Origin of the sequence: Streptomyces sp. NPDC023723 (genome assembly GCF_040639815.1) — a bacterium.
GTDB lineage: Bacteria > Actinomycetota > Actinomycetes > Streptomycetales > Streptomycetaceae > Streptomyces.
On record NZ_JBFAAP010000011.1, the window covers coordinates 1 to 112517 of the forward strand.

At 72.3% G+C, this 112517-nt stretch carries 105 protein-coding genes and 4 pseudogenes (1 of these 109 running past the window's edge); 61 read left to right on the forward strand and 48 right to left on the reverse strand.

Annotation, left to right across the window (positions count from 1 at the left end; all coding sequences use genetic code 11):
* The first annotated feature begins 137 nt into the window (after nt 1-137).
* Both AB0G32_RS15000 and AB0G32_RS15005 read left to right on the forward strand, forming a co-directional pair.
* Entirely contained in the window at nt 138-953 is an 816-nt protein-coding gene (locus AB0G32_RS15000; RefSeq protein ID WP_361162612.1) for an alpha/beta hydrolase, read from the forward strand.
* Between the two features lie 49 nt (nt 954-1002).
* A pseudogene (locus tag AB0G32_RS15005) lies at nt 1003-1550 on the forward strand (helix-turn-helix domain-containing protein); the annotation flags it as partial.
* A gap of 17 nt (nt 1551-1567) precedes the next feature.
* Here the strand turns inward: AB0G32_RS15005 and AB0G32_RS15010 are convergent.
* From AB0G32_RS15010 to AB0G32_RS15030, 5 genes and pseudogenes are all read right to left on the reverse strand, one after another.
* On the reverse strand, nt 1568-2209 hold the full coding sequence (locus AB0G32_RS15010; RefSeq protein ID WP_361162613.1) for a hypothetical protein: 642 nt from the start codon (nt 2207-2209) through the stop codon (nt 1568-1570).
* 107 nt (nt 2210-2316) lie between these two features.
* A pseudogene (locus AB0G32_RS15015) lies at nt 2317-2418 on the reverse strand (YdcF family protein); the annotation flags it as partial.
* Nucleotides 2419-2607: 189 nt separating this feature from the next.
* A complete protein-coding gene (locus AB0G32_RS15020) occupies nt 2608-4248 on the reverse strand; it encodes a phospho-sugar mutase (protein ID WP_361162614.1) in 1641 nt (546 codons plus the stop codon).
* Between the two features lie 222 nt (nt 4249-4470).
* Nucleotides 4471-5295 carry a purine-nucleoside phosphorylase gene (locus tag AB0G32_RS15025; protein WP_361162615.1) on the reverse strand — a complete coding sequence of 275 codons (825 nt, stop codon included), beginning with the start codon at nt 5293-5295 and terminating at the stop codon, nt 4471-4473.
* Between the two features lie 97 nt (nt 5296-5392).
* Nucleotides 5393-5830: a gamma-glutamylcyclotransferase gene (locus tag AB0G32_RS15030; RefSeq protein ID WP_361162616.1), complete on the reverse strand. Its 438-nt coding sequence runs from the start codon at nt 5828-5830 to the stop codon at nt 5393-5395.
* Between the two features lie 93 nt (nt 5831-5923).
* Between AB0G32_RS15030 and AB0G32_RS15035 the strand changes: the two genes are divergently transcribed.
* Both AB0G32_RS15035 and AB0G32_RS15040 read left to right on the forward strand, forming a co-directional pair.
* Nucleotides 5924-7372, forward strand: a complete 1449-nt coding sequence (locus AB0G32_RS15035; RefSeq protein WP_361162617.1) for an NAD(P)H-quinone dehydrogenase — start codon at nt 5924-5926, stop codon at nt 7370-7372.
* Between the two features lie 135 nt (nt 7373-7507).
* A complete protein-coding gene (locus AB0G32_RS15040; RefSeq protein WP_361162618.1) occupies nt 7508-8503 on the forward strand; it encodes a DeoR/GlpR family DNA-binding transcription regulator in 996 nt (331 codons plus the stop codon).
* Between the two features lie 256 nt (nt 8504-8759).
* On the opposite strand, the gene AB0G32_RS15045 is transcribed toward AB0G32_RS15040, so the two are convergent.
* Nucleotides 8760-10532 carry a biotin carboxylase N-terminal domain-containing protein gene (locus AB0G32_RS15045; protein ID WP_361162619.1) on the reverse strand — a complete coding sequence of 591 codons (1773 nt, stop codon included), beginning with the start codon at nt 10530-10532 and terminating at the stop codon, nt 8760-8762.
* A gap of 347 nt (nt 10533-10879) precedes the next feature.
* Between AB0G32_RS15045 and AB0G32_RS15050 the strand changes: the two genes are divergently transcribed.
* Nucleotides 10880-11335, forward strand: coding sequence for a hypothetical protein (locus tag AB0G32_RS15050; RefSeq protein ID WP_361162620.1), 456 nt, complete (start codon nt 10880-10882; stop codon nt 11333-11335).
* Here the strand turns inward: AB0G32_RS15050 and AB0G32_RS15055 are convergent.
* From AB0G32_RS15055 to AB0G32_RS15070, 4 genes are all read right to left on the reverse strand, one after another.
* On the reverse strand, nt 11298-11921 hold the full coding sequence (locus AB0G32_RS15055; protein ID WP_361162621.1) for a nucleoside triphosphate pyrophosphatase: 624 nt from the start codon (nt 11919-11921) through the stop codon (nt 11298-11300). The two genes, AB0G32_RS15050 and AB0G32_RS15055, sit on opposite strands and share 38 nt — an antisense overlap.
* A gap of 32 nt (nt 11922-11953) precedes the next feature.
* Complete coding sequence (locus AB0G32_RS15060) at nt 11954-12082, reverse strand: hypothetical protein (RefSeq protein ID WP_361162622.1); 129 nt, start codon at nt 12080-12082, stop codon at nt 11954-11956.
* Between the two features lie 95 nt (nt 12083-12177).
* Entirely contained in the window at nt 12178-12390 is a 213-nt protein-coding gene (locus AB0G32_RS15065; RefSeq protein ID WP_361162623.1) for an acyl-CoA carboxylase subunit epsilon, read from the reverse strand.
* A gap of 9 nt (nt 12391-12399) precedes the next feature.
* On the reverse strand, nt 12400-13989 hold the full coding sequence (locus AB0G32_RS15070; protein WP_361162624.1) for an acyl-CoA carboxylase subunit beta: 1590 nt from the start codon (nt 13987-13989) through the stop codon (nt 12400-12402).
* 111 nt (nt 13990-14100) lie between these two features.
* Between AB0G32_RS15070 and AB0G32_RS15075 the strand changes: the two genes are divergently transcribed.
* From AB0G32_RS15075 to AB0G32_RS15090, 4 genes are all read left to right on the forward strand, one after another.
* The gene (locus AB0G32_RS15075) at nt 14101-14967 is read left to right on the forward strand and encodes a biotin--[acetyl-CoA-carboxylase] ligase (RefSeq protein ID WP_361162625.1); all 867 of its coding nucleotides are present in this window, start codon (nt 14101-14103) and stop codon (nt 14965-14967) included.
* Nucleotides 14968-15075: 108 nt separating this feature from the next.
* The gene (locus AB0G32_RS15080) at nt 15076-16197 is read left to right on the forward strand and encodes an adenylate/guanylate cyclase domain-containing protein (RefSeq protein WP_361162626.1); all 1122 of its coding nucleotides are present in this window, start codon (nt 15076-15078) and stop codon (nt 16195-16197) included.
* Nucleotides 16198-16225: 28 nt separating this feature from the next.
* Nucleotides 16226-17026: an enoyl-CoA hydratase-related protein gene (locus AB0G32_RS15085; protein ID WP_361162627.1), complete on the forward strand. Its 801-nt coding sequence runs from the start codon at nt 16226-16228 to the stop codon at nt 17024-17026.
* Between the two features lie 56 nt (nt 17027-17082).
* Nucleotides 17083-18234: a diguanylate cyclase gene (locus AB0G32_RS15090; RefSeq protein ID WP_361162628.1), complete on the forward strand. Its 1152-nt coding sequence runs from the start codon at nt 17083-17085 to the stop codon at nt 18232-18234.
* On the opposite strand, the gene AB0G32_RS15095 is transcribed toward AB0G32_RS15090, so the two are convergent.
* On the reverse strand, nt 18231-19208 hold the full coding sequence (locus tag AB0G32_RS15095) for a hypothetical protein (RefSeq protein WP_361162629.1): 978 nt from the start codon (nt 19206-19208) through the stop codon (nt 18231-18233). The two genes, AB0G32_RS15090 and AB0G32_RS15095, sit on opposite strands and share 4 nt — an antisense overlap.
* Complete coding sequence (locus tag AB0G32_RS15100; RefSeq protein WP_361162630.1) at nt 19205-19786, reverse strand: hypothetical protein; 582 nt, start codon at nt 19784-19786, stop codon at nt 19205-19207. Before AB0G32_RS15100 ends, AB0G32_RS15095 begins: the two co-directional genes overlap by 4 nt.
* Before the next feature lie 132 nt (nt 19787-19918).
* On the opposite strand from AB0G32_RS15100, the gene hutH reads away from it, so the two are divergent.
* Nucleotides 19919-21463, forward strand: a complete 1545-nt coding sequence (hutH, locus tag AB0G32_RS15105; RefSeq protein WP_361162889.1) for a histidine ammonia-lyase — start codon at nt 19919-19921, stop codon at nt 21461-21463.
* 26 nt (nt 21464-21489) lie between these two features.
* Here hutH and AB0G32_RS15110 read toward each other — a convergent pair whose 3' ends face one another.
* Nucleotides 21490-21804 (reverse strand): LPXTG cell wall anchor domain-containing protein, encoded by a 315-nt coding sequence (locus AB0G32_RS15110; protein WP_361162631.1) that lies wholly within the window; start codon nt 21802-21804, stop codon nt 21490-21492.
* Nucleotides 21805-21913: 109 nt separating this feature from the next.
* On the opposite strand from AB0G32_RS15110, the gene AB0G32_RS15115 reads away from it, so the two are divergent.
* The 5 genes from AB0G32_RS15115 to AB0G32_RS15135 all read left to right on the forward strand — a co-directional run bounded on the left by AB0G32_RS15115 (nt 21914) and on the right by AB0G32_RS15135 (nt 29747).
* Nucleotides 21914-22267, forward strand: coding sequence for a hypothetical protein (locus AB0G32_RS15115; RefSeq protein WP_361162632.1), 354 nt, complete (start codon nt 21914-21916; stop codon nt 22265-22267).
* A gap of 223 nt (nt 22268-22490) precedes the next feature.
* Nucleotides 22491-23738, forward strand: coding sequence for an Ig-like domain-containing protein (locus AB0G32_RS15120; protein ID WP_361162633.1), 1248 nt, complete (start codon nt 22491-22493; stop codon nt 23736-23738).
* Nucleotides 23739-23890: 152 nt separating this feature from the next.
* On the forward strand, nt 23891-25399 hold the full coding sequence (locus AB0G32_RS15125) for an FtsX-like permease family protein (protein ID WP_361162634.1): 1509 nt from the start codon (nt 23891-23893) through the stop codon (nt 25397-25399).
* 50 nt (nt 25400-25449) lie between these two features.
* Nucleotides 25450-26133: an ABC transporter ATP-binding protein gene (locus AB0G32_RS15130; protein ID WP_361162635.1), complete on the forward strand. Its 684-nt coding sequence runs from the start codon at nt 25450-25452 to the stop codon at nt 26131-26133.
* 296 nt (nt 26134-26429) lie between these two features.
* Nucleotides 26430-29747 carry a S8 family serine peptidase gene (locus AB0G32_RS15135; protein ID WP_361162636.1) on the forward strand — a complete coding sequence of 1106 codons (3318 nt, stop codon included), beginning with the start codon at nt 26430-26432 and terminating at the stop codon, nt 29745-29747.
* On the opposite strand, the gene AB0G32_RS15140 is transcribed toward AB0G32_RS15135, so the two are convergent.
* Nucleotides 29735-30166, reverse strand: coding sequence for an ATP-binding protein (locus AB0G32_RS15140; RefSeq protein ID WP_361162637.1), 432 nt, complete (start codon nt 30164-30166; stop codon nt 29735-29737). The genes AB0G32_RS15135 and AB0G32_RS15140 overlap by 13 nt on opposite strands.
* Nucleotides 30167-30291: 125 nt before the next feature.
* Between AB0G32_RS15140 and AB0G32_RS15145 the strand changes: the two genes are divergently transcribed.
* Nucleotides 30292-31167, forward strand: a complete 876-nt coding sequence (locus AB0G32_RS15145; RefSeq protein WP_361162638.1) for a helix-turn-helix transcriptional regulator — start codon at nt 30292-30294, stop codon at nt 31165-31167.
* Between the two features lie 72 nt (nt 31168-31239).
* Here the strand turns inward: AB0G32_RS15145 and AB0G32_RS15150 are convergent, their stop codons facing one another.
* The gene (locus AB0G32_RS15150; protein ID WP_361162639.1) at nt 31240-32103 is read right to left on the reverse strand and encodes a helix-turn-helix transcriptional regulator; all 864 of its coding nucleotides are present in this window, start codon (nt 32101-32103) and stop codon (nt 31240-31242) included.
* Nucleotides 32104-32235: 132 nt separating this feature from the next.
* On the opposite strand from AB0G32_RS15150, the gene AB0G32_RS15155 reads away from it, so the two are divergent.
* The gene (locus AB0G32_RS15155) at nt 32236-33141 is read left to right on the forward strand and encodes an oxidoreductase (RefSeq protein WP_361162640.1); all 906 of its coding nucleotides are present in this window, start codon (nt 32236-32238) and stop codon (nt 33139-33141) included.
* A gap of 49 nt (nt 33142-33190) precedes the next feature.
* On the opposite strand, the gene AB0G32_RS15160 is transcribed toward AB0G32_RS15155, so the two are convergent.
* On the reverse strand, nt 33191-34117 hold the full coding sequence (locus tag AB0G32_RS15160) for a DUF5829 family protein (protein ID WP_361162641.1): 927 nt from the start codon (nt 34115-34117) through the stop codon (nt 33191-33193).
* Between the two features lie 81 nt (nt 34118-34198).
* Complete coding sequence (locus AB0G32_RS15165) at nt 34199-35095, reverse strand: helix-turn-helix transcriptional regulator (RefSeq protein ID WP_361162642.1); 897 nt, start codon at nt 35093-35095, stop codon at nt 34199-34201.
* A 158-nt stretch (nt 35096-35253) separates the two neighbouring features.
* Between AB0G32_RS15165 and AB0G32_RS15170 the strand changes: the two genes are divergently transcribed.
* Both AB0G32_RS15170 and msrA read left to right on the forward strand, forming a co-directional pair.
* Nucleotides 35254-36294, forward strand: a complete 1041-nt coding sequence (locus AB0G32_RS15170) for an NAD(P)-dependent alcohol dehydrogenase (protein WP_361162643.1) — start codon at nt 35254-35256, stop codon at nt 36292-36294.
* A gap of 107 nt (nt 36295-36401) precedes the next feature.
* Nucleotides 36402-36914 carry a peptide-methionine (S)-S-oxide reductase MsrA gene (msrA, locus tag AB0G32_RS15175; RefSeq protein WP_361162644.1) on the forward strand — a complete coding sequence of 171 codons (513 nt, stop codon included), beginning with the start codon at nt 36402-36404 and terminating at the stop codon, nt 36912-36914.
* A 181-nt stretch (nt 36915-37095) separates the two neighbouring features.
* Here the strand turns inward: msrA and AB0G32_RS15180 are convergent, their stop codons facing one another.
* The 3 genes from AB0G32_RS15180 to AB0G32_RS15190 form a co-directional block, all read right to left on the reverse strand.
* Nucleotides 37096-38106, reverse strand: a complete 1011-nt coding sequence (locus tag AB0G32_RS15180; protein WP_361162645.1) for a MerR family transcriptional regulator — start codon at nt 38104-38106, stop codon at nt 37096-37098.
* A 3-nt stretch (nt 38107-38109) separates the two neighbouring features.
* On the reverse strand, nt 38110-38769 hold the full coding sequence (locus tag AB0G32_RS15185) for a HEAT repeat domain-containing protein (RefSeq protein WP_361162646.1): 660 nt from the start codon (nt 38767-38769) through the stop codon (nt 38110-38112).
* A gap of 165 nt (nt 38770-38934) precedes the next feature.
* Nucleotides 38935-40053 carry a hypothetical protein gene (locus AB0G32_RS15190; RefSeq protein WP_361162647.1) on the reverse strand — a complete coding sequence of 373 codons (1119 nt, stop codon included), beginning with the start codon at nt 40051-40053 and terminating at the stop codon, nt 38935-38937.
* Nucleotides 40054-40177: 124 nt separating this feature from the next.
* Here AB0G32_RS15190 and AB0G32_RS15195 point away from each other — a divergent pair, with 124 nt between their 5' ends.
* Nucleotides 40178-41332, forward strand: a complete 1155-nt coding sequence (locus AB0G32_RS15195) for a cystathionine gamma-synthase (RefSeq protein WP_361162648.1) — start codon at nt 40178-40180, stop codon at nt 41330-41332.
* Nucleotides 41333-41341: 9 nt separating this feature from the next.
* Here the strand turns inward: AB0G32_RS15195 and AB0G32_RS15200 are convergent, their stop codons facing one another.
* The 3 genes from AB0G32_RS15200 to AB0G32_RS15210 all read right to left on the reverse strand — a co-directional run bounded on the left by AB0G32_RS15200 (nt 41342) and on the right by AB0G32_RS15210 (nt 43135).
* Nucleotides 41342-41590, reverse strand: a complete 249-nt coding sequence (locus AB0G32_RS15200) for a hypothetical protein (protein ID WP_361162649.1) — start codon at nt 41588-41590, stop codon at nt 41342-41344.
* A 361-nt stretch (nt 41591-41951) separates the two neighbouring features.
* A complete protein-coding gene (locus tag AB0G32_RS15205) occupies nt 41952-42473 on the reverse strand; it encodes a sigma factor-like helix-turn-helix DNA-binding protein (protein WP_361162650.1) in 522 nt (173 codons plus the stop codon).
* A 140-nt stretch (nt 42474-42613) separates the two neighbouring features.
* Complete coding sequence (locus tag AB0G32_RS15210; protein WP_361162651.1) at nt 42614-43135, reverse strand: MarR family transcriptional regulator; 522 nt, start codon at nt 43133-43135, stop codon at nt 42614-42616.
* Between the two features lie 145 nt (nt 43136-43280).
* On the opposite strand from AB0G32_RS15210, the gene ilvA reads away from it, so the two are divergent.
* The 4 genes from ilvA to AB0G32_RS15230 all read left to right on the forward strand — a co-directional run bounded on the left by ilvA (nt 43281) and on the right by AB0G32_RS15230 (nt 46634).
* Nucleotides 43281-44510, forward strand: a complete 1230-nt coding sequence (gene ilvA, locus AB0G32_RS15215; RefSeq protein ID WP_361162652.1) for a threonine ammonia-lyase — start codon at nt 43281-43283, stop codon at nt 44508-44510.
* A gap of 137 nt (nt 44511-44647) precedes the next feature.
* Nucleotides 44648-45631: an ATP-binding cassette domain-containing protein gene (locus tag AB0G32_RS15220; protein ID WP_361162653.1), complete on the forward strand. Its 984-nt coding sequence runs from the start codon at nt 44648-44650 to the stop codon at nt 45629-45631.
* Nucleotides 45628-45831 (forward strand): integral membrane transport protein, encoded by a 204-nt coding sequence (locus AB0G32_RS15225; protein ID WP_361162654.1) that lies wholly within the window; start codon nt 45628-45630, stop codon nt 45829-45831. Before AB0G32_RS15220 ends, AB0G32_RS15225 begins: the two co-directional genes overlap by 4 nt.
* Nucleotides 45828-46634, forward strand: coding sequence for an ABC transporter permease (locus tag AB0G32_RS15230; RefSeq protein ID WP_361162655.1), 807 nt, complete (start codon nt 45828-45830; stop codon nt 46632-46634). The genes AB0G32_RS15225 and AB0G32_RS15230 overlap by 4 nt, the downstream gene beginning before the upstream one ends.
* A 177-nt stretch (nt 46635-46811) precedes the next feature.
* Here the strand turns inward: AB0G32_RS15230 and AB0G32_RS15235 are convergent, their stop codons facing one another.
* Entirely contained in the window at nt 46812-47852 is a 1041-nt protein-coding gene (locus tag AB0G32_RS15235) for an acyl-CoA dehydrogenase family protein (RefSeq protein WP_361162656.1), read from the reverse strand.
* Between the two features lie 112 nt (nt 47853-47964).
* Here AB0G32_RS15235 and AB0G32_RS15240 point away from each other — a divergent pair, with 112 nt between their 5' ends.
* The 3 genes and pseudogenes from AB0G32_RS15240 to AB0G32_RS15250 form a co-directional block, all read left to right on the forward strand.
* Complete coding sequence (locus tag AB0G32_RS15240) at nt 47965-48915, forward strand: AraC family transcriptional regulator (RefSeq protein WP_361162657.1); 951 nt, start codon at nt 47965-47967, stop codon at nt 48913-48915.
* A gap of 108 nt (nt 48916-49023) precedes the next feature.
* Nucleotides 49024-49146 carry a hypothetical protein gene (locus tag AB0G32_RS15245; RefSeq protein ID WP_361162658.1) on the forward strand — a complete coding sequence of 41 codons (123 nt, stop codon included), beginning with the start codon at nt 49024-49026 and terminating at the stop codon, nt 49144-49146.
* A pseudogene (locus AB0G32_RS15250) lies at nt 49147-49352 on the forward strand (ABC transporter permease); the annotation flags it as partial.
* 98 nt (nt 49353-49450) lie between these two features.
* Here the strand turns inward: AB0G32_RS15250 and greA are convergent.
* Complete coding sequence (gene greA / locus AB0G32_RS15255) at nt 49451-49948, reverse strand: transcription elongation factor GreA (protein WP_361162659.1); 498 nt, start codon at nt 49946-49948, stop codon at nt 49451-49453.
* 180 nt (nt 49949-50128) lie between these two features.
* Entirely contained in the window at nt 50129-50527 is a 399-nt protein-coding gene (locus tag AB0G32_RS15260) for a DUF4307 domain-containing protein (RefSeq protein ID WP_361162660.1), read from the reverse strand.
* Between the two features lie 225 nt (nt 50528-50752).
* Between AB0G32_RS15260 and mca the strand changes: the two genes are divergently transcribed.
* On the forward strand, nt 50753-51613 hold the full coding sequence (gene mca / locus AB0G32_RS15265) for a mycothiol conjugate amidase Mca (protein WP_361162891.1): 861 nt from the start codon (nt 50753-50755) through the stop codon (nt 51611-51613).
* Nucleotides 51606-51872, forward strand: coding sequence for a hypothetical protein (locus AB0G32_RS15270; RefSeq protein WP_361162661.1), 267 nt, complete (start codon nt 51606-51608; stop codon nt 51870-51872). Before mca ends, AB0G32_RS15270 begins: the two co-directional genes overlap by 8 nt.
* Before the next feature lie 100 nt (nt 51873-51972).
* Here the strand turns inward: AB0G32_RS15270 and AB0G32_RS15275 are convergent, their stop codons facing one another.
* Nucleotides 51973-52500: a cupin domain-containing protein gene (locus AB0G32_RS15275; protein WP_361162662.1), complete on the reverse strand. Its 528-nt coding sequence runs from the start codon at nt 52498-52500 to the stop codon at nt 51973-51975.
* Between the two features lie 147 nt (nt 52501-52647).
* Here AB0G32_RS15275 and AB0G32_RS15280 point away from each other — a divergent pair, with 147 nt between their 5' ends.
* Nucleotides 52648-53532 (forward strand): helix-turn-helix transcriptional regulator, encoded by an 885-nt coding sequence (locus AB0G32_RS15280; protein ID WP_361162663.1) that lies wholly within the window; start codon nt 52648-52650, stop codon nt 53530-53532.
* A gap of 28 nt (nt 53533-53560) precedes the next feature.
* Here the strand turns inward: AB0G32_RS15280 and AB0G32_RS15285 are convergent, their stop codons facing one another.
* Genes AB0G32_RS15285 through AB0G32_RS15300 form a run of 4 tightly spaced genes read right to left on the reverse strand, consistent with a single transcriptional unit; the run spans nt 53561 to nt 61874 of the window.
* Nucleotides 53561-54550, reverse strand: coding sequence for a hypothetical protein (locus tag AB0G32_RS15285; RefSeq protein WP_361162664.1), 990 nt, complete (start codon nt 54548-54550; stop codon nt 53561-53563).
* On the reverse strand, nt 54547-55887 hold the full coding sequence (locus AB0G32_RS15290) for a CHAT domain-containing protein (protein ID WP_361162665.1): 1341 nt from the start codon (nt 55885-55887) through the stop codon (nt 54547-54549). The genes AB0G32_RS15285 and AB0G32_RS15290 overlap by 4 nt, the downstream gene beginning before the upstream one ends.
* A 6-nt stretch (nt 55888-55893) precedes the next feature.
* Nucleotides 55894-58644, reverse strand: a complete 2751-nt coding sequence (locus AB0G32_RS15295; RefSeq protein WP_361162666.1) for an ATP-binding protein — start codon at nt 58642-58644, stop codon at nt 55894-55896.
* 29 nt (nt 58645-58673) lie between these two features.
* Nucleotides 58674-61874, reverse strand: coding sequence for a tetratricopeptide repeat protein (locus tag AB0G32_RS15300; protein ID WP_361162667.1), 3201 nt, complete (start codon nt 61872-61874; stop codon nt 58674-58676).
* A 146-nt stretch (nt 61875-62020) separates the two neighbouring features.
* Between AB0G32_RS15300 and AB0G32_RS15305 the strand changes: the two genes are divergently transcribed.
* Nucleotides 62021-64039: a thioredoxin domain-containing protein gene (locus AB0G32_RS15305; protein ID WP_361162668.1), complete on the forward strand. Its 2019-nt coding sequence runs from the start codon at nt 62021-62023 to the stop codon at nt 64037-64039.
* Here AB0G32_RS15305 and AB0G32_RS15310 read toward each other — a convergent pair.
* Genes AB0G32_RS15310 through AB0G32_RS15320 form a run of 3 tightly spaced genes read right to left on the reverse strand, consistent with a single transcriptional unit; the run spans nt 64020 to nt 66108 of the window.
* Nucleotides 64020-64733, reverse strand: coding sequence for a Mut7-C RNAse domain-containing protein (locus tag AB0G32_RS15310; RefSeq protein WP_361162669.1), 714 nt, complete (start codon nt 64731-64733; stop codon nt 64020-64022). The genes AB0G32_RS15305 and AB0G32_RS15310 overlap by 20 nt on opposite strands.
* Nucleotides 64734-64745: 12 nt before the next feature.
* Nucleotides 64746-65387: a TetR family transcriptional regulator gene (locus tag AB0G32_RS15315; protein WP_361162670.1), complete on the reverse strand. Its 642-nt coding sequence runs from the start codon at nt 65385-65387 to the stop codon at nt 64746-64748.
* Nucleotides 65388-65403: 16 nt separating this feature from the next.
* Nucleotides 65404-66108, reverse strand: coding sequence for a hemolysin III family protein (locus AB0G32_RS15320; protein WP_361162671.1), 705 nt, complete (start codon nt 66106-66108; stop codon nt 65404-65406).
* Nucleotides 66109-66444: 336 nt separating this feature from the next.
* Between AB0G32_RS15320 and AB0G32_RS15325 the strand changes: the two genes are divergently transcribed.
* Nucleotides 66445-68265, forward strand: a complete 1821-nt coding sequence (locus AB0G32_RS15325) for a phosphoenolpyruvate carboxykinase (GTP) (protein WP_361162672.1) — start codon at nt 66445-66447, stop codon at nt 68263-68265.
* 190 nt (nt 68266-68455) lie between these two features.
* Here the strand turns inward: AB0G32_RS15325 and AB0G32_RS15330 are convergent, their stop codons facing one another.
* The 8 genes from AB0G32_RS15330 to AB0G32_RS15365 all read right to left on the reverse strand — a co-directional run bounded on the left by AB0G32_RS15330 (nt 68456) and on the right by AB0G32_RS15365 (nt 77726).
* Nucleotides 68456-69061, reverse strand: coding sequence for a hypothetical protein (locus AB0G32_RS15330; protein ID WP_361162673.1), 606 nt, complete (start codon nt 69059-69061; stop codon nt 68456-68458).
* Nucleotides 69048-70613, reverse strand: a complete 1566-nt coding sequence (locus AB0G32_RS15335) for a VWA domain-containing protein (RefSeq protein WP_361162674.1) — start codon at nt 70611-70613, stop codon at nt 69048-69050. Before AB0G32_RS15335 ends, AB0G32_RS15330 begins: the two co-directional genes overlap by 14 nt.
* A complete protein-coding gene (locus tag AB0G32_RS15340; RefSeq protein WP_361162675.1) occupies nt 70610-71779 on the reverse strand; it encodes a toxic anion resistance protein in 1170 nt (389 codons plus the stop codon). Before AB0G32_RS15340 ends, AB0G32_RS15335 begins: the two co-directional genes overlap by 4 nt.
* A gap of 14 nt (nt 71780-71793) precedes the next feature.
* Nucleotides 71794-72870 (reverse strand): substrate-binding domain-containing protein, encoded by a 1077-nt coding sequence (locus AB0G32_RS15345; protein WP_361162677.1) that lies wholly within the window; start codon nt 72868-72870, stop codon nt 71794-71796.
* Between the two features lie 150 nt (nt 72871-73020).
* The gene (locus AB0G32_RS15350) at nt 73021-73443 is read right to left on the reverse strand and encodes a hypothetical protein (RefSeq protein ID WP_361162679.1); all 423 of its coding nucleotides are present in this window, start codon (nt 73441-73443) and stop codon (nt 73021-73023) included.
* Nucleotides 73444-73523: 80 nt separating this feature from the next.
* Nucleotides 73524-74735 carry a pyridoxal phosphate-dependent aminotransferase gene (locus AB0G32_RS15355; protein ID WP_361162681.1) on the reverse strand — a complete coding sequence of 404 codons (1212 nt, stop codon included), beginning with the start codon at nt 74733-74735 and terminating at the stop codon, nt 73524-73526.
* A gap of 87 nt (nt 74736-74822) precedes the next feature.
* Nucleotides 74823-76430: a D-aminoacylase gene (locus AB0G32_RS15360; protein WP_361162683.1), complete on the reverse strand. Its 1608-nt coding sequence runs from the start codon at nt 76428-76430 to the stop codon at nt 74823-74825.
* 9 nt (nt 76431-76439) lie between these two features.
* On the reverse strand, nt 76440-77726 hold the full coding sequence (locus AB0G32_RS15365) for an alanine racemase (protein ID WP_361162685.1): 1287 nt from the start codon (nt 77724-77726) through the stop codon (nt 76440-76442).
* Nucleotides 77727-77836: 110 nt separating this feature from the next.
* On the opposite strand from AB0G32_RS15365, the gene AB0G32_RS15370 reads away from it, so the two are divergent.
* From AB0G32_RS15370 to AB0G32_RS15395, 6 genes are all read left to right on the forward strand, one after another.
* Nucleotides 77837-78853 carry a sugar kinase gene (locus tag AB0G32_RS15370; RefSeq protein ID WP_361162687.1) on the forward strand — a complete coding sequence of 339 codons (1017 nt, stop codon included), beginning with the start codon at nt 77837-77839 and terminating at the stop codon, nt 78851-78853.
* Nucleotides 78850-79632, forward strand: coding sequence for an IclR family transcriptional regulator (locus AB0G32_RS15375; RefSeq protein WP_361162690.1), 783 nt, complete (start codon nt 78850-78852; stop codon nt 79630-79632). The genes AB0G32_RS15370 and AB0G32_RS15375 overlap by 4 nt, the downstream gene beginning before the upstream one ends.
* Nucleotides 79629-80039, forward strand: coding sequence for a RidA family protein (locus tag AB0G32_RS15380; protein WP_361162692.1), 411 nt, complete (start codon nt 79629-79631; stop codon nt 80037-80039). Before AB0G32_RS15375 ends, AB0G32_RS15380 begins: the two co-directional genes overlap by 4 nt.
* A 69-nt stretch (nt 80040-80108) precedes the next feature.
* Nucleotides 80109-80657: a hypothetical protein gene (locus AB0G32_RS15385; protein ID WP_361162694.1), complete on the forward strand. Its 549-nt coding sequence runs from the start codon at nt 80109-80111 to the stop codon at nt 80655-80657.
* 54 nt (nt 80658-80711) lie between these two features.
* On the forward strand, nt 80712-82016 hold the full coding sequence (locus AB0G32_RS15390; protein WP_361162696.1) for an Nramp family divalent metal transporter: 1305 nt from the start codon (nt 80712-80714) through the stop codon (nt 82014-82016).
* Between the two features lie 82 nt (nt 82017-82098).
* Complete coding sequence (locus AB0G32_RS15395; protein WP_361162698.1) at nt 82099-83319, forward strand: hypothetical protein; 1221 nt, start codon at nt 82099-82101, stop codon at nt 83317-83319.
* Nucleotides 83320-83328: 9 nt separating this feature from the next.
* Here the strand turns inward: AB0G32_RS15395 and AB0G32_RS15400 are convergent, their stop codons facing one another.
* Nucleotides 83329-84666, reverse strand: coding sequence for a M14 family metallopeptidase (locus tag AB0G32_RS15400; RefSeq protein WP_361162700.1), 1338 nt, complete (start codon nt 84664-84666; stop codon nt 83329-83331).
* Between the two features lie 281 nt (nt 84667-84947).
* Here AB0G32_RS15400 and AB0G32_RS15405 point away from each other — a divergent pair, with 281 nt between their 5' ends.
* The 4 genes from AB0G32_RS15405 to AB0G32_RS15420 all read left to right on the forward strand — a co-directional run bounded on the left by AB0G32_RS15405 (nt 84948) and on the right by AB0G32_RS15420 (nt 88669).
* On the forward strand, nt 84948-85340 hold the full coding sequence (locus tag AB0G32_RS15405) for a hypothetical protein (RefSeq protein ID WP_361162702.1): 393 nt from the start codon (nt 84948-84950) through the stop codon (nt 85338-85340).
* On the forward strand, nt 85340-87100 hold the full coding sequence (locus AB0G32_RS15410; RefSeq protein WP_361162704.1) for a caspase family protein: 1761 nt from the start codon (nt 85340-85342) through the stop codon (nt 87098-87100). The genes AB0G32_RS15405 and AB0G32_RS15410 overlap by 1 nt, the downstream gene beginning before the upstream one ends.
* A 153-nt stretch (nt 87101-87253) precedes the next feature.
* On the forward strand, nt 87254-87694 hold the full coding sequence (locus tag AB0G32_RS15415; protein WP_361162706.1) for a MarR family transcriptional regulator: 441 nt from the start codon (nt 87254-87256) through the stop codon (nt 87692-87694).
* An 87-nt stretch (nt 87695-87781) separates the two neighbouring features.
* Nucleotides 87782-88669: an NmrA/HSCARG family protein gene (locus AB0G32_RS15420; protein ID WP_361162708.1), complete on the forward strand. Its 888-nt coding sequence runs from the start codon at nt 87782-87784 to the stop codon at nt 88667-88669.
* 224 nt (nt 88670-88893) lie between these two features.
* On the opposite strand, the gene AB0G32_RS15425 is transcribed toward AB0G32_RS15420, so the two are convergent.
* The gene (locus AB0G32_RS15425; RefSeq protein WP_361162710.1) at nt 88894-90597 is read right to left on the reverse strand and encodes a glycoside hydrolase family 18 protein; all 1704 of its coding nucleotides are present in this window, start codon (nt 90595-90597) and stop codon (nt 88894-88896) included.
* 253 nt (nt 90598-90850) lie between these two features.
* On the opposite strand from AB0G32_RS15425, the pseudogene AB0G32_RS15430 reads away from it, so the two are divergent.
* From AB0G32_RS15430 to AB0G32_RS15495, 14 genes and pseudogenes are all read left to right on the forward strand, one after another.
* Nucleotides 90851-91684, forward strand: a pseudogene (locus AB0G32_RS15430) (hypothetical protein); the annotation flags it as partial.
* A gap of 378 nt (nt 91685-92062) precedes the next feature.
* Nucleotides 92063-92770, forward strand: coding sequence for a Flp pilus assembly protein CpaB (gene cpaB / locus AB0G32_RS15435; protein ID WP_361162712.1), 708 nt, complete (start codon nt 92063-92065; stop codon nt 92768-92770).
* A 9-nt stretch (nt 92771-92779) separates the two neighbouring features.
* Nucleotides 92780-94036: an AAA family ATPase gene (locus tag AB0G32_RS15440; RefSeq protein ID WP_361162714.1), complete on the forward strand. Its 1257-nt coding sequence runs from the start codon at nt 92780-92782 to the stop codon at nt 94034-94036.
* Nucleotides 94033-94419 carry a TadE/TadG family type IV pilus assembly protein gene (locus AB0G32_RS15445; RefSeq protein ID WP_361162716.1) on the forward strand — a complete coding sequence of 129 codons (387 nt, stop codon included), beginning with the start codon at nt 94033-94035 and terminating at the stop codon, nt 94417-94419. Before AB0G32_RS15440 ends, AB0G32_RS15445 begins: the two co-directional genes overlap by 4 nt.
* A 1-nt stretch (nt 94420) precedes the next feature.
* Nucleotides 94421-94771, forward strand: coding sequence for a TadE/TadG family type IV pilus assembly protein (locus AB0G32_RS15450; protein WP_361162719.1), 351 nt, complete (start codon nt 94421-94423; stop codon nt 94769-94771).
* A gap of 18 nt (nt 94772-94789) precedes the next feature.
* Nucleotides 94790-96127 carry a CpaF family protein gene (locus AB0G32_RS15455; protein ID WP_361162721.1) on the forward strand — a complete coding sequence of 446 codons (1338 nt, stop codon included), beginning with the start codon at nt 94790-94792 and terminating at the stop codon, nt 96125-96127.
* A gap of 77 nt (nt 96128-96204) precedes the next feature.
* The gene (locus AB0G32_RS15460; protein ID WP_361162723.1) at nt 96205-97149 is read left to right on the forward strand and encodes a type II secretion system F family protein; all 945 of its coding nucleotides are present in this window, start codon (nt 96205-96207) and stop codon (nt 97147-97149) included.
* A gap of 12 nt (nt 97150-97161) precedes the next feature.
* Entirely contained in the window at nt 97162-98049 is an 888-nt protein-coding gene (locus tag AB0G32_RS15465) for a DUF5936 domain-containing protein (protein ID WP_361162725.1), read from the forward strand.
* 21 nt (nt 98050-98070) lie between these two features.
* Complete coding sequence (locus tag AB0G32_RS15470) at nt 98071-99384, forward strand: ATP-binding protein (RefSeq protein ID WP_361162727.1); 1314 nt, start codon at nt 98071-98073, stop codon at nt 99382-99384.
* Nucleotides 99384-100163: a response regulator transcription factor gene (locus AB0G32_RS15475; protein ID WP_361162893.1), complete on the forward strand. Its 780-nt coding sequence runs from the start codon at nt 99384-99386 to the stop codon at nt 100161-100163. Before AB0G32_RS15470 ends, AB0G32_RS15475 begins: the two co-directional genes overlap by 1 nt.
* Nucleotides 100164-100268: 105 nt before the next feature.
* Nucleotides 100269-100466 (forward strand): hypothetical protein, encoded by a 198-nt coding sequence (locus AB0G32_RS15480; protein WP_361162729.1) that lies wholly within the window; start codon nt 100269-100271, stop codon nt 100464-100466.
* The gene (locus AB0G32_RS15485; RefSeq protein WP_361162895.1) at nt 100463-101062 is read left to right on the forward strand and encodes a pilus assembly protein TadG-related protein; all 600 of its coding nucleotides are present in this window, start codon (nt 100463-100465) and stop codon (nt 101060-101062) included. The genes AB0G32_RS15480 and AB0G32_RS15485 overlap by 4 nt, the downstream gene beginning before the upstream one ends.
* Nucleotides 101063-101094: 32 nt before the next feature.
* Nucleotides 101095-101670, forward strand: a complete 576-nt coding sequence (locus AB0G32_RS15490) for a hypothetical protein (RefSeq protein WP_361162731.1) — start codon at nt 101095-101097, stop codon at nt 101668-101670.
* 7 nt (nt 101671-101677) lie between these two features.
* Entirely contained in the window at nt 101678-102289 is a 612-nt protein-coding gene (locus tag AB0G32_RS15495) for an OmpA family protein (RefSeq protein ID WP_361162733.1), read from the forward strand.
* Nucleotides 102290-102303: 14 nt separating this feature from the next.
* On the opposite strand, the gene AB0G32_RS15500 is transcribed toward AB0G32_RS15495, so the two are convergent.
* On the reverse strand, nt 102304-102693 hold the full coding sequence (locus AB0G32_RS15500; RefSeq protein ID WP_361162735.1) for a DUF192 domain-containing protein: 390 nt from the start codon (nt 102691-102693) through the stop codon (nt 102304-102306).
* A gap of 178 nt (nt 102694-102871) precedes the next feature.
* On the opposite strand from AB0G32_RS15500, the gene AB0G32_RS15505 reads away from it, so the two are divergent.
* The 4 genes from AB0G32_RS15505 to AB0G32_RS15520 all read left to right on the forward strand — a co-directional run bounded on the left by AB0G32_RS15505 (nt 102872) and on the right by AB0G32_RS15520 (nt 108448).
* Complete coding sequence (locus AB0G32_RS15505; RefSeq protein ID WP_361162736.1) at nt 102872-103669, forward strand: methyltransferase domain-containing protein; 798 nt, start codon at nt 102872-102874, stop codon at nt 103667-103669.
* Between the two features lie 853 nt (nt 103670-104522).
* The gene (locus tag AB0G32_RS15510) at nt 104523-105848 is read left to right on the forward strand and encodes a PhoH family protein (RefSeq protein ID WP_361162739.1); all 1326 of its coding nucleotides are present in this window, start codon (nt 104523-104525) and stop codon (nt 105846-105848) included.
* Between the two features lie 405 nt (nt 105849-106253).
* The gene (locus AB0G32_RS15515) at nt 106254-106967 is read left to right on the forward strand and encodes a lytic transglycosylase domain-containing protein (protein ID WP_361162741.1); all 714 of its coding nucleotides are present in this window, start codon (nt 106254-106256) and stop codon (nt 106965-106967) included.
* Between the two features lie 137 nt (nt 106968-107104).
* Complete coding sequence (locus tag AB0G32_RS15520; protein WP_361162743.1) at nt 107105-108448, forward strand: AI-2E family transporter; 1344 nt, start codon at nt 107105-107107, stop codon at nt 108446-108448.
* Between the two features lie 53 nt (nt 108449-108501).
* On the opposite strand, the gene AB0G32_RS15525 is transcribed toward AB0G32_RS15520, so the two are convergent.
* On the reverse strand, nt 108502-109035 hold the full coding sequence (locus AB0G32_RS15525; RefSeq protein WP_361162745.1) for an alkyl hydroperoxide reductase: 534 nt from the start codon (nt 109033-109035) through the stop codon (nt 108502-108504).
* A 6-nt stretch (nt 109036-109041) separates the two neighbouring features.
* Complete coding sequence (locus AB0G32_RS15530) at nt 109042-109596, reverse strand: peroxiredoxin (RefSeq protein WP_361162747.1); 555 nt, start codon at nt 109594-109596, stop codon at nt 109042-109044.
* Nucleotides 109597-109725: 129 nt separating this feature from the next.
* Between AB0G32_RS15530 and AB0G32_RS15535 the strand changes: the two genes are divergently transcribed.
* Nucleotides 109726-110736: a LysR substrate-binding domain-containing protein gene (locus tag AB0G32_RS15535; RefSeq protein WP_361162897.1), complete on the forward strand. Its 1011-nt coding sequence runs from the start codon at nt 109726-109728 to the stop codon at nt 110734-110736.
* On the opposite strand, the gene AB0G32_RS15540 is transcribed toward AB0G32_RS15535, so the two are convergent.
* Nucleotides 110681-112517 carry the 3' portion of an FtsX-like permease family protein gene (locus AB0G32_RS15540; RefSeq protein ID WP_361162749.1) on the reverse strand. It continues 494 nt past the right edge of the window, so only the last 1837 of its 2331 coding nucleotides appear in the window; its start codon lies off the right edge, out of view; it ends in the stop codon at nt 110681-110683. The genes AB0G32_RS15535 and AB0G32_RS15540 overlap by 56 nt on opposite strands.

Genomic DNA, 112517 nt, shown 5'->3' on the forward strand with positions numbered 1-112517 from the left:
ACAAGGACCACAGGTCCTCCGGCGCCATCCGCTCGACAAGCGCAGCAGTCATCACCCCAGAATGCCGCAAGATCACGCCAAGTGAAATGGCGTCTAAGGCGTACCGGACGCTGGTGTGGCCGCTCTAAATTCGGCTCATGGAAGAGATCAGCTACCAGTCGGCCGACGACTGCACCCTGCACGCCACCATCACTGGAGAGGGGCAGGCCCTGGTCCTTATGCATGCCGGCGGCCCTGACCACAAGAGCATGCTTCCGCTGGCCGAACGGCTTGCCGATCGTTTCTTAGTCGTACTGCCCGACCTGCGTGGCTACGGCCGGTCGGTCTGCACGGACCCGGCCCGTTATACCTGGGCCCGGTATGTCGAGGACGTGATGTGGCTCCTGGACCACATCGGTCTTTCCAGTGCCGTACTCGCCGGCGCGGGCCTGGGCTCCACGATCACGCTTCGGACGGCGGCCGCACACCCGGACCGGGTCCGGGCGGCCGTGCTCATCGGGGTTGAGGACATTGAGGACGACGAGGCCAAGAAGGCCGAGATCCGCTTCCTCGACGCGTTCGCCGCCCGCGTCGAGGCTGATGGCATCGAGGCGGGTTGGGAGCCCATCCTCGCCGGATTCCCTACGGTTGTTGGCACCATGGTGCGCGACGCCATCCCTCGATCGGACCCCGCCAGCATCGTGGCCGCAGCCGCTATCGGCCATGACCGTTCTTTCCGGAGCGTCGACGAACTCGCGACGATCACCGTGCCGACCCTCATCTTCCCGGGCACCGACCCCCGCCACCCCACCGCTCTTGCCGAAGCGGCCGCCGACACCCTCCCCAACGGACAACTGGCCACGATCCCGATCGGCGACGACCTCCAGACTGCCGTGGACCTCGCCCGCGCCACCGCTCCCGCCATCCGTGAATTCCTGACCAGATCGGTCCCGCCCGTGGTCGGCACGGGGTGATCGTGGCGGTTGGATGTGTGGTGACCTCCGATCCGACCGCTGGAGTGCGGTGGCCGAGTCCGTCCGCGTGCGCGGACTGACCGACGGGGAGGGGCAGAAGCTGCAGCAGATCGTGCGCCGGGGCAGCACGAGTTCGGCTCGCTACCGGCGCGCGATGATGCTGCTGGCCTCGGCCGGCGGCAACCGGGTGCCAGTGATCGCACAGCTGGTGCGGGCCGACGAGCACACCGTCCGGGACGTGATCCACCGGTTCAACGAGATCGGCCTGGCCTGCCTGGACCCTCGATGGGCGGGAGGCCGTCCCCGCCAACTCAGCCCTGACGACGAGGACTTCGTCGTGGCGACGGCCACCACCCGCCCCACGGAGCTCGGCCGGCCCTTCACCCGCTGGTCACTGCGTAAAGTCCACGGGCGGGTGATCGTCATCGGCCGCGAGACGTTACGCGGCCTGCTGGACCGCCGCGGTGTCACCTTCCAGCGCACCAAGGCGTGGAAGGAGTTCCCCGACCCGGACCGTGAGGCGACGACCGCCTATGGGGCGTCAACCACCGCAGGAAAAGCGCGGCGAACACGCTGGCCGCGCTGAAGTCGATCCGCGATGTTCCAAGCGTCGGCTACAGGTCCGCGATCCAGAGGTGTCCCGGGTGCACAAGGGCGAGTAGTTCGGCCAGGGTCTCGCGCTGAGCAGAGGTCATGTACGGGACGGTCGCCTCGAAGTCTGTTTGATCCTTTCGACGGACGTGCTTGGCCTTGAACAGCAGGACCAGTTCGGGTGCCAGATACGGGATGCCGTCGTGGGTGTGGTGGATGATGCCGCTGTAGGGAAGCTGGATCCTCTCGTCGCGTCGGCAGATCCAGGTGTCGCCGTCATGCGGTTCGCGGAACACGTCGAGCAGGTAGTTTCCGGAGGCCGGGTCGCGGAGCCATGTCTGATGTACGGCGGCCAGCACCTCTGGTGCGGCGTTCTCCCAGATCCGGCCGCTGCCTACCGCGTCGAAGATGTGGCCGGGGAAGCGGTCGCGGACTTCTGGAAAACCCGCGGCCGGGATCGCGATCTCGATGTCGCCATGAGCGCGCGTCCGCTTGCCGCGGAACAGGTCCAGCGCCCAGCCCGCGGCCACGTACCAAGGCGTGTTGATCCCGGTCAGCTGCTGCGCGAGTTCACTCGGGGTCCAGCAGGATGACCACCTGGCGTGCAGGGCTGCGATCTCGTCGGGTGTCAGCACGACGCAGCCGCCGGGTAGTTGCTCGCCCACTGCGGGAATCTATCAGCGGAGCCGACGGTTCCTGGAGCCCACCAGCACCGAGGCGGGACTGGCCGGGGCGGGCAGGCAAGTCACACAGCGATGAGCCGGCCGGTGAAGCCGGAGCGGTACAGCTCGGCGGAGCGGGTGGCGACGCCGAGGTCGTGGCTGCCCAGCCCGATCGCCACGTCGACGGGCCGCGGTTCGTGCCGCATCTGATGCACAAGTCCGCAGCAAGTTTCCGGTGGGCCACCGACCAGTCATCCGGCTGGGCGCAGTAGCCGCTGTTGTCCACGCGTCTCAAGGGCTGACGCGACTCCAGCAGGCGAACAGGTACCGCGCTCCGGTACGCCCACAACGGCAACCGACAGCGCGTCCCTGTCCGCCGAGGAGACCCCGGCCGCCTGCGCTCAGAGACCGGCCGCGGCCGACAGGTCCCGCTTGATCTGCGTCAGCCGTTCAGCCGCCGTGGCCCGGGCCGTCGGCAGGCCGGTGTGGTCGGTGACCGGCACGACCACCTCCAGGTAGCACTTCAGCTTGGGTTCGGTGCCGCTGGGGCGGACGACGACCCGGGCGCCGTCCAGGGTGTAGCGCAGCCCGTCGGTGGGCGGCAGCCCGTCCGTGCCCTCGGTGAGGTCCTCGGCCCGGGTGACCGGCAGTCCGCCGAGCGCGGTGGGCGGGTGTTCCCGCAGCCGGCGCATGGCATCCGCGATGACGGCGAGATCCTCGACCCGGACGGCGAGCTGGTCGGTGGCGTGCAGCCCGTGCGCGACGGCGAGGTCGTCGAGGAGATCGAGCAGTGTCCGGCCCTCCGCCTTGAGTACGGAGGCCAGTTCGGTGACGAGCAGGGCGGCCGTGACACCGTCCTTGTCCCGCACCCCGTCCGGGTCGACGCAGTAGCCGAGGGCCTCCTCGTAGCCGTAGCGCAGGCCCTCGGCGCGGGCGATCCACTTGAAGCCGGTGAGGGTCTCGGTGTGCGGCAGCCCGGCCGCGCCGGCGATGCGGGCGAGCAGCGAGGAGGAGACGATCGACTCCGCGAAGGTGCCGGTCGCACCCCGGTTCACCAGATGCGCGGCGAGCAGCGCCCCGACCTCGTCCCCGCGCAGCATCCGCCATCCGTCCCCGTCGGGCACGGCCACGGCGCATCGGTCGGCGTCCGGGTCGTTGGCGATCACCAGATCCGGACCGGCGGCGCGGGCGGTGGCGAAGGCGAGGTCCATCGCGCCGGGCTCCTCCGGGTTGGGGAAGGCGACGGTCGGGAAGTCCGGGTCCGGGTCGGCCTGTTCGGCGACCAGCACGGGTGCCGGGAAACCGGCCCGGGCGAAGGCGGCGAGCAGCGTCTCCCGCCCGACGCCGTGCATCGGGGTGTAGACGGTACGGGCCGTGCGCGGGGAGCCGGCGGCGAGGACGGCGTCCGTGCGGGCCAGATAGGCGTCGAGGACGGCGTCGTCCAGGGTCTCCCAGCCGCCGTCCGGACGCGGTACGCCGTCCAGGCCCCCCACGGCGTCGATCTCGGCGGCGATGTCCGCGTCCGCCGGGGGCACGATCTGCGAACCGTCGCCGAGGTACACCTTGTACCCGTTGTCGCGGGGCGGGTTGTGGCTGGCGGTGACTTCCACTCCCGCGACGGCGCCGAGGTGCCGGATGGCGAAGGCGAGGACGGGAGTGGGCAGCGGGCGGGGCAGGACGGCCGCGCGCAGTCCGGCGCCGGTCATCACGGCGGCGGTGTCCAGCGCGAAGTCGAGCGACTTGTGCCGGGCGTCGTACCCGACGACGACCAGCCCGTCGCTGCCGTGCCCCTGCTTCCGCAGGTAGGCGGCGAGCCCGGCGGCGGCCCGGATCACGACCGCCCGGTTCATCCGCATCGGCCCGGCGCCGAGTTCGCCGCGCAGGCCGGCGGTGCCGAACTGGAGGGTGCCGGCGAAACGGGCGGTCAGCTCGGCGACGTCCTCCTTGTCGATGATCCCGGCGAGCTCGGCACGGGTCTCCGGGTCGGGATCCTCGGCCAGCCAGGCCCTGGCGGCGGCGATGACATCGGCGTGGGCGTGCACGGGGTGAGCCTTTCGTCGTGCGGTGCGGTGCGGTGCGGTGCGGTGCGGTGCGGTGCGGGGTGGTGCGGTGCGGGTCGGTGCGCGTGCCCCCGGGGCGCCACCCACCCACCACCCGACTCGGTCGGCTCAGTCGCGGCGGCCGGGGGCCCAGCGGCCCCCAACCGTAACGCCGCCCTGCGCCGAGGGTGCCCGAGCCGGGTCCGGAGCCCCCTGGTACCGCGGTTACAGGCGGCCCAGCACCTGGGTGAGAAGGGAGCCCATCCGTGCCGCCGAATCCCGTCCGGCCTGGAGTACTTCCTCATGGTTCAGCGGCTCGCCCGTCATCCCCGCGGCGAGGTTCGTGACCAGGGAGATGCCCAGCACCTCCGCCCCCGCCTCCCGGGCCGCGATCGCTTCCAGCACCGTGGACATCCCCACCAGGTCCGCGCCGATCACCCGGGCCATCCGGATCTCCGCCGGCGTCTCGTAGTGCGGGCCGGGGAACTGGGCGTACACGCCCTCCTCCAGTGTTCCGTCGACCTCCTTGCACAGGGCCCGCAGCCGCGGCGAGTACAGGTCGGTCAGGTCCACGAAGTTCGCGCCGACGATGGGTGAGGTCGCCGTCAGGTTGATGTGGTCGCTGATCAGGACCGGCTGGCCGGGACGCATGCCCTCGCGCAGACCGCCGCAGCCGTTGGTCAGGATGACCGTCTTGGCGCCGGCCGAGACGGCGGTCCGCACCCCGTGCGCCACCGAGGCGACGCCATGACCCTCGTAGTAATGGGTGCGGCCGAGGAAGACCAGGGCGCGGCGGTTGCCGATGCGGTACGAGCGGATCCTGCCGCCGTGGCCCTCGGCGGCCGGCGGCGGGAAGCCGGGCAGCTCGGTGACCTGGAGATCGGCGTCCGGGGCGCCCAGCGCGTCCACCGCCGGGGCCCAGCCGGAGCCCATCACGAGGGCGACGTCGTGGGTCTCGGCGCCCGTGAGCTCGCGCAGCCGGGCCGCGGCGGCGTCGGCGGCGGCATGGGGGTCGCCCTGGATGTCGTCCGGAAGAAGAGATGCGTTCACGCGGATGAGGGTAGCCGGTTTGGGCCTACGCGCGTAGATGATGAGGGCGGCGGGTTCGCGATCGTTGCGCTGTTGTTTCTGACGAGAGGCACCGGCCTCAGCAGGGCCGTTTGCGCAGTTCCATCACGTAGTCGTGGGGCGCGCCCGCAGATTCGGCCGCGTCGGCCAGTTCGCCGAGGTAACGGGCCGAGGGCAGGCCGCCCTCGTAGGCGTTCAGGACGTACGTCCAGGCCTGTTCCTCGCCGTCCAGGGTGTGCGCCCGTACCCGGGTGCGCCGGTAGATGTCCAGGCCCGCGCCCTCCCAGCGGTCGAGGGAGTCCTCGTCCATCGGGGCGATGTCGTAGAGGGCGACGAACACCTGGCACAGCGGGTCCTCCACCAGGGTGGCCAGCGCGCCCTCCCAGCCCAGCCGCTCGCCCCCGAAGGTCAGCCGCCACCCGTTCAGCCAGCCGGTGGCGCGCAGCGGCGAGTGCGGGGCGCGGCGGGACATCAGCCGCGCGTCGAGGTTGCCGGCGTACGCGGCGTAGAGCGACATGGGGAGAGGGTACGGGGTGTTCCGGTTCGCGGCGGATAACGGAGGCGCATCGGGCCGGGCCCCGGGCGGTGTCCCGTTGAAGCGTGCGGGACAATGGGGTACGTGACTCGGATCGTGATCATCGGTGGCGGACCCGGCGGATACGAAGCGGCGCTGGTCGCCGCACAGCTCGGCGCGGAGGTGACCGTCGTCGACTGCGACGGCCTGGGCGGGGCGTCGGTGCTCACCGACTGCGTGCCGTCCAAGACCCTGATCGCCACGGCCGAGGTGATGACCACCTTCGACTCCTCCTACGAGGAGCTGGGCATCATCGTCGCCGACGACACCCCGCCGCTGGAGCAGGCCGCCCGGGTCGTGGGCGTCGACCTCGGCAAGGTCAACCGGCGCGTGAAGCGGCTCGCGCTCGCGCAGTCGCACGACATCACCGCCTCCGTGACGCGCGCCGGCGCGCGCGTGATGCGCGGGCGCGGGCGCCTGGAGGGGATGCAGGCGCTCGACGGGTCGCGCAAGGTCGTGGTGCGCGCCGCCGACGGCAGCGAGGAGACGCTCACCGCGGACGCGGTGCTGATCGCGACCGGGGGACATCCCCGGGAGCTGCCGGACGCCCGGCCCGACGGCGAGCGCATCCTCAACTGGACGCAGGTCTACGACCTCGACGAGCTGCCGGAAGAGCTGATCGTGGTCGGGTCCGGTGTGACCGGTGCCGAGTTCGCCGGGGCCTACCAGGCGCTCGGGTCGCGGGTCACCCTCGTCTCCTCCCGGGACCGGGTGCTGCCGGGTGAGGACCCGGACGCCGCCGCCGTCCTGGAGGACGTCTTCCGGCGGCGCGGCATGAACGTCATGGCGCGCTCGCGGGCCCAGTCCGCCAAGCGGGTCGGCGACCGGGTCGAGGTCACCCTCGCCGACGGGCGGGTCATCACCGGGTCGCACTGCCTGATGGCGGTCGGCGCCATCCCGAACACCGAGGGCATGGGGCTGGAGGAGGCCGGGGTCACGCTCAAGGAGTCCGGGCACGTCAAGACCGACAAGGTGTCCCGGACCTCCGCGCCGGGCGTCTACGCCGCCGGTGATGTGACCGGCATCTTCGCGCTCGCGTCGGTCGCCGCCATGCAGGGCCGGATCGCCATGTACCACTTCCTGGGCGACGCGGTCACCCCGCTGAACCTGAAGACTGTCTCCTCCAACGTCTTCACCGACCCCGAGATCGCCACGGTCGGCTACTCGCAGGCCGACGTGGACGCCGGGAAGATCGACGCCCGGGTGGTCAAGCTGCCGCTGCTGCGCAACCCGCGCGCCAAGATGCAGGGCATCCGGGACGGCTTCGTCAAGCTCTTCTGCCGGCCGGGGACCGGGATCGTGGTCGGCGGCGTGGTGGTCGCGCCGCGCGCCTCGGAACTCATCCACCCCATCTCGATCGCCGTCGACAACAACCTGACGGTCGAGCAGATCGCGAACGCGTTCACCGTGTACCCCTCGCTCTCGGGCTCGATCGCCGAGGTGGCACGGCAGTTGCACACCCGGAAGTCCGGCGCGGAGGGCTGACCGGAGGGCTGGCCGGAGGGGTGACAGCCCGTAGCGGGGCGGCTTATACCACTCCCCGTGGCACAGTGCGAACAACTTTAGTTATTCGGCGCAAACTGCTGAAAGCAGACGGTCGCTGGGGTTACTGTCAGTTTCGTGTTCGCTGCAGAACGTCGCCAATTGATCCTCGAAATGGTGCGAGCGAACGGGGCCGTGTCGCTCCGTGAACTCGCCCGCGTCGTCCAGACCTCCGAAGTGACCGTACGGCGGGACGTGCGCGCACTGGAGGCAGAAGGACTCCTCGACCGCCGGCACGGCGGTGCGGTACTGCCGGGCGGGTTCACGCGGGAGTCCGGCTTTCCGCAGAAGTCCCATCTCGCGACCGCCGAGAAAACGGCCATCGCCGATCTCGCCGCGAGCCTCGTGGAGGAGGGCGAGGCCATCGTGGTGGGGGCGGGAACCACCACCCAGGAGCTGGCCCGCCGGCTCGCCCGGGTGCCCGGCCTGACCGTCGTCACCAACTCCCTGCTGGTGGCCCAGGCGCTCGCGCACGCCAACCGGGTGGAAGTCGTGATGACCGGCGGCACGCTGCGAGGGACCAACTACGCCCTCGTCGGCAGCGGTGCCGAGCAGTCCCTCCAGGGGCTCAGAGTGTCGAAGGCGTTCCTCTCCGGGAGCGGGCTGACCGCCGAGCGGGGGCTGTCCACCTCCAACATGCTCTCGGCGTCCGTCGACCGCGCGCTGGTGCAGGCCGCCGCCGAGGTGGTGGTCCTGGCCGACCACACCAAGCTCGGCACCGACACCATGTTCCAGACCGTGCCCACGGAAGTGATCACCCGGCTGGTGACGGACGAGCCGCCCGGTCACGACGACCGCGCGGGCGCCGAACTCCAGGCTCTCGCCGACCAGGGCGTACAGATCGCGGTGGCCGGTGCGTCGGGGGGAGCGACGGGCCGGCCAGGCCCGGGGGATGAGGCCGGTCCGGGGCGCCAGCAGCGCCGGGACGTGCCACTGCCCGGCCCGCGTCGCCAGGTTCCCGGAGCGGGCCCCGGACTGCGTTCGGCCGCGGCCCTGGGCGAACAGGGCGGCCCGGGCGGCCCCGGCGCGGAACAGCAGGCCCGGGCCCGGGTCGCGGATCTACGGCGGCGCTGAGGCGCCCACCGCGCGGGGGCGGCCGGCGTGCCGCCGGTACGGTCCGCTGAGGGCCCGTACGCCCGTACGCCCGTACGCCGGTACGGTCCGCTGGGCCGCCCGTGCCCCGGGTGCCCCTGTCGCCCCGGTAGGGGGCCGCTGGGCCGCCCGTACCCCCGGCGCGGCCCGTCGAGGTCCGTCGCGGCGTACGGCAAGGCGCCCGGCGGACCGACCGTTGCGGTCCACCGGGCGCCTGTGCGCGTGCTGCGCCGTCGGGTCAGTCCTTGATCTCGCAGATCGCCGCGCCGGACGTGACCGACGCGCCGACCTCGGCGCCCAGGCCCTTGATGGTGCCGGACTTGTGGGCGTTCAGCGGCTGTTCCATCTTCATCGCTTCGAGGACGACGATCAGGTCGCCCTCCTTGACCTCCTGGCCCTCCTCCACCGCGATCTTGACGATCGTGCCCTGCATCGGGGAGGCGAGGGTGTCGCCGGAGGCGGCCGGGCCGGACTTCTTCGCCGCCCGGCGCTTGGGCTTGGCGCCCGCCGCCAGGCCCGTACGGGCCAGCGACATGCCCAGCGAGGTCGGCAGGGAGACCTCCAGGCGCTTGCCGCCGACCTCCACGACGACCGTCTCGCGGCCGGTCTCCTCGTCGGTGTCCGCGTCGGCGGTGGCCGTGAACGGCTTGATCTCGTTGACGAACTCCGTCTCGATCCAGCGGGTGTGGATCGTGAACGGGTCGGCGGAACCGGTCAGTTCGGGGGCGAACGCCGGGTCCCGGACCACCGCGCGGTGGAACGGGATGGCGGTGGCCATGCCCTCGACCGTGAACTCGTCCAGCGCGCGGGCGGCCCGCTCCAGGGCCTCCTTGCGGGTCCGGCCGGTCACGATCAGCTTGGCCAGCAGCGAGTCCCACGCCGGGCCGATGACGCTGCCCGACTCCACGCCCGCGTCCAGCCGGACCCCGGGACCGGCCGGCGGGTCGAACGCGGTGACCGTGCCGGGCGCCGGCAGGAAGCCGCGGCCCGGGTCCTCGCCGTTGATCCGGAACTCGAACGAGTGACCCCGCAGCACCGGGTCGCCGTAGCCCAGCTCCTCGCCGTCGGCGATCCGGAACATCTCGCGCACCAGGTCGAGGCCGGCCACCTCCTCGGTCACCGGGTGCTCCACCTGGAGGCGGGTGTTGACCTCCAGGAAGGAGATCGTGCCGTCCATGCCGACCAGGAACTCGACCGTGCCGGCGCCGACGTAGCCGGCCTCCTTCAGGATCGCCTTCGAGGACGCGTACAGCTCGTCGAGCTGGGCCTGGGACAGGAACGGCGCCGGGGCCTCCTCGACCAGCTTCTGGTGACGGCGCTGGAGCGAGCAGTCCCGGGTGGAGACGACCACCACGTTGCCGTGGGTGTCGGCCAGGCACTGGGTCTCCACGTGCCGGGGCTTGTCCAGGTAGCGCTCCACGAAGCACTCCCCGCGCCCGAAGGCCGCCACCGCCTCACGGACCGCGGAGTCGTACAGCTCGGGTACTTCCTCCAGCGTGCGGGCCACCTTCAGGCCGCGCCCGCCGCCGCCGAACGCCGCCTTGATGGCGATCGGCAGGCCGTGCTGCTCGGCGAACGCGACGACCTCGTCGGCCCCCGAGACCGGGTCCGGGGTGCCCGCCACCAGCGGGGCGCCGGCCCGCTGGGCGATGTGCCGGGCGGCGACCTTGTCGCCGAGGTCGCGGATGGCGTGCGGCGGCGGGCCGATCCAGATCAGCCCGGCGTCCAGCACGGCCTGGGCGAACTCGGCGTTCTCCGAGAGGAAGCCGTAGCCGGGGTGGACCGCGTCCGCGCCCGACTCGCGCGCCGCCCTCAGCACCTTCTCGATGTCCAGGTAACTGCTCGCCGGGGTGTCACCGCCCAGGGCGAACGCCTCATCCGCGGCGCGGACATGCAGAGCGTCCCGGTCCGGGTCGGCGTAGACGGCCACGCTCGCGATCCCGGCGTCCCGGCAGGCCCGGGCCACGCGGACAGCGATTTCGCCACGATTGGCGATGAGCACCTTGCGCACGATTGAGGCTCCCTCCTTGAAACAAGCCGAGTTTAGGGACTGCCGACACGAGCCTTCGACCCGTCCCCAATGGTGAGCTTGCCCACACGGAGTGTGACTCGAGGCTCGCTCGACCCGCGAAAGCCCTTGTCGCATCAGGGTGCGGCGGACTCCACCGACAAACCCTAGCCGCCCGGTGTGGCCAGGGTCTCTGTGAGAGCGTGCTGCGCGCCACTCCGTTTCTTTGTGGAGTCCCTACGAATGGACCAATGATTCTTTGCCACCGTCGCGACTCTTGTCCGTCGGTTTACTCGCTAGTAGCGTCCCCGACGTACGAAACGTACCCAGGGTAAGAGGTGGGGATCGCGGTGGTGCGCAGGCCAGTGGCATGGGTGGTGGCGGTCTTGCTCTTCGCCGAGGCGCTCGGCGTCGCGGCGCTCAACTGGTTCCTGGGCGTCGTCGTCGACCGCCAGGAGATGTCCCTGGCCGGGCTGGACGCGGGCGCGATGTCGGTGTCCGCGAAGCTCGGCGGCCTGGTCTTCGGGCTCTACTTCGCCCTGTGCGGCCTGGTCGCCCTGCTGGTGGCGGTGCGCGACCGGCCGCCGGCCGGGCTCGGCCGGGCGCTGCTGATCAGCGCGGCGGTGGTGCACGGGCTGCTCGGCGCGCTCTGCTGGGGGCTGGTGGGACCGGCGGCCTTCGTCTTCATGATCCTGGTCCTCGGGCTCATCGTGCTGCTGCTGATGACCTACGACGCGCCCGAGGAACCCCTTGAGCCCCGGGACCGGGTCAGCCCCGCGCCTCCTGCGGCGCCCACAACTCCGTGATCCCCACGCCCAGTTCGGCGAGCAGCCGGCGCAGCAGGGGCAGGCTGAGGCCGATCACGTTGCCGTGGTCGCCCTCGATGCCCTCGATGAACGGCGCCGAGCGGCCGTCCAGGGTGAACGCCCCGGCCACGTGCAGCGGCTCGCCCGAGGCGACGTAGGCGGCGATCTCCGCGTCGCTCGGCTCGCCGAAGCGGACCACGGTGGAGGCGGTGGCCGCGGTGTGCCGGCCGGACGCGGTGTCCCACACGCAGTGCCCGGTCTGGAGGGTGCCGGCCCGGCCGCGCATCGCCTTCCAGCGGGCGGTGGCGTCCTCGGCGTCGGCGGGCTTGCCCAGGGCCCGGCCGTCCAGGTCGAGGACCGAGTCGCAGCCGATCACCAGCGCGCCGTGCACCTCCGGGCGGGCGGCCACGACGGACGCCTTCGCCTCGGCGAGGGCGAGGGCCAGCTCGGCCGGGGTGGGGGCGCTGACGGCGTCCTCGTCGACGCCGCTGACGATCACCTCGGGGGTGAGCCCGGCCTGCCGGAGCAGGCCCAGCCGGGCGGGGGACTGGGAGGCGAGGACGAGTCGGCGGGGCTGATCAGTCATGCGGTCAGGTTAGCCACGAGGGGGCCTGCGGCTCACCTCGTGCAGATCACGATCATCGCGACGATCATGGCCAGGGCCATCAGCGGGCCGAGCCGCCGGAGCATGGCCTGCGCGTCGCGCAGTTCCTCGGGGGGTTTGTCTTCGGGGTCGGACCAGAGCATGCCACCAGCGTGGGGCTTGGGCGGGTCGGGCGCCTGAGTAGGGGTACTCAGATGTGCGCCCTTCGCTGTCCTGCTGTGCGCGGTTCCCCGCGCCCCTAGAAGCTTCCTGGCCAATACGTACGTGACCATGATGCCGGGCCCGGCTGCGGCAAACGGGTCCGTGCGATCCGGGCCGGGTCGGACCACGCGTCCCGGGTCGGGTCCGGGGCCGGTTCGGGGGCCGGCGCCGCGGCGCGGGCCCTGACCACCGCCAGGGCGGCGGCCAGTTCCTCCGGGGACGGGTTGCCCCGTACGACCTTGATGGTCACAGCGGCTCCTTACAGCGGGATGTTGCCGTGCTTCTTCGGGGGGAGGGACGCTCGCTTGGTGCGGAGCTGGCGCAGGCCGCGGACCAGGTGGGCGCGGGTGTCGGACGGGAGGATCACCGCGTCGACGTAACCGCGCTCGGCGGCCGTGTAGGGGTTGAGGAGGGTGTCCTCGTACTCCTGGATCAGGCGGGCCCGGGCCGCCTCGGGGTCGGCGGCGTCGGCGATGGTGCGGCGGTGCAGGATGTTGACCGCGCCCTGGGCGCCCATCACGGCGATCTGGGCGGTCGGCCAGGCCAGGTTCAGGTCGGCGCCCAGGTGCTTGGAGCCCATCACGTCGTAGGCGCCGCCGAACGCCTTGCGGGTGATGACCGTGATCAGGGGGACGGTCGCCTCGGCGTAGGCGTAGATCAGCTTGGCGCCGCGCCGGATGATGCCGTCGTGCTCCTGGCCGACGCCCGGCAGGAAGCCGGGGACGTCCACGAAGGTGAGGACCGGGAGGTTGAAGGCGTCGCAGGTGCGCACGAAGCGGGCCGCCTTCTCGGAGGCGGTGATGTCCAGGCAGCCGGCGAACTGCATCGGCTGGTTGGCGACCACGCCCACCGGGCGGCCCTCGACGCGGCCGAAGCCGGTGAGGATGTTCGGCGCGAACAGCGCCTGGGTCTCGAAGAACTCGGCGTCGTCCAGGACGTGTTCGATGACCGTGTGCATGTCGTACGGCTGGTTCGCCGAGTCCGGGACCAGGATGTCCAGCTCGCGGTCCTCGTCGGTGACGTCGAGGTCGGCCTCCTCGGGGAAGGCGGGCGGCTCGGAGAGGTTGTTGGACGGCAGGTACGACAGCAGCTGCTTGACGTACTCGATGGCGTCCTTCTCGTCGCCGGCCATGTGGTGCGCCACGCCGGAGGCGGTGTTGTGGGTGCGGGCGCCGCCCAGTTCCTCGAAGCCCACGTCCTCGCCGGTGACCGTCTTGATGACGTCCGGGCCGGTGATGAACATGTGGGACGTCTGGTCGACCATGACGGTGAAGTCGGTGATCGCGGGGGAGTAGACCGCGCCGCCCGCGCACGGGCCGACGACCAGCGAGATCTGCGGGATCACGCCGGAGGCGTGGGTGTTGCGGCGGAAGATCTCGCCGTACGCGCCGAGCGAGGCCACGCCCTCCTGGATGCGGGCGCCGCCGGAGTCGTTGATGCCGATGACCGGGCAGCCGGTCTTGAGCGCGAAGTCCATCACCTTGCAGATCTTCTGCCCGTACGTCTCCCCCAGCGCGCCGCCGAACACGGTGAAGTCCTGGGAGAAGACGGCGACCGGACGGCCGTCGACCGTGCCGTAGCCGGTGACCACGCCGTCGCCGTAGGGGCGGTTGTCGGCGAGGCCGAAGTTGCTGGAGCGGTGCCGGGCGAACTCGTCCAGCTCGACGAAGGACCCCTCGTCGAGCAGGAGGCCGATCCGTTCACGGGCCGTCAGTTTGCCCTTGGCGTGCTGTTTCTCGACGGCGCGGGCCGAACCGGCGTGCGTGGCCTCGTCGATACGGCGGCGCAGGTCCGCGAGCTTGCCCGCGGTGGTGTGGACATCGGGCTGCTGCTCTTCCGGCTCGGACATCGGGATGCGGCTCCCTGCCTGCTCAAACGGTGGGGACGGTTGTTCTACCGCAGCGTAGTGGGGTGCCTACCGATCGGCAGTGCGGTGTTTCCCACACCTAGGGTGGCTTGCATGACTCCGCGAGATGACGCAGACCGCAGCCGCAGCCGGTGGTCCGACCTGGACCGGCCGCCCCTGAACGCCACCGCCCTGCGGCGCGGACTGGTCCGGGCGGGCGGGCTGTGGCGCGAGGTGGAGGTGGTGCAGCGCACCGGGTCCACCAACTCCGACCTGGTGGCGCGGGCCGCCGGGGGGCGGGCGGCGGAGGGGGCCGTGCTGATCGCGGAGGAGCAGAGCGCGGCGCGGGGGCGGCTCGACCGGCGGTGGACCGCGCCCGCCCGCTCCGGCCTGTTCTTCTCCGTGCTGCTCACCCCGGCCGAGGTGCCGGTGGCCCGCTGGGGCTGGCTGCCGCTGCTCACCGGGGTCGCGGTGGCCACCGGCCTGTCCCGCGCGGCCGGCGTCGACACCGCCCTGAAGTGGCCCAACGACCTCCTGGTCACCGTCGGCGGCGCGGAACGCAAGGCCGGCGGCATCCTGGCGGAACGGGCCGGCTCCCACGGGGTCGTCATCGGCGTCGGCATCAACGTCACCCTGCGCGCCGACGAGCTGCCGGTCCCAGGGGCCGGCTCGCTGCTGCTGGCCGACGCCATCAGCACCGACCGCGACACCCTGCTGCGCGCCGTACTGCGGTCGCTGGAGGAGTGGTACGGGCGCTGGCGCGCGGCCGGCGGCGACCCCGGGCCCTCGGGGCTCCAGGAGACGTACGCCGCCGGGTGCGCGACGCTCGGCCGGGCGGTCCGGGCGGAGCTGCCGGGCGACCGGGCGGTCACCGGGGAGGCGGTCGCGGTGGACGGCGACGGGCGCCTCGTGCTCGCCACCGAGGACGGCGTACGGGAGCCGGTGGGCGCGGGGGACATCGTCCACCTGCGGCCGGCCTGAGTATGAGCAGCCTGTGAGCCGGCGGCTCACGGGAGTGAGCTGGCCCACAGCTGTCGTAAAGTTGGGCCCGGTCGCTATCTGACCGCGGCAGATCGGAAGGCAGCAGGCGTGACCGTCGACGACACGGGCTCGGGCACGGACGGGGACGGCGAGGTGGACCCCGCCGAATCCGGCGACGACCCGCTCGCGCTCCGTCTGGAACAGCTCATCCTGGGCGCCGGGCGCCGCTACACCCCCTTCCAGGCCGCCCGCAGCGCCGGTGTCTCCATGGAGCTGGCCTCCCGGTTCTGGCGGGCCATGGGCTTCGCCGACATCGGGCAGGCCAAGGCGCTCACCGAGGCCGACGTACTGGCGCTGCGGCGGCTGGCCGGTCTGGTGGAGGCCGGGCTGCTCAGCGAGGCGATGGCGGTGCAGGTGGCCCGGTCCACCGGGCAGACCACCGCCCGGTTGGCCGAATGGCAGATGGACTCCTTCCTGGAGGGCCTGACCGAGCCGCCGGAGCCGGGCATGACCCGCACCGAGGTCACGTATCCGATCGTCGAGCTGCTGCTGCCCGAGCTGGAGGAGTTCCTGGTCTACGTCTGGCGGCGGCAGCTCGCCGCGTCCGCCGGGCGGGTCGTGCAGGTCACCGACGACGAGGAGATGGTCGACCGGCGCCTCGCGGTCGGCTTCGCCGACCTGGTCGGCTTCACCCGGCTGACCCGCCGGATGGAGGAGGAGGAGCTCGGCGAGCTGGTCGAGGCCTTCGAGACCACCGCCGCCGACCTGATCGCCGCGCGCGGCGGACGGCTGGTGAAGACCCTCGGCGACGAGGTGCTGTACGCCGCCGACGACGCGGGCACCGCCGCCGAGATCGCGCTGCGGCTGATCGAGACCATGTCCGGCGACGAGACGATGCCGGAGCTGCGGGTCGGCATGGCCTTCGGCACGGTCACCACCCGGATGGGTGATGTCTTCGGCACGACCGTCAACCTGGCCTCCCGGCTCACCTCGATAGCGCCCCGCGACGCCGTCCTGGTCGACACCGCCTTCGCCGAGGAGCTGATCCGCACCGGGGACGCGCCGTCCTCCGAGGCGGAGGCGGCCGAGGAGGCCGCGGCGGCGGAGAAGGCGGGCGAGGACCCGCCGGTGTACCGGTTCGGGCTCCAGCCGATGTGGCAGCGTCCGGTACGCGGCCTCGGGGTGGTCGAACCGTGGCTGCTGACCCGGCGGGGCGAGCCGTCGTCGTAAGTGCTTGCTGTCTCTGTGGAGGGGTGTCATGAGCGAGGAGCGGTACGGGGAGTTCGTGCTGGTACGGCGGCACGCGGACGGTCATGTCGCGGAACTCGCGCTGGACCGGCCGAAGGCCATGAACGCGGTGTCGTCCGGCATGGCCCGGGCGATCGGCGCGGCCTGCGCGGCGCTGGGCGCCGACCCGCAGGTGCGGGCGGTGGTGCTGACCTCGACCCATGAGCGGGCGTTCTGCGTCGGCGCCGACCTGAAGGAGCGCAACTCCTTCACCGACGCCGACATGCTGCGCCAGCGGCCGGTCAGCCGGGGCGCGTACACCGGCGTACTGGAGCTGCCGGTGCCCACCGTCGCGGCCGTGCACGGCTTCGCGCTGGGCGGCGGCTTCGAGCTGGCGCTGTCCTGCGACGTGATCGTCGCCGACCGCACGGCGGTGGTGGGGCTGCCCGAGGTGTCGGTCGGGGTGATTCCCGGCGGCGGCGGTACGCAGCTGCTGCCGCGCCGGGTCGGGGCGGCGCGCGCCGCCGAGCTGATCTTCAGCGCCCGCCGGGTGGCGGCGGCCGAGGCGCGTGAGCTGGGCCTGGTCGACCAGCTGGTGGCGGAGCGGCAGGACCGGGACGAGGCGCTGGCGCTGGCGGCGCGGATCGCGGCGAACTCGCCGGTCGGGCTGCGCGCCGCCAAGCGGGCGCTGCGGCTCGGGCAGGGGCTCGACCTGCGGTCCGGACTGGAGATCGAGGACGCGGCGTGGCGCACGGTGGCGTTCTCCGGGGACCGGGCGGAGGGCGTGGCGGCGTTCAACGCGAAGCGGCAGCCGCAGTGGCCGGGGGAGTAGGTACCGGCGCCTGACCTCCAGCGGCGGTATGTCCTGTATGTGCCTAACCTGAGGCAATGGGTGAGGACAGACGCCTCGCGGCCGTCGTCGCGCTGGCGCAGGGGATGGCCGCCGCGCACGGCCTCCGGGAGGCGTGGCGGGCGGCGGCGGTCGGCGGCTGCCGGGCGCTGGGCGGCAGCTTCGCCGCCCTCTCGGTGTGGGAACGCGAGCTGGGCCGGCTGCGGGTGCTGGTGAACGTGGGCGCGCGGGCCGAGGGCGAGGAGGAGTTCCCGGAGGACGAGTCCTACCCGGTGCACCAGTTCGCGGAGATCACCGAGTTCCTGCACGAGCGGTGGGCCGGCGGGGGCGAGCCGGACGCCTGGGTGGAGACCGCCGAGGGCCCGGCGGCGGGCCGCCCCGGCTACGTCCATCAGCGCGTCGCCGCGCTGCGCCGCCGGGGGCGCGGCTGCTGCGTGGTCGCCCCGATCGTGCTGCACGGGCGGGCGTGGGGCGAGCTGTACGTGGCCCGGCCGGTGGGGGAGCCGGTCTTCGGCCGGGCCGACGCCGACTTCGCCACCGTGCTGGCCTCCGTGGTCGCCGCCGGGATCGCGCAGACCGAGCGGCTGGAGGAGGTGCGGCGGCTGGCGTACACCGACGCGCTGACCGGGCTGGCCAATCGGCGCGCGGTCGACGCCCATCTGGACGAGGCGGTGGAACGCCATCGCCGGGACGGTGTGACCGTCAGCCTGGTCGTCTGCGACCTCAACGGGCTCAAGCGGGTCAACGACACCCACGGGCACGAGGTCGGCGACCGGCTGCTCGAACGGTTCGGCTCGGTGCTGTCGCTGTGCGGCGCGATGCTGCCGGGGGCGCTGGCGGCGCGGCTCGGCGGGGACGAGTTCTGCCTGCTCGCGGTCGGCCCGCCCGCCGACGCGGTGGTCGGGGCGGCCGGGGAGCTGTGCCGCCGGGCCGCCGTGCTGGAGCTGGGTGACGGGGTGGCCTGCGGGGTGGCCTCCACCGGCGATCCGATCGGCCCGGTGCGCTCCGCCCGCCGGCTCTTCCGGCTCGCGGACGCCGCGCAGTACCGGGCCAAGGCGGACCGGGCCGGCCAACCGGTCGTGGCCGGCCGCGAGGGCCCCGACGACCCGGTCGTCCGGCTGGCCGACCAGCCGTCGGGGGAGCGCGGCGACGGGGAACGCCGCCGGTTCCGGGGGCGGCACGCGCCCTAGCGGCGGCGCCTGCGCAGCAACCGGCGGAAGAAGCCGGGGGCCGACGGGTCCGGCGGGTCCGGTGGGCCGGACGCGGCCCGTACGCGGATGAGGTCGAGGGCGGCCCGGCGACCGAGGACGGCGGCTTCCGGAACGGGCAGCGCGGCCAGCTCGCAGCCCGGCCGGTGCCGGCGGGTGTGGTGGCAGGCGGGACAGGTGTCCGCCGGTGGCGGCGGGGCGGTGGCCGCGGGCGCGCGGAGCGCGTGCGCCCGGTTGAGCGCGGCGTCGTGTCCGAGCAGCGCGGCCTCGTCGACCGGCAGCGGGTCCAGGGGGCAGCCGGGCTGGTGCCGGTACTGGTGGTGGCAGGCGGGGCAGGCCGCGGTCGGCGCCGCCGGTGTGCCCGGCACGGCCGGTCGCCGGCCGCCGCCCCGCACCCACGCGAGCGCCGCGTCGTGGCCGAGGGTGGCGGCGTCCCGGACGGGCAGGGTGGTGAGGGGGCAGCCGGGTTGGTGTTGGTGCTGGTGGTGGCAGGTGGGGCAGGCCGCGGTCGGCGCCGCCGGTGTGCCCGGCACGGCCGGTTGCCGGCCGCCGCCCCGCACCCACGCGAGGGCCGCCGCGTGGCCGAGGGTGGCGGCGTCCCGGACCGGGAGGGTGGTGAGGGGGCAGCCGGGTTGGTGTTGGTGCTGGTGGTGGCAGGCGGGGCAGGCCGCGGTTGCTGTCGGTGGTGGGAATCCGTAGCCCGGCCCGGGCGGGATCGGCGGTGGCAGCGGATAGTCGTCGTCGGCGTGTCCGCGTACCCGGGCCAGGGCCGCCTCGTGGCCGAGTGTCGCCGCCTCCCGGACCGGGAGTGCGGTCAGTTCGCAGCCCGGTGCGTGGGCGTGTCTGTGGTGGCAGGCCGGGCAGGAGGGCGCCGGTGGGGCGGGCCGGGCCGGTACCGCTTCCGGGCGGAACCGGGCGCCGTCGTCGCCGGGGGCCCGCGGTCCGTCACCTGTCATGTGTTCCCCCTGAGCAGCCGGCGCCGCCGTACCCGGCGGGTGATCCACGGATACGCACTCCACACCGCCTCGCCCACGCCCGCGCAGGCCGCCACGGCCGCCGCCGCCCAGCGGAACGGTGTGTCCAGGGTGGTACCCGGTGCGGGCGGTACCAGAACCAGGGACACCCCCGCCCACAGCATGATCATGCCGCCGGTGTAGGCCGCGTAGGTCCGGCGGCGCCAGCCGTCCCACAGTTCGAAGTCGTGGTTCTGCTCCTCGCGCAGCAGGTCGCGGCGGTCCCTGACCTCCTCCTCCGTCCACCAGGCGGTGATGTCGGCGTACGAGTAGAGGTGCCGGCGGGCGTGGAAGCCGAACTGCACGCAGGTGACGAACAGCAGTGCCGCCAGGGTCAGGAACAGCAGGACCGGTCCGGGCCAGCGGAACTTGTCGCTGTCGGCCGCGACGACACCGATCGCGGCCACGGCGAAACCGGCGAGCAGCGGCGCGGCGACGTTGCTCACCGAGTCCACGGCGACGCCGAAGCCCAGCGGGGACGGCTTGCGCCACTGCGGTGACGACGGCCGGTACGGGCGCAACGGATCCTCCAGTGACGGACGTTCGGCACCGAAGCTACCGGCCCGGCGGGCCGCCCCGCGCGGTGTAAGGGGTGAACAGCGCCCCCAAGGGTGACACCGTCGAATTCACTGCGTACGCTCCTGAATATGGATATGCACACTGTGGTGGTGGGGACCGCCGGGATCACCGCGTCCGACGTGCTCGCCGTGGCGCGCGGCGGCGCCCGGGTCGAGCTGTCCGGCGAGGCGGTGACGGCGCTGGCCGCGGCCCGCGAGACCGTGGCCGCGCTGGCCGCCAAGCCGGACCCGGTCTACGGCGTCAGCACCGGCTTCGGCGCCCTGGCGACCCGGCACATCAGCCCCGAACTGCGGGCCCGGCTCCAGCGCAACATCGTCCGCTCGCACGCCGCCGGGATGGGACCGCGCGTCGAGCGGGAGGTGGTGCGGGCACTGATGTTCCTGCGGCTGAAGACCGTCTGCTCCGGGCACACCGGCGTCCGCCCCGAGGTCGCGCAGACCATGGCCGACGTGCTCAACGCCGGGATCACCCCGGTCGTGCACGAGTACGGCTCGCTCGGCTGCTCCGGCGACCTGGCCCCGCTGTCGCACTGCGCGCTGACCCTGATGGGGGAGGGCGACGCGGAGGGCCCGGACGGGACCGTGCGGCCGGCCGCCGAACTGCTCGCGGAGCACGGCATCACCCCCGTCGAGCTGCGCGAGAAGGAGGGCCTGGCCCTGCTCAACGGCACCGACGGCATGCTCGGCATGCTGGTGATGGCCCTCGCCGACCTCGACACCCTCTACAAGTCGGCCGACATCACCGCCGCCCTCACCCTGGAGGCCCTGCTCGGCACCGACCGGGTGCTCGCCCCCGAACTGCACGCCATCCGCCCGCACCCCGGGCAGGCCGCCGCCGCCGCCAACATGGCCGCCGTACTGGCCGGCTCCGGGCTCACCGGCCACCACCAGGACGACGCCCCCCGGGTCCAGGACGCCTACTCGGTGCGCTGCGCCCCGCAGGTGGCCGGCGCCGGCCGCGACACCCTCGCGCACGCCCGGCTGGTCGCCGAGCGGGAGCTGGCGGCGGCCGTGGACAATCCGGTCGTGCTTCCCGACCAGCGGGTCGAGTCGAACGGCAACTTCCACGGCGCCCCGGTCGGCTACGTCCTCGACTTCCTCGCCATCGCCGTCGCCGACCTGGCCTCCATCGCCGAGCGGCGCACCGACCGGCTGCTCGACAAGAACCGCAGCCACGGGCTGCCGCCGTTCCTCGCCGACGACCCCGGCGTCGACTCCGGGCTGATGATCGCCCAGTACACGCAGGCCGCCCTGGTCGGCGAGCTGAAGCGGCTCGCCGTACCGGCGTCGGCGGACTCCATCCCGTCCTCCGCCATGCAGGAGGACCACGTGTCGATGGGCTGGTCGGCGGCGCGCAAGCTGCGCACCGCCGTGGACGGTCTCAGCCGGGTGATCGCCGTCGAGCTGTACGCCGCCACCCGGGCGATCCAGCTGCGCGAGGGCGAGGGCCTCACCCCCGCCCCGGCCTCGCGGGCCGTCGTCGACGCCGTCCGCGAGGCCGGGGTCCAGGGGCCGGGACCGGACCGGTTCCTGGCGCCGGACCTGGCCGCGGCGGACGCCTTCGTCCGGGCCGGACGGCTGGTCGCGGCGGCCGAGACGGTCACCGGACCGCTGCGCTAGGGCTTTCCGGGCGAAAGCGCCGCCGGTCAGAAACCGAGGCGTTCGCGGCGCGCCGAATAGACCACGAACCCGGCGCCGAGGCCCAGACAGGCGGTGCCGCCGATGACGTACGGGGTGCTGTCGAAGCTGCCGGTGTCGGCCAGCCGGGTGCCGTCGGCGGCGGCCTCCGGGGTCGTCGCGGCGGCCCGCGCCTGCTCGGTGACCTGCGCGGACGGGCTGTCCGACGGTCTGCTCCCGGTCGGGCTCTGCGAGGTCGCGTTGGCGGTCGGTACGAACCACAGGGCGCACAGCAGGCCGCCTGCGGCGGCGGCGGTCAGCAACGGACGGCGAGCGGATGACACTGAATATCGATCCCCTTGTGGCGCTGGTGAATTGGCCGTGTGGGGCGATGTTAGTGAAAGGCGCGGGTCACAGGAAAGTCACGGGACCCCTCGGCCGTACGCTCCGGGCATGAGCACTGACGAGACATCACGGTATGTACGCATTCGTGTCGAAGTCGTCCTGGAGGTCGAGGACGACACGGCGGTCGCCGGGGCCGCGCTGCGCCGGATCGCCGAGGACGCCGGCCTGTCCGCGGCGGAGCGGACCCGCGCCGAGGGCGCTGTGACCGAGGACACCGCCGAGGCGCTGGCCCATCTGGTGGACCCGTACGACCTGGTCAGCGAGGTGCCGGGGGTCGGGCTGCGGCAGGCGTCCTGGAGCAGCGAGCGGATCGACTACGACCCCGATGCGACGGACTGGGACCTCGACGAGGATGATGACCCTCTGGACGAGGAAGACGGCGCGGAAATGACGGTCGGCTGACGCTCCTTGGGGAAACCGTGACCCCGGGCGGCAACCGCCACCCGGGGTTCCTTCGTCTCAACCGGCGCACGGACCGACACCGGCACCAGACCGTTCGCCCCGGCGGACGTGGTGTGGCCCACACCTGGGGGCCAGGTGGAACGGGACGAACCGGTCGTAGCGTTGAACAGGTTGACGGGGAATCCCGGGGTTTTCGCAATCGGTAGCGATGGAGAAGCGTGTGATGACGAACAGTAAGCGGCGCAAGGGCCTCGCGGCCGCGTCCGCGCTGCTCGGGGGTGTACTGATGCTCTCGGCGTGTTCCGGCGGCGACGACGACGCGACCGGGGGTGGCGGGGAGTCCTCGCAGACCCAGGTCGACAAGGCGGCGGCCGAGAAGACCTCCGAGGCGCAGATCAAGATCACGCCGGAGAACGGGTCGGACAATGCCTCCATCAACAACTCCGCGGCCGTCTCGGTGACCAAGGGCACGCTCACCGAGGTCAAGATGACCACCTCGGACGGCACCGAGGTCAGCGGCGAGATATCCGCCGACAAGACCAGCTGGAAGCCCAGCGCGCAGCTGGAGCGGGCCACCACCTACAAGCTGACGGCGACGGCCGAGGACTCCGACGGCCGCGCCGCCCACGAGAACGCGTCGTTCACCACGGTCTCCCCGGACAACAGCTTCATCGGCACCTTCACGCCGGACGACGGCGCCACGGTCGGCGTGGGCATGCCCGTCTCGATCAACTTCGACAAGGAGATCACCGACAAGGCCGCCGTCCAGAAGGGCATCACGGTCAACACCGACAGCGGCCAGGAGGTCGCCTGTCACTGGTTCAGCACCCAGCGCATGGACTGCCGCCCGGACGAGTACTGGAAGGAAGGCTCGACCGTCACCCTGAAGCTCGCCCTCGACGGCGTCGAGGGCGCCGACGGGGTCTTCGGCGTCCAGCAGAAGACGGTCACCTTCAAGATCGGCCGCAACCAGGTCTCCTACGTCGACGCGAAGACCAAGCAGATGAAGGTCACGCAGGACGGCAAGACCATCAAGACCATCCCGATCTCGGCCGGCTCCCCGGAGAACAAGACCTACGAGGGCCAGATGGTGATCTCCGAGAAGTACAAGGAGACCCGGATGGACGGCTCGACGGTCGGCTTCACCGACGACGACGGCAAGGGCGAGTACGACATCAAGGACGTACCGCACGCCATGCGGCTGAGCACCTCCGGCACCTTCATCCACGGCAACTACTGGGGCGCCAAGTCCATCTTCGGCAGCGAGAACACCAGCCACGGCTGTGTGGGCCTGTCCGACACCAAGGGCGCCAACGACTCCAGCACCCCGGCCGCCTGGATGTACGAGCACTCCATCATCGGTGACGTCGTGGTCGTGCAGAACACCGGCGACGAGACCATCGCCCCGGACAACGGCCTGAACGGCTGGAACATGGACTGGGCCGACTGGAAGGCGGGTTCGGCGATCTGACGCCCCCGTAATTCCCCTTCGCGCAAGCGCCGTTCGCCCCGCCGGGGCGGACGGCGCTTCGCTTTGGTCACACATCGGCATCTCTCAGCCTTCTCATCCTCCTCTTATCCAAGGCTTATTCCGCCATCACGCGCCGTCCCTACTTTGCGGCCATGTTCTTCACCTACCTGAGGCGCGAGCTGCGCCGCCGTAGAAAAGCGGCCCTCGTCGTCGCCTCCGGACTCGCGCTGGGCATCGCGCTGGTCATCGTCGTCAACTCCGTGTCCTCCGGCATGGGCAAGGCCCAGGACAAGGTCCTGGAGTCGCTGTACGGGCTCGGCACCGACATGACCGTCACCAAGGCCGCCGCCGCGGCGGACGACAGCGAGGGCGGACAGAGCGAGCGCCCCCGCTTCCAGTTCGACGCGCAGGACAGCGACTCCGACGCGGAGCAGTCCACCGACCGCGTGATGGTGCAGGGCTTCCAGACACTGGCCGGCACCACCGTCGGCAAGGTCGCCGACCAGAGCGGTGTGGCCGACGCGGTCGGAGGGCTCAGCCTCCAGGTCATGAAGGTCAGCGGCCAGTTCACCCGCGGTCAGTTCCAGCAGGGCAGCGGCGGCGAGACGCAGGGTCAGGGCCAGGGCGGCGCCCCCAGCGGCGGCACCGGCAGCCAGCAGGGCGGCGAGGTCCAGGGCGGCGGCGCCGACTTCGACGTCAACAGCTACACCGTCTACGGCACCGACGTCACCAAGACCGCGCTCGGCCCGCTGACCTCCTCGAAGATCACCAGCGGCCGGACCTTCAAGACGTCCGAGACCAACGCCAAGGTCGCCGTGGTCGACTCCGCGTACGCCAAGGAGAAGGAGCTGAAGAAGGGCTCCACCCTCACCATCAGCGACACCAAGTTCAAGATCATCGGGATCGCCACCGCCGACAGCGGGGACGCCGCGGCCAACGTCTACATCCCGCTGAAGCAGGCCCAGACGCTGGGTGACGCCAAGAACAAGGTCACCACCATCTACGTCCAGGCGGCCGACTCCCAGAAGATCGACAGCGTCAAGTCGGCGATCCAGAAGAACATCTCGGGGACCACGGTCACCACCTCCGCCGACCTCGCCGACACCGTCTCGGGCTCGCTGTCCACCGCCTCCTCGCTGGCCACCAGCGTCGGCAAGTGGCTCTCGATCCTGGTGCTGGTCGCCGCGTTCCTGGTGGCCGGCCTGCTCACCTCCTCCGCCGTCTCCCGCCGGGTGCGCGAGTTCGGCACCCTGAAGGCGCTCGGCTGGAAGTCCGGCCGGGTCACCCGGCAGGTGGTCGGCGAGGCCGTCGTCAACGGCCTGGTCGGCGGCGTCCTCGGCATCGCGCTCGGCCTGGCGGGCGCGTACGCCGTCACGGCGGTCAGCCCCAGCCTGGAGGCCGAGATCGGCTCCACCGGCGCCGCGGCCGGCGGCGGCATGGGCGGCGGTCCCGGTGGCGGCGGCGGTGGCATGGGCGGCGGGGCCGGCGGCGGCCAGTCGACGGCCAAGACCCTGGAGGTCGCGCTCACCGCACCGGTCAGCCTCACCACCATCGCGCTGGCCGTCCTGCTCGCGGTGGCGGGCGGTCTGATCGCCGGCGGCTTCGGCGGCTGGCGCGCCTCCCGGCTGCGCCCGGCGGACGCCCTGCGCCGCGTCGAGTAGTACGCGCCTGCCCCGTTCCTCCCTCACGTTTTCCAGGAGTCGGACCCACCATGTACGAACTCAGAGGCGTCACCAAGCGCTATACGCGCGGCAAGGACACCGTCAACGCCCTCGACGGCATCGACCTGACCATCGCCGACGGCGACCGGCTGGTCATCCAGGGCCCCACCGGCGGCGGCAAGTCCACGCTGCTCCAGATGCTGGGCGCGCTGGACCGGCCCACCTCCGGCGAGATCGTCCTCGACGGCACCGATCTGGCCAAGCTGTCCGAGGCCCGGCTGACCCGGGTGCGCAGCGAGACGATCGGCATCGTCTTCCAGTCGTTCAACCTGATCCCCACGCTGACCGCGCAGGAGAACGTCGAGACCGCGCTGGTGCCGCTCGGCGTCAAGACCAAGGAGCGCCGCGAGCGGGCCGCCGAGGCGCTGGCCTCCGTCGGCCTCGGCGAACGGCTCGGCCACCTGCCCAGCGAGATGTCCGGCGGCCAGCAGCAGCGCGTCGCCATCGCGCGGGCCCTGGTGAAGCAGCCCAAGGTGCTGCTCGCCGACGAACCCACCGGCAACCTCGACGAGTCGATGCGCGACGAGATCATGGACGTACTCGAGCGCATGTGGAAGGAGCTGGGGCTGACCTTCATCATGGTCACCCACGACTCCTCCATCGCGAAGAAGGCCCCGCGGCTCGCGACGATCCGCAAGGGCCGGATCACGGTCAAGGAGAACGCGTCCGCCTGAGCGCGTCCGCCTGGCGCGTCCGCCTGAGCGAGTCCGGCTGAACGTGTCCGGCTGAACGTGTCCGGCTGAACGTGTCCGGCCGACGGGCGGCAACCCATCGGCCGGGTAACGGACTTCGGACGGGCGGGTAACAGTCGCCCGGCGGTTCTCTCACCTTTCTCTCATCCATTGAGGCGAGTGATCGCCCCCCGGCATACTGCGTGTTCCGGGGGGCGTACGCGCGTGCGAGACCACCCCTGGCCGGGTGAACCGATTGGTCGCCCGGACATCCGCTAGGGGGAACCTTGCGCAGACAAATGAACAGAGGGCACGCCGCCACGGTCGCCGTGGCGGCGGCTGTCGCTCTCGCCGCCGGACTGACCGCTCCGGTCGGCGCGGCGGAGGGGACGAGCACGCCCGGGGCGGCCGGCGCCGCGCTCACCGCCGGCCACCGCATCACCCTGATCACCGGCGACCGGGTCGTCGTGGACGCCAAGGGCCGGGTCACCGGTCTGGAGCGGGCCAAGGGCCGCGAGGACATACCGGTGCAGGTCCGCCGGGTCGACGGGCACACCCTGGTGCTGCCGTCCGACGCCGCCCGCCTGATCGCCTCCGGCAAGCTCGACCGGCGGCTGTTCGACATCACCGAACTCAACCGGACCGCGACCCGCAAGGCCCAGCAGAAGGGCCTGAAGGTCATCGTCGGGTACAAGGGCGCGCCGGCCGCCACCAAGGCCGGCGTCCGTGACGCGGGCACCCTGCGGCACAGCCTCAAGTCGCTCGACGCCGACGCCGTGCAGACCCCGCACAGGGACGTTCCCGACCTGTGGGCGGCGGTGACGAACGGTGCGAAGACCGCGTCCGGCATCGCCCATGTCTGGCTGGACGGCGTCCGCGAGGCCAGCCTCGACACCTCCGTCCCGCAGATCGGCGCCCCGGCGGCCTGGGCGGCCGGTTACGACGGCGAGGGCGTGAAGATCGCCGTCCTGGACACCGGCGTGGACGCCACCCACCCCGACCTGAAGGGCCAGGTCGTCGCGGCGAAGAACTTCTCCACCTCCGCCGACGCCACCGACAAGTACGGCCACGGCACGCACGTCGCCTCCATCGCGGCCGGCACCGGCGCGAAGGGCGGCGGCAAGTTCAAGGGCGTCGCGCCCGGCGCCCAGCTGCTCAACGGCAAGGTGCTCAGCGACGACGGCTACGGCGACGACTCCTCCATCCTGGCCGGCATGGAGTGGGCGGCCGAGCAGGGCGCCGACATCGTCAACCTGAGCCTCGGCGGCGGCGACACCCCCGAGATCGACCCGCTGGAGGCGGAGGTCAACAAGCTCTCCGCCGAGAAGGGCATCCTGTTCGCCATCGCGGCAGGCAACGAGGGCGAGTACGGCGACCAGACCATCGGCTCGCCGGGCAGCGCCGCGGCCGCCCTCACCGTCGGCGCCGTCGACTCCAAGGACGCGCTCGCCGACTTCTCCAGCACCGGCCCCGGCCTGGACGGCCAGATCAAGCCGGACGTCACCGCCCCCGGCGTCGACATCACCGCGGCCTCCGCGCCCGGCAGCGTCATCGCCCAGGAGTACGGCGAGAGCCCGGCCGGGTACGTCACCATCTCCGGTACGTCGATGGCGACCCCGCATGTCGCGGGCGCCGCGGCCATCCTCAAGCAGCAGCACCCGGACTGGACGTACACCGAGCTGAAGGCCGCCCTCACCGGCTCCGCCAAGGGCGGCGCGTACAGCCCGGCCCAGCAGGGCGCGGGCCGCATCCAGGTCGACAAGGCGATCGCCCAGACCGTCGTCGCCGAGCCGTCCTCGGTCAGCTTCGGGGTGCAGCAGTGGCCGCACACCGACGACCAGCCGGCCACCGAGAAGCTGACGTACCGCAACCTCGGCACCGAGGACGTCACCCTGTCGCTGACGTCGACCACGACCGGCCCGAACGGCGCGGCGGCCCCGGCCGGCTTCTTCACCCTGGACGCCGACACCGTCACCGTCCCCGCGGGCGGCACCGCCTCCGTCGGCATCACCGCTGACACCCGCCTGGGCGGCACGCTGGACGGCGCGTACTCCGCGTACGTGACGGCCACCGGTGGCGGTCAGAGCGTGCGCACCGCCGCCGCCGTGCAGCGCGAGGTGGAGTCCTACGACCTCACGCTGAAGGCCATCGGCAGCGACGGCAAGCCGACCGCCGACTACGAGACCGACCTGACCGGCGTCTCCGGGCTGGCCGCCGACGAGTGGCAGATGCCCTACGAGGCCGACGGCACCGTCACCGTGCGCGTCCCCAAGGGCGGCTACATCCTCAACGCCGCGCTCTCCATGGGCAGCGACCCGGAGACGTACCAGGGCGCCGACTGGATCGCCCAGCCCCAGCTGACCATAGCCAAGGACACCACGGTCACCCTGGACGCCCGTACCACCAAGCCCGTCGACATCACCGTCCCCGACAAGGCGGCCAAGCCCGCCCTCGCCTCGGCCGACTTCACCGTGACGACCGGGAACAGCAGCTACGGCTACGGCTGGTTCCTGCCGAGCTACGAGGGCTTCCGCACCCGTCACCTCGGCCCGCAGCTCACCGACGGCTCGCTGACCCAGCAGTGGGACAGCCACTGGGCCAAGGGCAGCACCGAGCAGTACGACACCGTCGCCGGCGGCGCGGTCAAGGCGGTCGCCACCGGCTACACCAAGCACTACAAGGCGACCGAACTGGCCACCGTGAAGGTCGGCATGGGCGCCTCCGCGAGCGGCAAGAAGGGCGACGTCACCGCGGTCGGCTGGCTGCCGACCAGCGGCGGCGGCTCCTCGACCGGCGTCCCGCAGACCCTGCCCGGCACCCGCACCCTGCACCTGTCCACCGGCTCGGGCGTCCGCTGGGACACCTGGTTCACCCAGTACGGCGGCGTGGACGCCGAGGGCTTCCCGGTCTCCGACGCCTACTACGACGTGAGCACCGGGGCGGCGTACACGGCGGGCAAGAGCTACTCGACCACCGTCAACACGGCGATTTTCGCGCCGCGCATCACCTCGTCCTGGGGCCTGTTCCGTGAGGGCAACGCCATCAGCGGACTCGTCCCGCTGTTCGCCGACGGCAAGGGCCACGCGGGTTCGTCGGACTTCTCCTCGGTCACCACGAACCTGTACCGCAACGGCACCAAGGTCGGCTCCAACAAGGACCCGCTGTTCGGCGAGGGCGAGTTCACGGTCCCGTCCGGTGACGCGGAGTACAAGCTGAGCACGTCGGTCAAGCGCTCCGCCAAGGTCGCGGCCGCCGCCAGCCGGATCGACGCGATCTGGACCTTCCGCTCCAAGAAGACCAGCACCCTCACCCAGCTGCCCGCCTCCTCGGCCCGCTTCACCGCGACCGTGACGCTGGACAGCAAGAAGACGGCCGGCCAGAAGGCGAGCATCCCGGTCACGGTGGAGGGCGCCGCCAAGGGCTCCAACCTGAAGTCCCTGGTGGTGTACGCCTCCTACGACACCGGCAAGACCTGGAAGAAGGTCACGGTCACCAAGGGCAAGATCACCGTCAAGAACCCGGCGAAGGGGAAGGGCATCTCCTTCCGCGCCAAGATCACCGACAAGAAGGGCAACACGTCGCTGATCTCGCTGTACAACGCGTACTACGGCAAGTAGGCGCACGGTTGTGAAGGTCCCGCCGGAGGGAGTTCCTCCGGCGGGACCTTCGTCTTCTCCCGGGGTGTGTCCAGTTCGCACCAGACGGTCTTGCGGTCCGCGCCCGGCTCCACGCCCCACCGCACCGCCACCGCCGCCACGAGGGCGAGCCCCCGCCCGGACTCGCTCGTGCCGGACGCCGACAGCAGGACGGGCAGGGCGCGGGGATCGGGGTCGGTGACCTCCACGCGGACGCGGCCGCCGCCGGTGGCGTACACCCGGACGGTCACGGGGGTGCCCGCGCCGAGGTGGTCGATGACGTTCGTCAGCAGTTCGCTCACGCAGAGCAGGACGTCGTGGCCGTGGTGACGCAGCAGGTGGCGGAGTTCGGGGACGGCTTTCGGGACGGCGAGCAGGCCGAGTTCCAGGAGGTCGGGCACGGGGTACGGCACCTTTCCGTGTGCGCTGTGTGATGAATCCCTCACACAGTGGCGCCGGGCGTCCTACCGTGAAAGGGGTTTCGCGTAGGCGGCACGGAATGCGGAAGAGGACGGGGAGCAGGGACATGGCACGGCGCAAGGACATCGACGGCTCGATGAGCGTCCCGACGTTCTACGGCAAGGAGTTGCGCTGGAAGCGGGAGGCGGCGGGACTGTCACTGGAGGGGCTGCTCGAAGGCAGCTTCTACGGCAAGTCGTATCTGAGTGACATCGAACATGGTGAGCGACGGATGCCGATGGATCTGGCCCGGCATGTGGACCGGGTCCTCGGGACGGACAAGTACTTCGAGCGCAATTGCGAGGATGTGCGGAAGGCGCGGCGGGGCGGTCATGCCGAGTACTTCAGCAATGTCCTCGACATGGAGGAACACGCCACGGAGATCGAGGAGTGGGGACCGGCCCTCATCCCGGGACCGCTTCAACTGGCGCCGTACATCCGGGCTGTCGTCCTGCAAGCCCACCCTCAGGAGTCGGAGGAGGCGGTGACGGCGAAGATCGAGGCCCGGCGGGCGCGGGCGTGGCGTTACGAGGATCGTGTCGCACCCGAGAACTGGATCGTGCTCCACGAGTCGGCCTTGCGGCAGCCGATCATCCCGCCCGATGCCATGGCCGAACAGCTCGCGCACATCGTCGAGGTGGCGTGCAGGCGCCGGTCGGTTCCGCAGATTCTTCCGCTGAGTTCCAGGGCGTACCCGTTCATGATGGGCTCGACGTCCTTTCTGACCTTCGCCGATGCTCCGCCGATCATGTACACGGAGGGCATGTACAGCGGCCAGCTGATCGATGACCCGTCGCTGGTGAGTCAGTACGCGAAGGCATACGGACGACTCAAGGCCGCCGCACTTCCCCCCGAGCAGTCTCTGCGGCTCATCGAACGGACGGCGGAGGAATACCGCAACGGCAAGCAGCTGGAACGACCGAACCCCCAGTACCTGGCGTAGCAGCAGCTACGGCGACAACGGTTCCGGACAGGCCGGTCCTCATGGTCACCGCCCCCGCCTGGGCGCCCTTCGTCAACGCGCTCCAAAGGGGCGAGTAGCCCGCAGGGACGCCAAGAGGCGCAGCCGGTCCGCGTCGGGGCTGTCCGGCTCGGCGGTGTAGACGAGCAGGACCGGGCCCGGACCCCCTGGCAAGGGATACGTGTCCCAGTCCAGGACGATGTCGCCGACCTCGGGCACCCGGAAGGTCTTCGTGCCGCTGACCGACGCGCGGACGTCGTGCCGGGCCCACAGGCGCCGGAACTCCGCGCTGCGGATGCTCAGTTCGCCGACGATCGCGGTGGCGCGCGGATGGGTGGGGTCGGTGGCGACGGCGGCCCGCAGCATGCCGATGTAGTCCAGGGCCTGCCGCTCCCAGTCCGGGCAGCTCCGCTCACCGGTCAGCGTGTCGTCGAACATCAGCAGCAGCATGTTGAGCCGCTCGGCCGGGCGGTCGCCCGGACTGCCGAGCAGCGCCTGCGCCATCGGATTCCAGGCGAGCAGGTCGAGGTGCCGGCCGAGCACGACCGCCGGGGTGTCCAGGACTCGCAGCAGCCGCCGGGTGCCGTCCGGCACCGTTTCCGGACCGTGGTCGGCGCGGTCCGGCACGGGCCGGCGGGCGGCGCGGGCGAGGCCGAACAGATGACGCCGCTCCGCGTCGTCCAGGCCGAGCGCGCCGGCCAGCGCGTCCAGGACGTCGTCGGACGGACGTACCTCCCGGCCCTGCTCCATCCGCTGGTAGTAGTCGGTGCTCAGCCCGGCCAGCAGGGCCAGTTCCTCCCGCCGCAGCCCGGTGACCTTGCGCCGGCCGCCCGGCTCCAGGCCGACGTCCTGCGGCCGCAGCCGCCCGCGCCGGGCCCGCAGGAAATCGCCCAGCTCACGGGCGTACGGATGAGTCATGCCGCAAGTGTGCCGCCGGGCCGGGCGCCGAAGGTAGGTGCCGGGGACCTAGGCAACCGGGTACGACGGAACCGGCGCGCGGCGCTCCTAGCGTGGCCGTGCCACGGCACCACCACACCCCAGGAGCAGCGGATGACCGACTGGACCGCCGACCACATCCCCGACCTGCACGGCCGGACCGCCGTAGTGACCGGCGCCAACTCGGGCCTCGGCCTGGTCACCGCGACCGAACTGGCCCGGCACGGGGCGCACGTCGTGCTCGCCGTACGGAACACCGCCGCCGGTCAGGAGGCCGCCCGCCGGATCGGCGGCGACGTCGAGGTGCGGGAACTGGACCTGGCCTCCCTCGCCTCGGTGCGCGCGTTCGCGGCGCGGCTGGCCGCCGACCACCCGGTGCTCGACCTGCTGGTCAACAACGCGGGTGCGGTGCTGCTGGGCCCGCGCCGCACCACCGCCGACGGCTTCGAACTGCACCTCGGCACCAACCTGCTGGGCCACTTCGCGCTGACCGGGCTGCTGCTCGGCCCGCTGGGCGCGGCACCGGCGGCCCGGGTGGTCAGTCTCAGCTCGATCACCCACAAGAGCGCGCACCTCGACTTCGCCGACCTCATGTACGAGCGCAAGTACCGGGCGGCGTCCGCCTACGGCCGTTCCAAGCTCGCCACCACCCTCTTCGGCGTCGAGCTGGACCGCCGCCTGCGCGCCGCCGGATCACCGGTCGTCAGCGTGCTGGCCCACCCGGGTCTCACCCGCACCAATCTGACGCCCCGGGCCTGGGAACACCGTGGCCGGCTCGGGCGGCTGATCGCGCGGGGCGGTCTGCTGGTCACCCAGCCGGTGGAGCGGGGCACGCTGCCGCAGTTGCGCGCGGCGACCGAACCCGGGGTGCGGGGCGGCCGGTTCTTCGGACCGGCCGGGCTCGGGGAGACCCGGGGCCGGGTCACCGACGCCCGGCTCAGCCGGGAGGCGGCCGACCCGGCCGTCGGCGCCCGGCTCTGGACGGCGGCCGAGGAACTGACCGGCGTCACTTACCTCTGAACCCCGCTCGCTTACCTCTGAACCCCGCTCGCTTACCTCTGAACCCCGCTCACTCCGCGCCCCCGAAGGTCCACTCCGCCCGCGCGCCCGGACCGACCACCAGAGCCGAGTCGCCGATCCGCTCCACACGCTGTTCCGGCACCGCGCGGTTGAGGGCGAAGCCGATGTGCCGCAGGCCCGCCCGCTCGCGCGGGACGGCGTCCAGCCGCACCTTGGTCATGCCGTCGTCAGCGACCACGCCGCCGTCCGCCAGCACCCGCACCGCGAACCCGCCCGCCCGCAGCAGTGGAACCGTGTCGGCCAGGTCGCCCTGCGTCACCCCGAGGTGGATGGAGGTCACGTCCCGCATCAGACGGCTCCCGTAGTCGTCGGACAGGTACCGCTCCCGGCCCACGTCCCCCGCCCCGCTCGCCGGCTCCGTGTTGCCGCGCGGGTCGGCGAAGTACTCCGGCCGGTACTCCATCCCCCACGCCCCGAACGCGTCGTACTGCGTGTCGGTGAACACCGCGTCGAACCACGGCACCGGCACCCCGTCCCCGAAGTCCCGGGTCTGCTGGAACAGGACCGGCTCCGCGACCCCGAACGACGGCAGCCGGTCGACGGCCTTCGCCAGATCGCCGGCCCGCTCGGCCGACACCCCCAGCCCGCCGGCGCCCAGGGTGCCGTCGGGCCCGGCGAGGTCACCCACCCCGAACAGTTCGACGTACGTCTCGCGCCCCATCAGGTAGCGCCCGGTCCAGGTCTGCCCGTCCGCCCCGGTCGTGGTCCGCACCTGGAAGTTGGCGAACTCCCGCAGATACGCGGAGTCCTCGATCGCGTCGGCGGTCTCCCGGTCCAGCACCCCGTACGCGTGGTTGAAGTACAGCAGCGGTTCCCCGCCGGACTCGGCGGCCCCCGCCGTCGCACCCGCGCCGGACACCCCCGTGAGCGCCACGGCGAATATCATGATCACTCGTAACATTCCGCGAAGCAGCATGCCCGCGAGGGTAGTTGGGCCCCACCCGCCGCGTCCGGCACTTACACATGCGCTTGCACACGCGCATACGCGCGCGTGCGCTTACGCGTGCGCGGCCGCCTCCGCGCTCCAGCTCGCCAGCAGCCGCAGCGCGTCCGCCGACGCCGAGCCCGGCTCGGCGTGGTACGTGATCAGGGACTGGTCCGCGTCGTCCACCAGGCGGAACGTCTCGAAGGACAGCGTCAGCTCACCGACCACCGGATGCCGCATCCGCTTCAGCCCGTGGCTCTTCTCCTTCACGTCGTGCGCCGCCCACAGCCGCCGGAACGTCTCGCTCTTCACCGACAGCTCCCCGACCAGCGCGGCGAGCTGCGGATCGTCCGGGTGACACCCGGCGTCCATCCGCAGATAGCCGACGATGTCGGACGCCTTCGACTCCCACTCGACGAACAGCTCCCGGTAGTCCGGCCGCAGGAACACCAGCCGGGCCCAGTTCCGCTCCCGGGCCGGCATCCGGTCCCAGTCGCCGAACAGGGCCGAGGCCAGGCCGTTGTAGGCGAGGACGTCGGTGCGCCGCCCGGTGATGTACGCCGGCACCGTGTCGATCGAGTCCAGCAGCTGCCGCAGCGCCGGGCGGACCTGCTGGGCCCGGACCGCCGCCTGCCGGTGCCGCTGCTGCTTCGGCTTCGCCAGATGCGTCAGGTGCGCGCGCTCGGCGTCGGTCAGCCGCAGCGCGCGGGCGATCGCGTCCAGCACCTCCGCCGACACATTCCGCCCGTTGCCCTGTTCGAGGCGGGTGTAGTACGCCACGGACACCCCGGCGAGCTGTGCCAGCTCCTCGCGCCGCAGCCCGGGTACCCGGCGGGCCCGGCCGTACGAGGGCAGCCCGACGTCCGCCGGCTTCAGCCGGGCCCGCCGGGTGCGCAGGAACTCGCTCAGCTCGGCGCGCTGGTCGAGCCCCGGGCCGGCCTCGGGTACGGAATCGGGCGATACGTCCATGCGGTCCAGTATTCCTGGTCGTAGGCACCGGAGCCTGACCCTGCCAGTGGTACGCACGGCGGACGTACGCAAAACCGTGGTCTGGGTGGCCGCCCGTCCGGTCGGCACGCTGGACGGCGTACCCAAGCACCACTACGAGGAATTCCGGAGAACCCGGCATGACCACTGTCGCCGCGTACGCCGCCCCCGCCGCCAAGGCTCCGCTGGAGCGCACCACCATCGAGCGGCGGGACGTCCGTGAGCACGACGTCCTGATCGACATCCAGTACGCCGGAATCTGCCACTCCGACATCCACCAGGCCCGCGAGGGCTGGGGCGAGGCCATCTTCCCGATGGTGCCCGGCCACGAGATCGCCGGTGTCGTCGCCGAGGTCGGCCCCGGTGTCACGAAGTTCAAGGTCGGCGACCGGGTGGGCGTCGGCTGCATGGTCGACTCCTGCCGCGAGTGCGAGAACTGTAAGGCCGGCCAGGAGCAGTACTGCGTGCGCGGCAACATCGGCACGTACAACGCCATCGGCCACGACGGTGAGCCCACCTACGGCGGCTACTCGCAGAAGGTCGTCGTCGACGAGGCGTTCACCGTCCGCGTCCCGGACGGCCTCTCCCTCGACGAGGCCGCCCCGCTGCTGTGCGCCGGCATCACCACGTACTCGCCGCTGAAGCGGTTCGGCGCCGGTCCCGGCAAGAAGGTCGCGGTCATCGGGCTGGGCGGCCTCGGCCACATGGCCGTCAAGATCGCGCACGCGCTCGGCGCCGAGGTGACCGTGCTCTCCCAGTCGCTGCGCAAGAAGGACGACGGCCTCAAGCTGGGCGCCGACCACTACTACGCCACCAGCGACCCGGCGACCTTCACCGAGCTGGCCGGCACCTTCGACCTGATCGTCTCCACGGTCTCGGCGCCGCTCGACTTCGGCGCCTACCTGGGCCTGCTGACGGCGGAGGGCACCCTCGCCAACGTCGGCGCCCCCGAGGAGCCGATCTCCCTCAACCTGTTCTCCCTGATCGGCGGCGGCAAGACGCTGGCCGGTTCGATGATCGGCGGCATCGCCGAGACCCAGGAGATGCTGGACTTCTGCGCCGCGCACGGCATCGGCGCGGAGATCGAGCTGATCGAGGCGAGCCGGATCAACGAGGCGTACGAGCGCGTCCTCGCCAGCGACGTCCGCTACCGCTTCGTGATCGACACGGCGACGATCTGACCCCGGCCGGCCGGCCGCACGGCCCTCCGGAATCGCTCGGTGTCCTCGCGCGTTGACCAGGGTGAACCGAGTCGACCGAGGACAACCGTAGAAATGGGAGGGCCGTGATGGCCGCGCAGACACAGAGGGCCGTACTGGCGGGCGGATGCTTCTGGGGGATGGAGGAGCTGGTCCGACGGCTGCCGGGCGTGACGGCGACCCGGGTCGGCTACACCGGCGGAGACGTGCCGAACGCGACGTACCGCGACCACGGCACGCACGCGGAGGCCATCGAGATCCTCTTCGACCCCGAGCGGACCGACTACCGGGCGATCCTGGAGTTCTTCTTCCAGATCCACGACCCGAGCACGAAGAACCGCCAGGGCAACGACATCGGCATGAGCTACCGCTCGGCGATCTACTACGTGGACGACGAGCAGAAGCGGATCGCCGAGGACACCATCGCGGACGTGGACGCCTCGGGGCTGTGGCCCGGCAAGGTCGTCACCGAGGTGGAGCCGGTCGGCCCGTTCTGGGAGGCCGAGCCCGAGCACCAGGACTACCTCCAGCGGTACCCGAACGGCTACACCTGCCACTTCCCGCGCCCGGGCTGGCGGCTGCCGGCCCGCACCGAGGGCTGACCCTCAGCGGAGCCCTGCCCTCAGCGGGGCTCTGACCCCCAGTGGGGCCCTAACCCCGCGCCGAGGGCTGATTCTCAGCGGGGCTCTGACCCTCAGCGGAGCTCTGCCCCCGCGCCGAGGGCTGCCCCCGCACCGAGGGCTGACCCTCAGCGAGGGCTGACCCTCGGCAGCGCTCTGGCCCTCACCGCGTGTCGGCGTCCCGCAGCCGCAGCAGATACGTCGCGGTGACCGAGACCGCCCGGTCCCGGTCCGCCGACAGCTCCACGAGCGCATCGGACGCCGTCGGCCCAGGGATGTCCGCGAGCGCCTGGGTGAGCCGTACGCGGGCCGGTGCGCCGGTGGTGTCGTGGGCGAGGCGGCCGACGAGCCGGGCGCTGATCCGCTCCGCCGTCGCCGGGTCGCCCGCCAGCACGCTCAGCGCGTCGGCCGCGTCGGTGTCGTTGCGGCCCGCCACGATCATGTCCACGAGGACCGGCACGGCCGCGGCCTCGCCGCGCGTCCCGAGCGCCACCGCCGCCTGGCTGCGAACGGCCGGATCGGGGTGTCCGAGGGCGTCCCGCAGCCGGGCGCCGGCCTCGGCCCCGGGCATCCCGGCCAGGCACCGGACGGCACGTTCGCGCACCGCGGCCACCGGTGAGCCGAGGCCCTCGGCCAGCAGCGCGCCGCTGTCGTGGCCCGAGTGCGCCAGTGCCCACCGCAGGGCACCGGCGACATTGGTGTCCGTCTCGCTCAGCACCGCCTCGACCAGCGCCTCCACCGGCACCAGTGCCTCGTCGACCGAGGCGAGCGCGGCCCGCTGACGCGCGGCGGCACTCTCCGCCCCCAGCCCCCGGAGCACCGCGACGACTTGCAGCACGTCCTCCCACCCGGCCGGCTCGGCGGCCTCGATCCGGCGCAGTCGCGTGAGCAACTCGGTCTCCGCCGCGATGCGTTCCCGGGTCTGCCGGACGAGGTCGTCGACCAGCGTCGACGGCGCGAAACCGGGGTCGTCGAGCGCACGCCCGATCTCCCGCAGCGACAGCCCCAGCGACCGCAGGCTCTCGATGTGGAAGATCCGCCGGATGTCCGCACCGGAGTACTCGCGGTAACCCGAGCCCGTACGCCCCGAGGGCCGCAGCAGCCCCAGCGACTCGTAGTGCCGGAGCATGCGCGCGCTGACCCCGGAGCGCCGCGCCACCTCACCGATCAGCATCCGTCAGCCGTCTCCCCCGAGGGCCACGATCCGCTTCGCCTCCTCGACCGCCGCCTCGAACCCGGCGTCCGGGTCCCGCAGCAGCCGCTCGGTGGCGAGCGCGTGCGCCCGTACCTCCGGATCGGGGCCGGCGCCCGCCTCCCGCAGTACCGGCACGACCACCTCACCCAGCGCCGCCAGCGCCCGGCTGAGACTCAGCCGGGTCTCCCGCCCACCGCGCCCGAGCCGCGTCGCCAGCACCGCCGCCAGCTCCGGCTCCCTGCCCTCCGGCACCAGCAGCACCGCGGCCCGCCAGGCACTGCGCGCCACCTCCTCGTCGGCGTCGGTCAGCACCTCGCGGGTGATCGCCGGCCACGCCCGCCGGTCCCCGATCTTGGACAGCGTGTGCAGCGCCTGACTCCGCGCCCGGGCCCGCTCCGAACCCACCTCCCGGACCAGCGCGGGCAGCGTCAGGGCCACCGGGTGCCGGGTGAGCGCCCAGGTCAGCATGTCGCGGACGAAGAACTCGTCCTCGACGGCGCAGCGCTCGACGAGCGCGCCGACGTACCGCGCGTCCGGCGCCGTACCGACCGCCAGCGCGGCCCGCAGCCGTACGGCGGCACGGCCGTCCGCCAGGGACCGAAGCGCCTCCGGCACCTCCGAGTCCGGTCCGGTCACGGTCATGGGACCCCCTTCTCGGCCTTCCCGGCCTCCTCGACAAGCAGTGAGGGCAGTGAAGACCTTGTCACCGTGTCAAGGTCAAAGGGGCGCCTGGCCCGGCTCACACGGGCCGGACATTTAGCACCGCCGGACGTTCAGCGTGGCCGGACGTTCAGCGTGGCCGGAGGCTCAGTGCGGCAGCGTGGCCGGACTCCCTCCGTTCGCCTCGTATCCGGCCACCGCCAGCGCCCGGTAGACCGCGAACTCCGCCGCCGGGTCGGCGGACAGGGTCCAGGGCAGGGCGCCGACATGGCCGTCTATGTGCACCAGCTGGTTCATCGCCTCGGCCCAGCGCTCGCCGCGGACCAGGAAGAACAGCAGCAGATGGCGGACGTGCGCCGGCATCGGGTCGTCGGGCCGGGCCGAGTGCACCGCGTGCAGCGCGCCGTGCACCGCCTTGCTGACGACCTCGCTCTGATAGAAACCGCTGACCAGGTTGACCTCGGGCAGATGCTCGAACACCGCGAACAGCGGCATCGCGGCCAGCAGCGAACCCCGGGGCGCCCGCGCCGCCGCGGCCTCCGCGAACGAGTACGCCAGCTCCCGCGAGCCGTGCCACTTCTCGCACCAGTAGTGCAGCGCCGCCAGGTGCGCGCCCATGTGCGCCGGGGCGCGGTCCAGGATTCTAAGCCAGAGCTGCTCGAACTCCGCGCGCTCGTAGGCCAGGCCGCGAGCCACCGACAGCTCGACGATGTACGGGACCGGGTCGCCGGGCGCGAGCAGCGCCGCGTCACCGCACGCCGCCCTCGCCTCCTCCATGATGATCCGGAACTCGTCCGTACCGGGCGTCGACGTCCGCCACGCCTGCTGCACCAGGAACTCCGCGTGCACCGCGGCACCGCCGGCGTCCTTCGGCTGCTCCGCCCGCCACACCCGCAGCCACTGACCGCCCGGCGTCTCACCGACCCCGCCCGGCCGCTGCTGCGACTCCAGCGCCGCGGCGCCCGCGAACGCCTGCACGCGCTGCCAGCGCCGCTCGCCGTCCGCCTCCGTCCCGGCCAGGAGCTGCTGCGCCGCGCGGTAGTCCTGGGTGCGCTGCACCAGGTCGAGGACGTCCAGCAGGTCCTGGTCGGGGCCGGGCATCCGGATGTCCAGCTCCTCCTCCAGGGCGAAGCCGTAGTGCGCGGGGTCCGCCGCGTCCGGATGCCCCGGCGGCACCTGCCCGATCATGCCGCGCCTGCGCCGGAAGACGGGGAGCAGCACAAAGCCGATCATGACCAGTGCCAGCAGGACCCAGAGAATCTCCATGCCACAAGCGAACCAGACCGCGCCGACAATTGGCCAACCTGTCCCGGCGCCTGTGGAAAACCCCGCCGCCGACGGCTCCCCGCGACGCCCTCGCCGAGCCCCGCGGCGCACTACGCTCGGGCCCATGAGCGACAGGCATTTCAGTCAGCACTTCGAGACCCTCGCGATCCACGCGGGCAACACCGCCGACCCCCTGACGGGCGCGGTCGTGCCGCCGATCTACCAGGTGTCGACCTACAAGCAGGACGGCGTCGGCGGCCTGCGCGGCGGCTACGAGTACAGCCGCAGCGCCAACCCGACCCGGACCGCGCTGGAGGAGAACCTCGCCGCTCTGGAGGGCGGCCGCCGCGGCCTGGCCTTCGCCTCCGGTCTGGCCGCCGAGGACTGCCTGCTGCGTACCCTGCTGCGCCCCGGCGACCACGTGGTCATCCCCAACGACGCGTACGGCGGCACCTTCCGGCTCTTCGCCAAGGTCGCCACCCGCTGGGGGGTCGAGTGGTCGGTGGCCGACTCCGCCGACCCGGCCGCCGTACGGGCCGCGCTCACCCCGAAGACCAGGGCCGTCTGGGTGGAGACGCCCTCCAACCCGCTGCTCGGCATCACCGACATCGCCGCCGTCGCCCAGGTGGCCCGGGAGGCCGGGGCCCGGCTGGTCGTCGACAACACCTTCGCCACCCCCTACCTCCAGCAGCCGCTGGCCCTCGGCGCGGACGTCGTCGTGCACTCCCTCACCAAGTACATGGGCGGCCACTCCGACGTCGTCGGCGGCGCGCTGATCGTCAGCGACCCGGAGCTGGGCGAGGAACTGGCGTTCCACCAGAACGCGATGGGCGCGGTCGCCGGGCCCTTCGACTCCTGGCTGGTGCTGCGCGGCACCAAGACCCTCGCGGTGCGCATGGACCGGCACAGCGAGAACGCCGGCAAGGTCGCCGACCTGCTCACCCGGCACGCGCGCGTGACGCACGTCCTGTACCCGGGCCTGCCCGACCACCCCGGGCACGAGACGGCCGCCAAGCAGATGCGGGCGTTCGGCGGGATGGTCTCCTTCCGGGTGGCGGGCGGCGAGGAGGCGGCCGTCGAGGTCTGCGACCGCGCGAAGGTGTTCACGCTGGGCGAGTCCCTCGGCGGCGTCGAGTCGCTGATCGAGCACCCCGGACGGATGACGCACGCCTCGGCGGCCGGTTCCGCCCTGGAGGTGCCGTCCGACCTGGTCCGCCTCTCGGTCGGCATCGAGAACGCCGACGACCTGCTGGAGGACCTCCAGCAGGCCCTGGGCTGACCGGTCCGGTCACCACCCCGTCAGCGGCGGCGTCGTCTCGGACGGCGGCTCCACCCACGGCTGGACGGTCAGCGCCCAGAGAGCGAAGGCCACGGCGGCGGCGAGGAGCAGCAGCCACAGCAGACGGCGGGCGGCGGCCCTGCGACGCAGCAGACGGCCGCCGCGCCGGACGGCCTCGGCGTACAGCCCGGGCGGCACCCGGGGCGCCGACCGCTCCATGACCCGCCGCACCGCCGCCTCCCGCTCCGCGCGGTTCACGCCAGCCGCCCCGCGCCGCCGGCCCGCCCGCCGGGGGCGCGTCGGCGGCGTGAGCGCCTTCCGGCACGGCTGCCGGGGCCGGGGCGCCTCTGTTCGCGTCCGGCGCGCCTGCTGGGGGCGTGCCGTACGCGCGCGTGCCGCACGTCGTGGTCTCGCGTGCCTGTTCCGGGGCCGCCGCGGGGGCCCCCGCCGGTGCCGGGCCGGGTCGGCCGTCTCCGCTCGCCCCCGGCGCGCCCGCCGGGAGCACGCCGCACTCGCGCCCACCTCACGATGCCGCCTCCGCACGCGCCCGCCGCGCCGCCCCTGACGCCGGTGCTCTCCGCGCCCCCCGGCATCATCGCTGCCCTTGACGCCCCCGGCATCACCGCTGCCCCCGGCGCGCCCCCGATGTCCCAGGCGCTCCCGGCACCTCCCGTGCCCCCCGCGCCGGCGCGTGCAGCAACGTCGCCGTTGCCCGGTCGCACACCGTGCGGATCCGTTCCCGCTCCAGGCCGAGCAGGGCCGCGGCCTGCTCCTCGGCGACGCCCTCGTACAGCCGCAGAACCAGCACCAGGCGCTCCCGCGGACCCAGCCCGGCCAGCGGACCGGCCGGCCGCCCGCGGCCGCGTCCGGGGCCTCGGCGGCGGTGCCGGACCTCGCGGGCGAACCGGGTGGCGAGGTACTGGCGGGCGCGGTCGTAGGGGTCCTCGCCGCGCAGGCGGTCCCAGCAGACGTAGGTGTGCGCCAGGGAGCGGGTCAGCAGACGCCGCGCGTGCGGATTGTCGTCCGGCGCCTCGGCCGTGAGCAGGGTGGCGGCATGCAGCAGCCGCCCCGCCGCGCCCGCGACGAACGCCTCGAACTCCCGGGCCCGGCGGACATCCCGCGCCGCATGCCGTTCGCGCACCGCGCCTCCCACGTACGGGCGACCCCGCCGGTCTCATCTGAGGACAGCGGCGGTCCACCGGTCAAGGGGCCGGGAACACTTCGGCACGCGCGCGTACCGCCGGGCGGGGCCGCGAGCGACTTCGCCGGTGCGTACGGGGCTCAGGAGACCGGCGGGGTCTCCGTTCCCGCCGCCCCCTGGGAGGTACGGGCGGACAGCGCGCCGTTGAAGCGGGTGAGGAGCGCGCAGAACGCCTCGCGCTCCTCCGGCGCCCAGTCCTGGGTCAGCTCGGCCATCAGCTGGCGGCGGGAGGAGCGCACCTCCTCCAGCCGCGACACCCCGCGCGGGGACAACTGGAGCACGACCGCGCGGCCGTCCTCGGGGTGCGAGGTGCGCTTGACGAGTCCGGTGTCGACGAGCGGGGCGACCTGCCGGGTGACCGTGGAGGAGTCGATCCCCATGCTCGAGGCGAGCGCCTTGACGCCCATCGGACCCTCTTTGTCGAGGCGGTTGAGCAGCAGATACGCGGCGCGGTCCATGGTGTTGCGGACCTGCCCGACACCGCCGAGCCGGGTCTGTTCGGCACGGCGGGCGAACACCGCCACTTCGTGCTGCAACGTGTCGAGAAGACCGGGGTCACCGGCGGTCGTCATGTCCATCGACATTTCAGGTGTTGTGGGCATGGCCGGGGGCTCACTTCGTGAAGGGCTGCTGGGTTGGGGGACAGGGTACGCGGACTGGGCGCAGGGCGTACCGGCGCTGCGCAAAGCCGGTCTCGGACGTTGGGCCCGAAGACGTGCGCCGGCCGCGAACTGCGATGCTGGTGTCATGAGCTACAGCACGGCTGGCCTCTCGCGGACCGTCACCCTCGACGACGTGCGCGGGGCCCAGAAGATGCTCTCGGGCGTCGCGCGGACCACCGCCATGGAGGGCAGCAGGCACCTGTCCCAGCTGGTCGGCGCCCCGGTGCACCTCAAGTGCGAGAACCTCCAGCGGACCGGCTCCTTCAAGCTGCGCGGCGCCTACGTGCGGATCGCCGGCCTGCTGCCCGAGGAGCGGGCCGCCGGCGTGGTCGCCGCGAGCGCCGGCAACCACGCGCAGGGCGTGGCGCTCGCCTCGTCGCTGCTGGGCGTGACCTCGACCGTGTTCATGCCGAAGGGCGCCCCGCTGCCCAAGATCAGCGCCACCCAGGAGTACGGCGCCGAGGTGCGGCTGCACGGCCAGGTGGTCGACGAGACGCTGGCCGCCGCCCAGGAGTACGCGCGGCAGACGGGCGCGGTGTTCATCCACCCCTTCGACCACCCGGACGTCATCGCCGGCCAGGGCACGGTCGGCCTGGAGATCCTGGAACAGTGCCCCGAGGTCCGCACGATCGTGGTCGGCGTCGGCGGCGGCGGACTGGCGGCCGGGATCGCGGTCGCGGTGAAGGAGCTGCGGCCCGAGGTGCGGGTGGTCGGCGTGCAGGCCGAGGGCGCGGCGGCGTACCCGCCGTCGCTGGCGGCCGGGCGTCCGGTCGCCCTCGCCCACCCCGCCACGATGGCCGACGGCATCCGGGTGGGGCGGCCCGGCGACGTGCCGTTCCGGATCGTCGGCGACCTGGTCGACGAGGTCCGTACGGTCACCGAGGACCAGTTGTCGGCGGCGCTGCTGCTGTGCCTGGAACGGGCCAAACTGGTGGTGGAGCCGGCCGGTGCGAGCCCGGTGGCGGCGCTGCTGGCCGAGCCGGGGTCGTTCGAGGGCCCGGTCGTGGCGGTGCTGTCCGGGGGCAACGTCGACCCGGTGCTGATGCAGGGCGTGCTGCGGCACGGCATGGCCGCGCAGGGCCGCTACCTGGCGGTCCGGTTGCGGCTGCCGGACCGGCCGGGCGCCCTCGCCACGCTGCTCGGGGCATTGTCAGTGGTCGACGCTAACGTCCTGGATGTGAGCCACGTGCGGACCGATCCGCGGCTGGGCCTCACGGAGGCGGAGGTCGAACTGCACCTGGAGACGAAGGGCCCCGAGCACTGCGTGGAGGTCGGCCGCGCCCTGCGCGACGCGGGCTACACCGTCATGGGGTAGCGACGGGGGGCGCCCGGCGCCGCTCAGCACCACCTTGTCACTCGTTCGAGCAAGTCCGTTGTAAGACGCGATACATCGCGTTAGTGTGAGCGCGAAGACAGGCCATCCGAAGAATCCCCGACGACGTGGAGACTGATATGCCTGGCGCCATCTATGCCGAGGGCCTGGTGAAGACCTTCGGCACGGTAAGGGCTCTGGACGGCGTCGACCTCGATGTCCCCGAGGGCACCGTCCTGGGCCTGCTCGGGCCGAACGGCGCGGGCAAGACCACCGCCGTCCGCTGCCTGACCACCCTGCTGCGCCCCGACAGCGGCCGCGCGGTCGTGGCCGGCCTCGACGTACTGAAACAACCCGACGCGGTACGCCGGTCCATCGGCCTGTCCGGCCAGTTCGCGGCGGTCGACGAATACCTGACCGGCCGGGAGAACCTCCAGATGGTCGGCCGGCTCTACCAGATGCGGGCCAAGGCGGCGAAGCGGCGGGCGGCCGAGCTGCTGGAGCAGTTCCACCTCGCCGACGCCGCCGACCGCACCGCCAAGACCTACTCCGGCGGCATGCGCCGCAGGCTCGACCTCGCCGCCGCCCTCGTCGTCTCGCCGCCCGTGATGTTCATGGATGAGCCGACCACCGGCCTCGACCCCCGCAACCGCCAGCAACTGTGGGAGGTCATCAAGCAACTGGTGTCCGGCGGGACGACGCTGCTGCTCACCACCCAGTACCTGGAGGAGGCCGACCACCTGGCCCACGACATCGCGGTGGTCGACCACGGCCGGGTGATCGCCCAGGGCACCTCCGACCAGCTCAAGGCCCGCACCGGCGGCGAGCGCGTCGAGGTGGTGGTGCACGACCGCGAGCACATCCCGGCCGCCTCGGAGGTACTGCGCGGCTTCGGCAAGGGCGACACCACCGTCGAGGAGCACATGCGCAAGCTCACCGTCCCGGTCACCGGCGGCGCGAAGCTGCTCTCCGAGATCATCCGGGAGCTGGACACCCGCGGCATGGAGATCGACGACATCGCCCTGCGCCGCCCCACCCTCGACGACGTCTTCCTCTCCCTCACCGGCCACACGGCCGAGGAGGAGGAAAACGGCCAGGAGACCGAGAAGGAGGCCGCCAAGTGAGCGCCCGCACCCACACCGTCCGCATCGAGCCGCCTCGCAGCCGCGCCGTCCAGTCCGTCAAGGACTCCCTGGTCGTCGCCCGCCGCAACCTGATCCGGATGACCCGCATCCCCAATCTCGTTCGCTCGGTTGGATCTCGTTTCCACTCGTCCGGTTCCCTCGACCGGCGTCCGAGCGCAGGGAAGGGGTGCCCCGCATGAGCATGGTCGCCGACTCGCTGGTCATCGCCCGCAGGAACCTGATCCGCATGACCAGGATTCCCGAGATGCTCCTTTTCGGCGTGATCCAGCCGATTATGTTCGTCGTCCTGTTCACCTACGTCTTCGGCGGCTCGATGAGCGTCGGTGGAACCACTGACCCGGACGTCTACACGGACTTCTTGATGGCCGGCATCTTCGCGCAGACCGTCACCTTCGCCACCGCCGGATCGGCCGCCGGCATCGCGGACGACATGCAGAAGGGCCTCGTCGACCGCTTCCGCTCCCTGCCAATGGCGCGCGGTGCCGTGCTGACCGGCCGGACCGTCGCGGACCTGGTGCAGACGTGCATCACCATGCTCGTCCTCGCGATCGTGGCGCTGATGGTGGGCTGGCGCACGGGCTCGGCCGAGCCGACCAACGCCGCGAAGATCCTGGGCGCCTTCGGTCTGCTCCTCCTGCTCGGCTACGCCTTCACCTGGATCGGCGCCCTGATCGGCTTGTCCGTCCGCACCCCGGAGGCGGCGACCTCGGGCGGTATCATCTGGCTGTTTCCGGTCACGTTCATCTCGAACGCGTTCGTCGACTCCAGCCAGATGACCCCCTGGCTGCGGCACATCGCTGATTGGAACCCATTCAGCGCGACCGTGCAGGCGGCGCGAGACCTCTTCGGAAACCCGGGCGTCGTGCAGTCCGACGCATGGCCCATGCAGCACCCCGTCTGGGCCTCGTTCATCTGGTCCGTCCTCATCATCACGGTCTTCCGGACCCTTGCGGTACGCAAGTACCGCGCGACTGACGGGTAAGGCGCTCGTCCGCCACTTGATCGGTACTGATCGTTTCAGTATGACCAGAAGCGCCTGCCGGCTCGGCGTGATGCGACGCCATCGGGTACCGATCCTCCGGACATCGGCACGGCAGACGCGGACATCAAGCCCCGCTGACATCCTCGACGCCGCACCACCTGCCGTGCACGACCTCCGTCAGGAGATCAGCGCGGTGCCCAGGTTCTCGGTGGTGAGGTAGGTGCTGAACGCGGGATGGCGGCTGCCCACCGCGACGTCGCGCCAGTAGCGCTGAAGGGAGTTGGTCTCGCGGAAACCGCTGGCGCCATGCAGGTCGAGCATGAGTTCCACCGCGTCCCGGCAATCCTTCGCGGCGCCGGCCATGCTCGCACGCAGGTGGGCGCGGTCGAGGTCGGTGAGATCGTCCCGCGTGCTGTCCTGGGCGATGGCGAGCGCGGTCCTGCCTGCCCGGTCGACCAGTGACGAGGCGTCGGCCAGCCAGTGCCGGGCGCCGGGTGAGTCGCCCATGCTCGTGTAGCTCGTCATGAAGGGTTTGCGGTCGGACCGGAACATGTCCCGCACGGCGTCCAGCGCGCCCTGCGCCGCGCCCACGATCGGGGCCAGCAGACACAGTCCGAAGAACAACTGCTCCTGCGGCTGGGGCGGGCCGCTGCGCGCGACGCGGTGCGCGGGTACCAGCAGTCCGTCGGCGACGAGCCGTTGGCTGCCCGTGCCGCGCATGCCCGCCATGTGCCAGTTCCGCTCGATGGCCAGGTCCACGAGGGGGACAACCGCGAGGTGATAGCCCCCGTCGACCATCAGGGACAGGTTCGCCCATTCCGCGGACTCGCAGCCGGAGACGTTGTCCCATTGGCCCGTGACGCGTACGCCGCCCGCCTCGGGGACTCCGCGGCCCGTGGGGAGTCCGGAGCCGCAGGCGAGCGCCCCTGGGTCGGCGAAGAACTCCCCGCGGACCCGGGCGTCGTGGCGCAGGGCCACCATGGTCTTGGCCGTAGCACAGGTACCGGCGATCCACGCGGCCGACGGACACACCCGGCCCAGCTCGGTCAGCCGGCGGGTGACCGTCGGTGCGTCGCACCACTGTCCGCCGTACTCGATCGGTGTGCGCAAGGCCAGTGCCCCGCTGCCCCGCAGAGCGGCGACACCTGCCGCCGTCAGGCGGCTGTGCCGTTCGGTGTCTGCCGCGTCGGCCAGCAGGACCTTTTCGTACTCACTCACCGGGGGGTTGTTCATCATGCGTAAAGTCAATTCTCGCGGCAGCCGCACGGCCATACTGCGATGACGCGCAGGCATACGATTCGGTGCGGGGACCGGCTGTTAGCCTCGGCGCGTGGATTTCCTCAGCGAGGCGATCGGCAGCATCCGGACCGGCCGGTCCTACGCCCGCCGAGTCAGCGAGACGGGTTCCTGGGGCATGCGGTACGACGAGTTCACCGGCAGTGGCTTCCACGTCGTGCTGCGGGGCCGGGGCTGGCTCGTCACGGAGGAGGCGCCGCCGCGCGCTCTGCGCCCGGGTGATGTCGTACTCGTCGCCGCCGGCGCGAGGCACGGACTGAGTCACGCGCCGTGCGCGCTGCGCGAACTGCCGCCCGCGAGTACGGACGTGCCGCCCCCGCCCTCGGGGCCCGCCGACTTCGAGTTCCTCTGTGGTGCGTACCACCTGCGGCGCGGCAGGGCGCACGACTACTTGGCCACGCTGCCGGGCCTCGTCGTCACGTCACCGGAGAAGGGCGCCTCCTGGACGACGTCACTGGCCGAGTTGCTTGTCGCCGACCTGTCCGCACCGGGACCCGGTGCGGACGCGAGCCGCTCGGCACTGGTGGACCTGCTGCTGGTGCACGTGGTACGCCAGTGGCTGCGGGACAACGGGACGGCCGGCGGCCCGTACGTCAACGACCCGGTGATCACTTCCGCGTTGCGGCACATCCATGGCGCACCGTACGAAACCTGGCGGGTCTCCGAGCTGAGCGCCGCCGTCGGCATGTCGCGCACCGCCTTCACCCGTCACTTCACCAGGGTGCTCGGCAAGCCGCCCCGGGACTACCTGACCGAGGTGCGGCTGGCCCGGGCGGCGAGGCTGCTCCGCGAGAGCGACGCGCCGTTGGCGGTCATCGCACGCGAGCTCGGATATTCGACCGAGTTTGCCTTCGGCGCTGCTTTTCGCCGGGAGTACGGAATTTCCCCGGGCCGCTTCCGGGACGCCCCGGACACCGGCCCGTCGGCCGGTGGTGGCACGAACGGTGACGTGCTTGCCACGGCCGATGCCGCCCGGAGCGGCTGACGGGTCACGCCAGGACGGCCGAGGCGAGGATCACTGGCCGGCGCCCGAGGCGGTCCGAGAGCCGGCCGACGATCAGCGCGACGGTGAGGGCCGACGGGGAGAAGGGGGGTGCCTCGGCACAAGGGTCTGGCCGACCCGCTCAGCAGCTTCGCGCGGACCGTCACCCTCGCCGCGGCCGGCGCGGACGCGGGCATGGCCGACAACATGCACACGCCATCTCCGACGGACTGACTGATCTGGCTGTTCCCGGTCACCTTCGTCTCCAACGCGTTCGTGGATTCCAGGCCGGCCGCGAGCTGTTCGGCAACCCCGGGGTGTCGACCTCCGGTGCCTGGCCCATGCGGCACCCGGCGTGGGCCTCGCTGATCCACTCGGTGCTGATCATCCTGATATTGAGGACGCCGGCGGTCCGCAAGTACCGCTCGGCGACCGCGTGACCGCACCGCCGGCGCCCGCATGACGAAGCCCCGGCGGCCCGCTGGAAGCGGACGCCGGGGCCGGTCACGGACAACGGAGATCGGGGATCAGGCAGAGATCAGCCGTTGTACGGCTCGGCCTTGAGGATCTTCACGGAGGCCTTCTTGCCGTTCGGCAGCTCGTACTCCGCGTCGTCGCCGACCTTGTGACCGTTCACGCCGGAGCCCAGCGGGGACTGCGGCGAGTAGGTCTCGATGTCGGAGCTCGCGTACTCGCGGGAGGCGAGCAGGAACGTCAGGGTGTCGTCCTCGTCGCCGTCGAACGCGATCGTGACGACCATGCCGGGCGCCACGGCGCCGTTCGCCGCGGGCGCCTCACCCACCTTGGCGGTCTCCAGGAGCTGGGTCAGCTGGCGGACACGGAGCTCCTGCTTGCCCTGCTCCTCCTTCGCCGCGTGGTACCCGCCGTTCTCGCGCAGGTCCCCCTCCTCACGCGCCGCGGCGATCTTGGCAGAGATCTCCGTGCGCGCAGGACCAGTAAGGTAGTCAAGCTCTTCCTTGAGCTTGTTGTACGCCTCCTGGGTCAGCCAGGTGACGTTCTCGCTGGTCTGGGTCACAGGGTGCTCCTCGTCGGTACTGGGAATACAAAGCATCGCCCTACCCAGGAACATGTTCCTCTACGGAAGGGCGAAACCACGAGCCTAACAATTGACGGGCCAAAGGGGGAGGACATAAGCCGTCAGTGTCACGTCGGCGCAGGTCAGCGGCGACGGAATCGTTCGACGGCCTGGGGCCGGTCAGTCCGCGTGACAGCCGAGCAGCTCGGCCGTGGAGCCCCGGGCGCTGGTGCGCAGGGTGACGACCTTGTCGAAGCGGGTCTGCTCGCCCTCGAACCGGAAGTCGGCCCGGCCGACCTCGGCGCCGTCCTCCGACTGGGACCGCACGGTGCAGTAGCCGCTGACGCCGGCGTCCTTGCGGACCTCGAGGTGGATCTTGACCGACTTCTCGCCGGTCTCGAAGGTGATCACCTCGCCGCTGATCTCGCTCTGCGCCACGTAGTGGTAGCCGAACCAGCCGATCAGCGCGAGCAGGGCGATGCCGAGAACGGTGCCGACGACCTTGAGAGTGCGGTCGGCCTGAGCGTCCGAGGAGCGGCCGTACCGGCTCTCGGGCGGGCGCGTGGTCGCCGTACTCATGATCGTCCTCTCGGCAGGAGCGGAGCGGAAGCCCCGGCAGGGCCTCCGGAGCCGGGCCCCGGAATTATTCGCCCCCCGATTCGGTCACTATAGAAGCCGCCCGCCCGTCACCCGACCACCGCCCCTCGAGGACGACCGTCGCGGGGCGGCACAGATGGATCGCGCCTTCCGACACCGGGGCGCCGACTAACCGAGGATCGAGTCTTGACTGACCAGTTGCGACTGATGGCCGTCCACGCCCACCCCGACGACGAGTCGAGCAAGGGCGCGGCCACCATGGCGAAGTACGTGTCCGAGGGAGTGGACGTGCTCGTGGTGACCTGCACGGGAGGGGAACGCGGCTCCATCCTCAACCCGAAGCTCCAGGGCGACCCGTACATCGAGGAGAACATTCACGAGGTACGCAGGAAGGAGATGGACGAGGCCCGCGAGATCCTGGGCGTCAAGCAGGAGTGGCTCGGCTTCGTCGACTCGGGGCTGCCCGAGGGCGACCCGCTGCCGCCGCTGCCGGAGGGCTGCTTCGCCCTGGAGGACGTCGACAAGGCGGCCGGCGAGCTGGTGCGCAAGATCCGCGCCTTCCGTCCCCAGGTGATCACCACCTACGACGAGAACGGCGGCTACCCGCACCCCGACCACATCATGACCCACAAGATCACGATGGTGGCGTTCGAGGGGGCGACGGACACCGAGAAGTACCCGGAGAGCGAGTACGGACCGGCGTACCAGCCGCTGAAGGTGTACTACAACCAGGGCTTCAACCGGCAGCGCACCGAGGCGCTGCACCACGCGATGCTCCAGCGCGGCCTGGAGTCGCCCTACGGGGAGTGGCTCAAGCGCTGGAACGAGATGGAGCGGGTGGAGCGCACGCTCACCACGCACGTGCCGTGCGCCGATTTCTTCGAGATCCGCGACAAGGCGCTGATCGCGCACGCCACCCAGATCGATCCCGACGGCGGCTGGTTCCGGATCCCGATGGATCTCCAGAAGGAGGTCTGGCCCACCGAGGAGTACGAGCTCGCGAAGTCGCTCGTGGACACTTCCCTCCCCGAGGACGACCTCTTCGCGGGCATCCGGGAGAATGCCTGACATGAGCGCAAGCGCAAGCCTGGCAATGGCACACCTCGTCACCCTCGCCGAGGTGGACGAGGACAAGGTCACCCCCGGTGTCCTCGGCTTCATCGTCTTCGCGGTGCTGGCCGTGGCGGTGTGGTTCCTGATGAAGTCGATGAACCGGCACATGGGCAAGGTCGACTTCGCCGAGGGCGAGAACACCGAGGCCGGTGCGCCGACCGGCGGTGACGCCGGCGCGCGCACACCCGGAAGCGGGGACCGAAGTGGCGATTAGGTAGCGGTACCCACGGCGCCTTGTCGGTGATCTCCACGAGGACGCTGGTGCAGTCGGTGCCCTGGGCGATGACGGTGGCGGAGCCGTCTCGCCCGTACCGCTAGGCGAAGTCGGCGTGATCGATACCGATGATGACGGCCGCACAGACCGCTGGTACGTCGCCGTTATTGATCCACCGGTGCTTCGTTCCGTTCTGGATGATCGTGTCGCCTGCTTTCAGGGTCTTGCGGGCGCCGTCGTCGAGTTCGAGGGTGAGCTCTCCGGACAAGACCACCATGAGGTCGATGCTGGCCGTCTTGTGCATCCCGCCGCCCTCGGGGAAATTACCGTCGAAGCCGTGACGCATTCGCCGTCGCGGGGTGAATGTGCCCGGTGCCGGCTCCGGCAACGGGTCTGCGCCATTCGGTGCCAGCGTGACCACTACATAGCGAAATCCGCCGGTCCTCGGGAAGTACTCGTCCTCGCAGACCGGCTCCGAACCGGCGTCAGGGAAGCGCACGCCTTTGTGGTCGCCGCCCCAAATCTGGTAAATGGGGCCACCGCCCCCGTCGTGCTCGAGTTCCACGTCGCTGGCAAAAACAGCCTTGCCCTCCGCGTCATGGCCAGTGGCTACTCGCCTTATCGTCATGTTGGGCTCCCTGATGCGTCGAGGTGTGGAGTGGACCGCTGGTGGTCCATCGAATGAGACTCGTATGCGTGCGCGGGTGGGAGCTACTGCTCTTCCGGGTAACGGCAGTACCTCCCAGCACACCGCCACGCGACCTAGGGTGGCGATGTGACCGACAGCGAGCGGCGTGAGCAGGCCGGTGCGGTGCGGGAGTTTCTCAGTTCCCGTCGCGCCCGCATTACGCCCCAGCAGGCAGGACTCCCCGTTTTCGGTGTCAAACGGCGAGTGACCGGGTTGCGCCGGGAGGAGGTGGCGCTGCTCGCCGGGATGAGCGTCGACTACTACATCCGCCTTGAGCGCGGGAACCTGAGCGGTGCCTCGGACTCGGTGCTGGACGCCTTGTCCCACGCACTTCAGCTGGACGATGCCGAGCGGTCCTACCTCTACGGCCTGGCCCGCTCGGCCACCGCGTCCGGGCGCCGGCCACCCGCCGCGACCGGGCGGATCCGACCGGTGGTCCAGCGGATGCTCGACGCGATGACCGGCCTGCCGGCCTACATCCGCAACGGGCGGTTCGACATCCTCGCCGCCAACTCTCTCGGCCAGGCCCTGTATGCCCCGGTCTACGATTCCCCGTTGTTCGCGCAGCGCGGTCCGGTCAATACCGCGCGATTCCTGTTCCTCGATCCTGGTTCCGCCGATTTCTGGCCCGAGTGGGAGAAGGCCGCCAACGACTCGGTGGCCTTCCTGCGCACCGAGACCGGCCACTCGCCGAAAGACAAGGGCCTGACGGACCTGATCGGAGAGCTCTCCACGAAGAGCGACGAGTTCGCCCGGCGTTGGGCCAGGCACGACGTGAAGTTCCAGTACTCCGGCGTGAAGCGACTCCACCACCCGCTGGTCGGGAACCTGGCGCTGCCCTACGAAGCCCTTGATCTGCCCGCTGACCCCGGGCTCCGCATCACCATCTACTCGCCCGAGCCCGACTCACCCGGACGCCAGGCACTCGATCTCCTGGCCAGCTGGACCAGCTCGACCGCACGCGAGCGCTGACCGTCGCCACGCCGCCAACCGGCGACGGTCACCGGGAGTGTTCGGCCAGGGACAGCAGCAGGTGGGCCGACTCCGGTCGGAGATGGTCGGAGTGGGCCCCCGCGAACCCGTTGCCGTGCACGAACACGTCGCTCGCGTCCACGCTGACGAAGCGGTGGTCGAGGATGGCGAGGGGGTAGGGCTCGCCCGGCGGCAGCATGCGGATCGCGGACACCGGCGCGGGCGCCGGGCCGATGCCCGCGTGGCCGATGCCCGCCGTCTTCTCGGCCCGCAGATGCCAGAACCCGGTGGCCCGGTCGTGCTGCGAGTAGGTGGCCACGACCGGGCCGCGCAACGGGGCCTCGCCGAGCGCGGTGAAGGTGGTCGTGAAGGCGTCGCGGGGCGCCGCCATCTGCAACAGCAGCATCGAGTCGACGGTGAACGGCCGGCCCGCCGGTTCCGGGGTGCTCCAGCCCAGCGTGAGCGGTTCGTCCGCCGCCCACTGCACGGCCTCGCACAGGAACCGGCAGCCGAAGGAGTGCCCGACCAGATGCAGGTACTGGCCGTCGCGGTTGGCCAGGACGGGCGGTGCGGCCGGGTCCGCCCGGTGGAGGTCCAGCTGGCCGAGCAGCCGGCCGATGACCTTGGCCGCGTGTCCCTCCGTGCTCATGGCGTGCGCCCGGTCCCGGATACGGCGGTAGCCGCCGAAGGAGAACAGCGACCGGGACGGCCAGCGGACCAGCACCGTCCACGGCCGCCACGGCTTCAGCCGCGGATAGTCCCCGGCGGCGTACCGCGCGGCCGTCAGAGCCAGCAGCCGGCCCACCGCGTCGAGCGCGGACTCCGGGCCGGTCTGCCAGCCGTGGACGTAGACGATCAGGTCCGTGGCCCAGTCGGGCGGCGCCAGTTCCTCGGCGAAGTGGTCCGCCAGCCGGTCGGCGGGGACCGGCCGGGGACCCGCGGCGGTGTCCTCCAGCAGCCAGCCGTCGGCAGCCAGGTCGACGACGCGAACGCTGTGGTCGAGGACGTGCTCGGTCATACGGTGATCTCCTGGCCGGCGCCGGTTCCGCCGGCGGTGTCGGTGACGGCCCGCTCCAGCCTGCTGTCCATGCCGTGGTGCAGGGCGTAGGCGAGGCCGAGCGGATTGCCCAGCTCGTCGGTGAAGTGCCGGGTCACGGCATGCGCGACCGCGCCGGCCGTCGCCGTACCGCGCAGATAGCGGGTGACGAACTCCAGGGCGTACTCGGCGGCGAACGCCTGCGGCATCTCGATCCCCGGGCCGAGCACACCGCGGGCACCGGCCCGGATCAGTTCCCGGCCCAGGAACGCCACGTCGCCGCCGCCTTCGGGAATCCCCGCGTGGCAGGCGTTGAGCACGACGAACGGCTGGAACGGACTGTCGTGGGAGAAGCGGCGTCGCCGGTCCCGGACGGTCTGGGCGTCGATCGGCACCTGGTCGGTCAGCCGCACGGCCAGGCCGGCGGGCTGGGCGCCGTTGGCGACGAAGTGACCGTGGCACCAGAAGTACATCAGGTGCTCGTCGAGGGAGGCGTCCGCGAGCGCCCGTACGAACTCGGCGCGCGTGGTGCGCTCCACGAAGCGGGTGTCCTTGGCCAGCACCGCGGCGACCTCGGCGGCCCGGGTCCGGCCCCGGCGGTCGACCCGCAGGTCGTGGTTGAGGCTGACCGACGGCACCACGGGCGGCTCGCGCCGGCCGTCCAGCCACGGGTAGGCGCCGCCGGTCTGCTCGATCTGGTGGCGGTGGCCCAGGAAGCGCGGGAAGAGAGTGCCGGGGTCGCCGTCCTCGCCGGGCGGCGGCAGGTCGTCGAGCGGCAGGCAGACCATCGGCCAGGGAACGTACAGCTCCGAGTCGAAGCGGACCCGCAGCCCCTCCCGGCCGTCCAGCGCCTGGGCCAGGTGGGCGCCGAAGCGCCGGACCCGGGGATCTTCCCCGCCGAGCAGCGTGCCGAACAGCAACTCCGACCCGGCCAGCGCCAGTTCGTGCAGCAGGCCGTACAGCTCGCCCGGCGGCCGGGACCGCAGGTCGACCAGAGAGGCGTACGGCTGTTCGGGCCCGGTCGGGAGCGGGCGGCCGTCGGGGGCGAGCGCCCGGAAGTCGATCAGCAGGTCCTTCCAGTGCCGGCACAGCCGCGCGGCGGCCGCGCGTATCTCCTCGGGGCGCACGGCCAGGTCCACCCGGTGCTCGGTTCCGTACTGGTACGGCACGGCGGGCCCGTACAGCCGGGCGCGTATCCGGCCGTCGGCCAGGGCGTCGAGGCTGACGGTGATGTCGGGGCCCTCGGCCAGGTCGTCCGGGAGCCGGGTGAAGCCGTCGCTGGGGTCCTGCACGATCCGTACCCGCAGTTCGGTGCTCATGCGCCGTTACCGTCCCCACCCCGAGACCGCGTGCGGTGCGGCGCGGCCGTCCGCCCGGTCGGCGTCCAGGATCTCCAGTTCGGTCTCGACCTGCTGGAGGACCGTGCCGGTGCGTTCCAGGGCGACGGTGAAGCGGATGACGTGCAGGCCCGGGCGGGCCGCCGTGAAGTCGAACTCGGCACCGTGGTTTTCCCGTTCGGACGGTCGCAGCAGGGCGGTGGCCGGTTCCACCGTGGCGGGGGTGAGGGGGAGGGCGACCGCGGTGAGCCAGGGGCGGTCGTCCTCGGCCGCGGCCCAGGGGTGGTCCGCGGCGGGGATCACGCGCAGCAGGATGCGGGACGGGTCGAGGAGGGTGAGGCGGATCTGGCAGCGGGGCAGCGGGCCGGCGCCCGCGCGGTCCGCGAGGTACCGCGTCAGTGGCTTGGTCCGATTGCGGACGGGGACACCGACGATGTCGCGGGCGCGCATCGGGATGGCGGGCGGCTGCCCGGCGTCCACCACCCGCCAGAACGCCCGCAGACCGGCGTCCAGCGCCTCCCGCCCGGCGAAGTCCGCGGGGAAGGGGGCCTGCCGGGCGGGCGCGGGGACGTGCACCTCGCCGTATCCGCCGCGAAACCGCCGTACCGCCTCCAGCCAGGCGAGACCCACCTGGTCGTCGAGGTCCCTGAACGCGGACCGCGCGGGCCGCAGCAACTCGTCGACGCCCTGCGGTGAGTCGGTCCGCAGGGCACCCTCGACCAGCGACCACGCCTGACCGACGGGGCAGCCGGCGGCGGCGAACTCCTTCGCCACGGCCTCCAGTTCCCCGGCCCGGCCCCGGCCGGCCGTCAGCAGCAGGTGGCGGTGCCGGGCCCACGCCGCGCCCACCTGGTCCCCGCAGTCCTGGAAGTGCCTTGATGCGGCCCGCAACGCCACCCGGGCCTCACCGGTGCGTCCCCGCAGTCCCTGGGCGAGCCCCAGATAGAGGCAGGTCCAGCCCATGCCCCGGATGTCCTCGGCCGCTTCGTGCGAGGTGAGCGCCCGCTGCGCCGCGTCCAGGGCCTCCCGGCCGCGGTCCCGCAGCAGATGGAGCCGGACGCATTCGGTGGCGACCCAGTTGCGGCCGCGGGTGTCGCCCGCGGTGGCGAGCGACGCGGCGGCCTGGCCCAGCGAGTGCTCGGCCTGGAGCAGCCGGCCGGCCGACAGCAGGGCCCGGGCGTGGTGCAGCAGCGCCCAGCCGTGCCCCCGGGCGCAACCGGTGCGGCGGTGCCCCTCGATCGCCGACTCGATCGCCGCCAGGGCTTCGAGCGGGCGTCCCTGGTCGCACAGCGCGGCCCCCTGCACCGTCGCCAGCCAGGCCAGCCCGGCCTCGTCGTCGGGCGTGGCCCGCCGCACCGCGTTCAGGGTGCGGGTCAGCTCACCGGAGCAGTACATGTTCTCGGCGGCACCCCGCGGGCCGGGGGACCATCCCTCGGCTCGCGTCTCCCACTGCCCGGCCCGGAACCCGGGTTCCGCCGCGGCCGGCCGGCCCAGGTCGCGCAGCAGGCCGGCCAGGGCGACCCCGGTCGTGCGGCCCGACACGCGGTGCAGGGCGACCAGCCGGTGGGCGTCGCCGGCGACGGCCAGGAGGGTGGCCAGGGCTTCGGCGAGTTCCTCGTCGTGAGCGGCCAGTTCCAGGAACTCATCGATGTGCGCGGCCAGTTGGGCGGGTGTCACGTCGTCGGTCAGCGGCCGGCCGGCGGGGCCCCGGCCGTCGAGCGTGCCCACCGCGCGGCGGGCCAGGGCGTACGCGATGCTGCCCAGGTCCGCGGTCACCCGGGCCCGCTCGGCGGCCGACGTGCCGCGCAGCGCGGCGTGCGCGACCGGCGTGGGCAGCACAAGGGTGCCCTCCCGGCCCGGCCGCAGCAGTCCGTACGCCAGCGGGCCGTCGAAGACGCCCGGCAACGCATCCGGGTCACCGGCTTCGGCGACCAGTTCCTCGGCCGGCCGGACGGCGACGGGCCTGCCGTCCGCGGCCCGCAGCGCCAGCCGGGTGAGCGCCTGCCGGGCCCGGCCGTCGAGCAGACCGGCGGCGAGCGCGAACAGGTCGTCCGGTGTGCGCGGCGCCGGACCGGTGGCGGTCCGGGGCAGGACCGCGCCCGCCACCCGCAGCCACAGCGGCAGTCCCCGGGCCGCCCGGACCAGCGGGCGCACCGCGGCGTGCGTCGCGGCCGGGCCCGCCAGGGAGCCGACCAGGCCGGCCGCGTCCCGCGCGCCCAGCGGACGCACCTGGTGTTGGCGGACGGTCGGACCGGCCCACCGGCCGCGCTGCCGGGAGGTGACGACGACCATGTTGGTACTCGGCCGCACGGCGTCCAGCACGGCCCGGCCCAGGGCCGGCCGCACGCCGTCCAGGACCAGTACGGAGCCGGTGATGTGCCGTCGGCACTGGTCGCGCAGCAGGTCGGCGAAGACCGTCCGGTCCGTCCGCACCGCCGCTTCGAGCACAGGCAGCCGAGGTGCTCGGTGCGCGGCGAGGAGCCGCAGCAGGACCGTCTCCACGTGCTCGTCGGCACCGGCGGTGATCCAGTGCACCGGCAGCGCGTCGCCCAGCCGGCGCACCAGCGCTGCGGCCAGCGCGGACTTCCCCACCCCGGCCGGACCGTGCAGGACCAGCCTCCGTGCCACTGCGTCGGGGCCGGACAGCCACGACGACAGTTCCCGCATCTCGTCGTCCCGTCCGGCGAACGGCTCCGGAACCGGCGGCGGCGGAGTCGGCCCGCGCAGCACTTCGTCCATCGATCCCCCCGTGACGACTCCTCATATTGTCAACCCTGCTTGACTTCCACTTCCACCCCCATGACCTCCCGAGCGTGCCGGCTGGGGACCATGCCCAGCTGCCAGGCCTGCCAGCCGGAGTCCAGCCGGATGCCGCGTTCCAGCAGCAGGCCGTAGGCGGTCAGGCCCTCCGCCAGGCGTTCGTCGCGGGCCGGGTGGGTGGCGCGGGTCAGCTGGGCCAGTTCCTCCTGGGCGACCGCCGTGCCGATCTCGACGCCGCCGGGCGCGGCGTACGGCAGCAGGGTGCAGCGCAGGAAGCGGGCCCAGTCGTCGCCGCGCCGGTCGCCGTAGGAGGCGAACAGGGTGACCGCCTCGTCGCACAGGCTGAGCGCCTGCGGGGTGCGGCCGTTGCCCGCGTCGACCACGGCCAGTTCCAGGCAGGTCCACGCCTCGCCGTGCGCGACGCCGATGCGGTGGAAGTCGGCGCGGGCGTCGACCAGGAGCTGGCGGGCGAAACCGGAGTTGCGCAGCGAACCGGTCTGCGCGGCGCGCTGGTCGCGGGTGACCCGGGCCGAGTGGTGCCGGGCGCAGGCCAGTCCGTAGACGTCCCGCATCCGGGAGAACATCGTGCGGGACCGCTCCAGTTCGCGCACCGACCGGTCCAGGTCGCCGGTCTCCTCCAGCGCCTGGCCCAGGTAGTACAGGGTCCACGCCTCGCCGCGCGCGTCCTCGTTGTCCCGGTGCCGGCCGACCGCCTCGCGCAGCTCCGCCACCGCCCGCGCCGCGTCTCCCGAGACCAGCCGGGCCCGGGCCAGCTGGGTCAGCGCCCATGCCTCGCCGCGCCGGTCCTGGGTACGGCCGTACAGGCCGAGGGCGGCCCGCAGCTCGGCCTCCGCGCGCGGCACGTCGCCCCGGCGCAGATGGAGCTGGCCGAGCTGGAAGTGCGCCCACGCCTGGCCGTGCACCGACTCGCCCGCGCGGTGCAGGACGAGCGACTCCTCCAGCAGTTCCAGGGCCTCCGCGAGCCGGGAGCGGTCGCGCTGGACCGCGGCCAGCGCGTGCAGTGTCCAGGCCCGGTCGGTGGCCAGGTCGGGGGCGGCCTGGAGGCCGAGGGCCTCGTGCAGCTTGGCCGCCGCCCCGGTCAGGTTGCCCTGGTGGTGCAGGGTGATGCCGAGCGAGGTCAGCGCCCGGGCCGCGCCCGCGTCGTGCTGGGCCTCCAGATACAGGTCGACCACGGAGGCCAGCGTGGTGCGCGCCTTGTCCAGCTCGCCGACCTGGCGGGCCGCGATACCGGTACGCCACTGCACCGAGCGCAGCAGCAGCCCCTGGTCGACGGCCTGCGCCAGGTCGCTGATCTCGCCGAGCCGGTACAGGTCGCCGCGCAGCAGGCAGTAGTCGCACAGCGCGCCCAGCAGATTGAGCACCGCGCCCTGGTCGACGCCCTCGGCGTACCGGAGTGTCGCCGTGATGAAGCTGGACTCGTCGTCCAGCCAGCGCAGCGCCTCGTCCAGCGAGGTGAAGCCGTGCGGGCCGAACCGGTCCGAGCGGGTCGACATGTTGCCGTCGACCAGCCGCAGCACCGAGTCGGCCAGCTCGCCGTAGTTGGTGATCAGCCGTTCCTGCGCCGCGGTCCGCTCGGCCGGCTCCTCCTCGTCGAGCAGCCGGGCCTGGGCGAAGGCGCGGACCACGTCGTGCAGCCGGTAGCGGCTGCCGCGGACGTGGTCGATGAGCCCGGCCCGGGACAGCGCCGTCAGCTGCTTGGTGGCCGCCGTCTCGTCGGTGGCCAGCAGCGCGGCAGCGGCGGCGGCGCCCAGCGAGGTACGGCCGGCCAGCGCGAGCCGGCGCAGCAGCCTGCGGGCGGGTTCCGGCTGGTCGGTGTAGCGCAGCCACAGCGCCCGCTCGACGGGTTCCACCGGGCCGTAGGCGCCCAGGTCGGCGGCGAGGGCGCGCGGCGAGCGCGGGCCGAGCGCGGACCCGGCGACCCGCAGCGCCAGCGGCAGCCCGCCGCACAGGTCCCGGATCAGGTCGGCGGACTCGGCGTCGTAGGGCCCGTCGGTGTCCTGCGCGGTGGCCCGCAGGAGTTCCTCGGCGCCCGCCGCGTCGAGCGGCTCGACCGGCAGCTGGTGCACCCGGGCGGGCAGGTCCGCGGGCAGGTCGAGCGGCCGGCGCGCGGTGATCAGGACCAGGCTGTCGGACCGTTCCGGGAGCAGCGCGCGCACCTGTTCCACATCACTCGCGTCGTCCAGGACGACAACGACCGGGACGCCGGTCAGATGCTGGTGGTACAGCTCGCTCAGCCGTCTGACCTGCTGGTCCGCCGACGAACGCTCGCGGAACAGCAACTGCTCCCGGGGTGCGCCGAGCCGGTTGAGCAGGTGCAGCAGGGCGTCCCGGGTGGGCAGCGGATCGCCGGTGGTCTCGCCGCGCAGATCGACGACGCAGGCGCCGCGGAAGTAGTCCTTCAGATCGTGGGCGGCACGCACCGCCAGTGTCGTACGGCCGCTGCCGGGCGCCCCGTGCAGCACCACCACCGTCGGCTTGGTCTCGGTACTGGCGCGGGCCGCCCGCACCCACTGCCGCAGCCGGGCCGTCTCCTGCCGCCGGCCCGCGAACACGCCGTCCGGCACCGGCAGCTGCCCGAACGACTGCTCGAGCACGGTCCGCCCGCGGGCCGCCGCGCTCTTGTCCGCGCCGCGCAGCTTCGGCCCCGGCTTGCTCGGTCCGGTCGACGCGGCGAGCACCCGCTGCTGGTCCAGGAACGGCCGGATGCCGCGCACCTCCAGCGCCGTCAGCCACTGGAGCCGCAACTGCCCGGGGCCGCCCGGCTGGTTGACGGCCCCCGCCCGGTGATGCGCGGCCGGCAGATGCGCGCCCATCACCTTCACCACGGTCGCCGCCGCGCCCACCACCCCGACCGCGAGGCCCGCGCCCACCGCGGTGCCGGTGCCGGTGCCCAGCGCGACGTCGGCCACCGCCGCCGCGACGGCCGCGACGGCGGCCACCGCGAGCGGGGTGCCCGCGCCCTCCCGGGCCCAGCGCTGGCGGAACGTGAGCTGCCCGGCGCCGGCCTCGTCCAGCGCCCGGGTGTAGGCGTCGTACTCCTCGGCGGCGGTGCGCGCCATCGAGTCCAGCGCGCCGCGCGCCCGGGACAGCAGCACCCCGCCGTCCACCCGCCCGCCGGTGCGCCGCACCTCTTCCTCCACGGCCCGCACCAGCAGCCGGTCGGCCTCCGCCCGATGACTGTCCCGCATGTCCCGTCCCCCTCCGAGGGCCCGCCCGTTCACGGGTCCTTCCCACTTGGCGCGCGGGTCAAGTGTCCTGCGGTGTGAACTCCCTGGGGAGAGCCCCGGCGGTGTGCTGTCCGGTGCGGCGCGGGTACTGGGGCAGGATGGACCCCATGGCGAACCGACTGGCCCGCGAGACGTCCCCCTACCTGCTCCAGCACGCCGAGAACCCCGTCGACTGGTGGCCCTGGTCGCCCGAGGCGTTCGAGGAGGCGCGGCGGCGGGATGTGCCGGTGCTGCTGAGCGTGGGGTACAGCAGCTGCCACTGGTGCCACGTCATGGCCCACGAGTCGTTCGAGGACCGGGCCACCGCCGACTTCCTCAACTCGCACTTCGTCAGCGTCAAGGTCGACCGCGAGGAGCGCCCCGACGTGGACGCCGTCTACATGGAGGCGGTGCAGGCGGCGACCGGGCAGGGCGGCTGGCCGATGACGGTCTTCCTCACGCCGGACGCCGAGCCGTTCTACTTCGGTACGTACTATCCGCCCGCGCCCCGCCAGGGCATGCCGTCCTTCCGGCAGGTACTGACCGGCGTCCAGCAGGCGTGGACCGAGCGGCGCGGGGAGGTCACCGACGTGGCCGGGAAGATCGTCCGGGATCTGGCCGGGCGGGAGATCTCCTACGGCGACGCCCAGGTGCCCGGCGAGGAGGAGCTCGCGGCGGCGCTGCTGGGGCTGACCCGGGAGTACGACGAGCGGCGCGGCGGGTTCGGCGGGGCGCCGAAGTTCCCGCCGTCCATGGTGCTGGAGTTCCTGCTGCGCCACCACGCCCGTACCGGCGCGGAGGGCGCGGCGCAGATGGCGGCCGACACCTGTGAGCGGATGGCCCGGGGCGGGATCTACGACCAGCTGGGCGGCGGGTTCGCGCGGTACTCGGTCGACCGGGAGTGGGTCGTGCCCCACTTCGAGAAGATGCTGTACGACAACGCGCTGCTCACGCGCGTGTACGCCCATCTGTGGCGCTCCACCGGGTCCGGCCTCGCCCGCCGGGTCGCCCTGGAGAGTGCCGACTTCCTGGTCCGTGAACTGCGCACCGCCGAGGGCGGGTTCGCCTCCGCGCTGGACGCCGACAGCGACGACGGCACCGGCCGGCACGTCGAGGGCGCGTACTACGTGTGGACGCCCGAGCAGTTGCGCGCGGTGCTCGGCCAGGCGGACGCCCAGCTCGCCGCGCAGTACTTCGGCGTCACTGAGGAGGGCACCTTCGAGCACGGCGCCTCGGTGCTCCAGCTCCCGCAGCACGAGGGCGTGTTCGACGCCGAGCGGGTCCGGTCGGTACGGGAACGGCTGCTGGCCGCGCGGGGTCGGCGGCCCGCTCCCGGGCGGGACGACAAGGTCGTCGCCGCCTGGAACGGCCTCGCGATCGCCGCGCTGGCCGAGACCGGCGCCTACTTCGACCGGCCCGACCTGGTCGAGGCCGCCGTCGCCGCGGCCGACCTGCTGGTCCGGCTGCACTTGGACGACCAGGGCCGGCTCACCCGCACCAGCCGGGACGGGCGGGCGGGCACCAACGCCGGGGTGCTGGAGGACTATGCCGATGTCGCCGAGGGCTTCCTCGCGCTGGCCTCGGTCACCGGGGAGGGCGTCTGGCTGGATTTCGCCGGGTTGCTTCTGGACCACGTGCTGACCCGGTTCCGCGACCCGGACGGGTCGCTGTACGACACGGCGGTGGACGCGGAGCGGCTGATCCGGCGGCCCCAGGACCCGACGGACAACGCGGCGCCCTCCGGGTGGACGGCGGCGGCCGGGGCGTTGCTGACGTACGCCGCGCACACCGGGTCCGGGCCGCACCGGGAGGCGGCGGAGCACGCGCTGGGCGTGGTGAAGGCGCTCGGGCCGCGGGTGCCGAGGTTCGTGGGGTGGGGGCTGGCGGCGGCGGAGGCGTTGCTCGACGGGCCGCGGGAGGTCGCGGTCGTGGGGGACGGGGAGCTGCGGCGGGTGGCGCTGCTCGGGACGGCGCCGGGGATGGTGGTCGCGTTCGGCGCGGCGGGCAGCGAGGAGTTTCCGTTGCTTGCCGGGCGGGGGCTGGTCGGCGGGGAGCCGGCGGCGTACGTGTGCCGGAACTTCACCTGTGACGCGCCTACCACCGATGCCGGGCGGTTGCGGGAGGCGGTTACCCGGCGTATCGGTTGACGATCGCTTCCAGTTGCCCGTGGTGCGCTCCGCGCCAGTACGCGCGGCCGCATGACGCGCACTGGGCGAAGACGTCGTACGACCGCTGGGTGCCGCTTTCCAGCTGGTCGGCGACCTGTTCCTTGGTGGCCTCGCGGAGCGTGCCGTTGCAGGCCGTGCAGCGGGTCCAGGGGCGCAGGGCGGGGGCGAAGCGGTTCAGGATGTCGGTCAGCTGGTCGTCGGGGCGGGTGCTGTGGACGAAGGCGCCGGCCCACAGTTCGCGGCGGCGCAGCAGGCCCCGGTCGCGGCTGAGCAGCACGCGGCGTTCGGCGGCGGAGCGGGCGGCCAGCGCCGGGTCGCCGATGTCGGTCGACTCGTAGGCCGTGTCCACGCCGAGCAGGCGCAGCCGGCGGGCCAGGGTGCCGAGGTGGACGTCGAGCAGGAAGCGCAACGGGGCGCCCGGCACCTGCTGCGGGCGGTCCACGGGGTGTACGGTCACCGACTCGCCGGGCGTCGGGACGTGGCCGGGCGGCACCGGTCGGCCGTCGACGAGCAGGGTGCCGACCTCGGTCAGCGGGACGCCGAGGGACTCCACGACGTGGCCGAGGGTGGAGACGCCGTCGGTGGCGGCCGGGACACTGCCCGTCGGCCGGGCCCGGGGGACGAAGAGGAGCAGCTCGGGGGCGAACTCGACGCGGATCTCGGGACCGTTCACCTGTTCAGGATGTCATGATCGCCGGGTGTCGGGCAGGTCCCGGAAGACGGCGAGGGCGCGGTCGGTCAGCAGCGTCAGGTCGTCCCGGCAGCCCTGCTCGACCCAGTAGACCACCGTCTCCAGCAGGGCTCCCGTCAGGCCCACCGCGTAGACCCGGAGCTCCAGGTCGCGCTCGCCCTGGCCGGTGCGGCCGGCCAGGGCGCGGCACAGCAGGCGGCCGGTGCCGGACATGGTCTCCAGCAGCCGGGCGCGGACGGCCGGGACCTCGGCCACCAGGCGGATCCGGAGCAGCATGTCGTCCCGGCCGAAGTGCGGGTTCTCGCCGAGGGTGAGGGCGGTCGCGCGGTGCAGCGCCCGGCGCAGCGCCTGCGGCAGCGGTTCGTCGGCCGGGTGGTGGTCCAGCAGTTCCGCCACCAAGGGCTGGTAGTCGTCCCACAGGACGATGTCCTCCTTGGTGGGGAAGTAGCGCAGCACGGTGCTCGGCGAGACCTCGGCGCGCTCGGCGATCCGCTCGACGCCGGTGGCGTCGTAGCCCCGCTCGCGGATCAGGGCGTACGCCGCCGCCCTGATCGCGAGCCGGGTCTTGAGCTTCTTCCGCTCCCGCAGACCCGGCGGGCGGGCCGGTGCGGAGGCGGGGGTGTGCGCCGGGGTCATGCCTTCCATTGTCGGTCTAGTAGGCGACCAGCGAGATCCCCACGTAGTGCGCGATGAACGCGGCCAGCGTGAAGGAGTGGAAGACCTCGTGGAAGCCGAACCAGCGCGGTGAGGGGTTCGGCCGCTTGATGCCGTAGACCACGCCGCCGACGCTGTAGAGCACCCCGCCGACGATCACCAGGACCAGGACCGCGATGCCGCCGGCCCGCATGAAGTCGGGCAGGTAGAAGACGGCCGCCCAGCCCATGGCCAGGTAGCAGGGGGTGTAGAGCCAGCGCGGGGCGCCGACCCAGAAGACCCGGAAGGCGATGCCGGCCGCCGCGGCGGCCCAGATGCCCCACAGCAGCCACCGGCCCTGGGACGCCGGGAGCAGCAGCATGGTCAGCGGGGTGTAGGTGCCCGCGATGATCAGGAAGATGTTGGCGTGGTCCAGGCGGCGCAGCACGCCGTCCATCCGCGGGCTCCAGTCGCCCCGGTGGTACAGGGCGCTCACGCCGAACAGCAGGCAGGCGGTCAGGACGTAGATCCCGCAGGCGACGCGTGCTCTGGTCGAGTCGGCGAGTGCGGTGAGCGCGAGGCCCGCGACGAGCACGGCCGGGAACATACCGAGATGCAGCCAGCCGCGCAGCTTGGGCTTGACCGGATGCGGCAGAGAGAGCGCGACGGGACCGCGGCCGGCGGCCGGGGAATCCGTGTGCGCATCGGAGGCGGACGCAGTCATGCGCCGAATCGTACCTACGGAACCGTAAGTTACGCGTCAGTACGACCGTACGAATTCGGTCTCACATCCCATGATCTCACGGGTGTCGAGTAAAAGAAGCGCCAGGTGAACTCCACGTATACGCAAAAAAACCGGGGCCCGCGCGGAGATTCGCTGAGGTGCGTGGCGTTCCTCACGCCGCTCAGGTGTGCGCCCCTCTGGACAGATGGGCGAGGGCGTCGGATGATCAAATGAGTGCGGTCGGCACCGGATGAGCGCCCGAGTGATCCTGGGCAGGCGTCCGGGTCGCAGCCCCCACGGGGCCTCCAACACCACATCCCTCAGTTAGGAGCAATCGTGGCGCGCGACATCGCGGCTTCCCCCGTCCCCACCCAGCACCAGGAGCTGATCTCGTGGGTGAACGAGATCGCCGAACTGACGCAGCCGGACCAGGTGGTCTGGTGTGACGGATCCGAGGCCGAGTACGAGCGGCTGTGCGAGGAGCTCGTCGCCAGGGGCACCTTCCGGAAACTCGACCCGATCAAGCGCCCCAACTCCTACTACGCGGCCTCCGACCCCAGCGACGTCGCCCGCGTCGAGGACCGCACCTTCATCTGCTCCGCCAAGGAGGCGGACGCCGGTCCCACCAACCACTGGAAGGACCCCGCCGAGATGCGGGAGACCTTCAGCGGGGAGAACGGCCTGTTCCGCGGCTCGATGCGGGGCCGGACCATGTACGTCGTCCCGTTCTGCATGGGACCGCTGGGCTCCCCGCTCTCCGCGATCGGCGTCGAGATCACCGACTCGGCGTACGTCGCCGTCTCCATGCGCACGATGACCCGCATGGGCCGGCCGGTCCTGGACGAGCTGGGCGAGCAGGGCTTCTTCGTCAAGGCCGTGCACTCGCTGGGCGCCCCGCTGGGCGAGGGTCAGCAGGACGTGCCCTGGCCGTGCAACAGCACCAAGTACATCTCGCACTTCCCCGAGGACCGCGAGATCTGGTCCTACGGCTCCGGCTACGGCGGCAACGCGCTGCTCGGCAAGAAGTGCTACGCGCTGCGCATCGCCTCCGTCATGGCCCGCGACGAGGGCTGGCTGGCCGAGCACATGCTCATCCTCAAGCTGACCCCGCCGCGCGGCGAGTCCAAGTACGTGGCCGCCGCCTTCCCGTCCGCCTGCGGCAAGACCAACCTCGCCATGCTGGAGCCGACCATCCCCGGCTGGACGGTGCAGACCATCGGCGACGACATCGCCTGGATGCGGTTCGGCGAGGACGGCCGGCTCTACGCGATCAACCCCGAGGCCGGTTTCTTCGGCGTCGCGCCCGGCACCGGCGAGCACACCAACGCCAACGCGATGAAGACGCTGTGGGGCAACTCGGTCTTCACCAACGTCGCCCTCACCGACGACAACGACGTGTGGTGGGAGGGGATGACCGAGGAGACCCCGGCGCACCTCACGGACTGGAAGGGCAACGACTGGACGCCCGCCTCTCCGACCCCTGCCGCGCACCCCAACGCCCGCTTCACCACCCCCGCCGCGCAGTGCCCGATCATCGCGCCGGAGTGGGAGGACCCGAAGGGCGTGCCGATCTCCGCGATCCTGTTCGGCGGGCGCCGCGCCACCGCCGTACCGCTGGTCACCGAGTCCTTCGACTGGAACCACGGCGTCTTCCTGGGCGCCAACGTGGCCAGCGAGAAGACCGCCGCCGCCGAGGGCAAGGTCGGTGAGCTGCGCCGCGACCCGTTCGCCATGCTGCCGTTCTGCGGCTACAACATGGGCGACTACATGGGCCACTGGGTGGACGTGGCCAAGGACAAGGACCAGGCCAAGCTGCCGAAGATCTACTACGTCAACTGGTTCCGCAAGGACGACGACGGCCGGTTCGTGTGGCCCGGCTTCGGGGAGAACGGCCGCGTCCTGAAGTGGATCGTGGAGCGGCTGGAGGGCCGGGCGGCGGGCGTCGAGACGCCGATCGGCGTGCTGCCCGCCAAGGGCGCGCTGGACACCGACGGCCTGGACCTCTCCGAGGCCGACCTGGACTTCCTGCTCAGCGTCGACAAGGAGGTCTGGCGCGAGGAGGCGGCCCTGGTCCCCGAGCACCTGAACACCTTCGGTGACCACACCCCGAAGGAGCTGTGGGACCAGTACCGGGCGCTGGTGGAGCGCCTGGGCTAGTCCCGCCGACAGTCTCCGCGGCCGGTCCGGCAAGCCCTGACCAGCGTTGCCGTCACGAAGGCCGGCCGTTGAGGGGGTTCGTCCCGCTCCAGTAGCTCGATGTCCCGGAGCATCGGGGCGGACCCCGTCCGGGCCGGGTCCCCGCACAACGGCGTGCGACGGACCCGGCCCATACCCCTGTCTCAGCCGTTCACTGGGAGCGGTCCTCCAGATACCGCGTGTGCGACTCCTGGCGCCGCTCCTCGGTCTCCCGCAGCCGCCCGGCCAGCGCCGCCGCCTCCTCGTGCAGCAGGCCGAGCTGGCGTTCCAGGTGCCGTTCCGGCGGTTCGCCGCCCGGCGTCACCCGGCTCCACCAGCGGGTGCGCACATAAGCGTCGACGGACTCGGGCACGTCCTGCCGAACCGCCCGGTTCAGCGTGTGCACGCCCTCCGGGTCCTGGGCCAGCACCTCGGTGGCCCAGCCCGGCGTCAGCAGCCCGCCCAGCAGGTCCAGCAGCTCGGTGAGCCGCCCGGCGGCGGCCGGGGGCAGGTCGACGCCGGCGAGGTAGGCGTGCAGCCGTTCCAGGTCGGCGCGGATCTCCTCCAGCCGGGCCGACGGGTCGGGGAAGGCGGGCGGGGCGGGCCGCTCCGGCGGGGCGATGAGCGCGCCCGCGCCGTACAGACCGGCGACCACCACCGGCCAGTACGGACCGGCGGCCCCGGTGAAGGTCAGCACCAGCCCGGCCAGCCCGCAGGCGCCGCCGGTCAGGTTCTTGCGGGACTCCAGGTACGCCCAGGCCCTGCTACTGGTAGCCACGGATCTCCTCGAAGGCGCCGTCCAGCGAGCCCTGCTGGGCGTCGAACAGCCGGCCGCCGGTCAGCTCGGCGAGGTGCGCCAGCTCCGCCCGGTCGGAGTCGCCGAAGACGATGGGGAACACCGGGATCTGCCGCCGGTCGCGGCTCAGCGCGCGGTAGAAGCCGTCGAAGTCGGCCGCGTCGGCGCCGGTGGTGTTCTCGCCGTCCGTCATCAGCACGATCGACGTGAACGTGTCCTGGCCGGTGCCCAGGTGGTCGTACGCCTTCTCCAGCGAGGTGTAGACGGCGGTGTCGCCCGACGCGGTGAGCGCGTCGGTGTCCGCGCGGATCGCCGTCAGGCCCCGCCGCGGATCGGACGGGTCGACAACATGGCTGCGCACGCTCTTCACCTCGGAGCCGAACGGCATCAGCGTGACCTCCTCGCGTTCCCGGAAGTCGCCGGTCAGGCCGGTCAGCGCGGTCTTCAGGCGGTCGAGCCGGTCGCCCTTCATGGAACCGGAGGTGTCCAGCACGTACACCGTGCGCGAGGGGCGGCGCAGTTCGTTCTCGTAGGAGTCGAGCAGGCCGTCGGCGACCGAGCGGGTGCCGGGGAAGGGGAGCTCGCGGCGGCGTTCGGGGTCGAGGCCGGCGGCGGGGGCGACGGAGGCGACGACCGGGCGGCGCAGGGTGGTCTCGGTGATCTGCCGCTGGCGCGCCGGGGTGCGCAGCGCGTCGGCCACCGCGCGGACGTCCTCGCGGGTCGCGGCGGAGGTGGCGGTGAGCGAGGAGAGCGGGTAGTCGGCGGTGACCACGCCGTCCCGGGGGCGGATCACGGTGAGGCCGTCGATGCCCTTGAGGACGGACTCGTAGTTGAGCAGCGCGTCCACGGTGCCGCGCCGCTCGTAGGCCGCCGCCAGCCAGCCCGAGGAGCCCGAGGTCAGCTGCTGCCCCTGGAAGAACTCCTTCAGCCGGGGCCGGGCCTCGGCCACGTCCGCGTCGGTCAGCGCCGCCTGGGCACCGGAGAGCGCCGAGGCCACCGAGACCAGGGTGGCGAAGCCGGAGTTGGAGCGGGCCGGGTCGGTCATGCCGTACGTCAGCTGCCCGGCCGCGACGGCCCGCTCGACCTGGGACCAGGTGACCTCGGCGGGCTGCCAGCCCAGCTTCCGCATGGTGGCGGTCTGGACGCCGATGGCGACCGGGCTGGTCATCACCGGCGTCTCGGACACGACCCGCTCGGCGGCCTCCGGACGCAGTCGCAGATAGTCGTTGGACGACAGCCAGACCGCGTCGTACTGCCCGTCCGTCTTCCCCTTCGCCAGCATGTCGACGGCGTCCAGGGTGCCCATCGCGGTCAGCCGGACGGTGACGCCGGTGTCCTTCCGGACCTGCTCCAGGACCGGTTCCATGTCGGTCAGCTCGCTGGAGGCGAGGACGCGCAGGGTGCCGGGTGCGGCGGGGCCGGGGACGCCGGGAGTGGAGACGCCGGCCGTCGTACCGTCGTCGGCGGCGGGCGTGCAGGCGGTCAGCAGGGCGAGGGCGGCCGTCAGGCCGAGGGCGAGGCGACGGGGTCTCATGCCGGGCCGCCTTCCAGGACGCCCTTGGCGCGGCTGCGCTCCAGGTAGGTGCTCGCCTGCTGGAGCTCGGCGGTCAGCGACTCGACCGTAGTGGCCATCGCCTCGGTGGCCTGCGCCTTGTAGCTGTCGATGGTGTCCAGGGTGCGGTAGATCTGCTGGAACGCCTGGCGCAGGGTGTCCGCGCCGACCGCCGGGTCGGCGGCGATCCGCTGGATCTCGCCGCTCTGCGTGGCGAGCATCTCCGCGTTGCCCCGGATCAGGTCCTCGGTCGTCCCCCGCAACGCGTTGACCTGCTCGACGACCTTCTTCTGGTGGTCCAGGGCGGAGGCCAGCAGGACGGAGATCCGCAGCGCCGACACGGTGGTGGTCGCGGCCCGGTCGACGCCCTTGATCAGCTCGTCGTTGTTGCGGCGTACGACGTCCATGGCGAGGTAGCCCTGCGCGCACACCGCGAGCTGGGTCAGCAGGTCCTGGTGCTTCTGCCGGACGGGGAAGAGCACGTCGGCACGGAGCGCGTCGGCCTGCTGGGGGTCGCCGACGCCGGCGATGTGCTCCTCGACGGCGCTGTCCAGGGCCTCGGTGAGCACCACGTACTCCTGCAGCTTGCCCATCGTCTCCCACAGCCGGATCCGCTCCGTCTGCAACGAGGCGTTGTCGCGGCGCAGTTCGTCCTGGCCGCCGCGCAGCGCGGCCACGATCGCGTTGAGGGTGCCCTGCGCGGAGGCGTACTTGGCGAGGTGGTCGCGCAGCCGGCTGCCGCCGGGCAGCCGGGACAGGAACCGGCGGGCCCTGGCGGCCGGCAGGTCGCGCGGGTCGAGGTCCTCGACCACCCGGCGCAGCTCCACCAGCGAGCCGGCCACCTGGGCCTGGGCGTCGCCGCCCTTGCCGGGCAGGCTGCGCACGGTCCGCTCCAGCATCCGGTTGGACTGCGCGGCGGCGGCCCGCAGCTCGCCGGCGCCCAGCCCGGTGATCTCGCCGACCTTGCCGGCGAACTCGGGGGAGCGGGCGTCCAGCGCCGCCAGCGACGCCACGTGGGCGGCGGCCTTGCGGGCCGTCTCGGCGCGGGCTTCCTCGTCCACGGGGACGAGTCCGCCGGCCTTCTCCCGGGGCACGGCGGCCACCGGTTCGGGCGGGGTGAGCGTGAAGGTCGTGTCCTGGTCGGTCATGTCCGGGGCCCCCGTCATCCACGGGCCCGGCGGGCGATCTCGCGCAGCACCTTCGAGGTGGGCACGGGCGCCTGCCGGACGCCGGTCAGCTGTTGGTTGAGATACGCGGTGAGGTCCTGGGTGGCCCGGCCGAACTCGGCGGTCGCGCCCTGCGGCCGGAACCCGTGCCGGACGGCGAGCTGCCGCAGCTTCGGGTCCGAGGCGAGCAGTTCCCCCAGCTTCCGGCCGTCCTCGGTCAGCGGTACCACCGTGTGGTCGCTGGTCGTGGTGGTGTCCGGGTAGAGGACGGTGAGGTCGCCGACTTCCTGGTCCTCCTGGAGCAGGGCGGTGACCTGGGACTCGTAGACCAGCACCAGCGGGTTGCCGACGCCGCTGACGAAGTCCCGGAACGCGGCGTCCGAGCTGGACTGCTGGGCACCCTGCACCCGCACCAGCTTGCGCATCAGCGGCGCGGTGCGGGCCACGTCGGCGGCCGAGGCGGCGACCCGGTTGCCGCCCGCCACGTAGGAGGCGGCGGCCAGCCACAGGGCGCCGGAGTTGGAGGACTCCGGGTCGGTGGTCGAGACGTACACCGTGCCGCTCAGCTCCCCGTGCCGCTGGGCGCCCTTGAGCTGCTGCCAGGTGCGGTCGTCGGCGGCGGCGGCCAGGAAGGCGGCCGTCTTCAGGGTGCCGCCGTGGTCGCGGTCGAGGGTGGCCAGCCCGTTGCCGGCCAGGACGTCGGCGGCGGCCCGGTGGGCGACGACGACCAGCGGCGAGTAGAACGGCCGGGGCAGCGGCTCCCGGACGCCGTACCGCTCGGCGAGTTCGTCGGCGGGGGCCTGGCTGGAGGGGAAGGCGAGGTCGTAGCCCTTGAGGTCGAGCTGTTCCATCGCCCAGGACCCGGAGGTCTCGGTGGTCACGGCGTAGCCCTTGGCGGCGAGGGCCTCGACCACGGCGGGGTCGGCGAAGAACTCCGCCTTCTCCGACCCGATCACGGCACGCACGGTCTTCGTTGCCGTGCCGGTGTCCGCTGTTCCCCGGCCCGCGACGACGGCTGCCACCACACCGCCGACGAGCAGGACCGCGAGGACTATTCCTGCGATTCGTCTCACGCCGGGCAGCCTGCTCCCGGAACGGAACATTCCCCGGGTTCGATCATGAACGGGGGGTGTCGGGTCGGCTCCGGGACTGCAACGCGCCCCAACGGGCGCGGGGCGGGCGCGGGGCTGCGACATGCGCGGCTGCGCCGCGCGGGCGCGACCCTACGGCGCCAGCGCGACCCCCCGCTCCGACGCCGCCGCGTGCAGATCCATCAGCTCGGCGGAGAGGATCGCCGCCGCCGTGTCCGCCCGGGACGCGGCGACGACCAGCGCCCGTCCGGCCAGGGCATGCGCCCGCCGGTGCAGCGCGAGCAGCTCCTCGGTGCCGTGCGCGGCGGCCGGCGGGATACGGGTCGGCGCCTCGCCGGCCCGCAACCGGGCCACCTGCCCGGCGAGCCGCTCGGCCGCGGCGTCCAGTTCCGCGCCGGGCGCGAGGGCCCGCAACTCGTCCGTCACGGTGAGCAGGGCGGCGAGATGGCCGGCGAGCTGGATGTCCAGCTCCTCCTCGCGGGACCGGTGGGGGTACTCCGGGGTGGTGCCGGCCATCGTGCTGTGGACCGACTTGGCGCGGATCGGTTCGTACATGGACGGCCTCCTGAGTGAATCCAGGAAACCATCCTACATTGGATTGATTCTAAAGTTGAGCTGTTTACCAATGAGGCAGGTCAGGGCTGGCCGTACCCGTCCAGGAAGCGGCCGATCCGGCCCACCGCGTCCCGCAGGTCCACCGCCGAGGGCAGCGTCACCACCCGGAAGTGGTCCGGGTCCGGCCAGTTGAAGCCGGTGCCCTGGACGACCATGATCTTCTCCTGCCGGAGCAGGTCCAGGACCATCCGCCGGTCGTCCTTGATCTTGAACACGTCGGGGTCGAGCCGCGGGAACAGATACAGCGCCCCCTTCGGCTTCACACAGGTCACCCCCGGGATCTGGGTCAGCAGCTCGTACGCGGTGTCGCGCTGCTCCCGCAGCCGCCCGCCCGGCAGTACCAGGTCCTGGATGGTCTGCCGCCCGCTGAGCGCCGCGACCACCCCGTGCTGGCCCGGCATGTTGGCGCACAGCCGCATGTTCGCCAGGATCGTCAGGCCCTCGATGTACGACTCGGCGTGCGCGCGCGGACCGGACACCGACATCCAGCCGACCCGGTAGCCGGCCACCCGGTACGCCTTGGACATCCCGTTGAAGGTGAGGGTCAGCAGGTCCGGGGCGACCGACGCGGTCGGCACGTGCACGGCGTCGTCGTAGAGGATCTTGTCGTAGATCTCGTCCGAGCAGATCAGCAGGTTGTGCCGGCGGGCGATGTCGGTCAGGCCGCGCAGCAGCGCCTCGTCGTACACCGCGCCCGTCGGGTTGTTCGGGTTGATGATGACGATGGCCTTGGTGCGGTCGGTGACCTTGCGCTCGATGTCCGCGAGGTCCGGCATCCAGTCGGCCTGCTCGTCGCACCGGTAGTGCACGGCGGTGCCGCCGGAGAGCGAGACGGCCGCCGTCCACAGCGGGTAGTCCGGCGCCGGGACGAGGACCTCGTCGCCGTCGTCGAGCAGCCCCTGCATCGCCATCACGATCAGCTCGGAGACGCCGTTGCCGATGAAGACGTGCTCCACGTCGGTCTCGATGCCGAGGGTCTGGTTGTGCATGACCACCGCCCGGCGCGCGGCCAGCAGCCCCTTGGCGTCGCCGTACCCGTGGGCCGTGGAGACGTTGCGGAGGATGTCCTCCAGGATCTCCGGCGGGCACTCGAACCCGAAGGCGGCCGGATTGCCGGTGTTCAGCTTCAGGATGCGGTGACCGGCCGCTTCCAGCCGCATCGCCTCCTCGAGCACCGGGCCCCGGATCTCGTAACAGACGTTGGCGAGCTTGGTCGACTGGATCACCTGCATGTCCGCGAGCTTACGGGCAGGTAACGGTCGCCGGGCCGTGTTTTCCGCCACGTGAGACGGGTGGTTTGCGAGGATTTTCCGTTGCTGTCACGGCGTCCGGCGTACCGACCGCCCCGCCAGTACGTCCGTCCGCCGGCCGTCCTCGATCACGAACCGGCCGTCCACCAGCACGTGCGGGATGCCCGTCGGCAGGCGGCGCGGGTCGGCGAAGGTGGCGCCCGCCGCGACCGTGGCCGGGTCGAAGAGGACCAGGTCGGCGCGGTAGCCCTCGCGGACCAGGCCCCGGTCGGGCAGCCGCAGCCGGGCCGCCGGGCGGGAGGTGAGGTGGGCCACGCACTCCTCCAGCGACAGCACGCCCAGCTCGCGCACGTAGTGGCCGAGGTAGTGCGGGAAGGTGCCGTAGGCGCGCGGGTGCGGTTTCGCGCCGTGCAGGATGCCGTCCGAGCCGCCGGTGTGCACGCGGTGCCGCATGATCGCGCGGACGTTCTCCTCGTGGCCGACGTGCTGGAGGATGCTGGGCGCCAGCCGGTCCTGGCGCAGCAGCCGGCGGGCCACCGTCCACGGGGTCTCGCCGCGTGCCGTCGCCGACTCCTGGACCGTGCGGCCCACGTGGCCGGCGAGGGCCGGGTCGCCGACCCCGGAGATCTCGACGGTGTCCCACTCGACCGGCACCCCGTGGCAGCCGTCGGCGCCGGTCACCTCCAGGTCGTACCGGATCCGCTCGGCGGTGCCGTCGTCGGCGAGCCGCGCCAGGAGCCGCTCGGGGCCGCCCTCGCCGGCCCAGCTGGGCAGCAGCGCGGCGAGGGTGGTGGAGCCGGGGGTGTAGGGGTAGGTGTCCAGGGTGATGTCGGCGCCGGCCGCCAGCGCCGCGTCCAGCAGGGTCAGCAGCTCGGCGGCGCGGCCCTTGTTGACGCCGAAGTTCATGGTGGCGTGGGCCAGGTGCAGGGCGCAGCCCGCCTCCCGGGTCAGGTCCACCATCTCCGCGTACGCGGCCAGCGCGCCCGCCCCGTACGAGCGGTGGTGCGGGCAGTAGTAGCCGCCGTACTGCGCCACCACCCGGCACAGCTCGGTCAGCTCGGCGTCCTTGGCGTACATGCCCGGCGTGTACGTCAGCCCCGACGACATGCCGACCGCGCCCTGCGCCAGGCCCTCGGCGACCAGCCGCCGCATGTGGTCCAGCTCGGCGTCGGTCGCCGCCCGGTCGTCCCAGCCGACGGCGAGCGCGCGGACCGTGCCCTGCGGGATCAGGTAGGCGGCGTTGACGGCGATGCCCCGGTCCAGGCGGTCCAGGTACTCGCCGACCGAGCGCCAGTCGAGGTCCAGGTCGTCGCCGGGGCCGTTCCAGCCGGCGATGGCGTGGCGCACCTCGCCGAGGGTGCGGTCGTCGACCGGTGCGTAGGACAGGCCGTCCTGGCCGAGCACCTCCAGGGTGACGCCCTGCGCGGCCTTCGCGCTGTGGTCGGGGTCGCGCAGCAGCGCGAGGTCGCTGTGCGCGTGCATGTCGACGAAGCCGGGGGCCAGCACCAGGCCCTCGGCGTCCAGTTCGCGGCGGGCGGTGGGCCGCTGGCAGCCGGCCGCCGCCGCCTCCTTGACGATCGACACGATCCGGCCGCCGTCCACCACGACGTCCGCCCGGTAGGAGCTGACGCCGGAGCCGTCGACGACGTCCGCGTCCCGGATGACCAGTTCCGCCACGGCCGCCTCCTAGAAGAACGTACGGATGAAATCGACGACCGTACCGTCCGCCTCGGCGACCGGGATCAGCTGCCATTTGTCGAAGGACGTGCACGGATGGGACAGGCCCATGCCGACCCAGTCGCCGACCGCCAGGTCCGCGTCCGGGCCGGTGCGCAGCCAGGCGTGCTGGTCGGACAGGCCGGTCACGGTGATCCCGGTGGCGGGCCGCTCCGCGCCGTCGCGCCGCACCACCTGGGCGAAGGGCAGGTGCAGGTCGTGGGCCGCGTCCCGCTTGCCCGCGTTGGTGAACGCCTGCTCGGGGGCGGGGCGGGAGACGACCTGGCTCCACAGCCGGAACGCGGGCTCCAGGGCACCTTCGCCGGGGACCCGGTTGAAGGGGGTCAGCTCGCGGTAGTGGCCGTCGTCGTGCGAGACGTACGCGCCCGAGCGCAGCAGCTTCAGGACGGGCCGGGAGAGTGCCGGGACCTCGGCGAACACGTCGGCCACCGCGTCGAACCAGGCGCTGCCGCCCGCGCTCAGCACGATCTCCTCCGCCGCGCCGAAGCTCCCCCGCCGGTCCAGGTCGGCGGCGAGCGCGACCAGCCGGCGCAGGTAGGCCCGGACCCGCTCCGGGCCGGCCTCCGGCACCTCGCCCTCGTACCCGGCGACCCCGACCAGCCGCAGCCCCGCGGCGGCGGTCACCGCGTCGGCGACCGCCGCGCACTCCGCCTCGGTGCGCGCCCCGGTCCGCGCGCCCGCGCCCGCCGCCAGTTCCACCACCACGTCCAGCGGGCGGCCGGCCTCCGCGAGCGCCGCGGCCATCAGCTCCACGCCGCGCACGGAGTCGACGTACGCGACGAGGCGGAAGTCCGGGTCGGCGTCCTGCTCGGCGGCGATCCAGCGCAGCGCGGCCGCGTCGACCAGCTCGTTGGCCAGGAAGATCCGCCGGACGCCGAACGCCCGGGCCACCCGCACCTGGTGCGGGACGGCCAGCGTGATGCCCCAGGCGCCGTGCTCGAGCTGGCGGTGGAAGAGCTGCGGGGCCATCGAGGTCTTGCCGTGCGGCGCGAAGGCCAGGCCGTGCCGGGCCGAGTAGGTCTCCATCAGCGCGAGGTTGTGCGCCAGGCGCTCGGCGGACAGCGCCAGGACGGGGGTGGTGAAACCGCCGGTGAAGAGGTTGCGGCGCTGGCCGGCCAGCTCGGCGACGGTCAGCCCGTACGCGTCCGGCGGGAGGCCCTTGAAACGGTGGTCGACATGCTCCTCGCCGAGCTTGGCGAGTTCGGCCAGCGCTTCGGTACCGGTGTCGAGGGCCATGCAGCCTCCCTGTCCAGGTGCGTTGCACTGACTGCAACGACCATTGCGTATATCGCTCACTGCTGTCTAACATCTCGACGAACGCGGGGTCAACGACAAGGAGTCTGCCCATGGACCTGGCTGCCGTCGATGTCGTCACCCTCGGCGAGTCCATGGTCACGTTTCTGCCCTCGCGCCCCGGCCGGCTGGCCGACGTGCCCTCCTTCGACCGGGCCATCGGCGGCGCCGAGTCCAACGTCGCCTGCGCGCTGGCCGCCGCCGGGCACCGGGTCCGCTGGGTCGGCCGGGTCGGCGCGGACGGCTTCGGCGACCACCTGGTGGAGACGATCGGCGGCCACGGGGTCGACGTGAGCGCGGTGCGCCGCGACCCCGACCGCCCGACCGGCGTGTACTTCCGCACCGCCGGGGACCGGGCCACCGACGCGCACGAGGTGGCGTACTACCGGGCCGGCTCGGCCGCCTCCGCGATGTCGCCGCGGACCGTGGACCCGGCCGCGGTCCGGTCCGGCCGCGTCCTGCACCTGTCCGGGATCACGGCGGCGCTCTCCGCGGACTGCCTGGAGCTGATGCGGGAGCTGACCGCCCGGCGCGCGGGGCGCCCCCTGGTCTCCTTCGACGTCAACCACCGGCCGGGGCTGTGGCGCGGCCGGGCGGACGGTCCCGCGGTGCTGCTGGAGCTGGCGCGCGGGGCGGACCTCGTGTTCGTGGGCGACGACGAGGCGTGGGACCTGGCCGGTCCCGAGGCCGTCCGCGCCGCGCTGCCCGAACCCGAGCTGCTGGTCGTCAAGCAGGGCGCCGCCGGTGCCACCGCCTTCCACGGCCCGCACGCCACCTTCGTACCGGCCCTCCGGGTCGATGTGGTGGCCGCGGTCGGCGCCGGCGACGCCTTCGCCGCCGGGTTCCTCTCCGCCACCCTGCGCGGACTGCCGGTGCGGGACCGGCTGCGGCACGGGCACCTCGCCGCCGCCGCCGTGCTCACCGCCCCCGGCGACCTCGCCGCACCCCCCGCCCGCGGCCACGCCGACCGGCTGGCCGCCCTGGACGACGCGGAGTGGGGGAGACTGCGCCTGGGCCCCGGCTGGACACAGGACGTCCCGGGGGCCGCCGAGGAGGTACGCAGCCCATGAGCCAGACCGTCGACCGCGCGCTCAGCATCCTGCCGCTGCTCGCCGAGGGCCCCGCCGACCTGGGCCGGGTCGCGGACACCCTCGGCGTGCACAAGTCCACCGCCCTGCGCCTGCTGCGCACCCTGCACGAGCACGGCTTCGTCTACCGCCAGTCCGACCAGCGCTACCGCCTCGGCGCCCGGCTCATCTCGCTGGCCCAGGAGGCGATGGAGAACCTGGACGTCCGCGAGATCGCCCACCCGCACCTGGTCCGCCTCAACGAGAGCTGCGGCCACACCGTGCACCTCGCCGTGCACGAGGAGGACGAGGTCCTCTACATCGACAAGGTGGAGAGCCGCTACCCGGTCCGGATGTACTCCCGGATCGGCAAGCCCGTCGCCCTCACCGTCGCCGCCGTGGCCAAACTGCTCCTGGCCGACCTGCCCGGGCCGGAGCGGCGGGCGCTCGCCGACTCGCTCGACTACCCCCTGTACACGGCCCGTTCGACGCCCGACTCCGCCGCCTTCCTGCGCGAGCTGGACAAGGTGCGCGAACAGGGCTGGGCCACCGACCTCGGCGGCCACGAGGAGTCCATCAACTGCGTCGCCGCGCCCATCCGGGACGCGGCCGGCCGGGTGGTCGCCGCGATGTCGGTCTCCGCGCCGAACGTCGTCGTCACCGCCGACGAACTCCTCACCCTGCTCCCGCTGGTGCGCCGTACGGCGGACGCGATCAGCGGCGAGTACTCCGGCCGGACCCCCGCTCCCACCCCCGCCCCAGGCAAGGAAGTCACCGCATGACCGAGAAGACCGCGCTCGTCCCCGCCACCCACACCGTGCCGCCGGCCAGGTTCAGCCACGGCGTGAAGAAGGGCAACATCCTCCAGGTCGCCGGCCAGGTCGGCTTCCTCCCGCACGAGGAGGGCAAGGCCCCGACCCCGGCCGGCCCGACCCTGCGCGAGCAGACCCTCCAGACCCTCGCCAACGTCAAGGCGATCCTCGCGGAGGGCGGCGCGAGCTGGGACGACGCGATGATGATCCGCGTCTACCTCACCGACGTGGCGCACTTCGCCGAGATGAACGCGATCTACAACGCGTACTTCGAGGAGCAGGGCCTCACCCAGCCGCCGGCCGCCCGCACCACGGTCTATGTCGGGCTGCCGGCCGGGCTGCTGATCGAGATCGACGCGCTGGCCGTACTGGGCTGACGTTCCCCTCGTGTAACGATGCCGGGGGCGGCTGTGTGCGGCACAGGTTTGTCGACCATACTGCCCGCTGTGGAGCAGCGCATTGGATCGAGCAGCCAGCCCCTGGAAGGCGCCGGGTTCGACCCGGCCTTCATCCCCGGGCTCACCGCGCCCGGGTCCGGCGAACCGGCGGACGTGAAGCCGGCGGACGCGGCGTCGGCGGACCCCGAAGCGGCGGACGCCGAACCGGCGGACGCCGCACGGGAGGAGCCCGAGCCCGAGCAGGCCGGCGAGGAGGCCGCGGCCGAGCCGTCCGCCGACGGCCCGGTCTTCGAGGCGGCCGACCGCCGCGCCCGGATCGTCGCCGACCACAGGGGCGTACGCCTGAGTCTGGACGACCAGGAGTGCGAGTTCCGCTGGGACGAGATCGGCGCGGTCGAGACGGAGACGCCGCGCTTCGGCAAGCGGTTCACGGTGACCGTGCACACGCCGGACCGGCGCTGGTACTTCCTGGAGATCGAGGCGGCCGCCCGCAGCCGCTTCGCCGAGTGGGAGAGCGCGCTGGACGCGGTGCTGGACGCGTACTTCGAGGACGGCGACGAGCCCGCGGCGGAGGAACCCGCCGAGCAGGAGGCGTGAAGGTTCCCGCACGCCCTCTTGCCCGGCCGTCCGCCGTGAGCTTTCTTGACCTGCATGGCGGACACCACGGGCAACCTCAGTGACACCGGTACTCCCCGCACCTCCAGTTGGCGCCACATCGGCCCCGGCATCGTCGTCGCGGCGACCGGGGTCGGCGCCGGCGACCTGGTCGCCACGCTGATCGCGGGCGCCAACTTCGGCTACACCCTGCTGTGGGCGGCGGTCATCGGCTGCCTGGTGAAGATCTCCCTGGCCGAGGCGGCGGGCCGCTGGCACCTGGCCACCGGCCGCACCCTGTTCGACGGCTGGGCCGGCCTCGGCCCCTGGACCACCTGGTTCTTCGCGGTCTACGTGGTCGTCTGGGGCTTCGTCTACGGGGCGGCGGCGATGTCCTCCAGCGCGCTGCCGCTCCAGGCGCTCTTCCCCGACGTGATGGACCTGAAGTGGTGGGGCGTGGCCTGCGGCGTGGTCGGCCTGGTCTTCGTCTGGTTCAACAAGTACGCGGTCTTCGAGAAGGTCATGACGGTGCTGGTCGGCGTCATGTTCGTGGTGACGGTGTACCTGGCGGTCCGGGTCACCCCGAACCTCGGCGACGCCTTCGCCGGTCTGCTGCCCGTCCTGCCCGACGAGAAGGACTCCGTCCTCAACACCCTCGGCCTGATCGGCGGCGTCGGCGGCACCATCACGCTGGCCGCCTACGGCTACTGGGTCAACGCCAAGGGCTGGACCGACACCGGCTGGATGAAGGTCATGCGGCTGGACAACCGGGTCGCGTACGCCACCACCGGCGTGTTCGTCGTCGCCATGCTGTTCGTCGGCGCCGAGATGCTGCACGCGGCGCACATCGCGATCGCGAGCGGCGACCAGGGCCTGGTCCAGCTCAGCGACATCCTGGCGGACGAGTACGGCACCGCGACGGCGAAGTTCTTCCTGATCGGCTTCTTCGCCACCTCCTTCACCTCGCTGATCGGCGTCTGGCACGGGGTCAGCCTGATGTTCGCGGACTTCGTGGCGCGGCTGCGGGCCGGGACCCGGGCGGCGACCGGCGCGAAGGTCGCCTCCGGCGAACGCGAACGCTCCTGGCCGTTCCGCGGCTACCTGCTGTGGCTGACCTTCCCGCCCATCGCCCTGCTCTTCCAGGGCCAGCCCTTCCGGCTGGTCATCGTCTACGGCGTGCTGGGCGCGGCGTTCATGCCGTTCCTCGCCCTGACCCTGATCTGGCTGCTCAATTCCGCCCGCACCCCGCGCGAGTGGCGCAACGGCCACCTGAGCAACGGCATGCTGGCGGTGGCCGGGCTGCTCTTCCTGGTGCTGTGCGTCAAGCAGATCTGGGACCAGCCGTGGTCGGAGTTCTTTTAAGGGCGGGGACAGGGGGGAACAGTTGGTCGACGCGGCGGCTGTTTCGTAGAGTGCCTTCCATGACTCACCGGGAGGACCACTGATGCATGCTCAGGAGCGTCTCGAACGGGCCGGTGCGGCGGACCGAGCGCGACACGCGACCGTCCGGCCGCCCACGCCGCCGGTCTCCTCCGGCGCGTCGGACCTCCTGCGGCTGCAACGCGCGGCCGGCAACCAGGCCGTCGGCCGCGCCCTGCACGGGGACGGCCACGGGCTGAGCGTCCAGCGCGCGCCGGGACCGCCGCCGCCCCCGGCACCGGCCCCGCCGCCGATGGCCATCAGGGCCGCGGCGCCGAAGGCGCCCAGCGCCGACACGCTGTTCGAGCTGCCGAGCGAGCACACCAAGGTCCGGTCGATCGTGCCCGACGGCAAGCTGCCGCTGAAGAACAAGCTGCTGGTCACCCAGGTACTGCGCGCGTACTACGGCGTGAACCGGCTGGACATGGTGGAGCAGATCAAGGCCCGCTACGAGCAGGTGAACGGCACTGCCTACGTGGAGCCGCCGGACCTGGCCGAACGCAGCGCCAGCGAGCGGCCCGGCTACAAGGACTCGGACGCCTACATACCCGACACCCCCGACGGCAACCGGCTGCCGCACTGGCCGGCCGTACCCGGCGGCAGCGTCAAGGTGCACGGGGGCAGCCTGGAGAGCTTCGCCCAGGCCCGGCCCGGACAGGCGTTCACCGGCCTGGTGCGTTTCGGAGGCGTCGACGACAACGGCGCACCGATCGAACCCAAGATCATTCTCTTCCCCACCCAGAGCACCGGCGCGTACCTGAGCGACGGCGTCGCGGAGTTCGAGCCGGAGAACGAGGACAACCCGCCGGAGATGCTGGCCAACTCGCGGGTGTACCAGAACAGGTACTCCACCTACACCACCCACGCCGGGCGGGGCGCCCTCTCCAGCCACGGCAAGCTGGCCAGCCGCATCCAGGACAAGAAGAAGTACCAGCACGTCGTCGAGGACATGGAGGCGGACGACATCCAGTCCGCGGGTCTGACCATCGGCTTCACAGTGATCAAGGGCGGCGGGCCGGCCGCGCACAAGTACTCGTTCGTCTCGCGCAGCAGCAACACGCATGTCTTCGGCCTCCTGTCGCACGAGGAGAAGGCCACGATGAGTGCCAAGACCAAGATGAAGGCGCTCGCCGAACGCGGCAGCAAGTTCGGCGGCGGCCTCATGGGCGGCGGCAACGGCGAGGGCAGCGTCACCAAGGAATGGGGTGCGAAGATCATCGCCTCGGTGAACGCCGCCACCGGCTAGCCGGGCCGGTCAGCAGTACTGCGCCTCCTTGCCGATCGACCGGTACATGCAGTCGGCGTTCTCCAGGAGTTGCAGTACGGCGTCGCGGTTGCGGGACGTCTCCCGCTCGATGACCTCGTCGGGCGGGTAGAAGCCGCCCGCGCCGCTGGAGGTCGGGTACATCTCGAAGGTGTACCCGAAGATCTTCTGGCTGCCCCACAGCCAGTCGTCGATCGAGCCGTCCGTGATGTACAGGTCGCTGGACTGCTCGGCGGTGTACCCGTTGCTGGCGGCCAGCTTGCCGCCGACCGTGGCGAAGGCGTTGCGGTCGTCCGCGGTCATGCCGGTCGCGGTGTCGGAGTAGGTGTAGCCGAACGGCCACAGCACCAGTTCGCTGTAGGTGTGGAAGTCGATCCCGGCGGTGATCTGCTGCTGACCGCCGACCACTCGGGAGCGGACGAAGTCGGCGACGACCTTCACCTCGGGGGCCGACTCGCCGGCCGGGCCGCGGTAAGTCTCCGACGACGGTGAGCCGGACGAGCCGCCGCAGCAGCCGAACTGGTAGGCCCAGTTGCGGTTCAGATCGGTGCCGACGTACGAGGACCCGCTGTTGGGCTGCCGGTTCTTGCGCCACGACCGGTACGACCCGGTGGCGATGTCGTACTCGCCGCCGTCCGGGTTGAGGTCCGGCACGATCCAGATCTCCCGGTTGTTCACCATGTTCGTGACCCGGGAGTCGGACCCGTACCCCGCGCCCAGCTCGCGCAGCAGGTACAGCGCCATCTCGACGGTGAGGTGCTCGCGGGCGTGCTGGTGGAAGGTGAACAGCACCTCGGGCTCGTTCTCGTCGGCCGCCACGTTGTCGCTGACCTTGATCGCCGTGATGTCCCGGCCCTGGTAGGACTTGCCGATCACGCGCTCGCTCATGATGCCGGGGTAGGCGGCGAGCCGCTGGTCGATCTCCGCGTTCATCTCGGCGTAGTTGTGGTAGCGCGAGTCGGCCGAGGGGAAGTCGAGCAGCCGTACGTCGCCGGAACCGGCGGACCGGTCGGGCGCGGCGCCCAGCGCGGTGACCTGGTAGCCCTGCGCGCGGAGCTTCCTGATCTGGTCGTCCCGCCCGGAGACCACGACGGTCTCCTCGTCGGCCTCGTCCACGGTGACGCCGGACGCCTGGATCGCGGTGCGGGTCACGGGGGTGCTGTGCTGGTGGATCTCGTACTGCCGGATGTCGTCCGGCGAGTCCTGCCGGACCTGCGCGCCGGTCGCCGTGGCGTCGGTGACCGAGGCGGTGAGCGGTGCGCCGAGCGCGAGCGCGAGCAGGGCGGCGAGGACAGTGGTGTGCCTCGTGCCCCTTCTGTGAAGTCGCATGAATTCTCCTGGTTTCTCCGTGACTTCCGGGATCTCCGGAAGGAGGGAGTGGAGCTGGGGGGTGTTTCAGTGCGACGCGCGTAGTGCGAGTGTGATGCGGGGTGGTGCGGGTGTGATGCGGGTGTGGCGCTCATGGTGACGGCATGTCATGGACAGGTCAAGAGGTGGATGGTGGCGGGTGTCTCGCTTAGCCCGTTCGAGTGATCACCCGCTGGTCGCCTGAGGCGCCGGGCCGGCCATACCTACGGTGTGGTGTCCCGAGCGGCGACGACAGGAGAAGCATGCGTATCGAGATCTGGATGGGACAGGGCGGCGGGCCCGCGGCGGCCGACTTCCACCGCTGGCTGTGCCGAGACCCCAGGGTGCGGCGGCACGCGGAGGTGAGCCTGGGGTCCTCGCGGCCGGACGACACGGTCATGGGGACGTTCGACGTGGTGAACCTGCTGGTCGGTCAGGGCATCGCCGCGCTCGACCTGGCCCTCTCCTACGCGGCGTGGCGCGGCACCCGGCCCGCCGCGCCGCCGACCCCCGCTGTGACCTTCACCGCGAACGGCGCGTCGGTCACGGTGGAGGGCGAGTGCGACGAGGCGACGGTCCGCCGGATCGCCGAACTCCTCGGCCGCGCGGCGGCACAGGAGCCCGCCCTCCGCACCAACGACCTGGAGCCCGCGTAGTGCCCCAGCCGGACCCGGCCAGATCCCGCGCGGTCCTCATCGGCGTGAACGAGTACGAGCAGCCTCTTCTGCACTCGCTGCCGTCGGTCGCCCCCGGCGTGCGAAGACTGGCGGAACTGCTGACGGACCCCACCGTCTGGGGGCTGTCCGAGAAGCACTGCGTGGAACTGCCGAACCCGGCCACGTCGGACGAGGTGCTGAAGGCGGTGTGCGCGGCCGCGCGGGCCGCCACCGACACACTGCTCGTCTACTTCGCGGGCCACGGCCACCTGATCGGCGGCACCGACCTGCGCCTCATGCTGCCCACGGCGCACCCCGGCGCGCTCTACGGCGCGGTGAAATACGGCGACCTGCGGCGCGTCCTGCTGGAGGAGCGCAGGGCGGAGAACCAGGTGGTGATCCTCGACTGCTGCTACTCCGGCGCGGCGGTCGACGAACGCATGGGCGGCGCCGAGGACTTCGTGGACGGCGTAGGAGTCGACCGCTCCTACCTGATGACATCCTGCGCGGCGCAGGAGGCGTCCTTCGCGCCGCGCGGGGAGATGTACCCGGCCTTCACCGGCGCGCTGATCCGCGCCATCGGCCGGGGCGTCCCGGGCGCACCCGACCCGCTGCCCATGCGCGACCTCTTCGTCCACGTACGGCGGGCCCTGAACGCGAGGGGCCTGCCGGAACCCAGGGACCTGGCGACCGGGGTCGGCCACGAGATCGCCCTCGTACGCAACCGGGGCAAGGACCGCCCGGTGCCGGGCGACGCCCCGGCCCTGCCGCCACCTGGGTGGAAGCGGCGCCTGCGCCGGGTCGCCGCCACCGCCGCCATCGCCGTCACGGCCACCTCCTCGGCTCACCTGACGCCGGGGAACGGGGTGGCCGACGGCATCCCACGCGACCTGCGCGCTGTCTCCCGCGCGGTCGACTACCACGACGCCGACCCGTGCGCGCTGACCGACCCCGCCGGGCTCGGCCGGTTCGGACGGGCCGGGCAGGACGCGGCGTACGGCGGCTTCGAACGCTGCGACGTTCTGGTGGAAGGCGAGGACGGCGACGAGATCGACGTCATGGTGGGCTTCGACAAGGGGCAGGAGCCGCCCACGCGGGGGGTGGAGAAACGGGATGGGATCACGGTCGTGAAGCAGCCGGCGGAGAGCGACCGGTGCGTGCGGGAACTGCTGCCCGACGGCGACGACATCACCGTGACGGTCCTGGCGAAGACCGGCGGCAGCACGACGGCACCCCTGTGCGAGATCGCCGACGCCGCCACCGGGCACGCGCTGACCGCGCTCAGGAAGGGTCTGGAGAACGGGGGATTGCCCGCGCGTCCGGAGACGTTCCCGGACGACTCCCTGTTCCGTACCGACGCTTGCGCGCTGCTGAACGGCGCGGCGCTGGAAGCGGTGCCGGGGGTCGACGCCGCCGACCCGGACGCGGGGTTCGGCAACTGGTCGTGCACGTGGTGGAGCCCCACCGGCCACCTCCAGGTCGACCTGCGCTTCGACCGGGGCCAGTCGCCCACGGCCGGCGACGGCACGCCCACCAGCGTCCAGGGCCGCCGCGCGTTCGTCCAGCCCGAGGCTGACGACGAGAACATGTGCCAGGTCCGGGTAGTGCAACGGACGTACTCCGACGGCCCGGACCGCCCGCTGGCCGAGACCCTGGACGTAGCGGTCCGGGGCGACGAGAACCCGTCCACCGACGCCCTCTGCGCCCTGGCGAACCAGCTCGCTGACGCATCGGCCTCCGGCCTGCCGCCGGTCGGCTGACTCCCGGACCAGGGACGACCGCTTCAGTTCGATTTCCAGCCTGGTGCGCGGAGGCAGCACGGCGGTCGCGATCGGGGTGCCGTCGAGGTTGGCGTGGTCTGCCGGCCCGCGACGAGTAGGCTGATCGTTCGTTGTCGGACCTGGGAGGCTGGCGTGGACTATGGCGACAAGCTCTTCTGGCTCTCGGTTGTGATTCAACGCAAGTACGCGCAGATCTGCGCCGAGTTCGACCTGACCCCCGCGCAGGCCACGCTGCTCTGCGCAGTCAGGAACGAGCCGCGGCAGATGGCTGACCTCGCCGCGTCGTTGGGTATGACCAAGAACGCGTTGAGCCAGCTGGTCGATCGCACCGCGCGGCGCGAGTTGGTCGGCCGGGCAAGCTCGGCGCAGGACCGACGGGTCGTCATGCTCAGTGTGACGCCCACGGGGAAGGTGCTCGCCGAGGCCATTTACGCCGAGATCGCCAAGCGCCTGCCCGAGATCGCGAGGAACCTGGACGCCGGCGACCAGCGCGACTTCGAGCGCGTGGCCACCGCCATTGTGGACACCTCGGACCTCTCTTCGCCCACCTCGAACAAACCGATCACACCGTGAGGTCCCGCTGCACCCGCCCGCACCTTGACGAGGTTCATGCCGTGAACTAGTTTTGTTCACGGCATGAACTAGTGAAGGGTGGCAGCGATGAGCACACGGACGACCGGCACGATCGCGGTCTTCGGCGCGACGGGGCAACAGGGCGGGGCGGTGGTCGACGCGCTGCTGGACCACAAGGCGCGGGTGCGGGCTTTGGTCCGCGACCCGCAGTCCGACCGGGCTCGGGCGCTGGCCGCCCGCGGCGTCGAGCCGGCGGCCATCCGGGCCGACGACCCGGCGTCGCTGGCCGCCGCGCTGGCGACGGTCGAGGGGTTCTACTTCATGACCCCGGAGGCGAACAGCCTCGAAGAGGTCGAGGCGGAGATCCGCATCGGTACCGCGCTCGTCGACGCGGCGGTCGAGGCGGGCGTCCCGCACGTCGTGTTCAACTCGGTCTTCGGGGCGGACCGGGTTTCGGGTGTGCCGCACCACGACTCGAAGCACTGGATCGAGGAGCACCTGAGGAAGTCCGGCCTGAGAGCCACGATGGTTCGCGCGACCGCCTTCATGGAGAACTTCGCGAGCGTGATGGCACCGAGCCTGGAGCATGGGGAAATCGTGCTGAGGCTGCCGCTGCCGGAGGACGTCGCGCTGAAGATGATCTCGGTCAGGGACATCGGCCGGGTCGCCGCCGCGCTCCTGCTCGACACCGCGGAGGCGCCCGGCGGAGCCGTCGAGCTCGTCGGCGACGAGCTGACGGGCCCCCGGATCGCCGCGGCGTTCGGCGCGCGCGCCGGGCTCCCGGCACGGTACGAGGCCCTCCCGTTGAGCGTGCTTCCCAACGACCTCGACAAGGCGATGTTCCGCCAGTTCGCGCAGGCGGCGGACCCTTCGGACCTCGCGGTGGTGCGCTCGATCGAGCCGGCCACCCTGGACCTGGCCGAGTGGATCCGAGCTACCGGCTGGACCGCGCCCACCAACGTGACTGGTTCCTGAGCCTCCGGCCACGGTCTCGGCGCTCTATGGTCGGCTACCTCATGTCTCACCGAATCTGGGTCTCCACTCCGGGTCCGACAGCCCGCAAGAACACCGCCCAGCCCCACGCGCACCACCGACGGGTGGATCTGTGATGGTCCCGAGGGGGAGTGAAGTCGCCCGGTCGCGCGTGGACGGCACCGGTTCCCGGGGGGAGACCGGTGCCGTCGGGCCTTGCGAGCAGATCAGAGCCCGTGCACGTGCGGTCCCACCGCGTTCACCCACGCGTTGCCCGCCGTGGCGTCCCAGTTGGTCGACCAGGTCATCGCGCCCCGCAGCGCCGGATACGCCTTCGACGGCTTGAACGAACCGCAGTTCGTCAGCTTGGTCAGGCAGTCCAGCGCGTTGTTGACCACGGCAGGCGCCACATAGCCGCTGCCCGCCGCCCGGGTCGAGGCCGGGGTGCCGATGCCCACCTGGGACGGGGCCAGGCCGCCTTCCAGCTGGATGCAGGCCAGCGCGGTCAGGAAGTCCACCGAACCCTGGCTGTAGACCTTGCCGTCGCAGCCCAGCATCGAACCGCTGTTGTAGTACTGCATGTTGACGACCGTGAGGATGTCCTTCACGTTCAGCGCCGTCTGGAAGTACGACCCCGACGTGGACTGCATGTCGATGGTCTGCGGCGCCATCGTGAGGATCAGGTCGGACCCCGCCTTCGCGGACAGCGCGCGCAGGGCCTGGGTCATGTACGTCGGGTTGAGGCCGTTCTCCAGGTCGATGTCGACGCCGTCGAAGCCGTACGTCTGCATCAGCGAATAGACCGAGTTCGCGAAGTTCGTGGCGGAGGCCGCGTCCGCGACCGACACCGTGCCCGTCTCGCCGCCGACCGAGATGATGACCTTCTTGCCGGCCGCCTGCTTGGCCTTGATGTCCGCCTTGAACTGGTCGGCGGTGTAGCCGTTCAGCCCCGCCGAGTCCAGGTTGAACGTCACCGCGCCCGGCGTCGTCGTGGCGTCCGCGAAGGCGACGGCGATGATGTCGTACGCGGCCGGGACGTCCGAGATCTTCTGGACCGTCGCGCCGTTGTTGAAGTTCTGCCAGTAGCCGGTCACGGCGTGCGCGGGCAGGTCGGTGCCGCCGCCGCCGTCGCCCGCCGCCGCCGTCTTCCCGGTCACCGCCGCCGACTTCGCCGACTCACCGGCCGCGTTGACCGCCGTGACCTGGAAGGAGTACGACGTCGCGGCCGACAGGCCGGTCACCGTCGCCGACGTGCCGGTCACCGCCGACACCTTCGTACCGTCGCGGTAGACGTTGTATCCGGTGGCGCCCGGCACCGCGTTCCAGGACAGCGACACCGAGGAGGCGGTGGTGCCGGCGACGGCCGGGGCGGCCGGGACCGCCGGGACCGAGATCTCCGGGTCACCGCCGCCGCCCCCGTCCGGACCCAGCACCGAGATGTCGTCGGCGTAGTAGGCGGGCTGGCCGTACCAGCCGTGGGTGTACACCGTCACCGAGGTCGTCGAGGGGCCCGTCGTGAAGGTCGTCGACAGCTGCTTCCAGGCGGACGAGTCCGGCGTCCAGGTCGACACGTCCGTCGTGCCCGTGCCCGTCACGCCCAGGTAGGCGTACCCGCCCTGGACCCAGGCGCCCAGCTGGTACGTCGAGTTGGGGACCACCGCCACGGTCTGCGTACAGCGGGCGTTGTCCTGGCCGCCCGGCGTCGCCTTCAGCGCGGCGGAGCCGCCGTGCACCGGCGAGGTCACCGTCGTACCGCTGCCCGCCGAACAGGTCCAGCCGCTCAGCCCGGACTCGAAGCCCGGGTTGCTCGCGTTGTTGACGTCGGCGGCGGACGCCGGGCTCACGGCCGCGGCCGTCAGGGCCAGCGCGGCGGTGACGGCGCCGGCCCAGGCACCGGTCCGTCTGATGTGTCGTCTGCGTACGGGGTCCACTGGTGCCTCCGGGGGGAAGTAGGGGGACGGTGGCCACCGTTGGGAGTACAAGGTGGTCCAGACCAATTGACCTGTCAAGAGGTAAGTTGAAAATGCTCAACCTGTCCCGATTTGGAGCCACTTGTGCGACGCGAGTTGTTCCGCAGCTACAGAAACGCTGTTCTCCGGTCACAGACGCGTGGATACAGTGCTCGGGTAGTCACGCAGTGAAGTCATCAGGGTGTACCGGAGTGACACCGGTGCACCGACGGGCATGGGAGACGGGGAGCCGCGCGTGCCAACTGCCATTGCCGTGACCAGTGCCGACCTGGCACTGCCGCCACAGGACGAACGGACCATGCCCGCGACCGTCCTCCAGGACGTCGAGCGGCGGCCCCTGGACCAGGTGCTGGCCGAGCTGCAAGGTCTGGTCGACCAGTACGGACATGTCATCGTCGTCTGCTCGGGGGCCGCCCCGGCGGGGGTGGAACGGCGGCTGCGCACCGTCCGCTCACTGCTGGAGAGCGACCGGATCGCCCTGTTCCGGCCCGAGCTGCCGCCGCTCGGACTGGCCGTCCTGGTCCGGCAGTTGCGCCAGCTCGCCTCCTGCGACCTCAGCCCCGGTGTGCTCGCCTCGGCGGGCCGGCTGCTCACCCACTACATCCACGCCGGCGCGCTGCTCGGCTCGGTGGCCCGCCTTGACCGGGTGCCGGTCGGGCTGACCGCGCACGCGAAGTCCTGGATGCCGGGCAGCCAGTTCGCGGTGCTGGCCCATCCGCAGCCGCAACTCGTCAGGGTCGGACCCGAAGCGGCCCTCGGCGGACCGGACTTCGGCACCTGGATGCTGGTCGCCAAGGGGCAGCACCCCGCCGACTGGGTCACCGACACCCTCGCCCCCGCCTGGAACGTGCTGGGCCTGCGCGAGATGCCGCTGCCCGCCGAGTCCCCGGCCTGGTGGGGGACGGGGCGGGTGACCGAGTTCTGCGCCTTCCTGCCCGACCTCTCCGTCCTCTACCAACTGGTCACCTCGGTCCGGCAGAGCGTCTGTCACTGGTGCGGCATCGACGTCATCGGCGACCGGTGCGTGTTCTGCTCCGCCGGTCCGCCGCCCACCGAGGCCCGGCACCGGGCCGGCCGCGGCGCCCTGCCGCACGACGACCGCAGAAGCCTCCCGGCCGGCGCCGGCGCCGAGCGCCCCGGCCGGGGCTCCGGCGGCAGCCCCGCCGGAGCCCCGAACGGGACCTCGTACGCGAGCCCGTACGGAATCCAGTACGGCCGGCACGCGAGCCGCACCACCGGCGGCCGGTACGGCGCCCAGTACGGCAGCCCGCCGGACGGCTCCGCGACCGGACCCGCCACCCCCGTCCCGGACAGCCCCCCGCGCGGCGCGCTGCCCGCCGGTCCCGGCGGGTGACCGCGTGCCCGGCCCGCGCCCCGAGCCCCCCGCCCCCGCCCGACCGACAGCACCGGTGAGGTTGTACGGCCCATGAACTCCCGTCAGCGCCGCGGCGTGATCCTGCTCATCCTGTCGGTCCTGTGCGCCTTCGGCGCCTTCGCCGGCGTCCTGTCCGTCATCACCGACGTGCGGTCCAAGGTCGGCCCCGAGGTCACCGCGTACCGGCTCAAGGACGACATCGCGCCCTACACCACCCTCAGCGCCGGCCAGTTCGAGAAGATCGAGATGCCCGAGCGGTGGCTGTCCGACAACGCCGTCACCGACCTCGCCGCCATCCGCGGCAAGATCGCCGTGACCACGCTCAAAAGCGGCTCGCTGCTCCAGAGCGACATGATCGTCGACCAGCCCGCCCTCCAGCCCGGCCAGCAGGAGGTGGCCATCATGATCGACGCGGCCACCGGGGTGGCCGGCAAGATCACCCCCGGGTCCAAGGTCAACGTCTACGCCACCTTCGAGGGCGCCCGGGAGGGCGACCCCGACCAGTCGAAGATCATCGTGACCAACGCCAGAGTCCTGGACGTCGGCAAGCTCACCTCGCTGGAACCCGACGAGAACAGCACCAGCCGGGACGCCTCCGAGGCCGTCCCCATCACCTTCGCGCTGTCCACCCTCGACGCCCAGCGCATCACCTACGCGGAGTCGTTCGCCCAGCGGGTCCGGCTCGCGCTGGTCGCCCCCGGCGGCGACCCCACCGTTCCCGAACAGGACCGGACGTACGAACTCGCGAAGGACAAGTGAGAGGCCCGGATGGTCACCAGGATTCTCCCGGCGGTCGGCGACGCGGACGCGGTCCGGTCCCTCACCACCCTGCTCAGCCAGCTCCCCGACGCCGAGCCGGTGGCGCCCGTCACCGACTCCACCCAGCTCATCGACACCCTCGCCCGGCTCGCCGCCGAGTCGGTCGAGGAACTCCCCGAGGTCGTCGTCGTCCACGAGCGGATCGGCCCGGTCCCGGCCCTGGAACTGATCCGCGAGGTCGCCCTGCGCTTCCCCGCCGTCGGCGTCATCCTGGTCAGCTCCGACGCGAGTCCCGGCCTGTTCCAGGCGGCCATGGACTACGGCGCCCGCGGCCTGATCGCCCTCCCCCTCAACTACGAGGAACTGGCCGGCCGCGTTCACGTCGTCGCCCAGTGGGCGGTCGGCGTCCGCCGCCACCTCGGCAGCGGCGGCGACGTCTTCACCGGCGCGGGCGGCACCGTCGTCACCGTCAGCGGCGCCAAGGGCGGCGTCGGCACCACCGTCACCGCCGTGCAGCTCGCCCTCGCCGCGCAGGCGTCCGGCCGCGCCACCGCCCTGCTCGACCTCGACCTCCAGACCGGCGACATCGCCTCCTACCTGGACGTGCAGTTCCGCCGCTCGGTGGTGGACCTCGCCGCCATCACCGACATCTCGCCGCGGGTGCTGGCCGACGCCGTCTTCCGGCACGACAGCGGCCTCGCCCTGCTGCTCGCCCCCGCCGAGGGCGAACGCGGCGAGGACGTCACCGACCGGGCCGCCCGGCAGATCGTCGGCGCCCTGCGCTCCCGCTACGACGTCGTCGTCATCGACTGCGGCGCCCAGCTCGGCGGGGCCGGCGCGGCCGCCGTCGAGATGGCCGACACCGCGCTGCTGGTCACCACCCCGGACGTGGTCGCCGTCCGGGGCGCCAAGCGCGCGGTGCGGATGTGGGACCGGCTGCAGATCCGCAAGGCCGAGGAGACCACCGTGGTGGTCAACCGGCACACCCGGGGCACGGAGATCCAGCCGCCGCTGATCGGCCGCATCACCGGCACCGCGGTCGCCGCCACCACGGTCCCCGCGCACTTCAAGGAACTCCAGGCCGCGGTGGACGCCGGCCGGCTGCACGAACTCGACGGCCGGGGCACCGTCCGGCAGGCCCTGTGGGGCCTCGCCGCCGAACTCGGCCTGGTCAAGGCGCCCGGCACCGCCGTGCAGAAGAGCGGCCGGTTCCGCGGCGACCGGGGCGCGGTGACGCTGCGGCGGCGCAGGGGCGGTGCCGGATGAAACGTCTGGCGCGGGTCTCAAAAGGCGACCGGGGCCAGGTCACCATCGAGTTCCTCGGCATGACCCCGGTGATCCTGGTGACGCTGGTGGTGCTGTGGCAGCTCGTGCTGGTGGGTTACACGTACACGCTCGCGGGGAATGCCGCCGACGAGGCGGTACGGGCGGGCACCGCGGCCGCGCCGGGGGAGCGGCAGGGTGCCTGCCAGGCGGCCGGCCTGGACAAGCTGCCGGACGCGTGGAGCGGCAGCGCCAACTGCGCGACCGGGGGCGGATATGTCACGTCGACCGTCGAACTGCGGGTCCCGGTCCTCTTCCCGGGCGCCTTCGGGCTGCCCTTCACGGTCCGCGGCCACGCGGGCGCGGTCGAGGAGGAGACGGACTGAGATGCCGTACCGACGCGAGCGCGGCGACCGGGGCCAGGTCGCCATCGAGTACCTCGGCTTCCTGCCGATCCTGGTGCTGGTCGCGCTGGCCGCCGTACAGCTCGGCCTGGTCGCCTACACCGCCCAGCAGGCGGGTACGGCGGCCCGGGCCGGGGCGCGGGCCGCGTCGCTGGAGCTCGGCGCCCAGGACGGCTGTGCGCGGGCGGTCAGCGACTGGCTGTCCGTCGGCTGCACGGCGGCCGGCGGCGGCGACGAGGTCACCGTCACCGCCACCGTCGACATCCCCTCCGTGGTCCCCGGCTGGGACTTCGGGACCGCCACCAGGACCGCCACCATGCCGCTGGACCACTGAGCTAGGAGCACCGGACGCATGAGCCTGCGCGCGCGCATCCACTCCCCCGAGGAGCCCGGCAGCCGGGGCGAGGACGGCCACCTGGTCGCCTCCTACCGGTCCAAACTCCTGGAGGAGATCGACCTCGCCGAGATGAGTTCGCTGGCCGCCGCCGAGCGGCGGGCCCGCCTGGAGCGGGTGCTCGGGCACATCATCAGCCGCGAGGGCCCGGTCCTGTCGACCGTCGAACGGTCGCAGCTGATCAGGCGGGTGGTCGACGAGGCCCTCGGCCTCGGCATCCTGGAACCGCTGCTCGAGGACGCCTCCATCACCGAGATCATGGTCAACGGGCCCGACGCGATCTTCGTGGAGCGCGGCGGGAAGGTGGAGCAGCTGCCCGTCCGGTTCGCCTCGCACGACCAGCTGATGCAGACCATCGAGCGGATCGTCTCCACCGTCAACCGGCGCGTCGACGAGTCGAACCCGATGGTCGACGCCCGGCTGCCGTCCGGGGAGCGGGTGAACGTGATCATCCCGCCGCTCTCCCTGACCGGCGCCACCCTGACCATCCGGCGCTTCCCGCGCTCCTTCACCCTCCAGGAGCTGATCGGCCTCGGCTCGCTGGACGAGCACATGCTGTACCTGCTGGCGGGGCTGGTGCGGGCCCGGTTCAACATCATCGTCTCGGGCGCCACCGGCACCGGCAAGACCACCCTCCTCAACGCGCTCTCGGGGCTGATCCCGGAGCACGAGCGCATCATCACCATCGAGGACTCCGCCGAACTCCAGCTCCAGCAGTCGCACGTCATCCGCCTGGAGTCGCGTCCGCCCAACGTCGAGGGCAAGGGCGTGATCACCATCCGGGACCTGGTCCGCAACTCGCTGCGGATGCGCCCCGACCGGATCGTGGTCGGCGAGGTGCGCGGCGGCGAGTCCCTGGACATGCTCCAGGCGATGTCGACCGGCCACGACGGCTCGCTGGCCACCGTGCACGCCAACAGCGCCGAGGACGCCCTGATGCGGCTCCAGACGCTGGCCTCCATGTCCGACGTGGAGGTGCCCTTCGTCGCCCTGCACGACCAGATCAACAGCGCCGTGGACGTACTGGTCCAGCTCACCCGCTTCCCGGACGGCGCCCGCCGGATCACCGAGGTCGCCCTGCTGGCCAGCCACGGCGGGGAACCGTACCGGCTGGCCACGGTCGCCCGGTTCCACGCCCAGCCGATGACCCCCGACGGCCGGGTCCACGGCGGCTACGAGCACCATCCGCTGCCGCGCCGCACCGCCGACCGCCTGCACATGGCCAGCCAGCCCGTCCCGCAGGCGTTCGGGGTCGCCCGCAGCGCGGAACAACTCGCCACCCGAGAGACCCGGTAGCAGAGCCGGCAGCAGACCCGGCAACAACCCCGGCAGCAGACCCGCCAGTACCGGCAGCACCCGTAGGAGTCCGCCCGATGGAACTGTCCGCCCTCGTCCCGCTCACCACCGGCATCACCCTGCTGACCTGCGTCCTGGCCGTCGCCGGCCTGCATTCCTACGCCGCCGGACGGGCCCAGCGCCAGGCCCTCGTCGACCGGCTCGCCGCCACCGGGCAGACCACGTACGCCGGCCGCCGCCGGCACTTCCCGAACCTGGACCGCCGGCTGCGCCGCACCCGGCTCGGCAAGGACCTCGAACTGCGGCTGTCCGCCACCGGCCTGGACGTCACCCCGGGCGAGTTCTTCGCCTACATGCTGGCCGCGGTGGCCGGCCTGTGGCTGATCGGCCAGGCCGCCCTCGCCCCCTTCTTCGGGCCGCTCGCCGGGGCGCTCGGCGTCTGGACGGCGGTCCTGTTCCTCAACTGGCAGCGCCAGAAACGCATCGAGAGGTTCATCAACCAGCTCCCCGAACTCGCCCGCATCCTCGCCAACGCCACCCAGGCCGGACTCGCCCTGCGCACCGCCGTCGGCATGGCCGCGGAGGAACTGGAGGCCCCGGCCGGCGAGGAACTCGGCAAGGTCGCGGACCAGCTCGCGGTGGGCGCCTCGATGGACGACGCGCTCGGCGAACTCGCCGCCCGGCTCCCGTCCCGCGAACTCGTCGTCCTGGTCACCACCCTGGTGCTGTCCAACCGGGCCGGCGGCCAGGTGGTCAGCGCCCTGCGCAACCTCACCGAGACCCTGGAGGAGCGCAAGGAGACCCGGCGCGAGGTCCGCACCCAGCTCTCCCAGGTCAACATGACCTCGTACGCCGTCCCGGCGCTCGGCGTCGGCTCGCTGTTCCTGATGAACGGGGTGAAGGACGGCGCCCTGGAACGCATGACGGGCTCCCCGGCCGGGCAGATCGCGGTGCTGGTCGCCTTCACCCTGTACGCCATCGGCTTCGTCCTCATCCGCCGCCTGTCCCGCATCGACGTCTAGGGAGGTCACGTCATGGCACTGCTGCTCGCCGCCCTCATGGGCCTGGCCGTCTGGGGCGTCTTCGCCGGCATCCGCATGTACCGGGCGGACGCCAAACTCCCCAGCGACCTGGCCCTCGCCCTGGAGATCGGCGCCACCCGCACCGGCGCCGTCGACTCCCTCATCGACCGCATGGGCATGCGGTACGCGCCCGCCGTGCTGCGGCTGATGGGACCGGGGCGGGTCGCCAGGTACCGCCGCCGCATCGACCTGGCCGGCAACCCCGGCGGCCTCACCATCGACCGCTACGCCGCCCGCCGCGCGGTCTACGGCGCGCTGGGCGCCGTGGGCTTCCTGGTCTTCCTGCTCCGCGGCCAGTACCTGGTCGCCCTGCTCCTGCTGGCCTTCGGCGCGTTCTGGACCGAGGTCGGCATCTGGTCCGCGATCCGGGTCCGCAAGGACGTCATCGAGCGCACCCTGCCGGACTTCTTGGACGTCCTCGCGGTCGTGGTCAGCGCCGGCCTCGGCTTCCGTCAGGCGCTGGACCGGGTGGCGATGCGCTACGAGGGGCCCTGGGCCGACGAACTCCGCATCACCCTGCGCCAGATGGACCTCGGCATGAGCCGCCGCCAGGCGTTCGCGGAACTGCGCCGGCGCAACGACTCCGAGCAGGTCGCCATGTTCGTCACCGCGTTGCAGCAGGGCGAGGAACTGGGCGCCCCGATCGTCGACACCCTCGTCTCGCTGGCCAAGGACATGCGCCGCACCGACGCGCAGAACGCCCGCCGCAAGGCCGCCCGCGCGGTCCCCAAGGCCACCATGATGATCACCACGTTCATGGTCCCGGCCACGATGATCCTGCTCGGCGCCGGACTGATCCTGGGCTCCGGCACCGACTTCGGCACCATCACCGGTGAGTAGGCGAGGCGGGTGACGATGCTCATGGAGAGGCGGACCGGGCTGCCGCGCCGCCGCGCCCACACCCCGGGGACGGGGACCACCGGACCGGCCCCCGCCCTCGGCCTCCAGGTCAACGCCCTCCAGGCGCTGTGCCGCCAGGTCTTCGGCTTCCGGCTGGCGATGATCGCGGTGGCCGCCCCCGCCGCCCTGCTCAACGCCAGCCCCGGCACCGGCGCCCGGCTGGTCGGCGCCGCCGTGGTCGTCACCTTCATGGGCTCCTACGTCCTCTTCCGCGACTGGGAGCGCTTCGGCCCCCTGCTGCTGCGCCACCCCACCCTGCTGGCCGCCGACACCCTCTTCGGCGCCCTGCTCCTCTTCTCGGCCGGCCCGGACACCACCCTCGCCTACGTCAGCGTCTGCACCCCGCTGCTGGCCGGCCTGGTCTACGGCTGGCGCGGCGCCGCCGGCTTCGCCTCGCTCCAGTCGCTGATCCTGCTGCTGGCCCAGGCGACGGCCACCGACTTCGCCCCGGGCATCGCGGAGTCCCTGCTGCTGCCCGGCCTCTGTGTGGTCGCCGGGGCGGCCGGCTCCAGCCTGCGCGGCCTGCTGCTCCGCTACGGCACCGCCACCCAGGCCCTCACGGCCGTCCAGGCCCGGCTGGCCGCCACCGAGGCGGTCGGCGCCGAACGCGCCCGGCTCGCCCGCGAACTGCACGACTCCGTCGCCAAGACCCTGCACGGCGTCGCCCTCGCCGCCGACGGACTGGCCGCCTCGGCCGCCGCCGGCCGCGCCGACCCGGACCTGATCCGCCGCCAGGCCGACCTGGTGGCCCGCTCGGCCCGCCGTGCCGCCGCCGAGTCCCGGGAACTCCTCGCCGACCTGCGCCGCGAGTCCGACCCGGAACACGGCACCGACGTGCTGGTCGAACTCGCCGCCCGCACCCGCGCCTTCGGCGCCCGCACCGGACTCCCGGCCGGCTACCACCCCACCGGCGACCACGCCGTCCCGCCGGTCGCGCCGGCCGTCGCCCGCCACCTCCTGACCATCGCCGAGGAGGCCCTGGACAACGCCCACCGGCACGCCACGCCCACCCGGGTCGACGTCCGGGCGGGCGTCCACGACGACCGCCTCGTCATCACCATCGAGGACGACGGCACCGGTCTGCCCGACGGCACCTCCCTGGACCGGCTGCGCAGAACCGGCCACTTCGGCCTGGTCGGCATGGCGGAACGGGCCGCGGCGATCGGCGCCCGGGTCCGTGTCGGACCGGGCGAGCGGGGCCGGGGCACGCGGGTCCGGCTGACCCTGCCGCTGGCGGCCCTGGCCGCCCTCCCACCTGCTGAGGAGACAGCATGATGACGTCCCCGCCGCCCCCGGTCCCGGCGCCCCCGGCCACGCTGCGGGTGGTGGTCGCCGACGACAACCCGGTCGTCCGGGCCGGCCTCACCGCCCTGCTCACCGGCCACCCCGGCATCACGGTGGTCGCCGAGGCCGCCGACGGCCAGGGCGCCTGCGAGGCCGCCGACCGGCACCGCCCCGACGTGATCCTCCTGGACGTCCGGATGCCCGGCGTCGACGGTCTCGCCGCCCTGCCCTACCTGGTGCGCATCGCGCCGGTGATGATGCTGACGTACAGCGGGGAGTCGGAGACGGTACGGGAGGCGCTGCGCCGGGGCGCGGGGGGCTACCTGGTGCACGGCGAGTTCACCGCGGACCAGCTGATCACGGCGGTACGGGACACCGGGGCGGGCCGCACGCACTTCTCGCCGACGGCGGCGGGGGCGGTGCTTCGGCAGCTCAGGAGTGCGAATGCATACGGTGATGCGGTGGCGCGTCCTCCGTATAGCACTGTCTCGCAGGCGAGTTCATCCCGTTTCACGGAAAACCTTTCGCGAATGCAATCGGATGTGGGACAGTCGTCAGGTGGCAGGGCGGGGTTCCGGCTGAGTGCCAGGGAGGCGGAGATCATGGACCTCATCGCGTCCGGCATGACCAATCAGCAGATCGCCGGGGCCTGCTTCATCAGCGAGAAGACGGTGAAGAACCACATCAACCGCATCTTCGCCAAGCTGCACAGCACCAGCCGCGCCGAGGCGACCGCGAAGTGGCTGGGCAACTGGGGTGATCCGCGGTGAGCCGCGCGATTTGGGCCCGGCTCTGGGCCCTGGGGCCCTCGGCGACGCGGACCGGCCACCCGTACGGTGCCGCCACCGGCACCGGCCACCGCGAAGGGGATCACCATGGGCAACTGGCTGCACACCACGGTCGCTTACCTACAGACCCGCGCCGCCCGGGGCGACAAGGGACAGACGGCGGTGGAGTACCTGGGGATCATCGCGGTGGTGGTGGCGATCGTGCTGGCCATTACGGGGACGGACATCGGGCAGACCATCTACAACGCGATCAGGGACAAGATCACCGAGGTCACCGGCGGCTGAACCCGCTCCGTCGGCACGACGACGCGGGGCAGGCTTTCCCCATCTACATCACCGTAGTGGGAGGCCTGCTCTTTTTGGCGCTCGCCTATCTCGCGGTCGGCCAGGCGGCGGCCAATCGGAACGGAGCGCAGACCGCGGCTGACGCGGCGGCACTCGCGGCGGCTCAGGACAGCCGGGACCAGCTCGCGGACCTCTGGGTGGGGAACGTACTCGATCCGACCAAGTGGCAGGACATCTTCGACGGCGTCGCGACCGGGCTCGGGCCGTCGTGCTGGCGGGCGGAGGAACTCGCGGCTCAGAACGACGCAAGCGTGCAGTTCTGCGCTCCGGACGGGCCGCTGAGCTACACCGTGAAGGTTGAGACCCAGGACACCGTCGGGGAGTCCATCGTCCCCGGCACGGAGGACGTGAAGTCGCAGGCGACCGCGACCGCGGTGATCGAGCCCCGCTGTACCTTCGACCTCCCCACCGAGGACGCGGGGGAGGAACTTCCACCGCTCAGCTGCGAGGACAAGGACTGGCTCCTCGATCCGGAAGACATTTCGGTTCTGCCGGACCCCGAGGAACTGTTCGATGTCCACTTGGCCGACGACTGACAGCGAACGACAAGGGACGAGGAAGCAGAGGCATGAGCGTGCGATTCGCCACGAAGGCCCGTAGCGGAGCGGTCGCGTTGGCCGTCGCAGCCGGCCTGGCCATCGGGTTGGCCGGCTGCGGTGGGGGCGGCGACGACAAGCCGGAGGCTTCGTCCTCGACGTCCGCCAAGGGCGGCTCCGAGCCGAGTACTCAGGAGAACGAATCGGAGGCTCCCCTGGCCGAAATCAAGGGCCCCGACGGCCTGCTGCTCAGTCTCACCTCCGCGAAGCGGGATGCGGGAGGCTTCGTCACCGTCAGCGGCGCGCTGAAGAACGACGGCGCGGAGACCACCAATGTCCCCGCCCAGTTGAGTGGGAACGAGACAGAGATCATCCGGAACGGCAGCTCCCTCGGTGGAGCCGCCTTGGTGGACTCCAAGGGGAAGAAGCGGTACTACGTCCTGCGCGACACCGACGGCCGACCGCTGACGACGACCAATTTCCCGGCGTTGAAGGCCGGCGAGTCGGTGCCTGTCTTCATGCAGTTCCCCGCACCGCCCGCGGATACCACCGAGGTGACCTTCCAACTGCCCATGTTCTCGGCCGCGACCATCACGATCTCCGGGTGAGGCACCCATGATCCGCACCCGCCTCACCGTGCTGCTCACCACCTCCGTCCTCGTCGTCGGCGCCGCGCCCGCCCACGCCGACGACACCCCCAGCGTCCCCCCGGGAACCGAGGCCACCGCCGGCGCCCCCGTGGAAGTGGACCCCAACGACCCCGATCTGAAGCTGCCCGAGGGGGCCACCCTCGGGGACCCCAAGGTGCTGGACATCAAGTCGGTCGTCGAGGACCAGAGCGGGGACGAGCGCCGGGAGGACACCAACACGGACGTGAAGTTCGCGCTCCAGGCCGAGGTGCTGTTCGGCAAGGACAGCGCGACGCTCGGCGGCGAGGCCAAGTCCCGGATCGCCGGTATCGCCGAGGAGATCAAGGCGCAGAACGCCGGCAACATCCGCGTCTTCGGCTTCACCGACGACCTCGGCTCCGCCGCCCACGGAGACGTCCTGTCCAAGAAGCGCGCCAACGCCGTGCAGGACCTGCTCTCCCAGGCCCTGAACGACCCCGGCATCACCTACGAGGTACGCGGCTACGGCGAGCAGTACCCGATCTCCGACAACTCCACCGAACCGGGCCGCAAGAAGAACCGCCGGGTCGAGGTCTCCTTCCCCCGGACGGAGGACTGACCGGCGGGCATTGATCAGACCGGAAGCACCTCCGTGCGGACCTCCACCTGGACTCCGGCCCGTACCCCCCACCCGGCCATCGCCCCCGCCGCCGCCTCCAGCACGTGCCGCGACCGCGGCCGGGGCAGGCCCAGCCGCCCCGGCCGCATCGTGCGGACCGCGAGCACCCTGAACCGCCGGTCCAGATACGCCACGTCGATCGGCATCCGCATCCGGAACGTGTGCACCGACCCGGCCGGCGTCAGCAGCATCGCCCCCGCCACGGCGTCCCGCCCCAGCAGCCCCCGGGTACGGGCCCGGTAGGACGCCGCGATCTCCAGCGGCACCCGGACCGCCGTGCCGTCGCCCGCCGCCCCCGGCACGACCAGCGTGCCCCGGCCGTCCGCCCACCGGCGCCCCCTCACCGGACCACCCGAGATGGGACCACTGCATGCTCCTGTCACCCGACTCGGCTCAGCACCACACAGTGGCCACCGTGCCGAAATCCCGTTGTAAGGCGGATCATCCCCCGGTAGGAAGAGACCACTCCCTCCGCCGCACGGCGGAACGCGCCGGCCCGCTCATCGCCCAGGACCCGTACCCATGCGCAGTTACGAAGACCTGGTCGCCGAAGCCGTCGCCGCCCCCACCGAGGGCTGGGACTTCTCCTGGTTCGAGGGGCGGGCCACCGAGGAACGGCCCACCTGGGGGTACGCCCGGTCGCTGGCCGGACGGCTGGCCGGCGCCGGCGCCGTGCTGGACGTGCAGACCGGCGGCGGCGAAGTACTGGACGGCGCGCTCGGCGCGGCCCCGCGCCCGCCCCGGCTCACCGTCGCCACCGAGGGCTGGGCACCGAACGCCGCCAGGGCCACCGCCCTGCTCGGCCCGCGCGGCGTCGCGGTGGTCGCCGTACCGGAGGACGCGCCGCTGCCCTTCGCCGACGCCGCCTTCGACCTGGTGGTCAGCCGGCACCCCGTCAGACCGCGGTGGGCGGAGCTGGCCCGGGTACTGCGGCCCGGCGGCGCCTACTTCGCCCAGCACGTCGGGCCCGGCAGTGCCTTCGAGCTCGTCGAGTACTTTCTCGGGCCGCGGCCGCGGGCGAGCCGCCGGGACCGGCATCCCGAGGACGAGCGGGCCGCCGCCGAGGCCGCCGGGCTGACGGTCGTGGACCTGCGGGCCCAGCGGCTGCGCATGGAGTTCCACGACATCGGCGCGGTCGTCCACTTCCTGCGCAAGGTGGTGTGGATGGTCCCGGGGTTCACCGTCGAGGCGTACCAGCCCCGGCTGCGCGCCCTGCACCGGCGGATCGAGACCGAGGGGCCGTTCGTGGCCCACAGCTCCCGGCATCTCGTCGACGCCCGCAAGCCCGGCCGGCCCGCCGGCACCGAACCCTTCGCGTAGTTTGCTGCGATCCGCCCGGTAACGCCGCCGAATATCTCCACCCGGTTTCCACATCGTTATCCCGCACGGCGTCCCGCGACTCGATCGAGTCGTGCGGGATCGCGTAAGTTCGGACCAACTTGATTCGCGTGAGCAAAGCCACGTGGGTGGCACCGCGCAGCGGAGGGGGCTGCGCGGTGCCGGGTCAAGTGCGCGTTCGTCGGTGATGTCACCCGACAGGGGGAACCGGGGGCGCTTCACCGAACGGGGGCAGACGCGCGCCGGACCCCGTGCAACACCTCACATGTCACCCGGTTCCCCTGGGATCAGGCTGTGTTCCGGCCATGATTCCCGCCTGAACCGGGGGTCCGACGGCCACCGTGGCGTCGCCGGACGAATTCGGAGAGTAGTTGTTTGGCGCCGATGTGCCCAGTAGCCCTTACGAAGGGTTATGGTGGAAACCCCCCCTCGGGCCGGTCCGTATCCCCCCCACGGACCGGCCCGTTTTTCTGTGTGGCCGGACCCGGCCCCGTAGCCCCGCCCCGCCGGCCCAGCGGGCCTCCCGGGCGCCCCCGCGAGTCACGCGTAACGAACAGTTCATCGGCGCGCCGTCATATGCCGTGGCATGGCCGCGGTCCTTCCAGGGCATAAAGCAACCAGGTCGACACCCGAACCACGGGTGTCGGTTCTCAGCGGGCGGCACGGGGCCGTCCCGCCCGGGAGGCCCTTTGCACCAGCCCGACCGTGCGGTCATGGCACGGGAGACGCAGCGGAGGGCCGGTCCCCGGCCCGTGCGATGTGTGCATCGCGGCCGTCGACCGGTCCAGCCCCACTCCGTCGCTCCCCGACCTCTTCCGAGGGGGTACGTCCTTCCGTGGTGACCAGCGCAAAGCGCCCCAAGCCAGACCGGCGCACCTATGTTCTCGACACCAGCGTCCTGCTGGCCGATCCGAACGCTCTGAGCCGCTTCGACGAGCACGAGGTCGTGCTCCCGATCGTCGTGGTCACGGAACTGGAGGCCAAGCGGAACCATCCCGAACTCGGCTACTTCGCCCGGCAGGCGCTGCGCCTGCTCGACGACTGCCGGGTGCGGCACGGCCGCCTCGACGCCCCGATCCCGATCGGGGAGCTCGGCGGGACCCTGCGGGTGGAGCTCAACCACTCGGACCCCAGCGTGCTGCCCAGCGGCTACCGCCTGGGCGACAACGACTCCCGCATCCTCGCGGTCGCCCGCAACCTCCAGGCCGAGGGATTCGACGTCACCGTGGTGTCGAAGGACCTCCCGCTGCGGATCAAGGCGTCCTCCGTGGGCCTGCTCGCCGAGGAGTACCGGGCCGAACTGGCCATCACGGACTCCTCCGGCTGGACCGGGATGGCCGAGCTGACCCTGCCCGGCGAGCAGGTGGACATCCTCTTCGAGGAGGGGCACGTCCACGTCCCCGAGGCCGCCGACCTGCCGGTGCACACCGGGCTGACCATCCAGTCCGAGCGCGGCAAGGCGCTCGGCCGGGTCACGCCGGAGGGCGGCGTCCGGCTGGTGCGCGGCGACCGGGAGGCGTTCGGCATCAAGGGCCGCAGCGCCGAGCAGCGGATCGCCCTCGACCTGCTCCTCGACCCCGACATCGGGATCGTGTCGATGGGCGGCCGGGCCGGCACCGGCAAGTCGGCGCTGGCCCTGTGCGCGGGTCTGGAAGCGGTCCTGGAGCGCCGCCAGCACCAGAAGGTGATGGTCTTCCGGCCGCTGTACGCGGTGGGCGGCCAGGAACTGGGCTATCTGCCCGGCACCGAGGCCGAGAAGATGAGCCCCTGGGCGCAGGCGGTCTTCGACACGCTCTCCGCGGTCACCAGCCGCGAGGTCATCGAGGAGATCACCGCCCGCGGCATGCTGGAGGTGCTCCCGCTCACCCACATCCGCGGCCGGTCGCTGCACGACGCGTTCGTCATCGTGGACGAGGCCCAGTCACTGGAGCGCAACGTCCTGCTGACCGTGCTCTCCCGGATCGGCGCCGACTCCCGGGTCGTCCTCACCCATGACGTGGCCCAGCGGGACAACCTCCGCGTCGGCCGCTACGACGGAGTCGTCGCCGTGGTGGAGAAACTGAAGGGGCATCCGCTCTTCGCGCACGTCACGCTGACCCGGTCGGAAAGGTCCCAGATCGCGGCACTCGTGACCGAAATGCTGGAGGACGGCCGCATCTGAGAGTTCCGGGAAGACCGTCCCGGGCGCCGTCCGGCAAAAGGCCAAGAGCCTAGCCGGGCGGCGCTTTCGCGTGCGGGAGTTTCCGTAAATCGTTCGGGCCAAACGAGGTGTGAGCTTTCACACGCAACTCAAGATTGCCTCACGCCGTCCGGGTACGGCAGAGTCTCCGTTCTGTCAGGCCCCGCATACGACACACCGGTACCCCCAGCGGTACGGAACCACAGAAGCACCAGGTCAACTCCATAGCCACGTCGTATGCCGCCCGCGCACCACGCGGCGCTCCCGCACCGGGAGTTGCCCACCGGGCCCGCGCCTCCCGTGACCCCGAAGTTGGGGAGGCCAGCGTCAGGGGCACGATTGCGTCCGCGAGGGTCACCGAAGCGGGCGATGCTGGAAGGAAACCGTGTGAGCCGGATCTCGGTCCGGGGATTCGCAGTGGCCTCGGCCACGGCGGTCACCGCTGTCGGAAGCGTCGTCGGTGTTGCCTCGGGCAGCACCATGCAGGGCACCAACAACGACGCCGAGGCGACGGCCAGTGGCACCACGCTCCTCGCGGACATCCCCGCGGGGCAGCAGGCCCAGGTGCAGACGGCGTCCCTGACGCAGCAGGCCGACGCGCAGGCCATCGCCGCGGACGCGGGCGCCAAGAAGGAGGCCGAGGAAGCGGCGCGCAAGGCCGCCGCCGAAACCGCGGTCGCCAAGAAGAAGGAAGCCGACGACGCGGCCAAGAAGGCCGCGCAGGCGGCGAAGGAGCGCGAGGAGGAGGAGCAGGAGGCCAGCCGCAGCTCCACCCGCGACGCCTCCGATTTCACCGTCCAGAGCTCCTACAGCACCGCCGAGATCCAGGCGATGGCACGCCAGATGGTGCCCAGCGCCCAGTTCCAGTGCTTCAGCAACATCGTCGACCACGAGTCGAGCTGGAACTACACGGCGGTCAACGCCTCCTCCGGCGCCTACGGTCTCTTCCAGGCCCTGCCCGCCTCCAAGTACTCCTCGGCCGGTTCCGACTGGCAGACCAACCCGGCCACCCAGATCAAGTGGGGCCTGAACTACATGGACTCGCGCTACGGCAGCCCGTGCGAGGCCTGGACCTTCTGGCAGGCCAACAGCTGGTACTGAGCCCGGCTCAACCCCGTACAGCCCCTCACCGTCCTTCGGTGAGGGGCTTTCGCGCGTCGGCCAGGTACGGTCGGTGCGACGGCTCCGCACCGGTATCGGGGGGAGTGGTGGGGAGAGACGGGGGAAGAGGACGCATCATGTCGCGAGTGCCAGGGTGGATCGGCCGGCTCGGTGCCGGACTGACCCACATGAGCCGGACGCTGGAGCAGCGTCGCGCCGAGGCGGAGCGGCAGCAGGCCGCCGCCGACGCCGTGGAGCCGCAGCCGTACGACCACGTACCGGCGCCGCCGGACCACCCGCCCGCCGTCGCCGCCCGGCCCGACCCCGCCCAGGCCGTGCCGTGGGGCGTGCGGGTCGCGGCCGAGGCGGGCTGGCGGCTGCTGGTGCTCGCGGGCACCCTGTGGGTGCTGATGCGGATCATCAGCGCGGTCCAACTGGTCGTGCTGGCCTTCGTCGCCGCGCTGCTGATCACGGCGCTGCTCCAGCCGACGGTGGCCCGGCTGCGGCGCGGCGGGGTGCCGCGCGGACTGGCCACGGCGCTCACCGCGATCGGCGGGTTCGTGGTGATGGGCCTGATCGGCTGGTTCGTCACCTGGCAGGTGATGGAGAACATCGACAGTCTCTCCGGCCAGGTCCAGGACGGCATCGACGAGTTGCGCCGCTGGCTGCTCAACAGCCCGTTCCACGTCACCGACAAGCAGATCAACGAGATCGCCAAGAACCTGCGGGAAGCGGTCGGCGCCAACACCGACCAGATCACCTCGGCGGGCCTGGAGGGCGTCACCGTCGTCGTCGAGGCACTGACCGGCATCCTGCTGGCGGCCTTCTCCACCCTCTTCCTGCTCTACGACGGCAAGCGGATCTGGGAGTGGACGCTGAAGCTGGTCCCGGCCGCCGCCCGGCCGGGCGTGGCCGGCGCCGGCCCGCGGGCCTGGCGGACGCTGACCGCGTATGTGCGCGGCACGGTGATAGTCGCCCTGATCGACGCCATCTTCATCGGCCTCGGCATCTACTTCCTCGATGTGCCGATGGCCGTGCCGCTGGCCGTGTTCATCTTCCTGTTCGCGTTCGTGCCGCTGGTCGGCGCCGTGGTGTCGGGGGCGCTCGCGGTCGTCGTCGCGCTGGTGACCCAGGGCGTGTTCACCGCCGTGATGGTGCTGGTCGTGGTGCTGGCGGTGCAGCAGATCGAGGGGCACATCCTCCAGCCGTTCATCCTGGGCCGGGCGGTACGGGTGCACCCGCTCGCGGTGGTGCTGTCGGTGGCCGCCGGCGGCCTGGTGGCCGGCATCGGCGGCGCGGTGGTCGCCGTACCGCTGGTCGCGGTGACCAACACCGTGGTGGGCTATCTGCGGGCGCACTCCCGGGAGACCGCGCTGCGCGGGACGCCGCGGCCGCACGGGGCCACCTCGACCGACGCCGCGCCGGCGGCCGGGCAACCGCCGGCCGCCGACCCCCCGGGCGCCGAGCCGGACGCCGGATAGCCGCGGGCCCCGCCCACCAGGAGGTGGGCGGGGCCCGCTGCCGTGCGCGGGAACTACTCGGCGAGGACCGCCTCGGCGTCCAGCGTGGTGCCCACCGCCTGGATCACCGACGCGATCTTGAACGCCTCCTGGACCGTCTCCCGGTCCACGCCCGCCTTGCGCAGCACCTGCTCGTGCGAGTCCAGGCACATGCCGCAGCCGTTGATGGCGGAGACCGCGAACGACCACAGCTCGAAGTCGGCCTTGTCGACACCCGGGTTGCCGATGACGTTCATCCGCAGTCCGGCCCGCAGGGTGCCGTACTCGTGGTCCGACAGCAGATGCCGGGTGCGGTAGAACACGTTGTTCATCGCCATGATCGCGGCGGCCGACTTGGCGGCCGTGTACGCCTCGGGCGAGAGGTTCGCCTTCGCCTCCGGGGCCAGCTCGCGCAGCACGACGGGGGAGCGCGAGGCGATGGCGGTGGCCAGCACCGTGCCCCACAGCCGCTGCGCCGGCAGGTCGGAGTTGCCGATGACCGAGCCCAGGTTGAGCTTCAGGTCCTTGGCGTAGTCCGGTACGGCGGACTTCAGGGAGTCGAGGGACATGTCAGCTCACTCTCCGGACAGCAGCGCGACGGGGTCGAGGGTCTCGTCGCCCCTGCTCCAGTTGCACGGGCACAGCTCGTCGGTCTGCAGGGCGTCGAGGACCCGCAGCACCTCCTTGGGGTTCCGGCCGACCGAGCCGGCGGTCACCATCGTGAACTGGATCTCGTTGTTCTGGTCCACGACGAACACGGCGCGCTGCGCGAAGCCGTCCTCGCCCTCGATGCCGAGCGCGCGCATCAGCTCGTGCCTGGAGTCGGCCATCATCGGGAACGGCAGGTCGGTCAGGTCCGGGTGGTCCTTGCGCCAGGCGTGGTGGACGAACTCGGAGTCACCGGAGAAGCCGAGGATCTGGGCGTCCCGGTCGGCGAACTCCTCGGTCAGCCTGCCGAAGGCCGCGATCTCGGTGGGGCACACGAAGGTGAAGTCCTTGGGCCAGGCGAACACGATCTTCCACTTGCCCTCGTAGGTCTTGTGGTTGATCGTCTCGAACTCCTTGCCCTTCTCCAGCGAGACGCAGGCGGTCAGTTCGAACTCGGGGAACTTGTCACCGACAGTGAGCACACGCTCTCCTTGCAGCGAAGAAACGCCCGGTTTGCGGGCGTTTCCCTTGGGTTGGACGGTTCTGATCGTGGCACAGAGCGCATTGATTACGGAAATAGCTAGACTCGGTCGAGTTGATCGGAGGCAACTATCAGTACGGTCGGTCCCGAACCGCGGCAGCCCAGCCTTTCCCAGCTCCGCGCGTTCGCGGCGGTCGCCGAGCACCTGCACTTCCGCGACGCCGCCGCGGCGATCGGCATGAGCCAGCCGGCGCTCTCCGGTGCCGTCTCGGCCCTGGAGGAGTCACTCGGTGTCACCCTCGTCGAGCGTACGACGCGCCGGGTACTGCTCACCCCGGAGGGCGAACGGCTGCTGGTGCGGGCCAAGGCGGTACTGGCGGAGGTCGGGGCGCTGACGGAGGAGGCGGCGGCGCTGCGCGCCCCGTTCACCGGCGCACTGCGCCTCGGCGTCATCCCGACCGTCGCGCCGTACGTGCTGCCGACCGTGCTGCGGCTGGTCCACGACCGGCACCCGGACCTCGACCTCCAGGTGCACGAGGAGCAGACCGCGAGCCTGCTGGACGGGCTCACCGCCGGCCGCCTCGACCTGCTGCTGCTCGCGGTGCCGCTCGCCATGCCCGGCGTCGCCGAACTCCCGCTCTTCGACGAGGACTTCGTACTGGTCACCCCGGTCGGCCACTGGCTCGGCGGCCGGGCGGGCGTCCCGCGCACCGCGCTGCGCTCGCTCAACCTCCTGCTGCTGGACGAGGGGCACTGTCTGCGCGACCAGGCGCTCGACATCTGCCGGGAAGCCGGACGTGCGGAGGTGCCGGCGACCACGACGGCCGCCGGCCTGTCCACGCTGGTCCAACTGGTCGCCGGCGGCCTCGGCGTCACCCTGCTGCCGCGCACCGCGGTCCGGGTGGAGACCGCCCGCTCCGCCGGCCTGCGCACCGCCTGGTTCGCCGACCCCGCCCCGACCCGCCGGATCGCCCTGGTGATGCGTACCGGGGCGGCGCGCGGCGCCGAGTACCAGGAACTGGCGGCGTCCCTGCGGGAGGCGGTGCGGGCGCTGCCGGTCCGGGTCGTGGACCCGGGACCCCGGCCTACTCGGTACGCAGCCCGTCCGGCCGGACCAGCTTCAGCAGCGGCGGCAGGCTGAGCAGCGTCACCGTCAGCACGACCGCCGCGCCGACGCCGGTCATCGCCAGCAGGCTCGGCCAGTCGACGGCGACCGGGGTGCCGGCCATCTTCAGCAGGACCGCGCCGAGCGTCAGCCCCACCACCGCGGACAGCAGCAGGCCCACCGCGATCGGCACCGCCGTCTGCCACAGCACCGACAGGCCCAGGGTGCGGCGCCGGGTGCCGAAGGCGACCAGCGACGACAGCAGCTTGCGGCGTTCGCGCAACTGCTCCAGCTGCGTCACCAGCAGGCTCACGCCGATCAGCGCCAGCACACAGGCGGCGCCCACGAACAGGCCGGTGCGGATGGCCGTGAACTTCTCGTTCTGCTCGGTGGCCGACCAGACCGTGACGTCGGCCAGCGGGTCGACGGCCGCCGCGGTGTTGCGCACCCGCTCCTGGACGTCCGGCACCGCCTGGTCGAGCTGGAGGTAGAGCTCCGAGCGCAGACTCGCCAGCGCCTTGCCGCCCAGCGCCCCCGGTGTGAACAGGAACCCGGAGGTCGTGTTGTTGGTCAGGCCGACGCGTTCGCCGGCGTCCTTGATGCCCGCCGGCACCGTCCAGCCGGTCCGGGCGCCCGGCGAGTCGCCGTACGACGGGTCGAAGTACAGCCGCTGTCCCGGCTCGGCCAGCGCCTCGATGTCCGACTCCCAGGAGGGGTCGCGGACGACGAAGATGTCACCGTCCACGCAGGAGTCCAGCCGGACGACCTGGCGCAGCGATCGGCAGTCCCCGACCGTCACCTGCTCGGAACTCTCCGGGTCGTCGGGCCGGTCGCCGATCGAGCCCTCGGAGTAGGCGTAGACCTGCTCGACGCCCCCGGTGGACCGGAACTTCGCGGTGGCGGTGGCCGGCAGGTCGTCCGACAGGGACACCTGCATCTGCGCGCGCGAGACGTCCTGGCCGGTGTTCCTGGTGTAGTCGTCGTCCACCCCGGCGAACAGCATCTGCAGGGCGATCGCCCCGGCGACGGCCACCGCCACCCCGTTGACCATCCGGGCCGCGGTGCCGCTGTTGACCTGGATCCGGCGGACCGCGAGCTGCCAGGCGACCGGGCCGGCGCCGAGCCGGGCGACGAACCGCTCCACGATCCACGGCAGCAGCGCCGTCACACCGACCAGCAGCAGGACCACACCGCCGATCACCAGGTACTGGTTGAAGTCCCCGTTGTCGCGGCCCTGGCCGACCATCGGGTAGAGCAGCGCCAGCCCGGCCAGCGGCAGCAGCAGCCGCCACCACAGCCGGCGCCGCGCGGGCCGGGCCGTGCGGATCACACCGAGCGGCTCGATGACCACTCCGCGCAGCGCCAGCAGCGTCACCAGCACCGCGGCCGCCGGCACGGCCACCGCGACCAGCAGGGCCAGGACCGGCGAGGGGTTCAGATAGCTGGGGAAGACGCTGATGTCGTAGATCACGGCCTGCCCCGCGAGCTGCCGGCCGAGCAGGAAGAACACCGTGCCGAAGACCAGGCCGAGCACCGCACCCGCCAGCGCCTCACCGGCCGCGATCCGCCGGGTCATCGGGCTGTCGGAGCCGACCAGCCGCAGCGCCGCCAGGCGCCGGTCGCGGCGCTCGCCGCCGAACCGCACGGCCGTCGCGATGAACACGGCGACCGGCATCAGCAGCACCACGAACACCACGAGGATCAGCAGCAGCAGGACGGGGTCGAGTCCCTCCGAGTCGCCGCCGGGCGCGCCGAAGTGGTCGATCCGGGTGACGTGGGTGCCGTCGACGTGCGCGGCGAGTCCCTCGGCGCCCCGG

Excerpts from the sequence above, each read along its gene's own strand:
- AB0G32_RS15000 (WP_361162612.1), top strand. The coding sequence starts at position 138 with ATGGAAGAGATCAGCTACCAGTCGGCCGACGACTGCACCCTGCACGCC.
- AB0G32_RS15030 (WP_361162616.1), bottom strand. The coding sequence starts at position 5,830 with ATGTCGCTCTACGCCGCGTACGCCGGCAACCTCGACGCGCGGCTGATG.
- AB0G32_RS15035 (WP_361162617.1), top strand. The coding sequence starts at position 5,924 with ATGGGGTACGTGACTCGGATCGTGATCATCGGTGGCGGACCCGGCGGA.
- AB0G32_RS15055 (WP_361162621.1), bottom strand. The coding sequence starts at position 11,921 with ATGACTGATCAGCCCCGCCGACTCGTCCTCGCCTCCCAGTCCCCCGCC.
- AB0G32_RS15060 (WP_361162622.1), bottom strand. The coding sequence starts at position 12,082 with ATGCTCTGGTCCGACCCCGAAGACAAACCCCCCGAGGAACTGCGCGAC.
- AB0G32_RS15070 (WP_361162624.1), bottom strand. The coding sequence starts at position 13,989 with ATGTCCGAGCCGGAAGAGCAGCAGCCCGATGTCCACACCACCGCGGGC.
- AB0G32_RS15075 (WP_361162625.1), top strand. The coding sequence starts at position 14,101 with ATGACTCCGCGAGATGACGCAGACCGCAGCCGCAGCCGGTGGTCCGAC.
- AB0G32_RS15085 (WP_361162627.1), top strand. The coding sequence starts at position 16,226 with ATGAGCGAGGAGCGGTACGGGGAGTTCGTGCTGGTACGGCGGCACGCG.
- AB0G32_RS15090 (WP_361162628.1), top strand. The coding sequence starts at position 17,083 with ATGGGTGAGGACAGACGCCTCGCGGCCGTCGTCGCGCTGGCGCAGGGG.
- AB0G32_RS15095 (WP_361162629.1), bottom strand. The coding sequence starts at position 19,208 with ATGACAGGTGACGGACCGCGGGCCCCCGGCGACGACGGCGCCCGGTTC.
- hutH (WP_361162889.1), top strand. The coding sequence starts at position 19,919 with ATGCACACTGTGGTGGTGGGGACCGCCGGGATCACCGCGTCCGACGTG.
- AB0G32_RS15115 (WP_361162632.1), top strand. The coding sequence starts at position 21,914 with ATGAGCACTGACGAGACATCACGGTATGTACGCATTCGTGTCGAAGTC.
- AB0G32_RS15120 (WP_361162633.1), top strand. The coding sequence starts at position 22,491 with ATGACGAACAGTAAGCGGCGCAAGGGCCTCGCGGCCGCGTCCGCGCTG.
- AB0G32_RS15125 (WP_361162634.1), top strand. The coding sequence starts at position 23,891 with ATGTTCTTCACCTACCTGAGGCGCGAGCTGCGCCGCCGTAGAAAAGCG.
- AB0G32_RS15130 (WP_361162635.1), top strand. The coding sequence starts at position 25,450 with ATGTACGAACTCAGAGGCGTCACCAAGCGCTATACGCGCGGCAAGGAC.
- AB0G32_RS15135 (WP_361162636.1), top strand. The coding sequence starts at position 26,430 with ATGAACAGAGGGCACGCCGCCACGGTCGCCGTGGCGGCGGCTGTCGCT.
- AB0G32_RS15145 (WP_361162638.1), top strand. The coding sequence starts at position 30,292 with ATGGCACGGCGCAAGGACATCGACGGCTCGATGAGCGTCCCGACGTTC.
- AB0G32_RS15150 (WP_361162639.1), bottom strand. The coding sequence starts at position 32,103 with ATGACTCATCCGTACGCCCGTGAGCTGGGCGATTTCCTGCGGGCCCGG.
- AB0G32_RS15155 (WP_361162640.1), top strand. The coding sequence starts at position 32,236 with ATGACCGACTGGACCGCCGACCACATCCCCGACCTGCACGGCCGGACC.
- AB0G32_RS15160 (WP_361162641.1), bottom strand. The coding sequence starts at position 34,117 with ATGCTGCTTCGCGGAATGTTACGAGTGATCATGATATTCGCCGTGGCG.
- AB0G32_RS15165 (WP_361162642.1), bottom strand. The coding sequence starts at position 35,095 with ATGGACGTATCGCCCGATTCCGTACCCGAGGCCGGCCCGGGGCTCGAC.
- AB0G32_RS15170 (WP_361162643.1), top strand. The coding sequence starts at position 35,254 with ATGACCACTGTCGCCGCGTACGCCGCCCCCGCCGCCAAGGCTCCGCTG.
- msrA (WP_361162644.1), top strand. The coding sequence starts at position 36,402 with ATGGCCGCGCAGACACAGAGGGCCGTACTGGCGGGCGGATGCTTCTGG.
- AB0G32_RS15180 (WP_361162645.1), bottom strand. The coding sequence starts at position 38,106 with ATGCTGATCGGTGAGGTGGCGCGGCGCTCCGGGGTCAGCGCGCGCATG.
- AB0G32_RS15185 (WP_361162646.1), bottom strand. The coding sequence starts at position 38,769 with ATGACCGTGACCGGACCGGACTCGGAGGTGCCGGAGGCGCTTCGGTCC.
- AB0G32_RS15190 (WP_361162647.1), bottom strand. The coding sequence starts at position 40,053 with ATGGAGATTCTCTGGGTCCTGCTGGCACTGGTCATGATCGGCTTTGTG.
- AB0G32_RS15195 (WP_361162648.1), top strand. The coding sequence starts at position 40,178 with ATGAGCGACAGGCATTTCAGTCAGCACTTCGAGACCCTCGCGATCCAC.
- AB0G32_RS15210 (WP_361162651.1), bottom strand. The coding sequence starts at position 43,135 with ATGCCCACAACACCTGAAATGTCGATGGACATGACGACCGCCGGTGAC.
- ilvA (WP_361162652.1), top strand. The coding sequence starts at position 43,281 with ATGAGCTACAGCACGGCTGGCCTCTCGCGGACCGTCACCCTCGACGAC.
- AB0G32_RS15220 (WP_361162653.1), top strand. The coding sequence starts at position 44,648 with ATGCCTGGCGCCATCTATGCCGAGGGCCTGGTGAAGACCTTCGGCACG.
- AB0G32_RS15230 (WP_361162655.1), top strand. The coding sequence starts at position 45,828 with ATGAGCATGGTCGCCGACTCGCTGGTCATCGCCCGCAGGAACCTGATC.
- AB0G32_RS15260 (WP_361162660.1), bottom strand. The coding sequence starts at position 50,527 with ATGAGTACGGCGACCACGCGCCCGCCCGAGAGCCGGTACGGCCGCTCC.
- mca (WP_361162891.1), top strand. The coding sequence starts at position 50,753 with ATGGCCGTCCACGCCCACCCCGACGACGAGTCGAGCAAGGGCGCGGCC.
- AB0G32_RS15270 (WP_361162661.1), top strand. The coding sequence starts at position 51,606 with ATGCCTGACATGAGCGCAAGCGCAAGCCTGGCAATGGCACACCTCGTC.
- AB0G32_RS15275 (WP_361162662.1), bottom strand. The coding sequence starts at position 52,500 with ATGACGATAAGGCGAGTAGCCACTGGCCATGACGCGGAGGGCAAGGCT.
- AB0G32_RS15285 (WP_361162664.1), bottom strand. The coding sequence starts at position 54,550 with ATGACCGAGCACGTCCTCGACCACAGCGTTCGCGTCGTCGACCTGGCT.
- AB0G32_RS15290 (WP_361162665.1), bottom strand. The coding sequence starts at position 55,887 with ATGAGCACCGAACTGCGGGTACGGATCGTGCAGGACCCCAGCGACGGC.
- AB0G32_RS15295 (WP_361162666.1), bottom strand. The coding sequence starts at position 58,644 with ATGGACGAAGTGCTGCGCGGGCCGACTCCGCCGCCGCCGGTTCCGGAG.
- AB0G32_RS15300 (WP_361162667.1), bottom strand. The coding sequence starts at position 61,874 with ATGCGGGACAGTCATCGGGCGGAGGCCGACCGGCTGCTGGTGCGGGCC.
- AB0G32_RS15305 (WP_361162668.1), top strand. The coding sequence starts at position 62,021 with ATGGCGAACCGACTGGCCCGCGAGACGTCCCCCTACCTGCTCCAGCAC.
- AB0G32_RS15315 (WP_361162670.1), bottom strand. The coding sequence starts at position 65,387 with ATGACCCCGGCGCACACCCCCGCCTCCGCACCGGCCCGCCCGCCGGGT.
- AB0G32_RS15320 (WP_361162671.1), bottom strand. The coding sequence starts at position 66,108 with ATGACTGCGTCCGCCTCCGATGCGCACACGGATTCCCCGGCCGCCGGC.
- AB0G32_RS15335 (WP_361162674.1), bottom strand. The coding sequence starts at position 70,613 with ATGAGACCCCGTCGCCTCGCCCTCGGCCTGACGGCCGCCCTCGCCCTG.
- AB0G32_RS15340 (WP_361162675.1), bottom strand. The coding sequence starts at position 71,779 with ATGACCGACCAGGACACGACCTTCACGCTCACCCCGCCCGAACCGGTG.
- AB0G32_RS15350 (WP_361162679.1), bottom strand. The coding sequence starts at position 73,443 with ATGTACGAACCGATCCGCGCCAAGTCGGTCCACAGCACGATGGCCGGC.
- AB0G32_RS15355 (WP_361162681.1), bottom strand. The coding sequence starts at position 74,735 with ATGCAGGTGATCCAGTCGACCAAGCTCGCCAACGTCTGTTACGAGATC.
- AB0G32_RS15365 (WP_361162685.1), bottom strand. The coding sequence starts at position 77,726 with ATGGCCCTCGACACCGGTACCGAAGCGCTGGCCGAACTCGCCAAGCTC.
- AB0G32_RS15370 (WP_361162687.1), top strand. The coding sequence starts at position 77,837 with ATGGACCTGGCTGCCGTCGATGTCGTCACCCTCGGCGAGTCCATGGTC.
- AB0G32_RS15375 (WP_361162690.1), top strand. The coding sequence starts at position 78,850 with ATGAGCCAGACCGTCGACCGCGCGCTCAGCATCCTGCCGCTGCTCGCC.
- AB0G32_RS15380 (WP_361162692.1), top strand. The coding sequence starts at position 79,629 with ATGACCGAGAAGACCGCGCTCGTCCCCGCCACCCACACCGTGCCGCCG.
- AB0G32_RS15390 (WP_361162696.1), top strand. The coding sequence starts at position 80,712 with ATGGCGGACACCACGGGCAACCTCAGTGACACCGGTACTCCCCGCACC.
- AB0G32_RS15395 (WP_361162698.1), top strand. The coding sequence starts at position 82,099 with ATGCATGCTCAGGAGCGTCTCGAACGGGCCGGTGCGGCGGACCGAGCG.
- AB0G32_RS15400 (WP_361162700.1), bottom strand. The coding sequence starts at position 84,666 with ATGCGACTTCACAGAAGGGGCACGAGGCACACCACTGTCCTCGCCGCC.
- AB0G32_RS15405 (WP_361162702.1), top strand. The coding sequence starts at position 84,948 with ATGCGTATCGAGATCTGGATGGGACAGGGCGGCGGGCCCGCGGCGGCC.
- AB0G32_RS15420 (WP_361162708.1), top strand. The coding sequence starts at position 87,782 with ATGAGCACACGGACGACCGGCACGATCGCGGTCTTCGGCGCGACGGGG.
- cpaB (WP_361162712.1), top strand. The coding sequence starts at position 92,063 with ATGAACTCCCGTCAGCGCCGCGGCGTGATCCTGCTCATCCTGTCGGTC.
- AB0G32_RS15440 (WP_361162714.1), top strand. The coding sequence starts at position 92,780 with ATGGTCACCAGGATTCTCCCGGCGGTCGGCGACGCGGACGCGGTCCGG.
- AB0G32_RS15445 (WP_361162716.1), top strand. The coding sequence starts at position 94,033 with ATGAAACGTCTGGCGCGGGTCTCAAAAGGCGACCGGGGCCAGGTCACC.
- AB0G32_RS15450 (WP_361162719.1), top strand. The coding sequence starts at position 94,421 with ATGCCGTACCGACGCGAGCGCGGCGACCGGGGCCAGGTCGCCATCGAG.
- AB0G32_RS15455 (WP_361162721.1), top strand. The coding sequence starts at position 94,790 with ATGAGCCTGCGCGCGCGCATCCACTCCCCCGAGGAGCCCGGCAGCCGG.
- AB0G32_RS15460 (WP_361162723.1), top strand. The coding sequence starts at position 96,205 with ATGGAACTGTCCGCCCTCGTCCCGCTCACCACCGGCATCACCCTGCTG.
- AB0G32_RS15465 (WP_361162725.1), top strand. The coding sequence starts at position 97,162 with ATGGCACTGCTGCTCGCCGCCCTCATGGGCCTGGCCGTCTGGGGCGTC.
- AB0G32_RS15470 (WP_361162727.1), top strand. The coding sequence starts at position 98,071 with ATGGAGAGGCGGACCGGGCTGCCGCGCCGCCGCGCCCACACCCCGGGG.
- AB0G32_RS15475 (WP_361162893.1), top strand. The coding sequence starts at position 99,384 with ATGACGTCCCCGCCGCCCCCGGTCCCGGCGCCCCCGGCCACGCTGCGG.
- AB0G32_RS15480 (WP_361162729.1), top strand. The coding sequence starts at position 100,269 with ATGGGCAACTGGCTGCACACCACGGTCGCTTACCTACAGACCCGCGCC.
- AB0G32_RS15490 (WP_361162731.1), top strand. The coding sequence starts at position 101,095 with ATGAGCGTGCGATTCGCCACGAAGGCCCGTAGCGGAGCGGTCGCGTTG.
- AB0G32_RS15495 (WP_361162733.1), top strand. The coding sequence starts at position 101,678 with ATGATCCGCACCCGCCTCACCGTGCTGCTCACCACCTCCGTCCTCGTC.
- AB0G32_RS15505 (WP_361162736.1), top strand. The coding sequence starts at position 102,872 with ATGCGCAGTTACGAAGACCTGGTCGCCGAAGCCGTCGCCGCCCCCACC.
- AB0G32_RS15520 (WP_361162743.1), top strand. The coding sequence starts at position 107,105 with ATGTCGCGAGTGCCAGGGTGGATCGGCCGGCTCGGTGCCGGACTGACC.
- AB0G32_RS15525 (WP_361162745.1), bottom strand. The coding sequence starts at position 109,035 with ATGTCCCTCGACTCCCTGAAGTCCGCCGTACCGGACTACGCCAAGGAC.